The following is a 115085-nucleotide window of genomic DNA, read 5'->3' on the forward strand; positions in this document are numbered from 1 at the left end:
GGGCGACCGGGATGTGCGGATAGGTCAGCAGAGACGCCGCCGGCGCGGTCACGTTCGGCCCGTAACACACCGGCGCGGTCGCCTCCCGTGGCGCGTCGCGGCACTCACACGTCGGCAGCCACGACACCGCAGTCGATGCAACCGGTGTTCGGTCACCGGCGGGCGCACCTCGGGCAGATCCACCACCTGCCGACGTGTCACACCAACCTCGTCACATCGACGCAGTCCGGTACCGCACTCGCCACACGACGACGGAACATGATCAACGACCTGGTCCGGATCGTCCACCAGCGACAGGCTCGCACCCCGGCGCTCCCGGCTGCTTACTTCGTTTGCGATCAGTGAATAGTTACCATCCGGGCGAATCTTAAAACAGAGTCCAAAGTGGACCAAGTGGAAACCGTTGCGAGACAAGAAACAACGCAACCGGCGGCCAGGCCGAGCAAGCCGCCACCCTCCTACGGTCCAAAGCCATCAGTAAGCCGCCACCCAACACGACGACCGGCACCGAGACCTAACGCACCCCAGTGGTAGAACCGGGACGAACGATCATGAGCACCACCACAACCGCCCAGAGCAGATTGAACATGCCGGTCGTCATGGCGAGCTTCGAAACGGGGGACCCCGTCATCGCCCGTCGCTGCGCGGGCAGGATCGCCACTGCCAACAGTGCCGCGGCGGCGGCGGTCAGGATCATCGAGGCGATGAGCCAGAAGTCGCCGAGTGCGCCGAGATGGGCGCCCGCGCCGATGCCGAAGATCGGGACGGCGATGCCGACGACGGCGTAGCCGCGGCAGATCCGGTGCAGCAGTGCCGGGACGCCGGCGCTGCGGGTGGCCATCTCGCCCTCTTCGGTGGCCAGTTGCTTCGCGTAGCGGGGGAACAGTGACGCGGCGACGGCGATGGGTCCGACGACCAGTATCGCCGCGAGCACGTGCACGGACAGCAGCACCTCGAACATGACCCCTCCACACCGCGTTGGCTGTCTATAGGTACGCAGCCTACATATCGAGATGTAGACAGGCTACCTATGGGGTCGGTGGGAGATCAGCAGGTGAGGCGTGCGCACTCGCGGCAGGCGCGCGCCGAGCCGGCCACCATCGCGTGCGAGACGGCGGTGAACAGCCCGGCGAGCACGACCAGCGGCCAGTTCGCCGACGACGGTGACGCGGCGAGCAGCGCGATCGTGGCCACGGCCATCGCGGCGCCGGTGGACGTGCTGGTCCAGGCGACGACGCGGGGCAGTCCCGGCGGGGTCGGCAGCCAGCGGGCCAGCGTGCCGGTGGCGGCCAGCGCCGCCGCGGCGAGCACCGCGGCGATGGTCGCGGCGCCGGTCAGGTGGGCGGCGACGAGCTGGGCCACGCGCGGCACCTGTCCGTCGCCGCTGGGGCCCGCCGTCCGGATCAGGTACCAGCAGGCGAGCAGGAACGGCACGGTCAGCGCGAGGGCGCGGGAGGTGTGCCGGGTCTGCGCGATGGTCAGTTCGAGCTGGCAGCTCGCCGCGACCTCTTCGACGGTCCCGAAACCGCGCAGCGCGCGGGCGGCGGCGTGGTGACGGGGGATGCTGCCCTGTGCGGACACGGCGTCTTCGAGGCCGTCCCGGATCTCCGCGAGCATCCTGGTCCTGGCTTTCGCCGGGCCGTGCACGGCGGCGGCCAGCGCGGCGAGGTAGCCCTCGACGGGATCGGTTTCGTGCACCAGCGCGGTCATCGGGCCGTCCTCGGTGCCGGGGCGGGGTTGAGCACCGCGCTGATCGTGGCCGTGAACTCGCGCCAGGCGCCACGCTGGGTGTCGAGGCTGCGCCTGCCCGCATCCGTGAGCTGGTAGCACCGCCGTCGCCGTTCGCCGACGGACTGCCAGCTACTGGCGAGCAGCCCGAGCCGCTCCAGCCGGTTCAGTGCCGGGTAGATCGTGCCCGTCGGCAGCTCCAGTGCGCCGCCGCTGCGCTCTTCGATCGTGGAGATGACCGCGTAACCGTGCAGGGGCCCGGCTTCCAGCACGGACAGCAGCAACCCGTCGAGATGGCCTCGCACCGCATCTGCCCTCATGCGTAGGCAGGCTACCCTAGAAGCGCGTCGAGCTCGGCTCGGTTCGGTAGCGATGGGCTGGCGCCCGCCTTCGTCACGGCGAGTGCGCCGGCGGCCATGGCGAGTTCGACGGCTTCGACGGTGTCGTGCCCGGCGGCGAGCGCGGCGCCGAAGGTGCCGGTGAAGGCGTCTCCGGCGGCGGTGGTGTCGACGACCGCGACCTCGATCGGCTCGAAGAACTTGGCGCCGTGGGCATCGGCGAGTACCGCGCCCTTGTCGCCGAGTGTGATGATGGCTCGGCCGACCCCGCGGTCGAGGAACCACTTCGCGGCGCGGTGTGCGCTGTCCACATCGGACACTTCGATGCCGGTGAGCAGCGCGGCTTCGCTTTCGTTCGGGGTAACCACGTCGACCGCCGGCCAGATCCCGTCCGGTAGTTCCGCCGCGGGCGCCGGGTCGAGGACGACCGTCAGGCCGGCGCGCCGTCCCGCCTCGGCGGCGTGCGCGGTGATCTCCGGGCGTACTTCGAGCTGCAGCAGCAGTACCGACGAGACCTCTGCGAGCGCGGCGATCGCGGTGTCCACCTGCGCCTCGTCGAGTGCGGCGTTGGCGAGCGGGGTGATCACGATGTCGTTCTGGCCGTGGCGGTCCACCCGGATGTGCGCCACCCCGGTCGGCCCGGGGACCTGCCGCACCCACTGCGTCCGGACCCCGTGCCCGGCGAGCGAATCCCTGGTGAGATCCGCGAAGAGGTCTTCGCCGACGCAGCCGACCATCGAGGTCGGCGCGCCGAACCTGGCGGCGGCCACGGCCTGGTTCGCGCCCTTGCCGCCGAGCACCAGGGTGAAGTCGGTGCCGAGCACGGTCTCGCCCGGCCGGGGGAGCCGTTCGGCGAACGCGGTGACGTCCGCGGTGATGCTGCCGACGACCAGCACGTTGTCGCGTTCCACCGCGCCTCCCTCTCCGGACGGGCCTCCTGATGAGCTGAATCCGACGACAGGCTAGCGGCCTCGGCGGCTGGTGCGTTCGACTGAACATCACTGCGCGAAGTTGATCGTTCAAAGCTCCTTATCGACAAATACAGACATCCGACCTATGCTCACCAAACTGATATGTGAACCAGTTCACATACATGGACAAGGTTGGACTGGGAGGCTTCGATGCCCGCTGTTCCCCGCCCCGTTCGTTTCGCGACCCGCCTGGCCGCCGCGGCGACGGCCCTGCTCGGACTCGCCGGTGCCGTGACGGCCCCGGCGCAGGCGGCACCGGCGGCCACCGCGCTGTGGGTCGCGCCCACCGCCACCGGACGCGACTGCACACGTGCCGCACCGTGCACAATGGACGCCGCGCGCGTGCTGGCCGCGCAGCGCAGCGAGCACGGCGACGTCACGGTCTCCGTCACCGGCGGCGAGTACCGCTTGGACGCGCCGCTGCGGTTCGGACCGGCGGACTCGGGGCGCGGCGGGCACCGGATCACCTACCGGGCCGCCGACGGCGCGCGTCCCGTGTTCACCGGCGCCACCGCGGTGACCGGCTGGACCAGGCAGCCAGGGGACAAGAACGTCTGGGCGGCACCGGTTCCGCGTGGTTCCGGCGCGCGCGAGCTGTACGTCAACGGCGTCCGCGCGGTGCGCGATCGCGGGTTCGGCTGCCCGGCCAGCCAGTGCGAGACCGACCGGCGCGGCATCACCGGTGTCGATCCCGCGCTGGCGGGGTTCGCCGATCCAGCGCGGCTCCAGGTCGTCATCAACGCGCGCTGGCGGGACTTCCACTGCTCGGTTTCCGCGGTGGAGGGGACCACCGTCGTCGTCGCGCAGCCGTGCTGGGACAACGCGAACGCCCCGACGCAGACCGGCTGGCAGTCCGCGAGCCCGCGCGGGAGCGCCTACCTCGGCGTCGACTGGTTCGAGAACGCCAGGGAACTGCTCGGCACGCCGGGCCAGTTCTTCGTCGACTCCGACGAAGGGCGCGTCTACTACGTGCCGCGGCCGGGGGAGGACCTGGTCACCGCTCGGGTCGAGCTGCCGAAGGCGGAACGGTTGCTCCAGCTCACCGGGACGCTCGACGATCCCGTGCACGACCTGGCGTTCGAGGGGCTCGCGTTCACCGGCACGAACTGGCTCAACCCGTCGTCGGCGGAGGGGTACGCGGGTGCGCAGGCGGGGTACTACGTCGGCGGCCACCGCACCGGGGAGATCTCCGGCGCCGGAGAGGACTACACGCGCACCGCGGCGGCCGTCGAAGTCACCGCGGGCGCGCGGATCGGGTTCACCGGCACGACCTTCACCCACCTCGGCGGCGCCGGGGTGACCCTTTCCGGTGGCACCAAGGACAGCGTGGTCGAGAACAGCGCGTTCACCGACATCTCGGGCGGGGCCGTCTTCGTCGGCGACATCCAGCACGCGCCCGCCGATCCTCGCGCGAAGGCGAGCGGGAACGTGGTGCGCGGCAACGAGATCACCCGGATCGGGCAGGAGTTCCGCGACGCCGTCGGGATCGCGGGCGGGTACCACAACGGGCTCACGATCGAAGGGAATTCGCTGTCCGACCTGCCCTACACCGGGATTTCGGTGGGCTGGGGCTGGAACTTCGCCGGCGCCGGTGACACCCAGCGCGACATCCTGGTGCGCCGCAACAAGATCAGCGGGTTCATGCGGCAGCTCCACGACGGCGGCGCGATCTACACGCAGGCGCAGTCACCGGGGTCGCGCGTGGAGGAGAACGACATCGAGTTCGCCGACGGAGTGAGCGCCAACGGGATCTACTGCGACGAGCGGAGCGGGGCCTACACCGTGCAGCGCAACGTGGTGCGGAACGCGACCGCGAAGGGGATCAACTGGTTCTCCTCGTGGGCGTCCTGGAGCAGGCACCTGATCGTGCAGGACAACTGGACCGACCAGAACGAGGCGAAACCGCACAACGGCGGCGCGTCGAACGTGTTCCAGCGCAACCAGGTCGGCCTCACGGACTTTCCCGCGGCGGCAAGGGAAGTGACCGCCAACGCGGGCGCGCACCGCCCACCCGAAGACCGGCGAGCCCGGTTCACCGCGCCGGCACCGGGCACCTTGCGGGGCACGCAACGGATCGACGTGGCCGCGCCACCGGACACCCGCAGCGTGCAGTACACAATGGATGGTGTCGCCTTCGCCGAGGTGACGCGGCACTACGCGGACGGCATCGGGAAGCAGCCGAGCTGGCGGACGGTCACCGACGCGGGCTGGTTCGCGCCGGGACGCCACGTGCTGCGCGCCGACGCGATCACGGCACAGGGCGTGGTGAGCACCTCGATCGCCGTGGTCACCGAGCGGCCGCCGGGCAAACCCGGGGTCACCGATCTCGACGGCGGCTGGGCGTTCGCGACCGCCGCCGCCCTCCCCGCGGGCGCGCTCGACGGTGACGCCCCGGCGGCCGTCCAGTCCGGGTTCCGCGATCCCGCGCTGCGCGAGGTACTGGTGCCGGATTCCTACGGTGCCGTGCGCGAGGCGTGGAATTCCCCTGACGGCGGCAAAGTCCTCTACCGGCGCGACCTCCACCACGACGGCTTCGGACCGGCGACGCTGACCTTCGACGCGTGCTCCTTCGCCTGCACGTACTGGGTGAACGGGCGGAAGGCGGGCGAGTCCGTCGGCGGGCACCTGCCGGTTTCACTGGCGGTCGGATCGTTGCTGCGGCAGGGCAGCAACGTGCTCGCCGTGGTCGCCGACAACACCGCCGCGCTGGTGCGGTCCTACGGGCTGAACACGAACCTGTACTGGAACTGGGGCGGGCTCACCCAGGGCGCGCGGCTGACCAGGACCGCGCCGCTGGCGGTCACCGGGATCACCGCGGACGGCGCCGCCGACGGGTCGCTGACCCTGCGCGCCGACACCGTGAACGCGCTCGGGCTGCCCCTGCCGGTCTTCGCGGCCGTCACGGTGACCGGCCCCGACGGCAGGACGGTGCTCAGCCGCACCGCCGTGTTCCGCGCGCCCGCGAACGGCGGGGTCAGCGATCCGGTGCGGTTCTCCGTGCCGTCGCCACGCCTGTGGTCACCGGAGGATCCGGCGCTCTACACCGTCACGATCTCCCCGCCGCTCGGTACGGCGCTCACCACGCGCACCGGGTTCCGCACGGTCACCGTGCGCGGCGCCGACGTGGTGCTGAACGGCACCCCGGTGACGAACCTGCGCGGGTTCAACCGGCACGCCGACTCACCCGGGCTCGGCCGCACGCAGCCGGACGGGTTCGCGCGCGAAGAGCTGAAAACCATGCGGGACCGCGGTTTCACGCTGATGCGCCCGGCGCACTACCCGACGACGCCCGGTGAACTGGCGGCGGCGGACGAGCTGGGCATCCTCGTCATGGAGGAGGTCCCGGTGACGCAGGCGAACGCCGCGCAGCTCGCGAGCGCGAAGACGCGGGACTACGCGAAAACGATGCTGCGCAGGCAGATCGACCGCGATCGCGGGCACGCCTCGGTGGTGTTCTGGTCGGTGGGCAACGAAAACGCCACCAACACCGACGCCGGTGCCGAGTACGTCCGCGCCCTCGTCGGCTACGGGAAGCAGCTCGATCCCAGTCGCTTGTTCACCCACGTGACGGCCTGGCTCACCGAAGACAAGGCGTACGGCTCGGACGATTTCGTCGCATCGAACCAGTACGCGGGCTGGTACTACGGGAAGTCCGAGGACATCGGCCGGGACATGGACGCGGTGCAGCGCGCCGCCGGGGACAAGCCGATCGTGCTGTCCGAGTACGGCGCCGACGCGGCGGCGGGGCTCGACCTCCCCGGGAAGGGCGGCGAGTACTACCAGGCCGCGCTCATCGACACCTACAACCGCCTCCTCGAACGGCGCCCGCACACGCTCGGGCAGATGATCTGGACGTCCACCGAGTTCGCGCTCACGCCGGCGGGCGCGTCCGGCGACACCTACGCCGTTCCCGGCTACCACACGAAAGGCCTGATCAGCTACGACCGCACGCAGCGCAAACTCGGCTGGCGGGTGATCACGTCGCCGGTGCGCCTGGCACCGCTAGCGGCGATCCCGGTGCCGGGGGAGGTCGTGGTCCGGATCGACAGCGTCGACGGCCGCGCGTCGAGCGGGACGCTCCGGCTGGACGGCGACGACCGGCTGCGCGCCGATCCCGTCGCCTTCAGCGTCCCCGCGGGCGGTTCGGCAACGCTGGCACTGCGGGTGCGCCGCGACCCCGGCGGGCACACCCCTGGCCGCGCCATGGTCAGGGCGGTCGTCGACGACCAGACGGAAGCGCTGCCGCAACCGCTGGATGTGCGGGGCTGAGCCGGTCCCCGGGTGGAGGGATTTCTCCACCCGGGGATACGGCGCTCGCCGCAAGACGGGAACCGGCCGGATTCCTAACCTCGAAAGCGTCAAAAGTCGAGGTAGGCGGAGGCGACACCATGAGCGGGCCGGTCCAGATAGTCCTGATCATCGCGGCGATCGGGTATGTCCTGTTGCGACGGTTCACGGGTGAGCCGGCGGAGGCGAAGCGCATGCTGGTCCTGCCCGCCGTGCTGACCGTGATCGGGCTCACCAACCTCGACGGGGTCACCGGGACCGCGCTGCTCTTCCTGGTGGTGACCGCGCTGCTCAGCATCGGCCTCGGCGCGCTGCGCGGCGCGAGCGTCAGGGTGTACCGCCAGGACGGCGTGGTGTTCATGCGCTACACCTGGGTCACCCTCGTGCTGTGGGTGCTCAACGTGGCGGTGAAGTTCGGTGCCACCCTGCTGCTCGGTGTGTTCGACAAGGGGGCGGCGTCCGCGCTCGGCAACACCACGATGCTGACCATCGGGCTGGGCATGCTGGTGGAGGGTGTCGTCGCGCTGGCGAAGGCGCTGCGCGGCGGGCACCAGGTGATCTGGGAGAAGGGCAAGGACGGCGCGCCGAACCGGACCTCGCCGCTCCTGGACGGCCTGCGGGACCGCATCGCGAACCGCTGACTACGGTAGGTATCGACCGTGGCTGAACGGGAGCGTGCGATGGCGGAGCGGAAACGACTCACCGACGAACCGGTGCTCCCGTTGGCACTGGCCGCCACCTTTCTGGTGGTGACGGTGGTGCAGTACTTCTCCGCCGATCTCGTCGTGCCGTGGCTGGCGATCGCGCTGCTCGTCGTGGCGTCGCCTCTCGCAGTGGTGTCCTTCTTCCCGTGGGACGGCTTCCCCCGGTGGCTGCGGATCACCCTCGCCGCCGGGTACTCGATGTCCACCGCGGTGCTGCTCCCGATCGCGCAAACGACCATCGCCCCGGGGCTCGCCTTCGTGGCTTCGATGGTCGCCGGGAAGCGGCTCGACCGGCGCACGGCGATCACGGTCGCCGCACTCGGCGGGGTCACCGCGGCGATCGCCGTCTGGATCGTCGGCCGGCTGCACCCGACGCCGAACACCTGGTCGTGGTGGGCGGCGCTGTCGGTCGCCGCACCCGCCTACGCCGGGATCTCCCAGCGGGAGCGGGCGGAGGCGCTGCACAACGCCAAGCGCGCCGCGGCCGAGGCGGAACGGGCGGGACGGTCCGAAGCGCGCGAAGCGGCGCTGGTGGAGCGGAGCCGGATCGCCCGCGAGATCCACGACGTGCTCGGCCATTCCCTCTCCGGTATCGCGATGCAGCTCGACATGGCGGACGCGTTGCAGGGCAAGGGAAGAACCGGCGAAGCGAACCGCGCGATCCGCCGCGCGCGGGCGCTCGCGGTGGACAGCATCACCGAAACCCGGCACGCCGTGCACGCGCTGCGCGAGGACACGCTGCCGCTGGAGAAGACGCTCGAACTGATGGCCGCGAGCGAGTCCGCCGCGTTCGAGGTGACCGGGGAGCCGGGCCCGGTGCCGACCGAAACCGCGCACGCCGTGATCCGCGCGGCGCAGGAGGCGCTGACCAACGCCGCCAAGTACGCTCCGGGATCGGACCGCTCGATCACGCTCGGCTTCACCGGAGGAACGGTGTCGCTCACGGTCGTCAACGGGTCCGGCGGCCCGCCTGCCGGAACCGGGGGCGGGATGGGCCTGGTCGGGATGCGCGAACGGGTCGCGCTGCTGGGCGGGTCGCTGCGGGCCGGGCCGGCCGGCGACGGTTGGCGGGTGGACGTGGAGGTGCCCCGATGACATCACTGGTGGTCGTCGACGATCAGGCGTCCATCCGCGAAGCGCTCGCGGTGATGCTCGACCTCGCCGACGGGATCGACGTGCTCGGCACCGCCACCAACGGCGAAGAAGCCATCGCCTTGGTCGCCGAACGGGAACCCGACGTGGTGCTGATGGACCTGAACATGCCGGTACTGGGCGGGGTCGAGGCCACCGAACGCATCCGCGCGGCCCATCCCGGCGTGCGGGTCCTCGTGCTGACCACGTTCGACGACGACGAGTCGATCCTCGCGGCGCTGCGCGCGGGCGCGAGCGGCTACCTCACGAAGGAAGCGGACCGCGCCAAGATCGAGCAGGCCGTTCGCGCCGCGGGCTCCGGCCAATCCGTGCTCGCGCCCGAAGTGCAGCAGCGCCTGCTCGCGCTGGCGACGCGCGAGCCGCGCCGCCCCGTCGAGGACTCCGTCAACTTCACCGCGAGGGAGCGGGAAATCCTCGGTCTCATCGGGGAGGGCCTGCGCAATCCCGAGATCGCCGCGCGGCTCGTGATCAGCGAGGCGACGGTGAAGACGCATATCAACAACCTGTTCGCCAAGGCGGGTTTCCACTCCAGGGCGGACGCCGTCCGGTACGCGCTCAACACCGCTTCGTAAATCCGCTCGGCACCGGGCGGTGAATTCACTAGCCTGCCGATGTGGACGTCGTGCCGTTGCTGTGGTTGTACGGTCCGCCCGGGGTGGGGAAGACGTCGGTGGCATGGGAGGTCTTCCGTTCGCTGTCCGCATCCGGCGTACGGGCCGCGGTGCTCGACACCGACCAGATCGGGCTGTGCCTGCCGACCCCGGCGCTGGCCGGTGACCACGGGGTGAAGGCGCGGAACCTCGCCGGGATGTGGCCGAACTACGCCGGTGTGGCCGACTGCCTGATCGTCTGCGGGATGCTGGATTCGGCCGAAACGGCCCGCGCGTACGCCTCCTTGCTCCCCGGCGCCGACGTGACGCTGTGCCGGTTGACCGCGGGGGAGGACGAACTGCGGAAGCGGTTCCTCGGCCGCGGCTGGCTCCCGCACCTGGTGGACGCCGCGGTGGAGGTGCCGGCGGAACTGGACCGCACCGGTTTCGCGGATGTGCTCGTCGGCACGGACGGCCGATCCGTGCCCGAAGTGGCGCGCTTGGTCCGCGAGCCGGTCACCGTGCCCCGGCGCCACCTGATGTCCACTGTGGACCCCGTTCCCGAACCCGGGTCCGTGTCCGTGCTGTGGGTGACCGGGCCGCGCGGAGTGGGCAAATCGTCCGTCGGCTGGGACGTGTTCGCCAGGGCCGCCGGTGCTGGCACGACCGTGGCCTATGTGGACCTCGACCAGATCGGCTTCGTACGGCCGGAATCCACCCACCGGCTGAAGGCGCACAACCTCGCCGCGCTGTGGCGGACCTTCTACGCCGAGGGCGCCGAATACCTCGTGCTGGTCGGTGCTGTCGACGATCCCGAATCACTGGAACGGTATGTGCGGGCGATTCCGGGCGGGAGGTTCACCGTGTGCCGCTTGCGCGCCGGGATGGCCGAGCTGACCGAGCGGATACTGGCGCGCGGGCGAGGGGAAGGCCCGCCGATCCCCGGTGACGACCTTGCCGGTGCGCCGGAGGACGAACTCCGTTACCTCGCAAGGGAAACCTCGCTCGCCGACGAAAAGGTGACGGTACCGGCCGACCTGGTCGCCGACACGGACGGCCGGACCGTCGAGGAGATCGCCACCCCGTTGTACGAGCGCCTCAGCGCAGGTGCGCTTCCGTCCACTCGGCGAAACCGGTGAGCGGGATGCCGAGTGCGCGCGCGTCCTCGGGACGTGCGGGCTGGCTGAACTCGTTCAGCCCGTCGTGGCCGAAGTCCGGTGCCCCGGCGGCGATCGCTTCCGCCGCGGTCATGACCGGGGCGGTCAGCTCGGTGCCGTAGGTGTTCGACAGGATCTTCGCGATCTCGGTCATCGTCAGCCGCTCGCCCGCCAGTTCCAGTTCGACGGCGTGGAAGCGCGCCGGGCCGGCGAAGGCCGCGGCCGCCGCGGCACCGATGTCGGCGACCGCGACGAGCGCCAGTTCGGTACCGGGCTTGATGACGGTCACCAGCCCGCCTTCGGGCCCGTTCGGGAGCACGAACGAGGGCGGGAGGAAGTTCTCCATGAAGAACCCCGGCTTCAGCAGCGTCCAGTGCGGGAAGCCCGCTTCGCGGACGCGGTCCTGGATCGCGGCCTTGGTTTCCATGGAGTGCCACATCGTGGTCGTCTTGTCGGTGAGGACCGTCCGGTGCTGCCCGGCGCCGGAAACCGAGGTGTGCACGAACTGGGCCACCCCCGCGTCGCGCGCGGCGTCGATCAGGGTGCGCGCCTGTACCCATTCGTCGTCGCCCCGCTCGTCGGTCAGATCGGGCATCTGGATCGAAAACACCGCCCGCGCGCCCTCGGCGGCGCGCAGCACGGAGTCGCGGTCGCGGAGGTTCCCGGTGACCAGTTCGGCGCCGAGCGCGGCGACGGCGCGGGCACGGTCGGTGTCCGGGTTGCGGACCAGCGCTCGGACGCTGAAACCGGCGTCGAGCAGGGCGCGCGCGGTGGCGCCGCCCTGCTTTCCGGTGACGCCGGTGACCAAGACGGGGGACATGAGTGCTCCTCGGAGTGTTGTCGCCGCTAAATGGCGGGGCCCGCCACTTAGTCCTCCGCTACTATATGGAGGGCCCCGCCACTTAGCAAACCCGGAGGTGACGCCGTGGCCGCACAGCGCGCCGACGCGAGGCAGAACTACGCGCGCATCCTCGCCGTGGCCGAGGACGAGGTCGCCGCGCACGGCGCCGGCGCCTCGCTGGAGCAGATCGCGCGCACGGCCGGCGTCGGCTCGGCCACCGTGCGACGGCACTTCCCCGGCAGGCGCGCGATGCTGGAGGCGGTCTTCGCCAACCGGATCGAGGCGTTGTGCGAGCGGGGCCGCGAACTGGCCGGCGCGGCCGATCCACGCGCCGCGTTCCTGGAATGGCTGGGTGCCCTCACCGCCTACGCCGCCTCCGCGCGCGGATTCGCCACCGTGCTGGCGCAGGAGGACGTGGACTACGCCGAGCACGCGAAAGCCTGCTCGGTAAAGCTTTCCGACTCGGGCGAACCATTGCTGCGCCGCGCCGCGCGGGCCGGGGCGGTGACGCCGGGCGTGACCGTGGCGGATCTGGTCACACTGGTCGCGGGCATCGTGCTGGCCACGGAGGGCCACGCCGATCCGGTCGCCGAAGCGGACCGGCTGCTGCGCTTGGTGGTGGCGGGGATCAGCCCGTAGCGAGGTCCGCCACCGCGGTGCGCGCCGCCGCGAGCGACTTCGCCGCCCTGTCCTGGAAACCGGCCAGCGCCGGGATGTCGTCCGCCCTGGTGAATTCGGCCTCCACAATGGACGAGTTCACTTCGGACACGCCGAGCCTGCCGAACTGCGCTCGCAGGTAAGGGGTTTGGAAGTCGCACCCGTGGCGAGGGGTACCGGGACCGTAGCCACCGCCCCGCGCGAGGACCAGTACCAGCTTGGTGTCCCGCAGCAGGCTGAGGCCGCTGCCGGGATCGGTGAACGCCCCGGGGAAGCTCACGCGGTCGATCCACGCCTTCAGCGAAGCGGGCACCGAGAAGTTGTACATCGGGACGCCGAGCAGGATCGTCCGCGCGGCAAGCACTTCCTCGATCAGGGGCAGCGTCCGCGCCCATTCCCGGTCCTCCGCCTCGGTTTCGACCAGCGCGGCCACCTTGTCCAGCGGGAGCACGCCGTGGCGTTCCACCCGCCGCCCGAGCGTGGTGTAGGCGGCGGTCACCAGCGGGACGGGCTCGGCCGCCACGTCCCGGTAGGTGTACGCCGTGCCGCGCCACGCTTCCGCGAAGGACGCGGTGAGCTGCCTCGTCACCGAATCGCGGAAGGCGTCGGCGCTGGAGTCGAGGTGCAGCAACGACTCGGCTACGCTGTCGATCATTCGGTTCTTCCCCTTCGCTCGTGTTTCCTGTGCCCTCATGAAACTGACGGAGCGTGCCGAGGAAAGGTGACCGATGGCGGAGCACGATGAGCTGGCCGCGCGGTTCGAAACGCATCGCGCGCAGCTGAGGGCGGTCGCGTACCGGATGCTCGGCTCGCTCGGCGAGGCGGACGACGCGGTGCAGGAGGCATGGCTGCGGCTCGGCCGCACCGACGTGCGCGAGGTCGAGAGCATGGCGGCGTGGCTGCGCACGGTCGTTTCCCGCGTGTGCCTCGACATGCTGCGCTCGCGCAAGTCGCGGCGCGAAGACCTCGGCGGGAACCTGCCCGACGAGTTCGCGGGCGGCCCCGGTCCCGAGGAGGAGATCCTGCTGGCGGATTCGGTCGGCCGCGCGCTGCTCGTGGTGCTGGACACCCTCGGCCCCGACGAGCGGGTCGCCTTCGTCCTGCACGACCTGTTCGCGGTGCCGTTCGACCGGATCGCGCCGATCGTGGACCGCTCGCCGGTCACCACGAAGAAGCTCGCCAGCCGCGCCCGTCAACGGGTTCGCGGCACTTCCCCGGTCCCCGATGCCGACCTGGCCCGGCACCGGCTCGTGATCGACGCCTTCCTCGCCGCCTCGCGCGGCGGCGACCTCACCGCCCTGCTCGAAGTGCTGGCCCCCGACGTCGTCCGCAGGGCCGATCCCGCCGCCCTGCCCCCTGGCCGCTCGACCGTGGCGCGCGGCGCCCGTGTCGTGGCGAAGGAGACGGTCGGCTTCGGCCGCCGGTCCCGCTTCGCCGAAACCGCGCTCGTCGACGGCTCCGTCGGAGTCGTGGTGGCGCCTCGCGGGCGGCTCGTGCTGGCCATCACCGTCACGGTCGAAGGGGACCGGATCACCTCGTACGAAGTCATCGCGGACCCCGATCGCCTGCGACAGCTCGACATCGCGGTCCTGTAGGCCGCACGACATCCCGCATGCCCTGAAGGTGCCCTTGAGGGAATCTGATACCGCGAAGGCCGCCTTCAGGGCATGGGCGTCGCCGTGCCGTGCGCTGGGAGGGGCGAGATTGGGGCGCCAGACTCCCCGAAGGTGCCCTTCAGGGACCAGGCCGCCAGGGTGGAACGGTCAGCTACGGCGGCGTAGGCGGACGGCTTCGGCGAGGTCGCGCAGGGAGTCGATGGTGGCGTCCCAGCCGAGGCAGGCGTCGGTGATGCTGCGGCCGAACACGTGGGGGCGGGCGTCGGCGTCCTGGCGGCCGGGGACGAGGAAGCTTTCCAGCATGATGCCGCGGATGGCGTGCCCGCCGTCGGCGATCTGGGTGGCGATCTCGCCCGCGACGACGGCTTGGCGCGCTTCGTCCTTGCCGCTGTTGCCGTGGCTGGCGTCGATCACGACGCGTTCCGGCAGGCCGCGGGCGCGCAGCAGCTCGGTGGTGGCGAGCACGTCGGCGGCGGAGTAGTTCGGGCCGCCGCCACCGCGCAGCACCACGTGGCAGTGCGGGTTGCCGCTCGTGCGGACGATCGCGAGCGAACCGGCGGCGTCCGCGCCGAGGTACCCGTGGGGTGCCGCGGCGGCACGCACCGCGTCGGCGGCGACGGCGATCGAGCCGGTGCTCCCGTTCTTCATGCCGACCGGCATGGTCAGCCCGCTCGCGAGCTGCCGGTGCACCTGGCTTTCCGCGGTGCGCGCGCCGATCGCGGCCCAGGACACCAGGTCGCCGAGGTAGTCGGGGGTCAGCGGGCTCAGCCATTCGGTGCCCACCGGCAGCCCGAGTTCGCTGATCTCCAGCATCAGCGCCCGCGCGGCGCGGAGGCCGTCGCCGACGGCGAAGCTCCCGTCACGGCGCGGATCGGTGAGCAGGCCGGGCCAGCCGACGGCGGTGCGCGGCTTCTCGAAGTACGCGCGCATGACGATCAGCAGGTCGCCTGCCAGTTCGTCGGCGAGCACGCGCAGCGCCTTCGCGTAGGTCAGCGCGGCGTCGACGTCGTGCACCGAGCACGGGCCGACGACGACGAGCAGGCGGTCGTCGATCCCGTCGAGCACCTGGCACGAACTCACCCTTGCCGCCCGCACCGTCCTCGCCGCGGTGGGCGAGCACGGTAGCTGGGCCGCGAGCTGGGCAGGGGTCAGCACGGGCGCGGTGCTGACCGCCCCGCCGACGGACGGCGCGGTGATCTCCTCTGCGGTGGCCGTGAGTGTCATCGGTGCCCCATTTCTGTGCTGGTGAGAGCTGCTGCGGTGGCGTGAAGGGCAGGCATGGCCGCGAAAACGGCCGCGCAGGCCGTGGCGGCGGGGCGCAGTTCGGTGCCGAGCGCGTCGCGTGCGCCGGCCAGCTCCACTTCGAACCCGGCGCGGTCGCCGGTTTCGACGAGGTGGCTCAGCCGCGCCGCGCCGCCGCGCAGTGCGGCGCGCGCGGCGGCGGCGTCCGGGTTGTCGGCCTGGATTTCCCAGTACACCTCGGGTTCCCCGGACGAGATCCGGGCGAGCAGGCCCAGCAGGGTGGCGCACGGCGGTGGTGCCAGCGCCGTCAGCGCCGCGATGTCGACGTCGAGTTCGGCGAGGCCGATGCCGAAGGCCAGTACCGCCGCGTGGGTGAGCGCCTGCGCGGTCGCGGTGAGGCGGTCGTGGGCGGCCGCGGTCACCGGAACCAGCTTGGCGCCGGCGAACACTTCGAGGAACGCGTCCACCGAAGGGCCGCCGCGATGGGTCACGACGGCGACCGGTCGTCCCGCGATCGCGAGGTCGGGGGCGAACATCGGGTTGACGCCGAGCGCGGGCCCGCCGGGCCGGTGCGCGGCGATGGCCGCGGAAACCGGGCCCTTCACCGAAAGCGTTTCGACGAGCAGCGCGTCGGGCCGCAGCAGCGGGGCCAGCACGGGCAGCGCCGCGACGGCGACGTCGCCGGGCACGGCGAGCACCACCGCGTCGGCCGCGGCGAGTTCGTCCGCGAGCGCGGGCGCGGGGTCGAGGATGTCCGACGAGACGGCGGGGTCGGCGATCGTGACCGCGGCGCCCGCGTCGCGGAGCAGTGCGGTGAGCATGCCGCCCACCGCGCCCGCCCCGCCCGCCACCACGCAGCGCGAACTCATGTCGGCACCTTGTCGGGTGCCGCCTGCGCCGCGGCGTGGTCCATCGCGCTCACCATGGCGCGCGACTTCACCAGCGTCTCCTCGAACTCGTCCTCCGGGTCGGACAGCGCCACGATCGCCCCGCCGACCCCGAACGTGGTGCCCTGTTCGTCGGTGACGATGGTGCGGATGATGATGCTGAGATCGCTGGCCCCGCTGAGCGCGAACCAGCCGAGCGCGCCGGAGTACGGGCCGCGCGGGCCCTCTTCGAGCCGGTCGATGATCTCCATCGTCCGCAGCTTCGGCGCGCCGGTCATCGACCCGCCGGGGAACGCGGCGCGCACGCAGTCCACAGTGGACGCGTCCGGTCTCAGCACGCCGCGGATGGTCGAGACGAGCTGGTGCACCTGCGCGTAGGTCTCGACGTCGAACAGCTTCGGCACGTGCACCGAACCGACCTCGCAGACCCGGTTCATGTCGTTGCGCACCAGGTCGACGATCATCAGGTTCTCGGCGCGGTCCTTCTCGTGCGTCGCGAGATCCTGCTTGAGCCGTTCGTCCTCCTCGGCGTCCCGCCCGCGCGGCCGGGTGCCCTTGATCGGCTTCGACTCGACGACCCGGTCGGTGCCGACGGTGAGGAACCGCTCCGGCGAACTCGACAGCACGGCGACGTCGCCGAAGGACAGCAGCGCCCCGTAGGGCACCGGGCTGATCCGGCGCAGCGCGATGTAGGTGCCGAGCACGTCCTCGACGCGCGCGGTGTGCGCGATGTTGGTCAGGCACACCTCGTAGGTCTCGCCGTCGGCGATTTCGTCGAGGCAGACCTGGATCCGCTTGAGGTAGCTGTCGTGGTCGTGCCGCAGGGTGACCGCGGCGAGCACGTCCGGCTTGCCGACCGCGAGCGGGCCGGTCGAGGGCACCGCGCGCGGCAGGCCGCACAGCCGTTGCTGCGTCTCGTCGAGCCACGCGAGCGCTTCCGGCTCGGGATCGTTGGCGGAAAGGCAGAGCAGGTAACAGGTCTGCTCGACGTGGTCGAACACCACGGCGCGGTCGGCGAACACCATCGCCGCGTCGGGGGAGGAGGACGTGTGCTTCGCCGAGCCGCCGGTTTCGGCCTTCAGCTCGTAGCCGAGGTAGCCGACGTAGCCGAGGTTGAACGCGGTGGGCAGGCCGGGGATCGGCGGCAGGCTGCGGGATTCGAGCTGCTTGTGCAGGTACTCGAAGAACGAGCCGGTGACCTCCTCGACGGAATCGCGGCGCGTGACCCGCACGCGGTTCTCGTCGACCCGGTAGGTCAGGTACTCGGCACGGGGGCCCGTGTCGTCGCCCATCATCGAGAACCGGGCCCTGCCCTCGGCGGTGGCGCTGCTGTCGAGCCAGAAACTGTGCCGTGAACCGGAAAACAGCTCGGCGTAGGCGGCTTCGGCGTCGGGCGCGAAGGGGAGCGTGCGCACCAGCGCGCGGTAGCCGTGGTTGCCGGGGCGGCGCTGGGCCGGGAGCACCGGCGGGGCCGCTTCGATGCCGTGGAACCGCGCGGTGGCGGCGCGGAAGTTGGCGAGCAGTTCCCTGCCGTAGGCGGACGAGATCGACTCGGGGTGGAACTGCACGCCCCAGATCGGCTTCGTGCGGTGGCGCACGCCCATGATGACGCCGTCGTCGGTCCACGCGATCGCTTCGAGCTCGTCCGGCAGCTCGGTCGCGGCGAGCGAGTGGTAGCGGACCACCTCGAACGGCGACGGGATGCCTTCGAACACGTCGACGCCGGTGTGGCTGACCAGGGAAACCCTGCCGTGCATGGGATACGGCGCGTGCGCGACGCGCGCGCCGTGTAGCTGGCAGATTCCCTGGTGGCCGAGGCAGACGCCGAGGATCGGCAGCCCGCTGCGCTGGATCGCGTCGGCGCTGATGCCGAAGTCGCGCGGGCAGTCGGGACGGCCGGGCCCCGGCGAGATGACGATGTTGTCGAACCGGTCGAGGTCCACTTCGGACCACGGGGTGTCGCTGGCGACCACGGTCGGCGGTGTGCTGTTCAGCTCGCCGAGCAACTGGTAGAGGTTGTAGGTGAAGGAGTCGTAGTTGTCGATCAGCAGGGTGCGCATCAGTCGTCCCCTTCTGGCTCGGAACCGGCGATCACGAGGTCTTCGACGCGGCAGGTCTCGGCGATGATCAGGTCGTAGAGGCTGCGGATGAACGTCGTGTCGATGCCGCGCTCCTCGGCGAAGGCGGCGGCGCGGCGGTGCACGAAGTCGATGCGGTGCGGCTGCATCATCCGCACGTGGTGGACGCGCTTGAACTCGCCGATCTCCACGCAGCACTCGATGCGCCGCGCGAGCGTTTCCAGTAGCTGCCGGTCGATGCCGTCCAGTTCCGCCCGCATCGTTTCGAGATCGGGCCGGGTGTCCGTGCCGTTCGTCGCGGTCATGCCGCGTGCTCCTTCCGTTCCGGCGCGCCGGCTTCGGTCCGGTTCGCGGTGGTGTACAACGGCCTGCCGTCGAGGTAGTCGTGAGTGGACACGGCGCCGAAGGCGGCGTCGGTGGACAGGAGATCGGGCACGGACTGGCCGTGGCAGTGCCCGTGTTCGACGACGAGGCCGCCGTCGGGGCGCAGCAGCGCGGCGGCGAGGCGGACCACGTGCCGGATGACGTGGAGTCCGTCGGCGCCGCTGAAGATCGCCAGTTTCGGGTGGTGGACACCGTATTCGGGCAGCAGCCGCTCGCTTTCGGGGACGAACGGCGGGTTGGCCAGCACGAGGTCGACCGTGCCAGCCAGCTCGGCGAGCAGGCCGGGCGCGGTGACGTCGGCGTCGTGCACGGTGATCGGGGTGTCGCCGAGCGAGGTCTGGTGCGCGCTGTTGCGGCGCGCGAACTCCAGCGCGTTCGGGTCGAGTTCGACGGCGTGCACGGTGGCGTCGGGGCGCGCGTGCGCGACCGCGAGCGCGATGGCGGCGGATCCGGTGCACAGGTCCACCACGAGCGGGTTCTCCCGGCCCGCGAGCACGTCGAGCCCGGAGGCGAGCACCAGTTCGCTGTGCTGGCGGGGCACGAAGACCCCCGGCCCGACGGCGACGGTGACGCCGCCGAGCGTGGCCGCGCACAGCAGGTGCCCGAGCGGGATCCGTTGCGCGCGGCGGGAAACGAGTTCGGTGTACCGCGCCTGCTCCGCCTCGGTGAGCTTGGTCCACGGTGCCGGCCTGGCGTGCGGCGGCAGGCCGAGCGCGTGCGCGGCGAGCTGCTCGGCGTCGCCGCGCGCCGCCTCGATCCCGGCGTCCGAGAGCCTTCGCTCGGCTTCGCCGATCAGGTCGTCGAGAGAGGGCCGCGGCATCTGGAGCTCCTTAGTCCGAGTGGCTTGATCGGCCTTTCGCGTGCTCGTTCAGTGCGTTCCATGCTCCGGTGCGACTCTGACGGCACACTGACGGAGTGCTGACAAGATCGCCCATTTTGGACAGTCCACAAACGACGATCGCCCCGGCCTTGGGTGGCCGGGGCGATTCGGGGTGGCGCGTTCTGCTGCCCTGAAGGTGCCCTCGGGGGACTGCGAAGCAACCCCGGGAAAGGGGGAGGGGGTCAGTGGGCGGTGGCTTCCTGGCCCGTCAGGTTCAGGAAGACGTCGTCCAGGGTGGGGCGGCGGATGCCGAAGTCGGTGACGGTGACGCCTGCGGAGGCCAGTGCGGCGGACACCGTGGCGATGCCGCCGATACCGCTGTCGAGCTGGAGCCCGATGACGCCCTTGTCCCTGTCCACGGCGGGTTGCGCGCCGCCGAGGGAGTCCAGCGCGCGCAGTGCGGGGGCGATGTCGGCCTGCGCCGCGACGGTCAGTTCCAGGCGTTCCTGGCCGACCTTGCGCTTGAGCTGTTCCGGGGTGCCTTCCGCGATCACCTGCCCCGAGGCGATCACCGCGATGTCGTCGGCGAGCGAATCGGCCTCCTCCAGGTACTGCGTGGTCAGCAGTACGGTCATGCCCTCGTCGACGAGCCCGCGGATCGTCGCCCACAACGAGAGCCTGCTCGCCGGGTCGAGGCCGGTGCTCGGTTCGTCGAGGAACAGCACCGAGGGCTGCGCGACGATGCAGGCGGCCAGGTCGAGCCTGCGCCGCATCCCGCCCGAGTAGGTCTTGAGTGGACGGTCGGCGGTGTCGGTGAGGTCGAACCGCGCCAGCAGCTCTCCCGCCCGTGCCGCGGCCCTGCGCCTGCCGAGGTGCAGCAAAGTGCCGAGCAGCACCAGGTTCTCGCGTCCGGTGAGCAGCTCGTCGACGGCCGCGTACTGGCCGGCCAGCCCGATCCGCCTGCGCACCTCGCGCGCTTCGGTGGCCACGTCGAAGCCCGCGACGCGGGCGAAGCCGCCGTCCGGCACGAGCAGGGTCGCCAGCATCCGGACGGTGGTGGTCTTGCCGGCACCGTTCGGGCCGAGCACGCCGAGTACCTTCCCAGCGCGCACCGAGAGGGTGACCCCCCGAACGGCTTCCTTGTCGCGGTAGGACTTGCGCAGGTTCTGTGTCTCGATGGCGAATTCCACGTCCGGCCCCTCTGCTATCGGACTGCCGCGGCCTGCTCGCGCAGGCTGCGCGGGCGCATGTCCGTCCAGTTCGCTTCGACGTAGGCAAGCGCCGCTTCGCGGCTGCTCTCGCCGAGCGCGACGGTCCAGCCGCCGGGCACCTCGGCGAACGACGGCCAGATGCTGTGCTGCCCCTCGTCGTTGACCAGCACCAGGAAGGTTCCTTGCTCGTCGTCGAACGGGTTGGTCGTTTCGGACACGGGTACCTCCGTCGTCGGGCCGCTCGCGCGGGCTCGGGTGGCTCGCTTTTGTTCCATCCTCGGGTGCCGTGCTGACACACCGCTGACCATTCCCTGATGAGGAAGAAATGCTCCACAGCGCAATCGAGGCCACTCCGGCAGGGGTACCGGAATGGCCTCGACCGCGGACCGGAGCCTGCTGGGGGATCGCGGCTCCGCCGTTCGTGGAACGCTTTCTAGCGCGTCGGCAGTGCGTTCGGGATGACGATCGAGACCAGCGTCGGCCCGCCGACCGGGCTCACCACCGACAGGTAGCCGTCGAACGCGGCGAGCCGCTCCTCGAGACCGCGCAGCCCGGTGCCGCGCGCCGCGTCCGCGCCGCCGCAGCCGTTGTCGGTCACGTTGATCCGGATCAGCTCCTCCTCGTGGGAGAACTCGACCCCGGCGGCGCTGGCGTGTGCGTGCTTCAGCACGTTGTTCAGCACCTCGGAGACCGCGAAGTAGGCCGCGGACTCGACCGGGGGCTGGGGGCGTGCGGGCAGCCCGCCGGACAGCTCGACCGGGATCGGGGCGTCCAGCGCCAGCGCCTTCACCGCGTCGACCAGGCCGCGGTCGGCCAGCACCGGCGGGTGGATGCCGCGCACCAGGTCGCGCAGTTCGTTGAGCGCCTTCGTCGACGATTCCTTTGCCTCGCTGAGCAGGGCGCGGACCGCGTCCGGGTTGTCCTCGACCAGGTTCTCCGCCGCGGACAGCGTCATGCCCATCGCGACCAGCCGGGACTGCGCGCCGTCGTGCAGGTCCCGCTCGATGCGGCGCAGTTCGGCAGCCGAGGTGTCGACCGCGGTGTAGCGGGTTTGCTGAAGCTGCTCGACACGCGAGGCGAGGCGGGCGTTGGACGGGCGCAGCCACCACTTCGTGAGCTTGGCGTGCGCCCCGACCAGCGGCCGCGCCACGAACCCGCAGATCGCGATCTGCACGACACCGAGACCGGCCGCGAAGATGGCCATGAGCTGGCTGTTGAGCGGGATGAACCCGTAGAAGCTGTTCTCCCAGATCGCGAGGCGCTGTTCCCACACGAACGGCATCGCGAGCCCGAACAGGCCGTTGAGCAGCAGTGCGGCGGGCAGGAGCGCGATCAGGCCGCCGGTGTAGGGCTCCACGATCAGCCACAGGAGCTGGCGCCAGGTGGTGCCGTCGCCGAGCGCCCAGTAGGTGCGCTGCCACGACCCCTTCAGCCCCTTCGGGAACTCGGGCTCGTTGCGGTACGGGTCGGCGATCTGGACCCCTGACCAGTCGCCTGCCAGCCTGCGCTGGGTGTTGACCAGGCCCCGCACCGCGGACATCGCCGACGGGACGAGGTAGATGCCGACGCCGACCGCGCACAGGCAGACCGCGATGATCAGCCATGCCGCGACCGCGATCGCGGCCAGCGAGATGCCGAAGAGCGCGGCACCGCGAAGGATGTACTTCGACCGTCCCGACCGTTGTGTCGTGGCCCCTATTGCCATGGTCATCGTTCTGCCTTTCCCCTGAGATCCGCAGCGGGTCTTCTCCGGTGCGGTATGCGTCAATGATGGCCGGTCGGCACGGCCGGAGTCAGTAGGTGCAGTACCACTCTTTGCCCGGTACCAGATCCCTGTTCCGGGTATGACCAGATCATGGTTCGGCGCTCTTTCGGGTGACGGGAGTTGACGAAAACGGCCCGGACCAATTCGTCCGGGCCGCTTTCTGGGGTGCGTGGATCAGTTTTCGGCCTTGCGGTAGCGCCGGAAGCTCAGCGCGGTCGTGACGAGCAGCAGCGCCGCGAGCGTCACCGCGATCACCACGCCGGAGTTCTCGGTGGCGAAGGTGGCTCCGGTGGTCCCGCCGGGGTTGCCCCACAGCTCGCGCAGTGCCGTGGTCACCGAGCTGACCGGGTTCCACTCCACCACCGGCCGGATCCAGGCAGGCATGGCGCTGGCCGAGATCAGCGCGGTGGACAGGAAGGACAGGCCGACCAGCACCAGGCTGCCGACCGCGTCGATCGACTCCGGGGTCTTGAGCACCATGCCGAGCAGGATGCCGACCCACAGCATGGCGTAGATGAACGCGATGAGGATGCCGAAACCGGCCAGCACGGACAGCGCGTCGGTGTGCGGGCGCCAGCCGAGCGCGAGCCCGGCGCCCATCACGATGACCAGCCCGATCACCGATGCCGCCAGGTCCGCGATGCTGTGCCCGAGCAGCACCCCGCCCCGGCCGATCGGCAGCGAGCGGAACCGGTCGATCAGGCCGCCGCGCAGGTCCATCGAGACCCCGATCGCGGTCGGGCCGATGCTGGCGAGGCCGACCTGCATCGCGACGCCGGCCATCAGGTATTCGAGGTAGTCGCCGCCGCCGGGGATCACGAACGCCTGCTTGAACAGGTATCCCATCGCCAGCATCATCACCAGCGGGTTCATCGTGATGCCGATGAGCCGTCCCGGTGCGCGCTGCAGGTGGCGGAGGCGGCGGCCCGCGAGCGCGCGGATTTCGGTGATGGCCGCTGCCGGTCCGGCAGGGACCGCGATCGTGGTCATGTCAGCTCCCGATTTCTTCGGTGTCCGTGCTGTCGTCGAGCGCGGCCGCGATCTCGCGGCCGATCGTGCGCCGTGCTCCTGGGTGCATCAGGTGGTCGTGGTCGCAGGCGACCAGGTGCGTGGAGATCTCCCCGCCGACGTGCGGGGCCCAGCGCCGCACCCGGTCGTCGATCTCCGCTTCGGCCAGCCCCGCGGTGGCGACGAAAAGCCGCATCGCGCCGCTGAACTCGCGGTATTCCATCGCGCACGCCAGCTTGGCGTGCTGTTTCATCGCCGAGACGAGCCGGGGGATCCGCTCCCTGCCGAGTGCGGCGAACAAACCGCCGTCGGAAGCGAGCAGATCGCAGATCTCGTCGAGCGCGAGCCGGTCGTCGGGGAATTCGGTCCGATCATATCCCGCGGTTTCCAAAAGGCGAAGCAAAAGTTCTGCGTCGTCCACTTCGTCGTCGCGCTCGTCGACCGGGAAACTGTCCACATTGGCCAGCAGTGCGACGGTTTCGCCCGCTTCTTCGAGCTGAACGGCCATTTCGTGGGCGAGCAGCCCGCCGAACGACCAGCCGAACAGGTGGTAGGGCCCCGATGGCTGCACGGTGCGCAGCCGCTCGACGTACTCGGCCGCCAGTGCCGCCATGTCCTCCGGCGGCGCCGCGGACGAGGTGACGTAGGGCGCCTGCAGGCCGTAGATCGGGCGCGCCCGCCCGATGTGCTCGGCGAGCCCGAGGTACGGCAGGCAGGTGCCCAGTCCACTGTGGACGCAGAACAGCGGTGGCAGGTCGCCGCCGGTCCTGATCGGCAGCAGCACGGCGAGCGGGTCGGCGGTGGCCCATCCGGCGTCGGCGGAGACCTCGGACGCGGCGGCGAGGTCTTCGATCCTGGGGTGCGTGAACAGGTCCGCCACGGACAGCCGGATGCCGGCCTTCCCGGCCTTGTCGACCACCTGGATCGACTGGATGCTGTTCCCGCCCGCGGCGAAGAAGTCCAGGTCGACACCCGCTTCGGGGAGCCCCAGCACGTCGGCGACGACGTCGCACAGCACGCGCTCGGCCGGAGTCCTCGGCGCGCGCGTGCCGCCGGTTTCGGTCTCCGGCGCGGGCAGCGCGGTGTGGTCGATCTTGCCGTGCCGGGTGGTCGGGAACTCGTCGAGCACCACCACCGCGGACGGGACCATGTACGCCGGGAGCCGGGTGGCCGCGTGCGCGCGCACCGGCTCGGGTGCCACGTCCCCGCGCACGTAGGCGACGACGCGGCGGTCTCCCGGCCGGTCCTCGCGGACGATCGCGACCGCCGAGGCGACCGACGGGTGGCTGCGCACGGCGTCCTCGATGTCGCCGAGTTCGATCCGGAAGCCGCGGATCTTCACCTGGTTGTCGACCCTGCCGACGAAGTCGAGGTTGCCGTCGGGCAGCCACCGCACGAGATCGCCGGTGCGGTAGACGCGTTCACCGGTGCCACCGAAGGGATCGGCGACGAAGCGCTGCGCGGTCAGGTCGGTGCGGCCGAGGTAGCCGCGGGCCAGTCCGCCGCCGACGTACAGTTCGCCGACCACGCCGATGCCGACCGGGGACAGCCGGGTGTCGAGCACGCGGAGGCGCTGGTTGGCCACCGGCCGCCCGATCGGCGGCGTGCCGCCGGGGGTGAGCGGATCGCTGGCACTGGCCCAGATGGTGACCTCGGTCGGCCCGTACAGGTTGTGCATGCGGTGCCGCGCGGACCAGCGCGCGACCACTTCGGGCGAGCACGCCTCACCCGCGACGGTGAGCACCAGCTCCTCGGGGAACGAACTTTCCGCAGGCATGGTCGAAAGCACCACCGGCGGCAGGATCGCCAGGTTCACGTCGAGTTCGCCGATCAGGTCGGCGAGCGGCTGCCCGCCGCGGTCGCCCTCCTCGGCGATGGCGAGCGCGCCGCCGACGAACACCGAGCCGCCGATTTCGGCGACCACGGCGTCGAAGCTGTGCGCGGCGAACTGCAGCATCCTCGTCCCGGTGTGCGCGCCGAGCGTGGTGCCGAGCGCGGCGATCATGTCGGCGACGCTCGCGTGCTGCACGATCACCCCCTTCGGCTTGCCCGTCGAGCCCGAGGTGTAGATCGCGTACGCCGGGTGCGACGGGGTCAGCGGCTCGGTGCGCTCAGCGTCGGTCAGGTCGCGGGAAGGGAGGTCCGCGAGCACGCCCGCGACCGCGGGATCGTCCAGGCGCAGCACCGGGATCCCGGTGTCCGGCAAGGAATCCACGCCGGGACCCGCGCCGAGCACGAGCGCGGGCTTCGCGTCCGTCAGCACGTGGCGCAGGCGCTCCTCCGGGTGCGCGGGGTCGATCGGCAGGAAGGCGGCGCCCGCCTTGAGCACGCCGAGGATCCCGACCACGAGGTCGGCCGAGCGCGGCATCGCGACCGCGACGAACCGCTCGGGCCCGGCGCCGTGCGCGACGAGCAGCCTCGCCAGCCGGTTCGCTTCCGCGTTCAGCTCGCCGAAGGTCATCGTGCCCGCCCTCGCCACGACCGCGTCCGCGCCGGGACGGGCGGCGGCGTGCGTTTCGAACAGCGCGGGCAGCACCGCCGGCCTGGCCGGGGCGACCGGGCCGCACCACTGCCGGAGCAGTTTGTCCCGCTCGTCGCCGTCGAGCGCGTCGAGGCGGCTCAGCGGCTCGTCCGGGGTGCGCACGGCCGCGTCGAGCAGCAGCGCGAACCGGCTCGCGATGCGCTCGGCGCTGTCACGGCGGAACAGGTCGGTGTTGAACTCCAACACGCCCTGCAGCGCACCGTCGGCGTCCTCTTCGAGTTCGAGCGAAAGGTCGAACTTCGCCGAATACGAGGGAATCCGCTCCGGCGCGACGGCGAGCCCCGGCAGCCCGAGCCGGCCCTGCCGGTAGTTCTGGAACGCGAGCGCGACCTGGACGAGCGCCTGCCTGGCGAGCGAGCGCGCCGGGTTCAGCTCGGCCACCACGCGCTCGTAGGGCAGGTCCTGGTTCGCGTACGCGGCGAGGTCGGTTTCGCGCACCCTGCCGAGCAGGGTCCGGAACGTGGGGTCGCCGCTGAGATCGGTGCGCAGCACGACGGTGTTCACGAACAGGCCGACGAGTTCGTCGAGCGCGGAGTCCGTGCGGCCGGCGATCGCGGTGCCGATCGGGATGTCGGTGCCCGCGCCGAGCTTGCCGAGCAGCGCGGCGAGCGCCGCCTGCACGACCATGAACGGCGTCGCCGCGCCTTCCCTTGCCAGCGCTTCGATCCGCTCGCGCAGTTCGGCGGGCAGGGTCAGCGCGACGGAGTCGCCGCGGTGCGACGCCGAGGGCGGGCGGGCGAAGTCGGCGGGCAGCGCCAGCTCCTCCGGCAGCTCGGCGAGCGTGGTACGCCAGAATTCGAGCTGCTTCGACTGCACGCTTTCCGGGTCGTCCTCGGCGCCGAGCAGCTCGGCCTGCCAGTGGACGTAGTCGGCGTACCGCACCGGCAGCGGTGTCCACTCCGGAGCGCGGCCGGAGTGGCGCGCGGTGTAGGCGGTGGCGAGGTCGTTCGCGAGCGGCGCGATCGACCAGCCGTCCGCGATGACGTGGTGCAGCACCAGCAGCAGCACGTAGTCACTCTGTCCACAGTGGAACAGGTGCGCGCGGACGGGCAGCTCCTGGCCGAGGTCGAAGCCGTGCCTGGCGGCCGAAGCCAGCTCGTCGGCCAGCTCGCCGGGACGCACCGAGGTGACGAACAGCGGCGGCTTGCCGACGCTCGCGTCGCGCACGGCGGGGTAGGGGCGCCCGTCGACCGAGGGGAACACGGTGCGCAGCACGTCGTGCCGGGTGGCGAGGTCGCCCAGCGCCGCCCCGAGCGCGTCGACGTCCGGTTCCCCGGTCAGCCGCACCGCGAGCGGGATGTTGTAGGTGCCGTGCATGTCGCCGAGCTGGTTGAAGAACCACAACCGCTGCTGTGCCGCGGAAAGCTCGGGCTCGGCCGACGCGGGTGCGCCGACGAGCGCGGGCCTCGCCTGGCCGCCGGTGTCGAGCAGCGCGGCGAGCCCGGCCACGGTCGGCGTGTCGAACAGGGTGCGCACCGGCACCTCGGTGCCCAGCTCGGCGCGGATCCGGCCGGTGAGCCGGGTGGCGAGCAGCGAATGCCCGCCGAGTGCGAAGAAGTCCTCGTCGATGCCGACCGAGGAGATCCCCAGTACCTCGGCGAACAGCCCGGCCAGCCGCGACTCCTCCGGCGTCCGCGCGGCCCGTCCGTCCACTGTGGCCAGTTCGGGTTCCGGCAGCGCGCCGCGGTCGATCTTGCCGCTCGGGGTCATCGGGAAGGCGTCCATGGTCACGAGCACCGCGGGCACCATGTACTCGGGCAGCGTCTCCCCGAGGTGCGCGCGCAGTTCGGCGGGGTCCACATCGGCGCCGGACTCCGGCACGACGTACCCGACCAGCCGGACGTCGCCGCCGCCGTGGTCGCGGGCGACGGCCGCCGCGTGCAGCACGCGGGGGTGGTCGGAAAGCACGGCCTCGATCTCGCCCAGTTCGATCCGGAACCCGCGCACCTTCACCTGGTGGTCGACCCGGCCGAGGTAGTCGATCTTCCCGTCCGGGCCCCACATCGCGACGTCACCGGTGCGGTAGATCCGGGACCCGTGCCGGCCGAAGGGGTCGGCGACGAACCGGTTCGAGGTGAGCCCGGTGCGGCCGTGGTAGCCGCGGGCGAGCGCGTCGCCGCCGATGTACAGCTCGCCGGGGCAGCCCGGCCGCACCGGCCGCAGCATCGGGTCGAGGATGTGCATCTGGGTGTTGGCGATCGGCCGCCCGATCGACGGCGCGCCCGCGCGCGAACCGTCGACGATGTCCGAAGTGGACCAGATCGTGGTTTCGGTCGGCCCGTAGAGGTTGACCACCTCCGCGCCAGCGGCGAGCAGGTCGGCGGCAAGGGGCTCGCTCAGGGCCTCACCGCCGACGAGCACCCGCCGCCCGGTGAGGTCGGGCTTTCCGGCGGCGAGCACCGACTGCCACTGGCTCGGCGTCGCCTGGATCACGGTGGCGTCGATGTCGCGGATCATCGCGGCCAGCTTCGCGGGCTCGCGCACCACTTCCCGCTCGGCGACGACCAGCGTGGCGCCCGCGAGCAGCGGCACGAACAGTTCCAGGTTCGCGATGTCGAAGCCGAACGTGGTGACCGCCAGCAGCCGGTCCTCTTCGGACACCCGAAGCCGTGCGGCCATGTCGACGACCAGGTTCAGCAGGCCGTGGTGGCGGACCACCACGCCCTTCGGCCGCCCGGTCGAGCCGGAGGTGTAGATGACGTAGCACGGGTGGTCGCCGGTCAGCGCCTCGGCCGGAGCCGCCTCGCGAACCGGCTTCGGCGCGTCCGGTGCGTCCAGCAGCAGCGCGGGGAGGTTCGCCGCCGCGCCGAGCCCGGCGGCCACCTCGGTGGTGGTCACCAGCAGCGCCGGTTTCGCGTCGTCGAACATGTACCCGACGCGGTCCGACGGGTGGTCGGGGTCGATCGGCAGGTAGGCGGCGCCGGAGGACAGCACCGCGACCGCGGCCACCACCAGGTCGGCCGAGCGCGGCAACGCGATCGCGACGACCTGCTCCGGCCCCGCGCCGCCCGCGACGAGATCCGCGGTCAGCGCCTCGACCCTGGCGCGTAGCTGCGCGTAGGTGAGCACGGTGTCGCCGCACACCAGCGCGACGCGCTCGGCGTCGGTGGCGGCCCGGTGCGCGAGCAGCGCCGGGAGCAGCTCGTCCGGCAGGTCCAGCCCGGTGTCGAACCCCGCGCGCAGGCGGTTTTCGGCGCGCTCGGCGTCGTCGGTCACGTCCACGCGCCCGACCAGTGTGCCCGGTTCCGTGCTGACCAGGCGCAGCAGGCGCTGCACCAGGGTCAGGACGTGCTCGACCTCGTGGCGGGCGAACACGTCGCCGCGGTACTGGGCGCGCAGTTCGATCCGGTCGCCGGGCAGCACGGTCAGGCTCAGCGGGTACCCGGTCGCCGCGCGGATGTCCGCGGCGACCAGCCGGAGCCCGCCCGGGTAGTCGATCCCGGCCGGTGCGGGGTAGTTCTGGAACATCAGCGCGGTGTCGAACAGCTCGCCGATCCCGGCCTGCCGCTGCACCTCGGCGAGGCCGACGTGCTGGTGGTCGAGCAGGTCGAACTGGCGGCGCTGCAGGTCGTGCAGGGTGTCCACAACGGACTTCCCGGGGTCGAGCGGCACCCGGACCGGGAGCGTGTTGGCGAACATGCCGACCATGTCCTCGACGCCGTCGAGTTCGGCGGGGCGCGCGGAGCTGACACCGCCGAACACGATGTCGCGCCGCCCGGTCAGCAGGCCGAGCGCCAGCGCCCAGCAGCCCTGCGCGACGGTGTTCAGGGTGAGGCCGCGCTCGCGCGCGGACTCGGTGACGATGGCGGTCAGCTCGCGGGAAACGGTGACCGCGACCGATTCCGGCACCTCGCGCACCGGGTCGGTGACCGAGGGCGCGACCCTCGTCGGCTCGTCCAGCCCTGCCATCGCGGTGTGCCACGCGTTGAGCGCGACCCGCTCGTCCTGCTTCGCGAGCCAGCCGAGGTGCTCGCGGTACGGGCGGGGCGCGGGCATCGCCGCGTCGTCGATCTCCCCGCCCGCGCCGTAGGCGGCGAGCAGCTCCTTCGTCAGGATCGGCATCGACCAGCCGTCCGCGAGGATGTGGTGCACCGTCCACAGCAGACGGAACTCCGCCTCGCCGGTGCGCAGCACGGTGAACCGCATCAGCGGCGGTCTCGCCGGGTCGAACCGCTTCCTGCGGTCGTCGTCGGTCAGCCGGTCCAGTTCCGCGGCCCGCTCGGCGGGGGCGAGCCCGGTGAGGTCGTGCTCGGCCAGCGGCAGTTCCACCGACGCGGGCACCACCTGCACTGGATCGCCGTTCTTCCGCCGCCGGAAGCAGGCGCGCAGGTTGTCGTGCCGCCGCAGGAGCGACCGCGCGGCGGCGTGCAGCACCGGCACGTCCAGCGGCCCGTGCAGATCGGCGACGACCTGCAGTGCGTAGACGTCGACGCCGGCGTCCTCACCGGTCAACTCGGCATGGAAGAGCAACCCCTTCTGCAGTGGGGAAAGCGGAAGGAACTGGCTCGTGCCGGCGCGCTTCATGGATACTCCTCGTCAGTCCAGTCCGAGCTCGAGCTCGTCCATTTCGTCGTCGGCGATGGTGAGCAGCGAGTCGTCCGCCTCCGGTGCTTCCGGGATGGCGGCTTCGGCCGTCCACCGCGCCGTTCCGGCGATCGCGGCGGCGGTCTTGTGCCGGAAGACGTCCCTGATCCCGATCGCCAGCCCCGCCGAGCGCGCCAGGCCGACCACCTTGATCGACAGGATCGAGTCGCCGCCGAGCGCGAAGAAGTTGTCCTCCGCGCCGATCCTGGAGAGCCCGAGCACCTCGGCCATCGCGGTGCAGAGGACCTCCTCTTCCTTGGTCTGCGCGGCGCGCCCACCCCACACGTCGGCGAAGTCGGCCTCCGGCAGCGGAAGCGCGTCGCGGTCGAGCTTCCCGTGCGGGGTCAGCGGCATCCTGTCCACCGTCAGCACGACCGAGGGCACCAGGTAGTCCGGCAGCGAACCCTGTAGCGCGCGGCGCACGTCCGCGCCGTCGACCGCGCCCCCCGCCGGGGTGACGTAGCCGATGAGCCGCTGGTGCCCCACCGTGCCCGCGTCGACCCTGACCGCCGCTTCGGCGACCTCGGGCCTGGTCCGCAGCGCGGTTTCGATCTCGCCGAGTTCGATGCGGTGGCCGCGGATCTTGACCTGGTGGTCGCGGCGCTGCAGGTGGTGGAGCTGCCCGTCGGTGAGCTGGACGTGGTCGCCGGTGCGGTACATCCGGGTGCCGTCCGAGGCGTACGGGTCGGGCAGGTACGCCGACGCGGTGCGGACCGGGTTGCGCAGGTAACCGGGACCGACGCCGATGCCCGCCACGTACAGCTCACCCGGTGTGCCCGGTGCGACCGGCCGGAGCTGGTCGTCCAAAATGTACAGTCGCGTGTTGCGCAGCGGGGTGCCGATGGGGCTGCGCGTGGTGGGCGCGTTGTCCGGCCCGATGGTGGCGTGCGTGACGTCGTCGGAGCATTCCGTCGGCCCGTAGGCGTTGACGAGCGGGATCCCGGGGTAGCGCTCGGTCCACCGCGCCGCCGTGTCCGGCGGCAGGGTCTCCCCGGTGACGAGCAGCCAGCGCAGGTGCGGCAGGGGCGGGGGAGCGGCCCACAGGTCCAGCGCCGCGCCGAGCAGTGAGGGCACCACTTCGAGGATCGTCACGCGTTCGGTGTCCGCCAGCCCGAACAGGGCGTTCGGGTCGGCGGCCGTGTCGTGGGACACGGTGCGCACGGTGCCGCCGGTGAGCAGCGGCGCGAGCATCTGCCACACCGAGATGTCGAAGGTGACCGGTGCGTTGTGGACGGTCTTGTCGGACTCGGTCATGCCGAGCGTGTCCACCTTGGCGTACAGGTGGTTCAGCATCCCGGCGCGGTGGATCATCGCGCCCTTCGGCTTGCCCGTCGAACCGGAGGTGAAGATCACGTACGCCAGGTCGGCGCCGGAACCCCGCAGGGGCACCAGGTCGTCGAGCGGGTCCTCGGCGTCGTCGATCACCACGATCTCGGTTTCCGTGCCCGCCGCCGCCACGACCTCACCGGCCAGCGCGCGCAGGTCCTCGGTGGTGACCAGGGTCGCCGCGCCCGCCTCGCCGAGGATGCCGGCGTTGCGGGGGATCGGCGCGGTGACGTCGAGCGGCAGGTACGCCCCGCCCGCGCCGAGCGCGCCGAGGATCGAGCAGACGAACCGGGTGCCCGGCGCGGCGAACACCGCGACCAGCCCGGCCCCGTCCAGCCTGCGCGCCAGTGCGCTCGACCGGCCGGCGGCCTGTGCGTAGGTCAGCTCGCGCTCGTCGTCGGCCACCGCGATCGCGGCGGGCCGGGAGAGCGCCAGGTCGCGCACCCGCTGCACGACGTCCGTGCTCTCGGCGGGGTCGTCGACCGGTGTGCCCTGCAGCAGGGACTGGGCCCGCTCGTCGCTGCCGAGCAGTTCGAGCCTGCCCAGCGGAGTGTCCACATCGGACAGCACGATGTCCAGCAGGCGGCGGAACCTGGCCGCGAAGCCGTCGACCTCGTCCGCGCTGAACACCTCGGGGAGGTAGTCCAGCCGCAGCGTCAGCTTCGAGCCGGGCAGCACCACCAGGCTCAGCGGGTAGTGCCTGGCGTCGCTGGCGAACGCGTCGCGCACCGTGGTGCCCGACGGCGCGTTCTTCATCGACTCCGGGTCCATCGGGAAGTTCTCGAACACCACCGCGGTGTCGAATAGCTCGCCGGTGCCCGCCAGCGCCGCCACCGTGTTCTGCACGTCGACGAGGCCGAGGTACTCGTGCGGCCGCACGGTGACCCGCTGGTCCTGCACGGTCGCGAACAGCGTCCGCAGCGTGCTCGCCGGGTCGAGCCCCGCGCGCACCGGCAGCGTGTTCAGGAACATGCCGACCATCTCGTCGGAACCGGCCAGTTCCGGCGGGCGGACCGAGGCGGTGGCGCCGAAGACCACGTCGGACTGCCCGGTGAGGTGCCCGAGCAGGACCGCCCAGCAGCCCTGCACCACGCTGTTGACGGTGAGGTCGTTGGCCCTGGCGAACGCGGTCAGCGCGGTGGTGACGTCCTCCGGCAGTTCGGTGACCGAGGACTCCGACAGCGTCGGGGTCCGCTCCACGTCCACCGGCGCGACTCTGGTCGGCGAGGTGAGTCCGGAAAGGACGGTGCGCCAGACCTCCAGCGAGGACTCGCGGTCCTGCGCGTCCAGCCAGGCGAGGTAGTCGCGGTAGGGCCGCGGCTCCGGCAGGGCCGCCGCCGGGTCGGCGTAGAGCGCGAACACCTCGCGCGCCAGTATCGGCATCGACCAGCCGTCCACCAGTATGTGCTGGAACGTCCACAGCAGACGGCACCGGTCTTCCCCGGTGCGGACCATGGTGAACCGCATCAGGGGCGGCTCGGTGACGTCGAAGCGCCGTTCGCGGTCGGCCGCGGTCAGCCGGTCCAGTTCGGCCGCCCGCTCCACTTCGGACAGCCCGGAGACGTCGATTTCGGTGAACGGGTTGCGCACGTGTTCGGGGATAAGCTGCACCGGCTGCCCGGTGCGGGTGTACCGGAACGCGGCGCGCAGGTTGGCGTGCCTGGCCAGCACGGCGGCGCACGCTTCGCGCATCGCGTCCGCGTCGACCGGCCCGTCCAGGTCGACGACCACCTGCAGCGCGTACACCTCGGCGTCACCGTCGTCGAACTCCGAGTGGAACAGGAGTCCTTGCTGCAGCGGGGAAAGCGACAGCACGTCGGAGATGCCGCCGGTCGCGGCGTGGAAGCCGTCGACGTCGGCCTGGCTCAGCCCGGCGACCGAGAAGTCGGACGGGGTAGGACCGCCCGCGCCCTCGGCGGAGGCGTGTTCGACGAGGGTTTCCAGTGCGCGGAACCAGGTGCGCGCGATGTCCTCGGCGTCCTCGTCCTCCAGCACCTCACCCGCCCACAGCCAGTCGGCGACCAGGTGCGGGCCGTCGGCGCGGTCCTCGGTCACCGGCGTCACCGCGAGCACGTGCCGCAACGGCATGTCCGGGCTGGTGCCGGTACCGACCATCGTCGCGGACTCCAGCGCCCAGTCCGAATCGCTCCCGGCGGAGAACCGGCCGAGGTAGTTGAAGCCGATCTGGGGGATGCCGGAAAGCCCGCGGTGCCCGACCGTCTGCGGGTTCAGGAACCGCAGGAGGCCGAAGCCGAGGCCGTGGTCGGGCAGTGCGCGAAGCTGCTCCTTGACGGTCTTGATCGCCCCGCCCGCGGTCTCGCCGGCGGCCCACAGGTCCGGCCAGTCCGGCTGGCCGAGGTCGAAGCACACCGGGAAGACGCTGGTGAACCAGCCGACCGTGCGGCCGAGGTCCAGTTCGTCCGCGATGTGCTCGCGCCCGTGGCCTTCCAGCTCGACGAGCACGCGGCCGTCGTTGAGCCGCTGGGTGCGCTGCCGCCAGTCGGCGACGGCCATCGCGAGCGCGGCCAGCAGCACGTCGTTGATCTCGGCGTTGAACGCGGCGGGCACCGAGGTCAGCAGCGCCGCGGTGGTCTCACCGGAGAGTTCGAGCCGCAGTTCGTGCGCGGTGGCGCGGACGTCGCGGCAGGTCTCCAGTGCGCGCCTGCCGAGCAGCGAGTCCACCGGCGAGAGCTGCTCTGTCCACAGGGGAACCTCGCCGAGGCGCTCGCTGGTGCGGGCGTTTTCCGACAGGAGCTGGGACCAGCGGCGGTAGGAGGTGCCGACCGGGTCCAGTTCGGGCGCGCGCCCGGCGGACACGGCCTCCCACGCCTGGCGGAGGTCCGGCACGATGATGCGCCAGGACACGCCGTCGACGGCGAGGTGGTGCACCATCAGCAGCAGGCGCTTCGGCTTGCCTGGCCCCGATTCGAGCAGGACCGCCTGCACCATCCTGCCCTCGTCCGGAGCGAGCCGCTCGCGTGCGCGTTCGACCTGCTCCTCGACGGCCGCGGCTGGATCGGTGCCCGCGGGCACCGCGACCGTGCGCACCAGCGATTCCGCGCGCACCGAGCCGCGCTCGGCGATCTCCAGGCTCCACACCCCGAACGTCGGGACGTCGAGCCGCATGCGCAGCGCGTCGTGCCGGTCGAGCACGGTCTGCAGCGCGGTCCCGATCGTCGCCGCGTCCACTTCGGACGGCACGGGGAGCACCACGTACTGGCTGAACTCGGCGACCGGTTCGGACTGGCCGTTGGTCTCGAAGTTGAGCTGGTGCGCGATCGGCGTGAGGTCGAGCTGGCCGACGCCGTCGTCCACCGTCTCGCGCGCGGCGTCGGCGTGCTTGGCGACCAGGGCCAGCGAAGCGGGGGTCTTGTGCGTGAAGATGTCGCGCGGGGTGAACACCAGCCCGGCCTTGCGCGCCTTCGTCACGGCCTGGATGGCGATGATCGAGTCGCCGCCGAGCGCGAAGAAGTTGTCGTCGGCACCGATCGCCTTGACGCCGAGCGCACCGGCCATCGCGGCGCAGATGATCTCTTCCTCCGGCGTGCGCGGCGCGCGGCCCTGCCGGGCGGCGCTGAGGTCCGGGGTCGGCAGCGCGTCCCGGTCGAGCTTTCCGTGCGGGGTCAGCGGGAACTCGGGCAGCGCCACGATCGCCGAGGGCACCAGGTACTCCGGCAGGAACTCGCGCAGCGCGTCGCGCAGTACCGCACCGTCCAGTGTGGACGGACCGGTGACGTAGCCGATCAGGCGCTGGTGCCCGTTCGCGTCCGGCACGGCCAGCACGACCGAACCGGTGACACCGGGCCGGGTCCGCAGCGCCGCCTCGATCTCGCCGAGTTCGATGCGGTGGCCGCGGATCTTGACCTGGTGGTCGCGGCGCTGCAGGTGGTGCAGTTCGCCGTCGATGAGCTGGACGTGGTCGCCGGTGCGGTACATCCTGCTGCCGTCGGAGGCGAACGGGTCCGCGATGTAGGTCGAGGTGGTCCGCTCCTGGTTGTGCAGGTAGCCGCGCCCGACCCCGATCCCGGCGACGTACAGCTCACCCGGCGTGCCGGGCGGGACGGGCCGGAGCTGGTCGTCCAAAATGTACAGTCGCGTGTTGCGCAGCGGCGTGCCGATCGGAGTGCGGGTGACCGGCGGGTTGTCCGGTCCGATGGTGGCGTGCGTGACGTCGTCGGAGCATTCCGTCGGCCCGTAGGCGTTGACGAGCGGGATGTGCGGGTAGTGCGTGGTCCAGCTCGTCGCGGTGTGCGGCGGCAGGGTCTCGCCGGTGACGAGCAGCCAGCGCAGGTGCGGCAGCGGCGGGGGAGTGGCCCAGGTGTCCAGTGCCGCGCCGAGCAGCGAGGGCACCACTTCGAGGACGGTCACGCCCTCGGAATGCGCGGTGCCGAACAGGACGTCGGGGTCCGCGGCGGTGTCGCGGGAGACGGTGCGGACGGTGCCGCCGGTGAGCAGCGGCGCGAGCATCTGCCACACCGAGATGTCGAAGGTGACCGGTGCGTTGTGGACGGTCCGGTCGGCCGCGGTCATGCCGAGCGTGTCTGCTTTGGCCAGCAGGTGGTTCAGCATGCCCGCGCGGTGGATCATCGCACCCTTCGGCTTGCCGGTGGACCCGGAGGTGAAGATCACGTACGCCAGGTCGTCGGCGGAGCCCGGCTCGGTGGCGGGCTCGGCGAAGGTGCCGTCGAACGGGTGGCTCGCGGGCACGAGCGTCACACCGGGGTAGGCGGCGGCGAGCTGCTCGGCCGCGGCTTCCTGCCCCTCGCCGACGACGACGGTGCCGATCTCGTTGTCCGACAGCAGGCTCGCGTTGCGGGCGACCGGGGCGGTGACGTCGAGCGGGACGTACGCGGCGCCCGCGCCGAAGATGCCGAGGATCGAGCCCGCGAAGCAGGCACCCGGTGCGGCGAGCACGCCGACGAGCGAGTTCGGGCCGACGCCGGTCGAACCGAGCCGTCCCGCCAGCCGGTCCGCCCACGCGACGAGCCGCGCGTAGGTCACTTCGCGTTCGTCGTCGACGACCGCGACGGCGTCCGGGCGCTCGCCCGCGATCGCGCGAACCCGGGTGAGGACACCGGTTTCGCAGTCGTCCGGCACCCATTCGCCGGTGCCCCAGTCGGCCAGGTCGCGCCCTTCGGCGCCGGTGACCACGTCGACCCTGCTGACCAGCTCGTCCGGGCCCGCGTGCGCGAGCGCGAGCATGAACTGCACGAACCGGTCGAGGTGGCCCTCGATCTGCTCCGCGCTGTACAGCTCGGGGTTGCCGTTGAAGTGCACCTCGACCCCGCCCGGCGTCGGCTCCACGACCGTCACCATGAGGTCGTTGACGATGCCGGTGGACAGGTTGTTCAGCACGGTCGTGCACTCGCCGAGCTTCAGCGCCGGCGCGCCGGGCAGCACGTTCACGAACGGCCCGAACGGGCGGCGGTTGTCGACGCGGAGGGCCATCTCCTTGCGGATCTTCGAGGTCGGGAAGCGCTGGGCCTTCAACGCCCTGGCAAGGGACTTCGACGCCTGTGTGAGCACGTCGCGGACCGTGGTGGTGTTGCCGACGCGCAGCCGCACCGGCACGTAGTTCGCGACCATCCCCGGCACCGCGCGCATCGCGGGGCCGCTGCGGCCCGCGATCGGCAGCGTCAGCAGCACCTCCTCGGTGCCGAGCAGCTTGCGGAGGTAGGCGCCGGTGGCGGCGATGACGAACGTCGGCCAGGTGACCTTCGCCTGCTCGGCGACCGCGCGCAGGGTGGCGGCGGTGTCGTCGTCGAGGCGGAGGTTGCGGCGCATCTGCGCGCTGGCGGGCTCGGGCTCGCGGCCGGACAGGCTCACGAGTTCGGGCGCGCCTTCGAGTTCACGGTTCCAGTACGCGCGGTCCTTCTCCCAGCGCGGGCCCTGCGTGTACTCGATCTCGGCGTTCACGAGCTGCGCCAGCGGCGGGAACGCGCCGTCCGAAGTGGACTCGCCCTTTTCCAGCGCGGCGTAGATCGCGGCGACCCGCTGCCACCACAGCATTTCGCTGTAGCCGTCGCCGATGATGTGGTGCACGCACATGTAGCACCACACGCGGTCGTCGGCGAGGGTGATGATGGCCCACCGGGTGAGCCTGCCCTCGGTGACGTCGAACGGGTCGCGCATGTCTTCGTGGATCCAGGCGAGCGCCGCGGCCTCGGGATCGGCCTCGGCGCTCAGGTCGAACACCGTCACCGGCGGCTCGCCGAGCGGCTCGATCACCTGGCGCGGCTCGCCGTCGATCTCGGTGAAGCGCACCCGCGAGTTCTCCGACTCGGTGAGCAGCACCCGCAACGTCTCGTACAGCAGCCCGGTGTCGACCGGCCCGCGGATGTCGAGGTAGTCGCCCATGTTGTAGGCGAGGCTGCCGGTGGCGAACTGCTCGTCGAACCAGATGTCGGTCTGTGCGGCGGAAAGCGGGAGCCCGGTGTCCTGTGGCGAAGTCATAGCAGCGTCCCCGAGAGGTCGGTGGTTGAAGCGGCGAAGGTGTCGTTGTAGTCGGCGGTGTCTTCCAGGACTTCCTGGCCGTAGATGTCGGCGACCCACTGGTCGTGGTAGATGGTGTCCAGGTAGCGCTCACCGAGATCGGGTGCGATCGCGACCGCGGTGAGCCTGCCGTCCGGCCGGTTCTCGGCGACCCAGTGCCGTGCGCCGTGCACGACCGTCCCGGTCGAACCGCCGAACAGGAACCCGCGCCGCACCAGCGACCGGCAGGCCCTGATGGTGTCCGACTCGTGCACCATCACCAGATCGTCCACAAGGGACTCGTCCAGCAGCTGCGGCCGGGTGCTGGTGCCGAGGCCGGGGATCATCCGCTGCCCGGCGGGCCCGCCGAAGGTGGTGGAGCCGACCGAGTCGATCGCGACCACCCGCACCGAAGGCTTGACGTCGCGCAGGAACCGCGCGCAGCCCATCAGCGTGCCGGTGGTGCCCGCGCCGACGAACAGCACGTCGAGGTTCGGGACGTGGCGCAGGATCTCCTGCGCGGTCCGGTTGTAGTGCGCGCCCCAGTTGCCCGCGTTCGCGTACTGGTTGAGCCACACGTAACCGTGTTCGCCGGCGAGCCTGCGGACCACCGCGATGCGCGCGCCGAGGAACCCGTGCTCCGGGTCCGGCTCGGTGACCACCTGCACGGTGCTGCCGAGGGTCTGCATGAGCTGGCGCGCGCCGAGGGTGCACCGCGAGTCGGTGACGCAGACGAACCGGTAGCCGCGGCTCGCGGCGACCGTGCTCAGCGCCACCCCGAGGTTGCCCGACGAGCTCTCGACCAGCGTCGAGCCGGGGCGCAACCGGCCCTCGCGCTCGGCGTTGTCCACCATCTGCACGGCGGCCTTCAGCTTGATCGAGCCGCTGAAGTTGAAGCCCTCGCACTTGAGCAGCAGCGGGAACCCGGCAAGACCGCGCAGGTCCACGTACAGGTCGTCGACGTTGAACTCTTGCGGAGTCGTGATGACGCGCATCGTGCCCCAATCACTCGGGTGGCCGGAACGGGTGAAGGTCATTCCCCGTGGCGGCGAAGGTCGTGGAAGAAGCCGTCCACCGGCCGCAGCTCGCCCGAGTCGCGCAGGGCGTCGTGCACGTGCCGTCCGACGGCGAGGTCGAGCACCCCGAGCCCGAACGGGGAGAAGATCAGCGTCCGGGCGGGATCGAGCGCGACCTCGCCGGTGATGACCTCGGCGAGCGTCCCGTTCAGGAAGTCGCGGTTGCCGGTCGCCTGCTCGGCGAGGTGCACCGAGGTGTTCGCGCGCAGGCAGTGGTCCACGTCGTCGACGATGTTCTCGGCGGCGAGGACGACCTCGGGGGAGAGGTCGCGCAGCGAGACGTTGAGGACCAGCGGCGCGTGCGAGAACCAGCCGGGGTCGGTCACGTGCGGGGTCGCCGCGACGGTGGCGAACACGACCAGGTCGCTGGCGCGGATCAGGCTCTCCGCGTCCTCGTGGACCTTCACCTCGGCCGTGTCGGTGCGGTTCAGGTAGCCGCGGAAGCCCTCGGCGTGCTCGGCGGACAGGTCGTGCACGCCGATCTCGTCGAACTGCCAGCCGGTGGCCGCGAGGTAGGTGTGGATGTAGCGCGCGATCAGGCCGGTGCCGACGATGCCGAGCCGGCGCGGGCGCGCGCGGTGCTCGGACAGGCGCTGCGCGGCCAGTGCGGCGGACGCCGCGGTGCGCACCGCGCTGATGATCGAGCTTTCCAGGCAGGCGAACGGGTAGCCGGTCTTCTGGTCGTTGAGGATCAGCACCGCGGACGCGCGCGGGATGCCGTCGGCGATGTTCTCGGGGAAGCTGGAGATCCACTTCACGCCGTCCACCGCGACATCACCGCCGACCGAAGCGGGCAGCGCGATGATGCGCGAGGTCGGGCGGTCGGGGAAGCGGAGGAAGTAGGACGGCGGGTTCACCGTCGCCTGCTGGTGGTGCAGCAGGTAGGTCGCCTCGGTCAGCTCGACGATCTCCTTTTCCCGGTGGCCAAGCACCTCGTGCACCTGCGCCCCGGAGATCACCGAGAACGTCGGGCTGCTCTGCTGTTCGGGCATCGACATGCTCCTCGCGCTCCCATTCGTGTTCTGTCGACGTCCACCGTCTGCCAGCCCGCTGACACCCTGCTGACCCCGAGCTGACGAGCTGAATTCCTGGTCAGCGCGCCGGTCACCGGCTAGATTCAGGTGGTCGCTCGCGGTGGCGGGGGACTTCGAGGAGGGGTTCGAAGTGCGCGTAGCGGTCGCGGAAGACCAGTTCCTGCTCCGGGACGGACTGGTGCGCATGCTCGAAGCGCACCGCTTCGACATCGTCGCGGCGGTGGGCAGCGGCCCGGAGATGCTGGCCGTGATGACGGAGCAGAAGCCCGACGTCAGCCTCATCGACATCAGGATGCCGCCGACGTTCACCGACGAGGGCCTGCGCACCGCCTTGCAGGCGCGGAAGATCCACCCCGGCCTGCCGGTGCTGCTGCTGTCGCAGTACGTCGAGCAGCTCTACGCGAGGGAGCTGCTGGAGGACGGCACGGGCGCCGTCGGCTACCTGCTCAAGGACCGCGTGTTCAACAGCCAGCAGTTCGTGACCGCGCTGCACCAGGTCGCCGCCGGCGGCACCGTGATGGACCCGGACGTGGTGGCGAAACTGCTGAGCCGGACCAGCTCCGACAGCACCATCGACCGGCTCACCGAGCGCGAGCGGGAGGTGCTGGGCCTGATGGCGGAGGGCCGCTCGAACGCGGCGATCGCGGCGGCGATGGTGGTCACCGAGAAGGCGGTGGCCAAGCACATCAGCAGCATCCTGACGAAGCTCGACCTGCCGCCGTCGACCGACGACAACCGGCGGGTGCGCGCGGTGCTCACCTACCTCGGCGCCTGATCCGTTCGGTCGCTACGGTGCGCGGAGCGAAGGTCGCCGAAGACGCCAATTCCGACCACGTGAGAATCCCGAGGTGGACCGACATCACCTTCCCGAACCGTCCGCCGCAGGTCTACATGATCACCATCCTGTGACGGGCCGCGGCTGAGCGCCGGTCGTCAAGCCGGTCGCGCGGCGATCAGGCGCACGGTGGCGATCGCGCGGTCGATTTCATCGTGGCTGTTGACGATTCCGGCGCCCATGCGGACGGTCGCACCCGCGTACGGGGACGTGGCGGCTCTGATTCGGTGTGCCCCCAGTGCCGCCACGACCTCGCCGGCGCCGCGGCCTGAGATCTGGAAGCAGACGAGACCGCCGGCCATGGCCGGGTTCCGCGGGGTGAGCAGCCGGATGCCGGGGGTTTCGGCCAGCTCCTGCCGCAGTCGCGTGTTCAGCTCGCGGATCCGGGCGGCGATCGCGGATCGCCCGATGCGAAGGTGGAACCCGGCCGTTTCCGTCAACGCGAAGACGTTGGCGTAGTCGGTGAACCCGCCGGGCGCGAAGTAGGACGCCCGGGTGGCGGGCAGGGGGCGGTTGCCGCGCCAGCACGCGTGCAAGGTGGCGTCGATTTCGAACGACGGGATCGTGGGTGAGATCTGCCGCCACGCCCGCGCGCGCCCGTGCACGACGCCGGTGCCCGCCGGGCCGAGGAACCACTTGTGCGCACCGGCGATGAAGAAGTCGCCGCCAAGCCGGGCGGCGTCGTGGTCCTCCGCGCCGAAACCCTGCACTCCGTCGACGACGAGGAGGCAGCGATCCGCTTCGTCGCGATCGCGATTGGCGTCCGCGACGACGGTGGCGATTTCCGGCAGCGGGAGTTTGACGCCGGTGCGGGAGCTGACCCAGGTCAGGCCGAGGCAACGGGTGCGCGGGGTGAGCGCGGCGCGGACCCGGTCGAGGATCTCCTCCCTGGTCGCGCGGGCGGGGTCGCGGTACAGCGCGCACTTGCGCACGGCCGCCCCGGTCTTTTCGGCGGCGCGGTGCATCGCTTGGTGGTGCGAATAGTGGGCGTCGTGGGTGAGCACCATTTCGGCACCGGCCGGAATGGACAGTCCGTTGTAGACCAAGGCCAGCCCGGAGGTGGTGCTGGGGACGAAGGCGACCTCTTCGGCAGGCGCTCCCAGGTAGCCGGCCATGGCGGCCTTCGCCTGGAGGTAGGGGCTCTCAGCGGAGACCCCGGAACCCAGCTCGGCGAGGTCGCCGAGCAGGAACGTCTCCAGTAGCTGGGGATCGGCGTCCAGCCGGGCCCGCCAGTGGTCCGCGGCGGTGCGGACGACGGCGGGCGGGGAGGCCAGGAAGAAGTTCGCCAGGTGGATCCGGGACCGGTCCAAGCGGAACTCGGGGCGGAGTGCCCGCCACGCCGCTTCCGCCGCGCCCGCAAGGGGAAGGCGTTGCGCGACCGCGTTCATCCGATGGTCAGCGTCGCGTACTTGGGGGTGACGTGCCTTGCCTCGAACCTGGCCTTGTCGACCAGCGCGAACGCCATCCACCCCGCGCCGACGACGTCCTGTGCGTCCCGGACGGTGACCTCCCACTTGCTGCGCAGGTCTTCGGCGGCCACGCAGCGGACGGTGGTCTCGATCTCGGCGCCGACGGCGATCGGGCCCCGGTGGTCGAAGTGCTGTCCGCTGCCCAGCGAGCAGTGTCCGTGCGGCATGTCCTCCAGCAGCACCGTCATGCAGTACTGCTCGCACAGCCTGATCAGTACGTAGGAGGCGACCACGGGGGGCTTGTCGGTCCATTCAGGACCGGGGCCGCCGAGTTGCACGCAGTCGGCGGGCTGAGTCGTGTAACGCGTACTGCGGGTTTCGCCGACCCGGGCAACCGCGGCGGAACCGGACCGGCGGCGGCCGAGGAGGGCGCCGGTGAACAAGGGCATCGGGATCACCGGACCCGGGCGGTGCCGGGCACGGGCTCGACGGCCAGTGGCGCGGAGAACGGATCCGGCAAGTAGGCCCGCACCACAATTGCTTTGACGCCCGCGGTGGCGGCGATTTCGTCGATATCCACGCAGAGTTTTTCGTCGAACAATTCTTGTGCAACGGAAAGAATGTAGTCGTGCATCGGCTGAGTCTCCCAACAGTGCGGGCGCTTCGGGAAAGTGAAATAGCGAAGATGGCTGTTCGAATAGCGGATGCCGGGCGTCTCGCCGCTGAGAACCCCGTATGGGCCCTGCCGGGTGTCCTTGGGTGACCTTTACCGGCTGTCGTAACGGTACAAGCCAGGAACAGGTCACCTCAAGTGCCCAGTTGATCACTCTTTCACAGTTAACACCTGAGCCACGTCCGTTAACGCCTGCGCCATGCGTGCGTCTCGTTGCGACCGCGGATTGTTTCCGCATGGCTTGATGAGTGTTGCGCAGGGCACAGGAAGACGCTGCTCGCGGTGCGAATTCGAGAAGTCCGCGTTTTGTCAAGATCTTGGGCGATGAAGTCAAGAACCTCGGGCCGATCGGGCAACCCGTGCATTCGGCTCAGGGCTCGCCGGTCGAATCGTGCGCCTGCGCGAGCATTGCCTTCGACGCCAACCCGCACGCGTCCGGCGCGGCTGGCTTTGGCTGTCCGGGTTGTGCTCAGGTGAAGAGGTCTTCGCCCTCTTCGCCGGATGGGTCCATGCTCAGCAGATCTTCGTGCAGCGAAGCGAGTTCCCTCTTGGTCGGCTCGAACTCCGGGGTGCACTCGACCAGGCACCAGCCCGGAGCGTCCGCCGGTGCGTCCTCGTCGCGTCCCAGCGCGGTCAACCGGTACAGAAGCTGGAACGCCGCGTCGTAAGCCGCGTTCCTGGCGAGCCGGGTCAGATCCTGCCGATCGGCACCGGCGGCCAGCAGCCGGGCCGCGGCCGGAGTCGCCTCCAGCGCGCCCGGTTCGGACCAGCCGTCGATCATGTCGGGCCAGATGGCTCGAAGGACAAGGTCCCTGGCTGCCCCGGAATTCTCGTCCTCGGTGGAGTGCGTCGACATGCCTGGGGATCTTGGCACAGTGACGTCCGCTATGCGGTGGTTTCGCTGCGAATGCCCCCGTCAGCCGAGGTCTCGGATGCCCCACATGCGCACGATCTCGGCCATCGGGGTCAGCTCGTCCGGGGTTTCACCGAGTGGTGCGAATGCGCCGGAGGGGTGGCCGCGGTCGTCGGGTGCTTCGTGCCAGGTGGTGTTTTCGCCGTCGGTCAGGGTCAGCAGGTGGTGGTGGCAGCCTGGGCAGGCGGTGTCGCGGCGCCAGTCGTCTTCGTCGAGGCGGAACAGGTCGTAGGGGGCGAACCGTCTTCCGCAGTCGAGTTCGACTTCGTGCTCGTGGCCGCGGTAGTGGCGCAGCCGGTGCACTGTTCGGCCGGTGTCGCTGGCGTGGCGCACGTAGGTGACGTGGAAGCTCATGTCCGGCCCCTCCAGGCGGCGCAGTTCTCGCACAGGTTCTTCGCGGTCCGGATGCTCGGGCCGAACGCGGTGCCGCACGCGGTCCGCAGCGTCACGCCGTCGCGGTTGCGGAACACGCGCACGATCCAGTGCTGACGATCGTCGTCACAGCTCGCCCAGCTCATAACAGCGCCACCAGATCACGCCGGGCGAGCGGCTCGACGTGCTCGTAGCCGAACGCCTCATCGAGCACCACGCGGGTACGCCCCGCTGGCACCTCGTACCTCGGCGGCACGGAGACGGCGAGCCAGCGCGCGACGGGGAGGATCGCCGCGAGCGCGAACAACGGAACCACCAGAAACGCGGCCATCCCAATCTCCTTCGGCAGGTGGGGAGCGGTGGGCCCGCCGGGTAGCGGACCCACCGCCCGGGCCTTCACCGCCGGCGCATCTTGGTTCGGAGGAACCGAGAAAGCGGCCTTGGCCCGATGGCAGGTTATAACTGGACATGGACAGCTATCTAGACTCGAATGGGCGAACTGCGCAACTGGTGATGGATGAGGCAGGATGTTGACGGACAGTTGTCTGGAGAAGGAGCACGAATGGCGCAACAGAACCCGCAGCGGTTCGAACTCGGTGAGATGCTCCGCACCCTCCGAGAGCGCGTGGGCGTTCAGGCGAAGACCGTCGAAGACGATCTTCGCTGGTATCCGGGCAAGGTGTCCCGCGTCGAGCAGGGCAAACGAGTCCCGGTCGCCGCCGAGATCGATCGACTCGCCGACCTGTACAAGCTCAACGAGGGCGAGCGGAGCACCCTGCACCTGCTGGCCGATGCGGCGAGGAAGCGCGAGTCGTCGGCGCACGTGGCCGACTTCGCGCAGACCTACGTGACGCTCGAACGCGCTGCGATCCAGATCGACCACTTCGATGCTGAGCTGATCCACGCGCTCGTCCAGACGGAGGCGTACGCGCGAGCACTGCTCGACATGTCACTGGAAGGACAGGTCGCCGACCTCGTCGCAGATCGGATCGCGCGGCAGGCGATCCTTGCTCGGCCGGAGCCGCCACGCTTGCGGGTCTTGCTCGGTGAGGCGAGTCTGCATCGCATGGTCGGCGGTGCCGACGTGATGCGAGAGCAACTCGATCACCTGCTTCAGGCTGGAAAGCGACCGAACGTGTCGATCCGGATCCTGCCGAACTCCGTCGGCGCCTACCGCACGATCGGCGTGGGCTTCAAGATCCTGCGCCTCGCTTCGCCGAACCTCACGAGGGTCTACATCGAGGGCATGACCGACGCGACCTATATCCACGAAGCTGACGAGACGGCGGTCTACGAAACGGCCTTTGACGAGGTCTGGGGTAAGGCGGCGAACAACGTTGAGTCTGGGAACATCCTCCGTAGGCGCATCGAAGAGATCGACTGACGGAGGAGCCAGCGTGGACGAGGCGTGGAGGAAATCTTCGTGGACTCAAGGTGAGAGCAACTGCGTCGAGGTGCGGTTGACGGCGCGCGTCGAGGTGCGGGACACCAAGGACCGGCCGGGTGGCCAGATCGACCTCGCCCCGGCGGCGTGGGGCGCGTTCCTCGCGCGCCTCGGCGGTTGAGCCGAGCACGACGAACGCCCCCGGCACCATCTTGGTGCCGGGGGCGTTCCGTGTCGGGTTCCGGGTGCGGCCGGGAAGAGCGCAACCGGAATCGCGGACGGCGATCTCCATCTCTTCCCGCGGCAGGGCGGCGACTCAGGTCCACAACGGACTGATAGGAAACCTGCCTGAGTGCTGTCATGCGGTAGGCGTATGACGGGTTGCGCAACAGGTCTTGGACACCGTCGCGGTGCCGGGATTTGATCGGGGCATGGAGAAATACGACGGAAAGCGCGCACTGGTCACCGGGGGCAGCGGTGGAATCGGCCTGTCGATCGCACGCCTGCTGGCCGCGGCGGGCGCTCGGGTGATGGTCACGGGGCGTGCGGAAGCCGCACTCGAAACCGCGAGCGAAGAGGGCCTGATCGCGGTCCGCAGCGACGCCACCTCGAAAGCCGACATCGACGCACTGGCAGGAAGGGTCGAGGACACGTTCGGTCAACTGGACGCGGTGTTCCTGAACGCGGGCACCGCCGACTCGACATCGTTCGAGGCGATGACAGAGCAGCGGTACGACGCCGTGTTCGCGGCCAACACCAAGGGGCCCTACTTCACCTTGCAGCGGCTGCTGCCGTTGCTGGCCGAGGGCGGTGGCGTGGTGCTGACCACCTCGATCGCGAACGAGCTGGGGCTGCCGGACCACGGCGTCTACTCGGCGAGCAAGGCCGCCCTCCGGTCGATGGCGCGGACCTGGGCTCGCGACCTGCTGCCGCGCGGTGTCCGGGTCAACGCGGTGAGCCCGGGGCCGATCGACACCGGCATTCTGCTCAGGGGCCTGCCCGCCGACGTGGTGGCGGAAATGTCGGAGGGCTTCGTCGCCCAGATTCCGATGCGGCGCCTGGGGAATCCGGAGGAGGTCGCGCGTGCCGCCCTGTTCCTCGCCTTCGACGCGACCTACACCACCGGCGCCGAGCTGACCGTCGACGGTGGCGGCACCCAGTTGTGACGGTTGCGAGGATCGTGGACCGCGAGCTCGGCGCCAGCTCAGTCGACCAGCGTGAGAGGCGTATCGCTGAGGCGGTCCGCGAGCAGGTCGCCGAGCAGCGGTCCGCGAGGCTGCGTTGAACCCGGCGCTCCCCGAGGCCCATCGCGGCTGTCATGGGCACGGCGAACGCCCCCGGCATTTCTCGGTGCCGGGGGCGCTTGGCGAAGGCTACCTCGGCGTCTGGACGGGGACCTGCGGCGCCGAAGGGGATCGCCGCTTCCCGAGGATCAAGCCGTGGAACACGTTGAGCCGTTGGATGTTCCCGGTGCCCTCCATGAACTCCACGCCCCTGGCATCGCGCACGAGCTTGTCCAGCAGCGGGTGCTGCACGCGCGCGCCGGGGCCGAAGAACTCGCACGCGGCCACCGTCACGTCCTCGGCAAGGCGGCAGGTGCGGGCCTTCGCCGCGGACGCGAGCTGTCCGCCGTCGCGGCCGTAGTCCACCGCGGCCGCCGCCATGTGCAGCAGTTCGCGGGCGCAGTCGATGCTCGCGCCGAGCCGGTCGAGCCGGTCGCGTTCGGAAAGTGTGAGCAGGGCGCGATTGTGCAGTACGTATTCGTATGCCGCGCGGGCGATCCCGAGCGCGACCGCCGCCACCGAAGAGCGCAGCCGGTCGAAGACCTGCACCGCCGCCCACATCCCGCGCTTGGTCGGCGGGAGGTGCATGCCCAGCACCCGGTTCGACGGCACCTCGACGCTTTCGAACCGCAGTGCGCTGATCCGCGCGCCGCGCATGCCGAGCGATTCGATCGGCTCCGCGAAAACACCGGGGAGCGCGGTTTCCAGCAGCACCGCGGTCACCCCGAGCGGCCCGGACCGGTGCCGCGCCAGCACCACGCCCATCTCGGCGCGCGACGCGTTGCCCACGTAGCGCTTCTCGCCGGTGAGCACCGAAGGCGCGCCGTCCTTCCCGAGCACCAGCGCGGTCCGCATGGCCGCCGCGTCCGAACCGCTTTCCGGTTCGGTGAGCCCGAAGAACGTCCACGTCGGCTTCGCCAGCAGCCTGTCGTAGTACCACTGCTTCTGCTCGGTGTCGCCGAGGACGTCGACGAGCACACCGGACATCGACGGGCCCGGCGCGCCCAGCAGCAGCCCCGCGTCGCCGACGGCCAGCTCCTCCATCAGGACCGTCCGCTCCAGCGCCGTCGAGCAGTGGAACCGGTACCCGCCGATCAGCTCGGGGGAGTGCCCGTACTCCGGCGGGATCATCAGCGTCGACATGAACCGGACCCCTGGCAGGTCGAGGTGCTTCCCGATCCCGTCCGGGTCCCGGTCGACGTCGAGCGCCGCCGCGCGGAAGTCGCCGGCCCATTCCCGTGCCTGGCCCCGCAGCGCGAGCAGCTTGTCGTCGAGAGCGAACATCAGTCCTCCTTCCCGAGGTTCGAGGCGTAGGCGTCGGCGAGCAGCTCCGACGCCCTGGCCAGCCTGCCCGCGCCCGCCGCGGTGAACCCGCTGGCGCCGAGCGTGCGCAGGAGGCCGCGGTCGGCGCCCGAGAGCCGCTCGTGCACGTGGCGGAGCAGCCGCGGGCGCGGTGCCGGCCCGTCGCCGTGCAGCACGGCGGCGGCTTCGAGCTGATCGATCAGCGCGTCGGCGAGCGCGTCCTTCAGCACCGGGTGCAGCAGGAGGCTGCCGTCCTGGGCATGTCTTCCCGCGAGGTAGTCGACGCACCGCTCCAGCAACGCCTCGGACAGCCCGAGCCGCACGCCGGCCACACCGCGCGCCCAGTTCAGCCGCACGACGTCCCCGTGCGGGGCGGCGTCGTGCGGCGCCGGGTGCCGGTACTGCACGAGCGGCCCGCCCGGCGCGTCCAGTTCGCCGGGCAGCAGCCGTTCCCGGCCGCGGTCGAGCACGGTCCCGTCGAGCCACACCTGGCTGGTGTCGGCGGCGAGACCGGCGGGAAGCACCGCGAACCCGTCACGGCTGAACGGCAGCAGCCCCGGCAGCAGGTACCGCTGCAGCTCGTACAGCGCGGGCGCGGCCCCGAGCGTGCGCGCGGTGGCGCGCCCGCGGTCCCACACGTCGGCCTGGGTGGTCGTCGTCATCGTTTTCTCCCCTCACGAAGCGAGGCACAGCGACAGCTCGCCGCGGCTCGCGTCGTAGTCGGCGAACACGGTCGGACCCGCGACGGCGCGCCAGATCCCGCCGCACGGCCTGCCGCCTGCCCCGGGTTCGTCGCCGAGGATCCCGGGTCCCGGCACCACCTCCGGGGTGCCCAGTTCCGCCACCCGCGCGGCCAGCAGTCCGTCCACATCGGACGGACCGACCCCGCGGAACTGCTCGACGGACAGCGTGCTGCCCGCCGAGGCGTCCAGTACCAGCGCCACGGCGACATCGCCACCCGGTTCGGGTGCCGTGCCCCCGTCGCACGAGGCGGTGGACTGGTCGGCGAGCAGCAGCAGCACACGCCGGTAGGAGTGCCGCCTGCTGTAGTCGGCGATGATCCGCAGCGCGGTGTACGCCGCGGACGCGCCCTGGTCGGACACGCTGAAGGTGAGTGGGTCACCGGGCAGCGCGTGGTTCAGGTAGGTGGCTGGCGAGACCCACGGGTGCAGGTCCGGTGTCGCGTGCGCGACGAGGACGAGGTCGAACTCCTCGTCCAGCTCGCCCGCGGTGCGCAGCAGCGAGACGATGTCGCGTGCCATCGCCGCGAAGGTGGTTCCGACCACGGAATCCGCCTTCGCGACCGTTCCCCGCCGTGCCTGCCGTGCTGTTGCGTCGTTCAGGAACCCGAGGACGTCGGGATCCTCGACGCGGCAGCCCGGTTCGGGGAACTCCCTCCGGACGATCCTGGCCAGCCGGAGCGGGAGTTCGGCGCCGCGCGCCGGACTCCCGCCCTCGGCCAAGCGGGGAACTGTGGTGCCGCCGGTCCGGTACACCGCTACAGCTGACCCGTGACGAAGTCCGCCAGCGAGCCGACGGTGTGGAAGTCGCTCATCTCGAAGCCGTCCGCCTCGAGCTCGATGTCCAAGGTCTCCTCGAGCTGCATCAGCAGTTCGAGCACACCGGTGGAGTCGAGGCCGAGCTCGTCGAACAACCGGGTCTCCTCGGTCAGCGACGGCAGCTCGTAGTCGAGGACACCGGCCAGTGCGTCGCCGATGGCCGAGGTGACGCGTGCGCGGTCGGTGGCCTGGATGGTGGTTGCGTCGGACATGGTCGCTCACGACCTTTCTGTGATTACTTTCTTGGTGGGAAAGGGTTTCAGCGGGCAGGCTGCTCGCTGGGCGCCACGTGGTGCAGGCGCTGGTGGGAAAGCAGGTCGGCGGTGGTGTCCCGCTCGCGGATGAGGTACGGCTTGCCGTCGTGCACGAGCACCTCGGCCGGGTAGCCGTGGCTCAGGAACAGCACCGGTGACGCGGTGGGCCCGTAGGCGCCGGAGCGGTGCACGCCGATCAGGTCGCCCTGGCGGACCGGCGGCAGCGCCACCTTCTTGCCGAGCGTGTCGTTCGGCGTGCACAGCGGGCCGGTGACCTGCCAGCTCTCGTCGGCGGGCTCGTCGGCGCGGTTCAGCACGGACATCGGGAAGTTCCGCTTGACGAAGGAGCCGATGCCGACCGCGGCCATGTGGTGGTTCGTGCCACCGTCGGTCACCGCGAACTTCTCGCCGAGCGATTCCTTCGTGTACTCGACGCGGACGACGTAGGTGCCCGACATCGCGGTGAGGTAGCGGCCCAGTTCCATCACCAGCCGCGTGTCCGGGCGGCGCGTGGCGAACTCGTCGAGGATCGGGTTGACCTTGCCGGCCAGCTCGTCGACGTCGAGGTCGTGCTCGTTCTCGAAGTAGGCGATGCCGAGCCCGCCACCGATGTCGACCATTTCCAGCGGGAACCCGTGCCGCACCGAGATCTTCTCGGCCAGCTCCAGGATGCGGCTGGTGTTCTCGGCGATCGAATCGGCGCTCAGGATGCGCGTGCCCATGTACACCTGCACGCCCATCAGCCGGACGTTCGGGTGCCGCGCGCCCACCGTCGGGTCGGCGAGCACCTGCGCCTCGTCGATGCCGAACTGGCGCGGCTTGCCGCCCATGGTCAGGCCGGAGCCCTTGACCGCGAAGGACGGGTTCACCCGCAGCGCCACGTTCGCGACGATGCCGCGCGCCTGCGCCAGCCGGTCGATCCGCTCCAGCTCGCCGAAGGACTCGCAGATGATCGCGTAGATGCCGGCGTCGAGGCAGGCGGCGATCTCGTCGACGCTCTTGCCAGGCCCGAGGAAGAGGATGTCCGAGGGCCGCACGCCCGCTCGCAGCGCGGTTTCCAGCTCTGCCAGCGACGACACCTCCGCCCGCGCGCCGTGTGCGTGCAGCAGCGCGCAGATCGAGATGTTCGGGTTCGACTTCATCGAGAAGAAGATTTCGAGCGACGGGTGCAGCCTCGCCCGCAGGCCGGTCAGGCGCGCGCCGAGCTCGTCGCCGTCGTAGACGTAGAGCGGGGTGCCGAACTGGCCGGCGATTTCGGTGGCGCCAAGCCCGCCAACGGTGAACTCGGTCATGCTGGTGCTCCTCGGGTCAGCCGGGCGGTGATGGCCCGGTCGAGTTCGGCGGCACGGTCGACGGAGTTGGCCACGATCAGGCCGTAGAGCCTGCCGTCGAATCCGGTGCCGTCCGCCGCGGCGGCGGCGTTGACGGTCGCGTAGTTGTTGATCAGCAAGCCTTCTCGGCTCTCGGCCGTCCACAGCAGATCGTTGAGCGTCGCGCGCGCTTCGGCGAAGGGCAGCGGCGCGTCGAGCCGGAGCCCGTAGTGCCGCGCGATCGCGACCTGGCCCTCGCCGAGGAACCGGTCCTGCAGCCGGATCTGGTAGGTGGACATGTTGTGCCGCGCGTTGATCTCGATCACCGGGTGGATCTCGCCATCGGGGCCGACGATCGCGTCGACACCGACCACGCCGAAGAACCCGTCGGAGTGCAGCTTCTTGCCGAGCTGCTCCGCGGTCCCCCGCAGGATGTCCACCTGGGACTCCGACAGCGCGGCGGGGAACCGGTGTCCCTTGTGGACACCGCCCTCGGTGATCGCCTCCTTGACGAAGTCGAAGTGCACCGAGCCGTCGGCGGCGAGGGTGAACTGGTAGTTCAGGTCGGCCCGCTTCGCCACCCACTCCTCGATGACGAACCCGATGCGCTCGTACCCGCCCTTGGCGACCTGCTTGGCGATCATCCGCTGCAGGCGCTGCAGCCGCGAGACGGAGTCCACCACGGAGATGCCCTTGCCGGACACCCCGAGCGCCTCCTTCAGCACCACCTTCTGCCCGGTTTCGAGCACCTCGGCCGCCCCGGCGACGGCTTGTTCGAGTTCGTCGAGCGTCGTGGCCGCCCAGCCCTTCGGCTGCGGGATGCCCAGCTCGTCGGCGGCGCGCCTGCTGTAGACCTTGCTGTTGACCGTCTTGCAGATCGCCGCCGACGGCGCGCCGAGCGTCAGCCCGGTGCTTGCGACGAGGCGTTCCTCCACTTCGGACACGCCGTGCGGGATGAGCCGCGCGCCGAGCGCACCGAGGCTGCACAGCGCGTCCAATACGGACTGGTCGGCCAGCGCGTCCTCGGTGACCGTGCGCTGCGGGTCGCCGGTGCCGACCGCGTGGATCCTCGGCAGGTCGATGCCGAGGTCGGTGAGGTAGCGGAGATAGGACTCCTCCGGCGCGGACTTGAGCACGACGTGGTCGCCGCCGCCGGCGAGCAGCAGGGCGAACTCGTCCATCCGGTTCACCACGGCGACACCGGAACTGGAGGACACCCTCGGCAGCCCGCATTCGCCGCGGGCCCACTGCTCTTCGACCTCGAGGTTGCCGAGGAAGACCAGCGGCACGCCGGGTGCCCCGATCGCGGTCTTGAGCCTGCTGTGGAAGTTCGGTGCGGTCATGGGTCGGACATCCCCTCTAGTGCTCGAACAACATCGCGGAGAAGGTCGAGCCGAGCCCGACCGAGGTCATCAGGTAGCGCTGGCCGGGAGCCAGCACCCCGAGGTCGTGCGCGGTGCGGTAGTTCAGGAACGGGTCGGCGCAGAAGCAGTGGCCGGTGACCGGCACGTTGTCGAGGAAGACCCGCTTCGGGTCCAGCCCCATCGCGGCCGCCGCCCTCGTCCAGGAGATCGTGTTGACGTTGTGCGGCAGCACGATGTCCACATCGGACAGTTCGAGACCGGCGGCGCGAGTCGCCTCGCGCATCACCTCGGCGAGCCCGTCGCCGTAGATCTGCCGGAACTGCGCGGCGACCTCCGGTGACATCACCACCGCGGCGTCTTCCCTGCCGTAGGAACGCGTGGCGTAGCCGAGCATCCTGTCCTGCGAGGTGCCGGGCCCGACCAGTGCCGCCGCGGCCGCTTCGCCCATGATCGCGACGTCGGGGATCATCCGCACGGACTGGCTGAACGCCTTCTCGCCCATCAGCACCAGTGCCAGCGCGTCCGGGTCGCCGTCGGCCGCGAGCAGCGTGCCGCACAGGTCGACGGCGAGCAGCCCGGAGGCGCAGGCGTGATCGGACACCGTGAACGTCGAAGCGTGCCGCAGGCCGAGCGCGTCGCTGGCGATCAGCAGCGGGCTGTCCGGGTAGGGCGCCGTGGTGGTCACGGTGCGGGCGCGCACCACGTACTTGATCCGGTGCTCCTGCCCGGCGAGCTCGGCCAGCTTCCCCGCCGCGGCGAGGAGGAGTTCGACCTCCCCCTCCTCGCTGCGGCAGACCTCGGAGAGCCCGTAGAGCCGGTGGAACCGGCGCAGCTGCGTGTCCGTCAGCCCCAGCTCGTCCTGCAGGCTCGCGATCGGCACGCCAGGAGGCAGGTGCGAGGCCACCCCGACAAGTGACGTCATGGCTGTGCTCCCCTCGGTCCTTTGTGGTCGGTTGGTCAGTGGGTGAGTGCCTGCTGCTCGGACAGCGCGCGCAGCCTGGGCAGGCCGCGCTCGCCCTTGCGGCCCGCGCCACGGCTGACTTCGAGCGGGTCCCAGCCGGGGGCGCGCTCGGGAAGCAGTTCGGAGTTGCCGTAGACCTTGCCCCGGTACACCTCGGGCATCAGCTCCTCGCCCATCACCGCCGAGGCCGCCGCCACACCGCTCACCGCGACGCTGACGATCCCGGCGCCGAAGCGCGTGTTCTGTCCTGCCACGTAGAGCCCGCCGACCGGCGTGGTGACGTCCGGGCGGTGCCCGGCCCGCCCCCAGGTCGCCAGCCCGAACGGGGTGCCGCCGCTGGAGCGGATGTAGCGCTCGTGGGTCAGCGGGGTCGCGGTCTCGACATGCGTGACGTGCGGCCGGATCGGCCCGAGGATGTCCTCGGCCAAGTCGAGCAGCCCGTCGGTGAGGCGCTGCTTCGCCTTCTGGTACGCGGGATCGCGGCGGTAGTTGCCGCCGTTGACCGGGCCTTCGCTGACGCCCCACGGCTCGTACCCCGGCGGCACTAGCGTCATCACCTCGAAGTTCGCATGACCGGGCGGGCACACCGTCGCCGTGCCGTGGTCCTTGATCGAGGTGAACGACATGAACGCGAAGGGCAGTTCGTCGAAGTCGCCTTCGATCACCTTGCGGTAGGCGGTCTCGATGTCCTCGTTCGGCCAGTACCAGACGTTGCCGTTCGGGATGTCCAGCTCGCGGTCCATCGCGACGTAGGTGGTCGAGGTCGCCAGCCGCATCGTGGCGTCACGGCTGCGCTTCACCGCCGCGGCGGGGAAAGCGCCCTCGGCCAGTTCGAGCACGGTCCTGCGGTAGTCCGCATTGGACACCACGACCGGCGCGTTCAGCTTCCTGCCGTCGGCGAGGGTGACGCCGGTGGTCCTGCCGTCGGTGACGTCGATCCTGGCCACCCGCGCGTTCGTCCACAGCGCACCGCCGTGCGATTCGATCGCCTCGACGAACGCGGCGACCAGCGCCTGCCCGCCGCCGGCCGGGTAGTAGCTGCCGCGCATGTAGTCGTCGACCATGTTGGCGTGCAGCACCACCAGCGTCTGGTTCGGCGCGGTGGCGTAGTTGCCCGAGGTCGCGGCCAGCACGGTCCTCGCCCGCGGCGACAGTCCACAGTGGTCGAAGAGCTGGGTCAGCATCCGGTGGTTCCACCGGCGGATCTCCGGCGGCAGGTTCATCACGTCGGAGCCGGGGACGCCGAGCAGCCTTCCCCGGTTGGCGTCGGCGACCGCCGCGCACACCGTGACGAACTCCGAAAGGCCGGCGGCCTCCTCCGGCATCGCGGCGACCAGCCGCTCGCGGTAGCGGTCCCAGCTCGCCGGCACCTCCACCGTGACGCTGGGCAGGACCACGCGGTCGTAGCGCTCCTGGTCGAGCGGGCGGAAGGTCACCCTGTCCTCGATGCCCAGTCCACTGAGGATGGACGGCAGGATGCCGCCGTGCCCGCAGTCGCCGAGGTAGTGCACGCCGACGTCGAACTCGTAGGCACCGCGCCGCCGGAACATGTGGCTGTTGCCGCCCGCGACGTCGTAGGCCTCCAGCGCGAGCACCTTGCGCCCGCTCGCCGCGAGGTACGCCGCCGCGGTCAGCCCGCCGATCCCGGTGCCGACGACGATCGCGTCCCAGTTCTCCCGCGTTCCCGTCGCCGGGAAATCGCCTTCGAAAGCCATCGATCTTCTCCAAGCTGTTGAGAGGGCCCGCTTGCCGGGGCCGGGTCCTAGATGGTCAGACCGCCGTGGATTTCCATGACGTTGCCGGTGATGTAGCCCGCCTTGTCCGAAACCAGGAAGGCGACCAGCTCGGCCACCTCCTCCGGGGTGCCGAAGCGCCGCATCGCGATCTGCGAGAGCAGCTTCTTGCGCGCGGGTTCGGCGAGCGCGGCCACCATGTCGGTGTCGATCAGGCCGGGCGCGACCGCGTTCACCCGCACCCCGAACCGGCCGACCTCCTTCGCCAGCGCCTTGGTGAAGCTGATCACCCCGCCCTTGGACGCGGAGTAGTTGGCCTGCGTCGGGTTCCCGTACACACCGGACACGGAGGACAGCGTGACCACGGAACCGGTGCGGCGCTTGCACATGTCGAACACCGCGGGGCGGCAGACGGTGAACACGCCGTCGAGGTTGGTCCGCAGCACCGCGCCCCAGTCCTCGTCGGACATCAGCGTCAGCGCGCCGTCCCTGGTGATCCCGGCCGAGGTGACCACCGCGTCGATCGGGCCCAGCTCCGCCTTGGTGGCGTCCAGCCACGCCTTCACCTGCGCGGAGTCGGCGACGTCGGCGCGCACCGCGAGCGAGCGCCCGCCCGCCGCGGCGATCTCCTTGCCCAGCGTTTCCGCGGCGTTTTCGTCGCTGCGGTAGCAGAATCCGATGTCGTAGCCGTCCTCGGCCAGCTTCACCGCGACCGCGCGGCCGATACCGCGCGAGCCGCCGCTGATGACCGCGACCTTGCGCCCGGTCATCGCACACCGCCTGCCAGCGCGGGCTCGCGCGCCTCGGTGCGTCCGGCCGCCGTGACGGGGTGCAGCTTCAGCAGCGCGGTGGAGATCGCGCCGTCGTCGTCGAGCGCGGTGATGACCGCGAGCCCGTCCTCGTCCCGCTCCGCGCCGAGCACGGTGGCGAGCTGGAACAGTGCCGAGACCGAAGCGGTGTCGCCGATCAGGTCGTGCGCCGCGGTGGTGTCCGCCCTGGTGCCGAACAGATCGCTCAGCGCGTTCCGCTCGTCGGCGCTCGCGGTGGTGCCCGCGGCGACCGAGACCTCGCCCTGCCGGACGCCGGCGCGGTGCAGCGTCCTGCTCACCGCGTCGCGGACGGCCTGGCCGCGGTTCCCGCCGACGCAGGTGGCCGACTCCACGGCGAGCAGCGATGCCAGCGGTGTGGCACCGCGGGCGATCGCGTGCGCGGCGGGCTCCAGCAGGACCATCGCGCAGCCTTCGCCGAGCGCGGGGCCGGGCGTGCCGTCCTGCGCGCACCGCTCGACCTTCGCGCGTGCCGTGCTGTACTCCTCGGCGGCACCGCAGAGCACCATCCTCGCCCTGCCGGTGGCCAGCAGCCGCCGCGCGTAGTTCAGGCCGACGAGCCCGGTCCGCCGTCCCGCCGCGACAGTCGCGTTAGGACCCTTGAGCTGGTGCCAGATGGCCACCTGGCCCGCCGCGCAGTTCATCACGCAGCTCGGCACCGCGGCCGGCTCGACGTGGTCCGGCCGCTCACCGACCAGTGACGCCCTGGTGAAGCCCATCATGCTTTCCGGGCTGCCGGTGGTGGTGCCGAGCACGAGGCCGGTGCCCTCGGCGAATTCGTCGTCGCGATCGGGAACCTGGGCCAGTAGCCGGCCCGCGGTCACCACGGCGAGTCCGGTCACCCGGTTCATCGACCGGGTGCCCTTGGCGCCCAACAGGCTCCGCACGTCGAAGTCCGGTACCAGCGCGGCGCGCTCGCCCGCGACCTGCCAGCGCTCCTCGTCCACTGCGTCCACAGTGGACTCGCCAGCGGTGAAGCCGTCGGTGAAGGCGTCGTGCCCGTATCCGAACGGGGAGATGGCCGACCACGCGGTGATCACCGGTGGCCCGTCGGGGTTGAGGTTCACCGCGTCGCTCCTTCCAGCTCGGCTTCGGCGCTTTCGGTGTTTTCGGTGCTTTCGGTGTCAAGGCGGCCGAAGATGACCACGGAGTTGTTGCCCCCGAAGGCCCAGCCGTTGTTCTGCACGATCCGCAGGTCCGCCGGCACCGACTCGTTCGGCACGCAGTCGACGGCGCATTCCGGATCGGTTTCCTCGTGGTTGACCGTCGGCGGCACGAAGCGGTCGGTGATCGCCAGGGCGCAGCCGATCGCGGCCAGCGCGCTCGCCGCGCCCATCGTGTGGCCCAGCATCGACTTCATCGACACCACGCGCGGGGTGTCCTCGCCGAACAGGTCCCTGATGGCCCTGGTCTCGGTGAGGTCGTTGGCCTTGGTTCCGGTGCCGTGTGCCGAGATGAGGTCCACCTCGCCCGGTTTCACCCCGGCGTCGTGCAGCGCGAGGTCCATGCACCGGGTGATGCTCGGCTGGTGCGGCGCCACCGGGTGGTTCGCGTCGCACGAAAGCCCGTAGCCGAGCACTTCGGCGTAGATCCGCGCGCCGCGGGCCTGCGCGGATTCCAGGCTCTCCAGCATCAGGATGCCGGCGCCCTCACCGGTGAGGATGCCCATCCGGTTCTTGTCGAACGGGCGGCAGCAGTCCGGCGCGATGCTGCGCAGCCGGTAGAAGATGGTGAAGGTCTTGCGGCACACCGCGTCCGCGCCGCCGACGAGCGCGAAGTCCGCCTCGCCGAGCCGGATCGCGTCGAACCCGTTGCCGATCGCGTAGTTGCCCGCGGAGCAGGCGGTGGCGATCGTGCTCGACTCGACGTCGGTCAGGCCGAGCTCGCGCGAGATGGCGGTGGAGATGTTCCCCGCCGGGATGCGCCTGGCGTTCACCGGGTCCATCCCGGCCTCGCCCCCGGCCAGCTCCGCCTCGACCAGGGTGTCCAGGTCGCGGCACTCGCCGTCGGTGGTGCCGACCGAGACCACCCCGCGCCGGTCGCGCAGCCGGTCTTCGCCGATCCCGGAGTCCTCGATCGCGAGCCTCGCCGCGGCAACGGAGAACCGGCTCGCCCTGCCCAGTTCGGTGATGTCGACGTTGTGGATCCAGCGCTCCGGCTCGAACCCTGGCACCTCGCACCCGTTGGAGTGCGCGAAACCCGTGGTGTCGAACGCGGTGATCGGCCGGACGTTCGACCGGCCGGCGCGCAGCGCCGCGCTGAACTCCGCGACCCCGGTGCCGATGCTGGAGATGACACCGCACCCGGTGATCACCACCCTGCGGTCGGCCGGTCGTGCGGCCGATCCCGTTGGCTGCGTGGACATCGCTCTCCTCTCCGTTACCGCTCGCCGGTCACCAGCTCGCGGACTCGGCCACGACCTCGTAGGCACTGCGCACGTCGACGATGCGGGCGAACTGCGACTGGTCGATCTCGATGCCCCACTCGCGTTCGAGCGCGGCCAGCACGTCCATCAGCGCGAGGGAGTCGGCCGAGTAGACGTCGATGAAGTTGCTGTCGTCGTCGAGATCGGTGACCTCGAGCTCGAGGTGCTCGGCGACGATCTCCCTGATGCGGTCCATGCGTTCGGTCAGTGCGAGGGTCATCACGCTTCTCCATCCGTGGCTTGCGGTTGATCTGACATGCGGTTGATCTGGCTCTGCGGTCGGTCTGGCTCGAATTCGAAAGCTAGGTTCGCCGGGTGACAGCCTGCTGACGCCGTGCTGACGTGCCTTCGTGACCGTTCGATCACGCAGTGCTGAACCGGGTGAACCACCCATGTTTTCGTCATGTGGCGGCACGGGATCGGGACATGACCGACCCGTGCCACGTGCACTGGCGGTTACCACGGCAGGCTGGGAAGGTGGAATCAATCATTCTTTCGCGTGAGTGTCACCGTAGGGCGAGGGGTCAGTGACTAATGCGTATACAAATATTGGGGCCATTGTTCGTAGAACACGAAGACCAACCACATGACATCGGGTCGGCGAAGTCCAGGACGATATTGGCGATGCTGTCGCTCGGGGTCGGCCTGCCGGTCACCGTCGACCAGCTCGTCGACGAGCTGTGGCCGGACAGCGCCACCGGCAACGCCCGCAACGCGCTGCAGGCGAACATCGTCCGGCTGCGCAAGCGGCTGTCGCAGATCACCGGGGAGAGCGGCGACCAGATCGTCCGCACCACCAGCATCGGCTACGTGCTCGCGCTGCCGAGCGAGGCGATCGACGCGCAGCGCTTCCTCACCACGGCCGAGCAGGGCAGCAGGGCGGTGGGCACCGACCCGGTCCGCGCCGCCGAGCTGCTCGGTACCGCGCTGCGGATGTGGCGGGGGCCGGCGCTGCTGGACGTCGTCGGCGGCCCGCGCTGCCGGGGCGGGGCCACCTCGCTCGACGAGCGGCGGCTGGCCGCGCGGGAGGACCTGATCGCCGCGAAGCTCGCCACCGGCGCCGAACGCGTCGTCGTTTCCGAGCTGCGGCAGCTCGTCACCGAGCATCCGGAGCGGGAGAAGTTCAGCGAGCAGCTCATGCTCGCGCTGTACCGCAGCGGACGGCAGGCCGAGGCCGTGGACACGTTCCACTACGCGCGGCGCTGGCTGGACACCGAGCTGGGCCTGGCACCGGGACGCGGGCTTTCCCAGCTCTACCACCGCATCCTGAACCACGACCACGTACTGGGCTGAGCTGGTTTCACTGGGGCTTGTCTCATCCGTGGGGGCGGACGAGGATCGCGCGCTGGGGATGTTTTCTTTCTGGGGCTCTTTTGCTTGGGGGATCCTGTTCCGGGGGATCTGGGGATCTCGCCGGGGTGGGGGCCGCGCCGCGGGGGCGGTGCGGATTGGACGGCGCCAGGTGCCGTGACCGGACTCCGGCACCTGGCCACCCGATTTCATCGAACGATGGCCGAAACGCTCTCGGGAACCTTTTCCCGAGAGCGTTTTTCGCGTGTGGAGCCCGGAATGGTTCGTGTCCCCGAAGGCGTCCTTCAGGGACTCTGACGCCACTTTTCGCGCCTTCGCGGGTATGCGGGGCTGTTCGTGCCCGGAAAGGTGCTCCCGCAGCGGTCAAGGCGAGGCTCGCTGCGCATGCCCCGAAGGGAGCCTTCGGGGAATGTGGCGCCGCGAAGGCGTCCTTCAGGGCATGCGGGGCGCCGTGCCGGATGCCGTGCGAGATGCCGTGCGAGCCGGGAACGTGGCGTCGAACGCCGCGAAGGTAGCCGTCAGGCATCACCATGCCCCGCACCGCGAGGGACGAGATCGCGGCGTCAGTGTCCCCGAAGGTCACCTTCGGGGCATGGTTGCTCACGCTCGCGATGCATTGTGGACAGTGCGCCGAGGGATCACTCTGCGTGTGGTGTCGGAGACATCACGCTGAGGTGATCAGGAGGCCGTCCGGGCTATGACGGAAACATAGGCGCCTCGTGACTCCGGCACTGGTGACTCACGGTGAAATTAGAGCAGAATCATTCCCATGCCGCTCCACTGATCAGCGGCACCGCGACACACTGGAGGGATTCCCATGCCTGCTCTGCGTGAGAACAGTGTCACCACTTCGACCAGCCAGCTCCCCGGCGCCCGTGCTGATTCCGGCGTCGACCTCGTCATCGAACAGCTCGACGGCCGCAGCCTGCCGATGGGCGGCATGCTCTCGCCGACCTCGATCTGCTGGGGCGGGACCATCCCCGCCGTGCGCGGCGGCATGTGAGCCACGGCCATGTCCATCGAGGGGGATCTGGTCGGGTTCGGGCGGCACCTCCGCCCCGAGGTCGTCGCGGATGACGCGGTGTACCTCTTCTCCGAGAAGAACGTGACGGCGGTGCAGGGCGGGCACATCGAGCGCCTGGTGCCGCTGCTGGACGGCAACCGCGACCTGGCCGCGGTGCTCGGGGCACTGTCCTCGGACGCCGCGACGGAGGCGGAAGCCGTCGTCGCCAAGCTGGTCGAGGCCGGCCTCGTGACCGTGCGCCAGGAGAAGCGCGACGACGACCCGGACCCGGCCGCGTCGGCCTACTGGGAGGCGGCAGGGGTCGCCGTCTCCGGTGGGCGCGGCGTGGCGACGAAACGGGTCGACCTGATCCCGCTCGGCTGGTCCGGCTCGCAGGAGATGCTCACCGCACTGCGCTCGTCGGGGGTACGAGCCGACCGTGCGACCGGCGTCGAAGGCGACGCCGACCTGTCGATCGTCCTCTGCGAGGACTACGTCGACCCCGGACTGTCCATTGTGGATGCCGAGCACCGCACCGCGGGGCGGCCGTGGATGCTGGCGAAGATCGTCGGCAGCGAGGTGTGGCTGGGACCGTTCTTCGAGCCTGGCGGCACCGCGTGCTGGCACTGCATGGCGACGCGGCTGTGGGCGCACCGCCAGGCCGAGAAGCACGTGCAGACGGCGCTCGGGCACGAAGGCCCGGCACCGCGCCCGGTCGCCACCCTGCCGCCGCTCTTCTCCGCGGCGGGTCATCTCCTTACCCTTGAGGTGATGAAGTGGCTCGCCGGCTATCGGTACCCGGGACAGCGCGGCATCTGGACCTTCGACAGCTTCGACCTCGCGGGCACCCGGCACGAGGTGCACCGCCGTCCGCAGTGCCACGCCTGCGGTGACGTGACGATGCAGCGACGGCTCGCACAGGCTCCGGTGCGCCTGAACAGCAGGCTGCGCAGCGAGCACACCGGGGGCGGGCACCGCGCGCTGGCGCCGGCACAGGTGCTCGACACCTACCGGCACCTGATCGGCGGCCTGACCGGGGTGGTCAAGGAGATCCGCCGGGACGATCGCGGCCCCGAGCTGTTCAACTCCTTCCGCTCCGGCCCGAACCTCGCGGTCGCCGCGGGCAGGCTCGACGGTCTTCGCGCGATGCTGCGCTCGGAAAGCGGCGGCAAGGGCGTCACCCCGCTGGACGCCGAGGTCGGCGCGCTGTGCGAGTCGCTGGAGCGGCATTCCGGCAGCTTCCACGGCGACGAGCACCGCGTGCGGGCCAGCATGAACTCGCTCGGCGAGCAGGCGGTGTCCCCGGACGCCTGCCAGCTCTTCGACGGGCGGCAGTACCCCCGCCGCGCCGAGTGGAACGCCTCGCACGCCGCGTTCCAGCACGTGTGCGACCCGTTCGATCCCGCGGCCGAGATGGACTGGACGCCGGTGTGGTCGATGACCGGGCAACGGCACCGCTACCTGCCGACCGGGATGCTCTACTTCGGCGCACCCCGCGAGCCGGGCTCGTGGATGGTCCGCGCCGACTCGAACGGCAACGCCGCGGGCGCCAGCCTGGAGGACGCGATCCTGCAGGGCGCGCTCGAACTCGTCGAGCGCGACGCCGTCGCGCTGTGGTGGTACAACCGGACCCGCCAGCCCGCGGTGGACCTGGACGCCTTCGGCGGCCCGTGGCTCGCCGAAGTGCGCGCCGCGCACGCCGGGCTCGGGCGCGAGGTGTGGGCGCTCGACCTGACCTCGGATCTCGGCATTCCGGCGATGGTGGCCGTATCGAGGCGCACCGAGGCGGCCGAGGAGCAGATCATGTTCGGCTTCGGCGCGCACCTCGACCCGGAGGTGGCGCTGCGGCGGGCGATGACCGAGCTGAACCAGCTCATGCCGCCGGTGCTCGAACTCGCTCGCAACCCCGGCTACGACTGCGGGGACCCGGACGCGTCGGCGTGGTTGCGCGATGCGACCGTTGCCGCGCACCCGTACCTGCTGCCGGATCCCGGCGCGGCGGCGCGGGTGCCGTCCGGCTACGGGTACCGCCCGCAGGACGACCTCGCCGACGACGTGCGCACCGTGCACGAACGGCTGCGCGCGGCGGGACTGGAGATGCTGGTGCTCGACCAGACGCGGCCCGACATCGGGCTGCCCGTGGTCAAGGTCGTGGTGCCCGGCCTGCGGGGGTTCTGGCGCAGGCTGGCGCCCGGACGGCTCTACGACGTGCCGGTGCGGCTGGGCAGGCTCACCGAGCCGACCGCGTACGCGGATCTCAATCCGGTTCCGATGTTCCTGTGACACCCCCGTGGGCCGGTGGCGAAGACGTGATGCGAGAGGAGGGGCGGCGATGATGATGGTGGACGGCCTGCGGGCCTGGCTGCGGAACCGGGTGCGCCCGGTCGCCCGCGACACCCGCCCGCACGGCGACGCCGGATCGCACTCGCCCCGCATCTTCGACGTCCGTTCCGCAGGCGAGTGGACCGAGCCGGTCTTCGCGCCGAGGAGGCTGTGGTCGCTGCGCGAGGACGTGCTGCTGGAATTCGACGATGACATGACGGGGGTGACCGTCGCGACCGAATGGGGCGATATCGCGCTCGGCCATCCGGGTGACACCGTGCGCGAAGCGTTGCGCCGCATGACACTCGGCCCGACCGTGCTGACGCACCTGTTCGCGCCGGACGGCGACGGCTCGGACTGGCTCCGGCTTTCCACCGTGCTCGCCGAAATCGAGCACTGCGTGGTGCATTCACTCGAATGCCGTCCCGGCGCGGGATCCTGCCTGTCCGCGGTGCCGATTTCGCGGTTCGCCGGGTTCGTCCTCCCCGCCATCGAGGCCGAGGACCGGATGCGCCTTTCGCGGTTCGCGGCGATCCGCCTGAGCAACGGCGAACTGGTGCTGGAGTCGCCGCTGTCCCGGCATCGGGTGATCCTGCACCAGCCGCCGGCGGTGTCGGTGGTCGGCGCGATCGGCGACGGCGCCACGCTCGACCAGGTCGTGCACGACACCCGGCTGCCTGCCGAGCTGGTGCGGGCGCTGGCCGAGCACCTCGCCGCGGTGGGCATGATCGTGTTCGGCGAGCCGGACGACGGCCAGGGCCGCACCTGGTTCGCCGAGGACCACGACCCCGAACTCGCCGCGTGGTCGCACACCGACCTGATGTTCCACGCGCGCACCAGGACGGGCAGGCGGCACGGCCCGATCGGGGCCACCTTCCCGCACCACGGGGCACTGCCGCCGGCGCCGGTGGTCAAACCGGTGCCGGAAGGGGAGCGGTTTCCGCTCTACACGCCCGACATCGCCGAGGTGGCCCGCACCGACGGCACGCTCACCGAGGCGATGGAGACCAGGCGCTCCTTCCACGAGTTCGCCACCCGCGCACCGACCGCGAAACAGCTCGGGGAGCTGCTGTTCCGCAGCGCGCGGGTGCGCTCGATCCAGCCGCACGCCCTCGAAACGGTGCAGGACATGGCCTCCGACCGGCCGTACCCGAGCATGGGCGGGCGGCACGAACTCGAGCTGTACCTGACCGTCGAGCGCTGCGAGGGGCTGCCGTCGGGCACGTACCACTACGACCCGTGGGAACACGCGCTCACGCGGATCAACGGTGACGTGGCGGAAGCGACCGAACTGCTCGACGCCGCGCGGGTGACCGTCGGCACCGCGGGCAGGCCGCCGGTGCTGATCACGATGACCGGCCGGATCGCGCGGCTGTCCTGGACCTACAGCGGGATCGCGTACTCCACCTCGCTCAAGCACGTCGGCGTGCTCCAGCAGACGTTGTACTTGGTGGCCACGGCGATGGGACTGGCGCCGTGCGCGCTCGCCGTCGGCGATCTCGAAGCCACGACGAGAGTGCTGCGGCTGGACTGGCCGTCCGAAGTCAGCGTCGGCGAGTTCGTCGTCGGCGTGCGCGCGGAACAACGGAACTAGTGCGGGGAGTGGCAGATCGCTGACGGTCCGTGAGTTGGACTTTTCCGGGGCCGCAACATAGTGTTAATCCAGAGCCTGGGGAGCTGTCCAACGCCGTTGTGGGTTTTTTGGGCCACGGGGGAAGTATATGAGGTCTGATTCCCGGACGTCCGGCGGCGAGTTGCCCGCCGTCTCGAGAAAGGCGCCCACGATGGTCGGCCTGCGCGCCGAGACCCGAGGTGGTGACGATTTCTTCGGCGGGTCGGCGCTCGCGCCGCGGCTGAGCAGGCTGATCGTCGGGTCGGTGTTCACCTGCCTGTGCGTGGTCGCCTTCCTCACCATCGTGAATCTGCATCTCGGCGACGGTTCGATCATTTTGGCATTGCTCTGTATGGGCTCATTGCTGCTGCTGCAAATGACATATGTGTCGCCCCGCGCGGGGAATTTGCTGTACGGCACGCGGTGGTACGCGGTCCTGCTGGCGCAGGCGTGCCTGGTGTACCTGCCGATGTTCCTGTTCGGGCAGGCATGGGTCGGGATGCCCGGTTTCTTCGCCGGGTCCGCGCTGCTGGTGCTGCCGGTGCTGCCCGCCGCGGTGGTGTTCGCGCTCGTCGTGCTGAGCATGGCGGTGCTGCAGCTTTCCTACACCGGCTCCGCGTTCGACATCATGTACACCACGGTGTCCACGGTGATCACCGGTCTCGTGGTGTACGGCCTGTCCCGGCTCGCGAACCTCGTCGCCGAGGTGCACGCGAAGCGCATGCGGCTGGCCGAACTCGCGGTGGCGGAGGAACGGCTTCGCTTTGCCCGTGATTTGCACGATTTGCTCGGTTACAGTTTGTCGGCCATCACCCTTAAGAGTGAACTAGCGCATCGGGTGGTGCTTCAACACCCGGCACGGGCGCAGGACGAACTCAGCGGAATCCTCGATATCGCGCGCACCGCGCTCGCCGATGTCCGGACCACCGCGGCGGGCTACCGCGAAATGTCGCTCGAGGGCGAGTCCGACACCGTCCGGTCCGTGCTCGCCGCGGCCGACGTGCAGACCAGGATGGACATCGCGGTGCGGGACATGCCGCCCAAGGTGGGCACCGTGCTGGCCACGGTCCTGCGCGAGGGTGTCACGAACCTGTTGCGGCACAGCAACGCGAGGCACTGCGAGATCACCGTGCGGCGGCACGGGAACACGGCGAGGATCGACATCGTCAACGACGGCGTGCTCGAGGACGGCACCGCGAAGAAGGAGCCGAACGAGCTGGGCGGCAGCGGGATCAGGAACCTGTCCCGCAGGGTGAGCGAACTCGACGGCGAACTGCTGGCGGGTGTCGAGGACGGCCGCTTCCGGTTGCGCGCGTCGGTCCCGCTTCCCGCCGAGCCCGTCCGCGGCTGAACCTCTTGCGGCGGAGGCGAACCCCCATGCCCCGAAGGACGCCTTGAGGGCATCTGACGCCGCCTTCTCGCCCCTCGCCGGCACCTTCGACGTATGAACAAGCCCGCCCCGGATGCCCGCGAGAGCGGGAGAAGCGGCGTCGAATCCCGTGCGGGTCACCTTCAGGGAATGGTGTGCGCCAACGCATTCGCGCGTAAACGACCGGATTTCCGTTGCCCTGGAATGGTTAAACGGCGTTCAAGAGGTGCCGTGCCCGTAGGAGGCGGCGGTCAGAGCCAGCCGGTGTCGCGGGCGATGCGGACGGCGTCGACGCGGCTGCGCGCGTTGAGCTTCGTCGCGATGGTGGTGAGATAGTTGCGAACCGTTCCCGCGGAAAGGAAAAGCCTTGTCGCGATCTCGACGGCTTCGGCGCCGTCGGCGGCCAGTGCCAGCACTTCCAGCTCGCGTGGTGTGAGTGGACACTCGGCGCTGTCCAAAGCGGCCAGTGCGAGCTGGTTGTCCACCACGCGTTTTCCGGCGTTCACCGAGCGGATCGCGTCGGCGAGTTCCTTCGCCGGTGCGTCTTTGAGCAACAGCCCGCCGACCTTGGCGGACAACGCCCTGCGCAGCGTGGCGGGGCGGCCGAGGCTGGTGACGATGAGGGTGCGGACCCGGGGAGTGTGCTCCTGCAACAGCTTCACCGCGCTGAGCCCGTCCAGCAGGGGCAGATCGATGTCGATCACCGCGACGTCCGGCTGGTGTTTTTGCACCGTGGGCAGGATGTCCGTGCCGACCGCGGCTTCCGCGACGACTTCGATGTCGGGCTCCAGGTTCAGCAACGCGATCAGCGCACCACGCACCATGTGCATGTCCTCGGCCAGCACGACCTTGATCAAGCCCGTCCACCTCCCGCGCTCCACTGTCCACTCTATCCCGCCGGACCGCGGATTTTGGCTGAGAAACCACAACATCGGGTGGGTGAACCGAATCGTGGCACGGTGGGGCGGACGAGTGTCGCGGGTGGTCACGGCACGGCTACGGTGAGCTTGCCGTCGGCGAGGAAGAGCGCGGAGTCGGCGAAACCGGTTGCGGTGGCGTCGGTCGAGGCGAGCAGGACGGTGCTGCCGCTTTCGCGCAGGAGGCGGAACAGGTCGCGGCGCTCGGCGGGGTCGAGGTCGGCGGCGGGCTCGTCGGCGACGATGACGGCGGGCGAGACCGCCAGCGCGCGGGCGAAGGCGACGCGGTGCTGCAGCGCGCGGGAGAGCGAGTCGGCGCGCTCGTAGCGGTGCGCGGTGAGCCCGGTGCGCTCCAGCAGTTCGTCCAGTTCTCCGTCGGCGAGGGCGCGCCCGGCCAGGCGGAGCGGGAGCTCGACGTTCTCCTGCACGCTGAGCGCGCCGACCAGCATGGGCGAGCGGCCGAGCACGCCGATGCGCTCGCGGCGCAGGGCGAGGAGGCCGTCGTCGCCGAGGAGGCCGAGGTCGGTGCCGCCGATGCGCACCGAGCCCGAGGTGGCGCGCTCGAGGCCCGCGACACAGCGCAGGAGCGCGGCGGCGCCGCCGTCCTCGGTGCCGATGATCGCGGTGACGCTGCCGGCGGCGAGCGAGAGCGAGATGCCGTTCAGCGGCGTCGACGCCGTGCCGCCGGCGGTGCGCACGGAGTCGAAGTAGATGCCAGCCGCGGTCCCGTTCATGATCATCGCTCCTCTGCCTGGGGCTTTCCCGGCTCGCTGCCGGACAAGAACAACGATATGGAGATCGCGGACGGGATCCGATGGTGGTGAATGGCGTCTCTCGGGGGATCTACGTCCACCCCCGTACCGGTGATGGCCGCCAGCACGCAGCGTCAGCGCTCGGCGAAGGGCCGGAAGCGGCGCTAACCGCTCACTGGCCGAAGTCGGAGCTCAGCCAGCGCTCCGGCCGCGCGGTGAAGAGCACGAACGTGCCGGTCGGCTCCTCGGTCTCGCTCTTGGCGAACGCTTCCGCCGCGTCGGCGGGGAGGTACCGGGAGATGATCGCGCGCACCTGATCGGCACCGGGTGCGCGGTCCGCGCCGGTCACGGTGCATTCGACGGTCACGTACTTGTACGGGAACTCCGGCTGCTGGACGCAGAAGCTGAACTTGCCGGCGCCTTCGAGCAGCCGCGTCTTGCGCGCGGTGCGGCCCTGCGTCCCGGTGAAGAAGCTGAGGTCGCCACCGGGGGTGTAGGCGTACCAGACGGGCACGGTCAGCGGCGGCCGGTCGCCGGGGTCTTCGATGCTGAGCACGCCGATGCGCGGCTCCGCCAGAAAGTCCTCGCGCTCGGTTTCGGTGAGTGTCCTCGGCATCGTCCGCTCCTGTTCGTCCAGTGAATCTCTTGAGGGAACTGACCGTAGCAGACAAAGTTTCCTGAGGGAACACACTGGGCTAGACTGGTGCCATGCAACGAACCCAGTTCGGGAACATGACCTGCTCGATCGCCCGCACGCTCGACGTGATCGGGGAGCCGTGGTCGCCGCTGATCCTGCGCGACGTCTACGTGGGCCTCACCCGCTTCGAGCAGCTCCGCGAGGACCTGAACATCTCGCGGAAGGTGCTGACCGTCCGGCTGAAGTGGCTGGTCGACAACGGCGTGCTCGAAGCGCGCCCGTACTCCGACCGGCCACCGCGCCACGAGTACGTGCTCACCGAGCAGGGCAGGGAGCTGTGCGACCTGCTGCTGACCATGGTGCACTGGGGCGACCGGTGGCGGGCGGGGTACGCCGGGCCGCCGGTGCTCTACCGGCACCACGCGTGCGGCCAGATCGCCCACGTGGAGCCGACCTGTTCGGAGTGCGGCCAGCCGATGCACGCGACGGACGTGGACGTGCTGCCCGGCCCCGGCTCCGCCGGTTACGACCAGGACTAGCGGTGCAGGCTGACGGCCCGCTCAAGCGGCGCCGCCGCTTGTGAACCACTGGATTAGCCCAGATCGGCCTCGGGGCGGATTTCGATGGTGCTGCCCGGCTGGTGCAGTTCCAGTACCACCAGCTCGTTGCGGCCCGCGCGCCACAGCGGCTTCGGCGCGTACAGCGTCTTCTGCGGCCCGATCTTCCAGTAGCGGCCGAGGTTGAAGCCGTTGAGCCAGACGATGCCCTTCTCCCAGCCGGGCAGCGCGACGAACCCGTCCTCCGGGGCGGGCACGGTGACCGAGGCGCGGTGGAAGGCGGGCCCGGCGCCGGGGCTGCCCGCGCCGAACCGCAGCTTCGACAGGTCGTCGAGCGGCAGCGGCCTGATCTCCCAGCCGAACAGCTTCTGCTGGGTGTTCAGCGCGACCCAGCCGTCGATGCCCTTGCGGTCGGCGAGGTACGGGCCGTAGTTCACCCTGCCCATCGCGTCCACCAGGATGTCGAGCCGGTTGCGCTCGCCGGGCAGGGTGAGGTCGATCTTGCCGCCGGGGGTGTTGCGGTCCAGCACGCCGACCTGCTCGCCCGCCAGGAACACCAGCGCGCGGTCGGCGAGGCCGTGGATGCTCAGCGGACCGTGGTGCGGCCCCTGCACCGTGGTGCGGTAGTGGATGAGCCCGGTGGACTGGCCGACGCTCTCCATCGGCACCGGGCGCGCCTTCCGGACCGGCTTGGAGAGCGCCGGCAGCGAGCCGAGCAGGGAGACGGCGGCGTCGGGTTGCACGGTTTGCGCGGCCAGCCGCGGCGATTTGCCCGGCACCGGTCCCGGCGGCAGTTCGGTGTGCTTGCCGAGCACGGCCCTGATGGCTTCGAACTTCGCGCCGAGGTCGCCCGCTTCGCCGACGGGGGAGTCGTAGTCGTAGCTGGTGATCGTCGGCTGGTAGGTCGTGCCGGAGGTGTTGGCGCCGCTGGTGAAGCCGAAGTTGGTGCCGCCGCACGCCATGTACAGGTTCACCGACGCACCGGCCGAGAGCAGGGTGTCGACGTAGCCCGCCATCTCCTTCGGGTCGCGGGTGTTGTGCTTCTCGCCCCAGTGGTCGAACCAGCCGTCCCAGAACTCGGCCATCAGCACCGGCTTGCCCGGCTGGAACTTCCGGATCGCGTCGATGCCCGGCTTCGGGTCGCCGTCGCCAGTGCCGGCTTCGAGGGTTCCCGGCAGCGAGCCGAAGCGCATGTAGTGCTCCGAGGCCCCGTCCGCGGCGAAGAGCAGGCTGCGCAGGCCGCGGGCGCGCAGGCTGTCCCGCAGGTGCGCCAGGTACGCGGTGTCGTTGCCGTAGCTGCCGTACTCGTTCTCGATCTGCACCGCGATGATCGGCCCGCCGCGGCCCGCTTCGAGCGGGGTCAGCCGCGGGATCAGCTCGTCGTACCAGGCGTCGACGGCTTTCAGGTAAGCCGGATCGAGGCAGCGCAGCTCCAGCTCGCGATCGGCGAGCAGCCACGACGGCAGGCCGCCGAACTCCCATTCCGCGCAGATGTACGGGCTGGGGCGCACGATCACGCGCAGCCCGAGCTCGCCCGCGAGCCGGACGAACCGCGGCAGGTCGCGCCACCCGTCGAAGCCGGGACGTGATTTCGACGGCTGGTGGAAGTTCCACGCGACGTAGGTCTCGACGGTGTTCAGCCCGAGCGCGCGCAGGCGCAGCAGCCGGTCCCGCCACTGGTCGGGGTGGATCCGGAAGTAGTGCACGGCCCCGGAGATGACCTGGAACGGCTCGCCGTCGAGCAGGAACCGCTCACCGTCGACGCTCAGCCCCCGGCGCCCCTCGGCACCCGCTGGCCCGGCGAACACCGCACTGGTGAACAGCGTGCTCACGGCCGCCACCCCTGCGGCGGCCGCCGCGTTGCCGAGGAAACCCCTCCTGCTGAGCGAGCCCATGGGACCGTCCCGATCTGTTCGAAGTTGAGTGAACCTGTTGAGTTTCGAACATGATAAGACGCAATCACACAAATCGGTAGGGTCAACCGAGCAAGATCGTTCCCGCGGAGCCGTCGACGGTGATCACCTGCCCGGTCCGGATGCGCCGGGTCGCGCCGGGGACGCCGACCACCGCCGGGATGCCGTACTCCCGCGCGATGGTCGTGCCGTGCGAGATCATGCCGCCGGTTTCGGTCACCAGCGCCGCCGCGGTCAGGAACAGCGGGGTCCAGCCGGGATCGGTGGTGGCGGCGACGAGGATCTCGCCGGGTTCCACGCGCGCGCCGTCCGGATCGTGCACCACGCGCGCCGCTCCGGTCACGCGGCCCGCCGACGCGGCGAGGCCGGTCAGGTCCGCGGCGGTGCCGTCGCCGTCCAGTTCGGGAACCGTGCCGTCGGACAGAATGATCGACGGCACCCGCTGGCGCCGTTTTTCCCTTTCGTGGCAAGCTTTCCGGTCGGCCACCGTGGCGCGGAAGTCCTCGCCTGCCACCGCCGCGCGCACTTCGGGGAGGTCGAGGAACACGATGTCGTCCGCGGCGGCCAGCTTCCCGCCGGTGACCAGTTCCGCGCCGATCGCCAGCAGTTGCGCGCGGAGCAGGGCGAAACCGCGCATCAGGCACAGCTTCGGGAACTCGCGCAGCCCGCGAAGCGCACGGGAGCGGTGGAGCAGGAACCGCACCAGCCACCGGCGCGGCGGCGGGACCCGCGCCGCCAGCTCGTCGATCTTCGCGATCGCGGCCGCCGCCGCGCCGGCGAACCGGCGTTCGGCATCCTCCTCCGGGGCACGGAGGAAGTTGGCGAGCATCGCGAAGACCGGTTCGGGGTCGTCGGACCAGCGCGGCACGCCGAGGTCGATTTCGGCGGTGGCGCGGCACCCGTAGGCGGACAGGAACTCCGTCACGCCATTGTGGACGTTCGGCGGCAGGGTCTCCGCGGCGTACGCGGCCGCCAGTTCTCCGGGCGCGGTGCCGAGGAGGAGGGGCGTCTCGGAGCGGAGCGCGGTCGCGAGCCGCCACAGCGCCAGGTCCATCTCGGTGGTCGGGTTGTGCGGCACGCCGCCGAACGCGGTGGTGATTTCGGCGGCGGTGGCGTGCTCGCCCAGCAGTTCGGCGGCCCGCTGCTGGGCGACGCTGCCGGCCGTGTTGGCGTCGCGCGGGAGGTTCGCTTCGATGCGGCAGACCTCGGAGTGCACCGACTCGACGAACTCCAGCCGTTGCTCCGCGGTCGCTTCGGCCGGACCGGCGAACCGGCCCAGCAGCTCCTCGGCGCGCCGGAGCACCCGCGCCCGCGCCGCGTCCGGCCACAGCAGCGCGGGCACCATGCGTTCCCATCGCCTCCTGCGCGGTCCAGGCGATGCGGCGGTTTCCCCGAGCACGGCAGGAAACCGCGGGTCCGCCCCGAGCTGGGTGACGATCCGGCCCGTCGGCGCGGCGAGGCTGTCCACGAAGGCGGCCATCCTGTCCCGTTTGGACTCGTCGCGCACGCCATCGGTGATATCCCAGTAGAGCCATCCGTCCACTGTGGATATCTCGGCGGAGAAACCGAGCGCGCTCATGTACTTGCTCATACCGCGCTGGCGTTCGCGGACGAAGAAGGCGCCCATCGGCGTGAACGGCCGGGAGATCCCCTGGTACACGTTGACCGACCAGTACGCGCGCGTGCCTTCGCCGCCGGGCTCCGGGACCGGGAACAGCGTGGTGATCGGCCGCGACTGGGTGATCCACAGCTCGCCGTCACCGTCGATCGCCCATTCGACGTCCTGCGGCGAGCCGAAGGCCGTCTCCAGCGCCTGCCCCAGTTCGGTCAACCGGGACAGGTCGGATGTGGAAAGGCAGCCGCCCCCGGCCGGTTCACCGTCTTCGGTGAGCCGGTAGTGGTCCGGTGTCACGGTGCCGGAAACCACCGCTTCGCCGAGTCCCGGCGCGGCCTCGACGACGGTCTCGGCGCGGTTCCCGGTCACCGGGTTCGCGGTGTACAGCACGCCGGCGAAGGCCGCGTCGACCATCTTCTGCACCACCACCGCGATGACCGGATCGGCGTCCGGGCAATGGTTTTCGCGGTAGTGCGTCGCACGGGCCGTCCACAGTGAACCCCAGCACTGGCGCACCGCGTCGAGGACGGCCGCGCTCCCGCGCACGTTCAGGTAGGTGTCGTACTGCCCGGCGAAACTCGCGTCGGGGAGGTCCTCGGCCGTCGACGACGACCGCACGGCGACGGCGACCGGCTCCGACCCGGAAAGCTCTTCGTAGGCCCGCGTGATGGCGTCTTCGATCTCGCGGGGCACGAGCTCGGCTCGGACGTAGGCGGTCGTGGTCACGCAGAACCCTTCTGGCACGGCGAAACCGCGCGAAAGCATTTCCCCGAGATTCGCCGCCTTGCCGCCGACGAACTCCTTCATCGTCGCGTCGGTCTCGGCCAGCGCGCGTACGAACACGATGCCACCTCCCAGTGATCAGGTGCGGGCATCGTTTCCGCTCAACCGCGGTTGAGCGCAACTTGACCTCAACCTAGGTTGAGCAACAAGACTCGGGCCGTGACCGCGAAGGGCCTGATCGACACCACCGAGATGTACCTCAAAGCCGCGTACGAACTGGAAGAGGACGGCGTGGTGCCCCGGCGCGCGCGGCTGGCCGACCGGTTCGGGCACAGCGCGCCGACGGTGAGCCAGACGGTGGCGAAGCTGCACCGCGACGGACTCGTGACGGTGCTCGAAGACGGCAGGCTCGAACTTTCCGCGCGGGGGCGGCGGCAGGCGGTCAAGGTCGTGCGCAAGCACCGGATCGCGGAGGTGCTGCTCTACCGCGTGATCGGGCTGGACTGGTCGCAGCTGCACGTCGAAGCGTGCCGGTGGGAGCACGTGGTGTCGGACCACGCCGAGCGCCGCATCGCCGAACTGTGCGGATGGCCGGGCGAATGCCCGCACGGCAACCCGATTCCCGGCCTCGGCACCGCGCCGGGCGACACGCGCACGGTGCTCTCGGCGGTCGCGGACGGCTGGCACGACGGCGTGCTGCACCGGGTCAGCGAACGCGGGCAGGACGACGTGGTGTTCCTGCGCGCACTGCACGCCGCCGGGGTGCTGCCGGGAACGAGGATCACGCTCGCCGCCCGTCCCGGCTCGGCGTTCGAACTCGGGGGCGGCGAGGGCGCCGTCACCGTCGACCGGCGCCAGGCGGAGCTGCTCGTGCTCCGCGGGTGAGATCTCAGTGCGCGATCAGGTGCTTCGCCAGCTCGACGACCTTCGGTGCCAGCGTCCGCAGTTCCTCGGCGCGGCCCGCGATGAGCGCGTTGGCGACGAGCGAGCTGATCCCGCCGGTCAGGATCCGGCAGGTGAAGCGGTGATCGGGCAGCGCCAGCCAGCCCGGCTCCATCGCCAGCGCGGCGTCGAGCAGATCGACGAACCGGTCGGCGATCTCGACGCGCTTGCGCTGCGCCGCCGGGCCTGCCGAGTAGCACTCGACGAAGAACACGCGCGCGATCGCCGCCTCTTCGGCCAGGGTGGCGAAGTACGCGGTCAGCACCCGCTCGAACCGTTCCAGCACGCTGGCGGCGCCCTCGGGGCCCGCGTACTCGGTCAACGCGCCGGCGAACAGCGCGGACGCGGAGTCGAGCACGGTGAGGAAGCACTGCTCCTTGTCGGTGAAGTGCTGGTAGAACGTTTCCCGTGAGACGTGCACCTTCTTCAGCACGTCGGCGACGGTGGTGCGGACGTAACCCTTCTCGGCGACCACCTCGGCCATTCCGAGCAGCAGCCGTCCGCGCTGGGAGGCACGGACCTCTTCGCGGCTCAGCCGGTGCCGTCCCCGTGGCAGCGCTTCGAAGTCGCGGGCGTCACTCATGCGATCGCCTCGCTCCGCGAGACAGTGTCCAACTCCTTTGGCGAATGACGTCTTCGATTCGCTCGCAAGCGTCGCTCATCCGGACAAGATTAACAACCGTTCACCCCACCGGCTCGAGATCGGGCTCGGCCGGTGCCGCTTTCGCGACGCGCACACCGCGGAACGCCAGCGGGATCAGGACCAGCGCGACCGTCAACGACAGCGCCATGCTGATCTCCGGCTCGCTGAAGATCTGACCGCCCGCGTAGCCGAGCAGGGCTTCGTAGGTGGTCCAGAGCGTGAGGCCGATCGCGGACGCGGTGAAGAACTCGGTGACCGGGCGGCGGAGCGAACCCGCGAGCAGCGCGCCGACGAGCCCGCCGGAGGGCACCCAGCGTGCGATGACGAGCACCCGGCGTGGGCGGCGCCGCAGCCGCGTGTCGACCCAGCCGATCGCGGCCGCGAACCGGCGACGGCGGCTGAGCCTGGCGACCAGCACCCGGCCGCCGGTCCGGCCCGCGAGGTAGAGGAGCTGGTCGGAAACCAGCCCGCCGACCGTCCCGGCGGCGATCACGAGCGCGAGTGACGGGCCGTCACCCTGCGCCGCCGCGACCGCCATGCCGATGATCGTGACGTCGGAGGGCAGGAACGGGACCATCGTGATGCCCAGCAGCACGAGAAGGCCCGTCACGGAAGTGTCCACCCTTCCATTTACCCGCGGCGCCGGGCGTGGCGCTCGCGATCATGGCGTATTCACAGCAACCGGACAGGTGGCGGACGGATTCCCGGGATCAGTGCGATCTCCGCTACACGGGGGCGCTCGGTCAGCGCGCGTTCCGGAGCAGGGTTTCGGCGATGCGCCTGGCTTCGAACGCGGGCTCGGGGGTGCCGGTGACCGCGGCGGCGGCGATCGCGCCCTCGGCCAGGAGGTACACCGCGTGCGCGACCTCGTCGGGGTACCCGCTCGCCAGCCCGGTCAGCAGCGCGCGGAACTCCTGCTTGTGGCGCCGGGCCTCCCCGGCGACGCCCGCGTTGGTCGGTCCCAGCTCGCCGTAGGCGTTCAGCCACGCGCAGCCGCGGAAACCCGGCTCGGAAAACCACTCGCCGAGCCAGTCGAAGAGCGCGAGTACCGGATCGCCCGACTGCCCGGTGCGCGTGCGGATCGCCGTCATCATGCGGATGTGCCGCCGTCGCAGGAACGCGACGACGAGATCGTCCTTGCCGGGGTAGAGCTGGTAGATCCGCTTCAGCGGCAGCCCGGCCGCGGCGCGCAGCTCGTCCATGCCGACGGCCTGGATGCCGCGTGCGTAGAACACCCGCTCGGCGGCGTCGAGCAGCTTTTCCCTCGCCGGGTCTTCGGGATCGGGCACGGTTCGAGGGTACTCCCACCGCCCATTTTGGACACACCGCAGGAACACGGTGGGGGCGATTCCCGCGCGGAAACGAGCGGGGGCGCGTGCGTCGAATTTGCGGCCACAGCGCCCGAGCTTGCCGCGCAAGGCCGGGCTCAGGGATTCGCGGGATGGCCGACGGCCAGGATCGCGAGCGGGTCGTGGCCGTCCGGGACGACGGGGAGCGCGCGGAGCCGCTCGTCGTCGAAGCCCGCGACGAGCACCGCGCCGAGTCCCTTCGCGGTCGCCCACAGGTAGACGTTCTGGCTGGCGTGCCCCGCTTCGAGCCAGAGGTAGCGTTCGCCGCGTACGCCTGCCGGGGGTTGCTCGGCGAACGCGGCACGTGCCGCCGCGAGGTCGCCGCCGAGCACCAGCAGCGCGGGTGCCGTGCCGAGCCAGGCTTCGTCGGCGAGGGAGGCGCGCGCGACGGCGTCCCGGTGATCGCGCGGGTCACCCGGCCGGAGCGCGCCGGTTTCCGTTTCGTACCACTGGATTCCGGTGTGCCCGGTCACCGCGCACACCGACAGCGGGTGCCGTGCGTGCGCGGACGGGCTCGTGCGGTGCCCGTCCCCGGTCGAGCCCTGCGCCGCCCACAGCAGGCCGGTGAGTTCGTCGAGCCCCAACGGGGTGGCGGCGAAGTCCCGGCGGCTCCGGCGGCGGGCGAGCAGGTCCGCCAGCGCGGTCACCGGTTCTCCTTCGCGAGGATCCCGCCCTCGACGAGCGTGGCGAGGCGCGCGCTGAGCACGCCGGAGGCGATCCCGAGCTGATCGCGGAACTCGCCGAACCTGGTCGTCCCCGAGAACGCTTCGCGCGGCACGAGGAAGCTCCCCCGGTCATGTGACGTGGTCGGCATGAGCCCAGCCTAACTTCGAAGTACCAACTCAGGAGGCTCGCACTCGACGCGATCGGGGTCGCCGCGCTGCCCTGAACCGGACGGCCGGGAACTCCGCGCCCCCGCCGTCCGACTCCCTGAAGGGAGAGCCGGTGGACGGACAGGGGAAAGCGCGTGCGTGGGTGGCTGCTGGGCGTGACCGGCCTCGCGCTCGTGGTCCTGCTGGGCATGACCGCGGTCTCCGGTGACGTCCACGGCCTGCTCGGCAACGCCGATCCCGGCCCGCTGACCGGGTACGGCAGCGCGGTGCTGCGCCTGGCCGCGGACGGTTTCGGCGCGGTCACCGTCGGCGGCCTGTGCTTCGCGCTGTTCGTCGCGCCGGGTGTGGCGCCTGGCACGGTGTCGGCCGGGGCTTACCGGGCGCTGCGGCTGGCGGGCAACGCCTGCGCGGGATGGTGCGCCGCGGCGGCGGGCATGGTCGTGTTCTCGATGGCCGACGCCTCGGGGCAGCCGGTGTTCACCGCGCTCGCGCCGCGGGTGTTCCTCGAACTCTTCGATGCCACGGAAGAACCGAAGGCCTGGCTGGTCACCTTCGCGGTCGCGCTCGTCCTCGCCGTGGCGAGCCGGTTCGTACTGTCCTGGCGCGGCACGGCCGCGCTGCTGGCGGCCGGGACCTTCGCGCTCCTGCCACCGGTGGTGGTCGGCCACGCCGAAGTCGGGGCATGGCACGACGTGGCGACGAACGCGATCCTGTGGCACGTGGTCGCCGCCTCGGTCTGGGCAGGCGCGCTCGTCGCTTTCCTTTCCTCGCGCGAAGAAGACCGGGCGCTCGTGCGGCGCCGGTACCACCGGCTCACCATGACCTGCTGGGGCGCCCTCGGCCTTTCCGGGATCGTCGAAGGGTTCCTGCTGGCGGGCCCGGACGGGTTCACCGGCCGCTACGGCCTGTTCGTGCTCGCCAAGGCGGCCGGGTTCGCGGTGCTCGGCGCGGCGTGCGTCTGGCTGCGCCGCCGGGCGCCGTCCCGCGTGGTGGTGGTCGAACTGGCCGTGCTGGCCATCATGACGGCCGTTTCGGCGGGACTGGCCCGCATCCCGCCGCCGACCTTCTTCACCCGCGCGCCCTCGGCGCAGAACACCATTCTCGGTTACGAGGTCCCCGACCCGCCGACCGTGCTGAGGATGGTGCTGGGCTGGCGGTTCGACCTCGTGTTCGGCACGGTCGCGATCCTCGCCGTGGCGCTGTACCTGCTCGGGATGCGCCGCCTGCGCCGCCGCGGCGACGCGTGGCCGTTCGGCCGCGCGGTGGCGTGGACCGGTGGCTGGGCGGTGGTCCTCGTGGTGACCTCCTCCGGCATAGGCGTGTATTCGCCCGCGATGTTCAGCACGCACATGGCCGTCCACATGGCACTGACCATGCTCGCGCCGGTGCTGCTCGTGCTCGGCGGCCCGCTGACGCTGGCGTTGCGCGCGCTGCCCGCGACCGACCGCGCCGGACCGGCGGGACCGCGCGCCTGGCTGCTCGCGCTCGTGCATTCGCCGGTGGCGCGGTTCCTCACGCATCCGCTCGTCGCCGCCGTGGTGTTCGTCGGCTCGTACTACGTGCTGTACTTCAGCGGCCTGTTCGGCGAAGCGATGCTGTACCACTGGTCGCACCAGCTGATGAACGCCCACTTCCTCGTCTCGGGCTACCTGTTCTACTGGCTGGTGATCGGCGTCGACACCGGCCCGAGGACGCTGCCGCACCTCGCGCGGCTCGGCATGGTGTTCGCGGTGATGCCGTTCCACGCCTTCTTCGGCGTCATCGTGATGAACAAGCAGGACCTGATCGGCGAGACATTCTACCGCTACCTCGGTGTGCTGTGGAACCCCGATCTGCTCGCCGATCAGCGGCTCGGCGGCGGGATCGCCTGGGCTGCCGGGGAAATCCCGCTCGTGCTGGTGATGGTCGCGCTCCTCGCGCAGTGGGCCCGCCACGACGATCGCGAGGCGCGCCGCGTCGACCGGCGCCTCGATTCGGGCGCCAGCGACGAATTCGACGCGTACAACGCCATGCTCGCCAAACTGAGTAGGGGAACGAAGACATGACGGTGACCGCACCCGCCGCGACCGAGCGGGCCGAGCTGGCGATCGGCGGCATGACCTGCGCCGCCTGCGCCGCCCGCGTGCAACGCGCGCTGAACAAGCTCGACGGTGTCGAAGCGACGGTCAACTTCGCCACCGAGAAGGCTTCGGTGCGCTACACCGGTGAGCTGGCCGCGGTCATCGCCAGGGTGGAGAAGGCCGGGTACACCGCGGCACCCGTCCAGTCCGAAGTGGACGAAGACCGGCACGGTGCCCGCGCGCTCGACTTCCGGCGCCGGATGACCGTCGCCGCCGTGCTGTCCATCCCGTTGTGCGACCTGTCCATCACGCTCGCGCTGGTGCCGTCGCTGCGCTTTCCCGGCTGGGAGTGGCTGTGCCTCGTGCTGGCCGTCCCGGTGGTGTTCTGGGCCGCGTCGCCGTTCCACCGCGCCGCGCTGCGCAACCTCCGGCACGGATCGTCCAGTATGGACACCCTGGTATCGCTGGGCATGGTGGCTTCGTTCGGGTGGTCGTGCTTTTCGCTCGTGTTCGGTACGTCATCGGAACCGGGGTACTGGCTCGGCTTCGGCGTCACCGCCTCTGGCGCGAGCACGATCTACTTCGACGTCGCCGCGGGCGTGGCGACCTTCCTGCTCGCGGGCCGGTACTTCGAGGCGCGCTCCCGGCGCAGCGCGGCCGGCCTCCTGACCGCGCTGGAAGCGTTGGCGGCAAAGGAGGTCCGGGTGCTGCGGGACGGCGTCGAGCAGCTGATCGCGATCGGCGCGCTGCGCCGCGGCGACGAATTCGTCGTCAAGCCGGGGGAGCGGGTCGCGGCGGACGGCGTGGTCGTCGACGGCACCTCGGCGGTGGACACCAGCGCGGTCACGGGCGAGCCGGTGCCGGTGGAGCTGGCCGACGGTGACCGCGTGGTCGGCGGCACCACCAACGTCAGCGGCAGGCTGGTGATCAGGGCGACCCACGTCGGCGCGGAGTCGCAGCTTTCCCGGATGAGCTCGGCCGCCGAACAGGCGCAGGCGCGCAAGGCGAACGTGCAGAAGCTCGTCGACCGGGTCTGCGCGGTGTTCGTGCCGGCCGTGCTGGTGCTGGCCGCGGGCACCCTCGCCGCCTGGCTGCTGACCGGGCACTCCGGCGCGGCCGCGTTCGGCGCCGCGGTGTCGGTGCTGATCATCGCCTGCCCGTGCGCGCTGGGACTGGCCACGCCGACCGCGCTGATGGCAGGCGTCGGCCGCGGCGCGCAGCTCGGCATCCTGATCAAGGGCCCGGACGCGCTCGAAGCGACCCGCGCGATCGACACGGTGGTGCTGGACAAGACCGGAACCGTCACCACCGGCCGGATGGCGGTGACCGCGGTGCATCCCGCGCCCGGTGTCGCGCGCGCCGAACTGCTCGCCCTCGCGGGCGCCGTCGAATCGTCCTCGGAGCACGCGATCGCCACTGCCATCGTCCGCGAGGCCAGCGAGGAAAACCTCCCTGCGGCGACCGGGTTCGAGGCGCTGCCGGGGTTGGGCGCCCGTGCCACCGTCGACGGCCGCGCCGTCCTGCTCGGCCGCGAGCGGCTGCTCGCCGAACACGGCGCCGAGGTCCAGGACAGTCTGAAAAGGACGGTCGAGGACGAGGCGGAACGCGGTGCGACGGTGGTGTTCGTGGCCGCGGACGGCCGCGCGATCGGCGCCTTCGCGGTGCGGGACGAGATCAAACCGTCGGCAGCCGCGGCGGTGTCCGCGTTGCACCGGCTCGGCCTGCGCACCGTCCTGCTGACCGGTGACCACGAGGCGACCGCGCGCGCCGTCGCCTCGGCGGCCGGGATCGAAGAGGTGTTCGCCGGGGTCCTGCCCGCGGAAAAGGCGGCGACCGTGGAACGCCTGCGCGCGCAGGGCCGCACCGTCGCCATGGTCGGTGACGGCATCAACGACGCGGCCGCGCTCGCCACCGCCGATCTCGGGCTCGCGCTCGCCGACGGCACGGACATCGCGATGAAGGCGGCCGACGTCATCCTGGTGCGCGAAGACCTGCGCGTGGTCCCGGACGCGGTCCGGCTCGCGCACCGCACGCTGCGCACGATCCGCGGCAACCTCGCCTGGGCGTTCGGCTACAACCTCGCCGCGCTGCCGCTGGCCGCGTTCGGGCTGCTCAACCCGTTGATCGCCGGCGCCGCGATGTCGGTGTCCTCGCTGCTCGTCGTCTCGAACAGCCTGCGCCTGCGGAACTTCGCCGGCGTGCGGGGCGGTTCAGGCCCCCGGTAGCTGGGTCGTCGGCGTGTCCAGCGGCGACGGTTCGGGCGCCGGCGTCCTGGGGCGCCGCTCGCGGAAGATCCAGCCGCCGATCAGCCCGCCGCCGAAGCCGAACGCGTGCGCCTGCCAGCCGATGCCCTCCTGCGGGAGCAGCGACGCGAACTGGTAGGCGAAGCACAGCGCCATCACGAGCCCGAGCACGATGTCGATCAGGTGCCGGTCGAACAGGCCGCGCACCAGGATGTAGCCGAAGTAGCCGAACACCACGCCGCTCGCGCCCGCGCCGACGGTGCCGGGGGCCTGGGTGAACCACGCGCCGACGCCCGCCGCGACCGCGATCAGCGCCGTCACGCCGAGGAACTTCTTCACCCCGCGGTAGGCCGCGAGGAAGCCGAAGATGAACAACGGTCCCGAATTGCCCTCGATATGCGCCCAGCTGAAATGCAGGAACGGCGAGCTGAACACCTTGGGCAGCGAATCGAGCTCCCTCGGCTCGATGCCGTAGTCCCTGCTCAGCCCGTAGTCGTCGAGGGAGTTGAAGATCTGCAGCACCCAGAGGACGGCGAGGAACCCGACCATGACCCAGAGCGCCTTCTTGGCCTCCGCGATCATCGCTTCGGCGCTGCCGCCCGCTCTCGTGTCGATGGTGCTCATCGTGATCCTCCCGGTCGCGATTCCCTGCCCGAAGGATAGCCCGGTGACTCCGGGCCGGTCAGCACGATTGGCGATCGCGGGAACGGGGCCGGTCACTGTCCACTGTGGCCGGTCTGGTGATCGGGCAGGGTGCGGGTGATCTGGTGGGTGCGGCGGAAGCGCCCGTCGGGGGCGAGTTCGCCGAACAGGTGCACTTCGGTGGCGAGCGCGCGCTTGCGCATCGTGGCGTGGATCGTGAACCGTGCCGCGACGCGGTTGCCGTCGGCGACGGCTTCGTGCACCTCGAAGCGGAAGGCGAGCAGGTTCTTCCGCACCGGTTTGAGATGGGCGACGAGCCGCTCGCGGTCGATCGTGATCCCGTCGGCGATCTGGACGATGTCGGGTGTGTAGTACCGGTCGACGGTCTCGCCGGGATCGCCGCCGCGCAGCACCTCCTCGGTGAACGTGGTGAAGAAACCGGCGACGAACCGCTCGGGAGTGGTCTGGTCGAGAACGTGCATGGCACCTCGTTTTCCGAAGTTAACTCTTACAGCACTGTAAGATATAGCGATCGGCTAACCTTGACAAGCGTGTCTGAGTTAGTTCCCCCGAGGCGCCGCCGCGCGGACGCCGAACGCAGTGTTGCCGCGATCGTCGACGCGGCGAGCCGGGTGCTTGCCGAGCAGGCCGAAGCGAGCGTCGAAGCCATCGCGGCCGCGGCCGGGGTCACCCGGCAGACCGTCTACGCCCACTTCCGCACTCGCGAAGAGCTTCTCGCGGCCGTGGTGGGCCGTGCGACGGCCGAAGCGCTCGCCGCGATGGATGCGGCCGAACTCGACACCGGTCCGGCGGCCGATGCGCTGGTGCGGTTGCTCGAGGCGAGCTGGCGCACCTTCGAGCGGTACCCGGTGCTGCTGCGCGCGGATCAGCCTGGATTGTCCACTGAGGACGATCACGGTCCGGTGCGGGCCCGCCTGCTGCGGCTGGTGCGGCGCGGGCAGGAGGCGGGGGAGTTCGATCGCGCGCTCCCCGCGGACTGGCTCGTGGCGACGACGATCGCGGTCGGCCACGCCGCGGGCGCGGAGGTCGCCGCCGGGAGGCTGCCGGTCGGCGAAGCGCTCGGCGTCGTGCGCGTCAGTTTGCTGAGGGTGCTGACGGGGGATGGCCGGGTACAGTGAGTTCCGAATCGGAACTCAAGGGGGATTCGTGCTGGCCGGAGACTTCGACTACGAGACCCATGGCGGCGGGTACGCGGTGCGGCGACGCACCGACCCGAGGATCGCGGCGTACGTGCACGCCGCGCTCGGCGACGCCGGAACCGTGCTGAACGTCGGCGCGGGTGCCGGTTCCTACGAGCCGGAGGACCGCGAGGTGATCGCGGTCGAGCCGTCCAGGGCGATGCGGGCCCAGCGGCGCACCCCCGCGGTCGACGCGGTCGCCGAGAACCTCCCGTTCGACGACGGCAGCTTCGACGCCGCGATGGCCACGGTGACCATCCACCAGTGGTCCGATCCCGGACGGGGCCTGCGGGAGCTGCGCCGCGTCAGCAGGGGACCGGTGGTCATCCTGACCTTCGACGGTGACGCGGGCGGCGACTTCTGGCTCGCCGGCTACGCGCCGGAGCTGATCGCCGTCGAACGCCGCCGGTACCCGGCGCTCGGCGACGTCGCGGAAGCGCTCGGCGGCGACTGCGCCGTGGTGACGGTGCCCGTGCCGATCGACTGCGTGGACGGGTTCACCGAAGCGTTCTACGCCAGGCCGGAACGGTTTCTCGACCCGGAGGTGCGCCGGTCCCAGTCCGCGTGGGGCTTCGTCGAGCCCGCGGTCGTCGAGCGGTCCGTCGCGAAGCTGCGCGAGGACGTCGAATCGGGGGAGTGGGACCGGCGCTACGGGTTCCTGCGGGACCAGCCGGAGTACCTCGGGTCACTCCGGCTGGTCACCGCCACCCCGCGCTGAACCTCAGCCGCAGGTGTCCGGGTTCGGGGACACGAGCGGGTCGGCCGAGGGCACCGACTTCAGGTCCATCGTGCGCTGCGGCGTGGCGATCCCGTCCTGCACCCGGTAGGTGGTGCGCGACCCGGTGTAGGTGATCGGGTCCTGCGAAATGTCGTCGGCCTCGGCGGCGACCGAACTCAGCTCGCGGTTCGGGACGTCCGCGCACGCGTAGCCGGTGCGCGTGGCGAGCCCGCCGCCTTCGTTCAGCGTCAGCGCCTTGCCGTCCGGCGTGGTCAGCTGGCGGAACCCGGTGCCGTCGAAGTCCCAGACGCCGAACCAGTCCGTGTTGGCGCCGACGGAGTACTTGACGACCAGGTCCGAGGCGCCGTCGCCGTTGAAGTCGGCCACGCGCAGCGGCGACACGTCTCCGGCGAACCCGTTGCCCGGCATGCTCGTGTGCACGGTCTTCCCGTCGATAGTCGCGCTGAGGTCCTGGGTGTTGTCACCCGACTTCGTGATCGTGACCGTCTCGGGCGTCCCGTTGCCGTCGAGATCCGCCTGCGCGGTGAACGACGGCTGCGGCGGCGCCTCGTCCGCCGATGCGCTCCCCGCGGTGGCGGCCAGTGCCGCGGCCACGATCCCCGTCATCGCCGCGATCCCCCGTGCTCGTGTGCCCATGATCGTCTCCTCCCTGTTCTGTTCGTGGTTCACGAACTTGACTTACACAAGGGGAGACGTTCACAAGATCGCGGGCGTGCACCTGCCGTGGACTTGGTCACCGAAAAGCAACCACGGCGGCACCGGCACGTCCTAGCTGCCGAGCACGGACACGATCACGAACAGGCCCAGCAGCCAGTCCTTGGTCAGCCGCCACAGCGTCGGCCTGCCGCCGGTGTCGTCCCGGACCAGCCGGAGCCCGCACAGCGCCTTGCCGAGCGTGGTCGTCACCGCCCACTGCACGAAGACCCGGTGCACGAGCGACAGCACCACGAACGCCCCGATGCCGATGACGACGGCGTTGCCCGCGTACGGCTCGAGCTTGGGCACCTTCGCGACCGCCAGCGCCGCGCCGACCCCGCCGCCCACGTGCAGGACCAGGTCGATCACGAAACCGAGCCAGATCCGCCACGACTTCGGCGACGGGTAACGCGGGTCGCAGTCCTCGCCGTGCTTCCCCCTCGGCGCGTAACCGGCAGGCGGGCCGTACTCCCGGAGGCGTTTCACGTCGCGGCGCCGCACCGCCACCGTCTCGAACTTGCCGCCCGGCCGCGGCGACTGAGGCGGTGATGGTGGCGGTGATGGTGGCGGTGATGGTGGCGTCTGCGGATAACCGGGCGGCTGCGGCTGGCCGGTGCTGGGGGCGCTCATGACGTCGCATGATCCTCGACCGCGCGCCCGTTCGTTCGCGCTTTCGCCGAACTCGCGCGCGGTGTTCCGGCTCATCGGACGAGCCGGAAGAAGGCGCGGACGTCGTCGACGAAGTCCCCCGGCCGTTCGAACGCGCCGAAATGGCCGCCGCGCTCGAGTTCGTGCCAGAACCGGATGTCGGTGAACCGCCGCTCCGCCCACCGCCTCGACGGCAGTGGCACCTCCGCCGGGAACACCGACGCGCCGACCGGAACGTCTACTGTGGACTCGTACCCGGCGGTGAACCAGCCCATGACCTGCTGGATGCTTTCCCAGTAGAGCCGGGCCGCGGAGGCGCCGGTGCCGGGAAGCCAGTACAGCATCACGTTGTCGAGCAGTTCGTCGTTGCTGAGCACCTCGCTCAGGTCGCCGTCGTGATCGGCCCAGGACCAGAACTTTTCGACCAGCCACGCGCACAGCGCCGCAGGCGAGTCGACGAGGCCGTAGCCCAGCGTCTGCGGGCGCGTTGCCTGCTGTGCGGTGTATCCGGCCTCGGCCTGCTGCCGCTCCTTCAACCGGGTGAGGCCGGCGACCTCGGCGTCGGTGAACCGGCCGTCCGCCGCGGGGACGGGCCCTGCGATCGGCGGCGCGAGGTGGATCCCGGCGACGTGCGCCGGATCGTGCTGCGCGAGCAGGGTGGTGACGCTGCTGCCCCAGTCACTGCCCTGCGCGCCGAACCGGTCGTACCCGAGCCGCGCCATCAACGCCGCCCAAGCCCGCGCGATCCGGCCGATGGTCCAGCCGGTGGCCGCGGGCTTGTCGCTGAAGCCGTACCCCGGCAGGGACGGGCACACCACGTGGAAGGCGTCCGCCGCGTCGCCGCCGTGCGCGACCGGATCGGTCAGCGGGCCGATCACCTTCTGGAACTCGATGATCGAGCCCGGCCAGCCGTGCGTCAGCACGAGCGGGAGCGCGCCGGGATGCGGCGAGCGGACGTGCTGGAAGTGCACGCCGATCCCGTCGATTTCGGTGCGGAACTGCGGGAAGGCGTTGAGCCTCCGCTCGGTTGCCCGCCAGTCGTACTCGTTCGCCCAGTACGAGCACAGGTCGCGGAGGTAATCCAGTGGCACGCCCTGCGCCCAGCCGGATGCCGTGGCCGCTTCGGGCCAGCGCGTCCGGTTCAGCCGGTCCCGCAGGTCGTCCAGCTCGGCCTGCGGAATGTCGAGGTGCCATGGGGTAACGGTGTCCGGCATGCGCTCTCCCCCTGGTGACTGGTCCTGTCATTCCAGTCTATCGGCGGGGACCGGCAGGAACTATGGCTAGTCCACTGTGGACACTCGAATTGCCGGGGAGTGGAATGTGCGGTGGTTCACGACGGCGGTGCGGTGGCGGCGAACCCGGTGGCGAGTTCGAACGCGTTCGCCGCGTGCAGCAGGTCGAGATCGGCCCCGTGCGCGCCCACGATCTGCAGCCCGACCGGAAGGCCGCCGCTGAAGCCCGCGGGTACCGACAACGCGGGCAGCCCGGTCGCCGAAACGAGCGTCGCCGCCCGCATCCAGCCGAGGTAGGTGTCGAACTCCGTGCCGCCCACCGCGCGCGGGTACTCCAGCTCGGCCGGGAACGGCAGCACCTGCGTCGCGGGCGCGATCAGCAGGTCGTACCGGCCGAAGAACCCGGTGACCGCGGTGTGCAGGCGCCGCCTCGCGCGAGTGGCCGACATCAGGTCCTCGACGGTCAGCGCCAACCCCTTTTCGAGGTTCCAGACGAGGGAGTCCTTGATCTCGCCGCGGTGCTCGGGGAGCAGGTCCCCGTACTTGAGCGCGAGGTCGAAGGCGCGCGTGGTGGAGAAGACCTCGTCCGCGTCGCGGAGATCGGGGCACGCTTCCTCGACGGTCGCGCCGAGCCGCTCGAACACCGGCAGGACGCCCGCGAGCACGTCGAGCACCTCGGGTTCGACCGGCACCGCGAGCCCGAAGCCGGGTGTCCAGCCGATCCGCACCCCGGTCAGGTTCTCGCGCAGCGCGACGTCGAACAGGGAACCCGGCTCGGGGAGCGCGGCCGGATCGCACCGGTCCGGCCCGGAGACGCACGCCATCACATACGCGACGTCCGACGTCCGCCTGGCCAGCACGCCCGCCCTCCCGAGCCACGAGTACGGCTCCTCGGCGGGAATGCGGCCCGCCGACGGCCGCAGCCCGGCGAGGTTGCAGAACGCCGCGGGTGTGCGCACCGACCCGCCCATGTCGCTGCCGTCCCCGGCGGGCTGGATCCGTGCCGCGATCGCCGCGGCCGTGCCGCCGCTGCTCCCGCCCGCGCTCTTCGACGGGTCGTACGGGTTGACCGTCGTCCCGAACACCGGGTTGAAGGTGTGCGAGCCCGCCGCGAACTCCGGCACGTTCGTCTTCCCCGTCGTGATCACGCCCGCCGCCTTGAGCCGGGCGATGACCAGCGAATCGCCCGCGGGCACCCGGTCGCGGTGCAGCGGGGACCCGAACGTGGTCCGCATGCCCGCCGTGTCGTGGGTGTCCTTGTGCGTCATCGGGACACCGTGCAACGGTCCGAGCGGCCCGCCGGCCATGGTGCGCTCGTCCGCGGCGGTGGCGGCCGCCCGCGCGCCCTCCTCGTCGAGCGTCACCACCGCGTTGATCGCGGGGTTCACCTCGGCTATCCGGGCGAGGTGCGCGTCGAGCAGTTCCCTCGCCGAGAACTGGCGGGTCCGGATGCCCTCGGCCTGCTCGCGGGCGGTCATGGCTTCGAATTCGGTGTCCACGAAGCCGACACTAGGCGCTGGGAAGGATCAGGCAATGCCCCTCAGCGAAGGTGCTCGTCAGGCTCCCTCCCGCCCCGCTCGAACTCGGCGGTGAACAGCTCGCCGCCGAGCGCTTCCCGTGCGGCGGCCTCGATCCGGTCGACGTCGCCGCGTTCGCCCTCGGGCAGCGGCGTGCCCACCGAGGCCCGTTTCGCGGCGGCGGCGCCGAGCAGCGCGGCCGCGGCCCGGTGCTCGCCGGACAACGCCATCGCGCCGGCGAGGCCCTCCATGCCCAGCGCGATCGCTCTCGGGTCCGCCGACCGTTCCGCCAGCGCCAGGCCCTCCCGTTGGAGTTCGGTGGCTTTCGCGGCGTCGCCCCGCAGCTCGGCGATGAACCCGAGTTCGGCGAGGATCAGCGCGCTGCCGCCTTCGAACCCGCCCCCGCGGTGCCAGGAGAGCACCGAGCGCAGGTGCTTTTCGGCGACGTCGAGCTTGCCTTCGCGCCGCGCACCCAGCGCGAGCCCGGTTTCGGCGTAGACCTCCGCGGGTTTGAAGCGCTGCTCGACCGCGTGGTGCAGGGCCCGCTGGTGGAAATCGGCCGCGGCGGCGAAATCACCGCGCAGCATGGCCACCCTGCCGAGCCAGGAGAGCTGGTACGACATCTCCGGCCACAGCCCGAGTTCCTGCGCCAGCCGCAACCCGTCCCGGTGCAGACTCGCCGCGCGGTCGTAGTCACCGGCGAGCTGGGCGAGCACCCCGAGCGCGAACGCGGCCTGGAGCTGCCCCCACCGGTCGCCGACGCGGTCGAACAGCTCGGCACTGCGGGTGGCATCGCGCTCGGCCAGCGTGAAATCGCCCGAAGCCATCGCGTGACCGGCGGTGTCGCTGAGCGCGGCGGCGATCCCCCACGAGAAGTCGATGCGGCGGAACCGGGACAGCGCCTGGCCGGTCAGCCGCTGCCCGGCCGGGATCTTGCCCACGGTGGCCAGCACGTGCCCGAGGAACCACAGCACCTTGCCCTGCACGGCGGGGTCGTCGATGCGCTGCGCCTCCTCGAACCCGCTCTCGTCGACGCCTTCGCCTTCCAGCACCGCGATCCCGGCCTGCCAGGCCAGTGCGTTGGCCCGCGCCGTTTCGGTCGCCGCACCCGGGGCCGCCAGCGCGGACCGGAGCGACCGCCGCGCCTCGGGCAGCCGCCCGCGCAGGAACCAGTACCACGCCATCGTCGTGGCGAGCCGCAGCGCGAGCTCGGCTTCCCCTTGGCGGATCAGGGTTTCCAGCGCGGCGCGCACGTTCGCGGCGTCCACGTCCACCCGGAGCAGCCACCGCTGCTGATCCGGCCCCCGCAGCCCGGCCTCGGCCCGTTCGGCGAATTCGAGGTAGTGGCGCGCGTGCCTGGCGAGCAGGCTTTCCGACTCGCCCGCTTCCCGCGCCCGGTCGAGGCAGTAGGCCGCGACGGATTCGAGCAGGCGATACCGAGGCCCGCCCTGCTGGTCGAGCTGGCTCACCACGAGCGATCTGCCGACCAGCCCGTCGAGGAGGCCGAGCACCTCGCCCGGCGCCACCCCCGCACCGGAGCACACCGCCTCGGCCGCTTCCAGCCCGCAGCTCTCGGCGTGCACGGCGAGGCGGCGCAGCACGATCCGCTCCGGCTCGGACAGCAGCTCCCAGCTCCAGTCGATCATCGCGCGCAGCGTGCGCTGGCGGGCGGGCGCGTCCCGGTGCCCGCCGTCGAGCAGCCGGAACCGGTCGCCGAGCCGGTTGAGCAGTTCGTGCGCCCCCAGCGCCCTGATCCGGGTGGCGGCCAGTTCGAGCGCGAGCGGGATCCCGTCGAGCTTCCGGCAGATCACCGCGACCGCCGCGGCGTTCGGCGTGCCGAGCGCGAACCCGGGTGCCGCCGCGGCCGCCCTCGCGGTGAACAACTGGACCGCGGGGGATTCCCGCACCGCCGCCAGCACGTCCTCCGCCGCGTGCCCCGGCTGGAGGCTCGCCGTGCCGGGCACCTCCAGCGGCGGCACCGCCCAGACCACCTCACCCGCGAGGCCGAGCGGCTCCTGGCTGGTGGCCAGCACGCGCAGCCCCGGCACCGCGCGCAGCAGCCTCGCCGCGAGCGCCGCGACCGGCGCCACGAACTGCTCGCAGTTGTCCAGCACGAGCAGGATCTCCTTGGCGCGCAACGCCTCCTCGATCCGGCTCGCCAGATCCCCGGTGGCCCCCGCGGCGCCGGCCGGATCGGCGCGGATGCCGAGCGCGGACGCGGTCACCTCCGCCATCCACTCCTCGGGCGGGCACGACAGCGCCGCGCAGCCGCCCCGGTCGAGGCCCGCGAACTCGATGAGCCACACGCCCGCATCGAACGCGGCCGTGAGCCCGCCCGCCGTTTCCACCGCCAGCCGCGTCTTGCCGACCCCGCCAGGGCCGGTGAGGGTGACCAGCCGCGTCTCGCCCAGCCTCTCCCGCACCGCGCGCACGGCGGTGTCCCTGCCGACCAGCGGGGTCAGCGGGACCGGCAGGTTCGTCCGCGGCGGCACCTCGGCGCCCTTGCCACCGTCGCCGAGTGCCGGATCCTGGGTGAGGATCGCCTGGTGCAGTTCGGCGATCTCGGCGCCGGGTGTCAGGCCGAGTTCGTCGGCGAGCCGGTCGCGCAGCTCGCGGTAGCCGTCCAGCGCCTCGGTCTGCCGCCCCGACCGGTAGAGCGCGCGCAGGTGCAGCCCGCGCAGCCGCTCGCGCACCGGGTTCGCCGCGACGAGATCGGCCAGCTCGCCCACCACTTCGCGGTGCTCGCCCAGGCTGAGCCGGGATTCCGCCCAGTCCTCCTTCGCCGCCAGCCGGTCCTCGTCGAGCAGCCGGATCATCGGTGCGGCGAACGGTTCGTCGGCGAAGTCCGCGAGCGCGGGGCCGCGCCACAGCGCGAGTGCCTCGGCCAGCAGTGCCGACCTGGCCGCGGCGACGGGGGTGAGCTTGGCGCGCGACACGAGTGCGTGGAACCGCCCGACGTCGACCGCGCCGGGTTCGATCCGCAGCACGTACCCGCCTGGTTCGAACGCGACCAGCTCGCGCCCGCCTGCCTCCGCGGCCTCCAGCGTGCGCCTCAGCTGGGAAACCTTGGTCTGCAACGTGTTCGCCGGATTCCCCGGCGGCCGGTCGCCCCACAGCTCGGCGGCGAGCCGGTCCGCCGAGACCGCGCGGCCCGGCTGGAGGAGCAGGTTCGCCAGCAGGGCGCGCACCTTCACCTCCGGGACCCGTACCGGTGTCCCGTCGGTCCTCCACGCGGCCAAGGGGCCCAGTAGTCCGAATCGCACATCGCGAAGGTAGCCCGTCCCACCGACAACGGCCGCTGACGACGGGTCGTGCGTGAACCCGCAGCGAACCGTGCGCGGACCCCGGCACGGTGGACGACGTCGGGCTCGAAGGGCGAAGAACAACAGGAAAGGAAGGGCGCATGCCTGAGGTCAGCAAACAGGCGGTGACCGTGCTCGGGCTCGGTGCGATGGGCAGCGCGCTGGCCGGGACGCTGCTCGCCGCCGGGCACCCGACGACGGTGTGGAACCGTTCGCCCGGCAAGGCGCACCCACTCGTCGAGCGCGGCGCGGTGCGGGCGGGCAGTGCCGGGGAGGCGATCGCCGCGAGCAGGCTCGTCCTCGTCTGCCTGCTCGACTACCGCTCCGTGCACGAGGTGCTCGATGCCGGAACGATGTCCGGCAAGGTACTGGTGAACCTCACGAACGGCACCCCGGCGCAGGCTCGCGAGCTGGCCGGGTGGGCGGCGGAGCACGACGCCGACTACCTCGACGGCGGCATCATGGCCGTCCCGCCGATGATCGGCGGGCCCGGCGCGTTCCTGCTCTACAGCGGTTCGCGGGCGGCGTTCGACACCTATCGCGAGCCGTTGGACGCGCTGGGCGAGAGCCGGTACCTCGGCGCCGATCCCGGGCTCGCGCCGCTGCACGACATCGCGCTGCTCACCGGTATGTACGGGATGTTCATCGGTGTGCTGCAGGCGTTCGCGCTCGTGCGCGGCGAAGGCGGCGAGGTGAAGGCGTTCGCACCGATGCTCGGCCGGTGGCTGACCGCGATGAGCGGGTTCACCGAGCGCTCCGCCGACCAGGTCGACAAGGGCGACTACACGATCGGCGTGGTGTCGAACCTCGCCATGCAGGCGGCCGGGTTCGGCAACCTGCTGGCGGCCGCGGCGGATCAGGGCGTCAGCGCCGAGCTGATGACACCCCTGCGGGCGCTGATGGACCGCAGGGTCGCCGACGGGCACGGCGCCGAGGACATCACCGGCGTCATCGAACTGCTGAAGGTTTCCGGGAAAGAAAGGGCGAAGTGAAGATGGGCGTGGAGAAGGACCCGGTCACCGTGATCGGGCTGGGGCCGATGGGCCAGGCGATGGCGCGGGCGTTCCTGAAGGCGGGGCACCCCACCACCGTGTGGAACCGCACGGCGTCGAGGGCGGACGCCGTGGTCGCCGAGGGGGCGGTGCGGGCGCGGTCCGCCGCCGAGGCGCTGGCCGCCGGGCGGCTGGTCGTGCTCAGCCTGACCGACTACGACGCGATGTACGCGATCCTGGGCGAGGTGGGTGACGCGCTCCGCGGCCGCGTCGTGGTCAACCTCAGCTCGGACACCCCCGGGCGCGCCAGGGAGGCCACCGCGTGGTTCGCCGGACACGGGGCGGAACACCTCGCGGGCGGCATCATGGTGCCCGCCGAGCTGGTCGCCACCGAGAGTTCGTACGTGTTCTACAGCGGCCCGAAGGCCGAGTTCGACCGGTACGAACCGGTGCTCCGCGTCCTCGGGCGGCCGGACTTCCGCGGCACCGACCCGGCGCTGGGGCAGGCGTTCTACCAGGCACAGCTGCACGTGTTCCTGACCTCGCTCGCGGCCTACCTCGAGTCCGTCGCGCTGCTCGGGGCGGTGGGGGTCACCGCCGAGACCTTCCAGCCGTACGTGAAGGACCTGTTCGACACGATGTCCTACTACCTGCCAGGTGCGACGAAGCACCTCGACAACGGCGATCACCCCGGTGACGCCGCGAACGTGACGATGATGGGCGCGACCGCCGACCACATCGTCGGCGCGGCCGTCGAAGCGGGCATCGACGGCCGGTTGCCCGCGGCGGTGAAGGCGCTCTACGACAGCGCGATCGCGGACGGGCGCGGGAAGGAGAGCTGGACGAGCCTGGTCGAAGTCATCAGAAAACCCGCCTGACGGCGCGCGCCCGATCCGGCTGTCCACACTGGACACCTTCGGACGGCCGGTGCCCCGCTCGCCGGGAATCCGTGGGGACGACCGCGGCGGCCCCGGTGCCGGGCACGGCCCACCGGCACCGTGGCCGGTGGGCCGGGTCGGTCATGGATGCGCCGGACAGGGCCGAAGGCTGGGCGGGAGGGCGTGCGGCAGGCATCATGGCGGTGCACTCCTCAGGCGACCGCGAAGGAAGAAATGCCCTACGACGTCGAAGCAGTTCGTGCCCAGTTCCCCGCACTGCGGGCGGGGGTCGCCCATTTCGACGGTCCGGGCGGGTCGCAGGTACCCGCCGTGGTCGCCGACGCGGTGCGCGCCACGATGATCTCGCCGATCGCCAACCGGGGGCGGGTCACCGCCGCGGAGCGGTTCGCCGAAGACGTCGTCCACGCGGCGCGGCACGCGATGGCCGACCTGCTGGGCGCGGACGCGCGCGGGATCGTGTTCGGCCGCAGCATGACCCAGCTGACCTACGACTTCGCCCGCGCGCTCGCCAAGACCTGGTCGGCAGGGGACGAGGTGGTGGTCACCCGGCTCGACCACGACGCCAACGTGCGGCCGTGGGTGCAGGCGGCCGAGGCGGCGGGCGCGATCGTGCGGTGGGCCGATTTCGACCCGGGCACCGGCGAGCTGGAGCCCGGTGCGGTGAGCGCCGCGCTGAGCGAGCGGACCAGGCTGGTCGCGGTCACCGGTGCGTCGAACCTGATCGGGACCAAGCCCGAGCTGGCGGCGATCATCGCGCGCGTCCACGAAGCCGGTGCGCTGTGCTACGTCGACGGGGTGCACCTCACCGCGCACGAGCCGGTCGACGTCCAGCGCCTCGGTGCCGATTTCTACGCCTGCTCGCCGTACAAGTTCTTCGGGCCCCATTGCGGTGTCGTCGCCGGTCGCCCCGATGTGCTCGAGGAACTCCGTCCGGACAAGCTGCTGCCGTCGGCGAACGAGATCCCGGAACGCTTCGAGTTCGGCACCCTGCCCTACGAGCAGCTCGCGGGCACCACGGCCGCGGTCGACTTCCTGGCGAGCCTTTCCCCGTCGCCGGGAGACGACCGGGGGACCAGCCTCGTCCGCGCGATGTCCGCGATCGCCGACCACGAGGACCGGCTGCGCGCCGTCGTCGAGGCCGGGGTCGCCGAACTTCCCGGCGTGGTGCGGTATTCGCGTGCCGAGGCCCGCACGCCCACCGTGCTCCTCGGGTTCGGCGAGCGCGATCCTCGTGCCGCGTACGAGTTCCTGGCCGCGAGGGGGGTCAACGCGCCCGCCGGGTGCTTCTACGCGGTGGAGGCGTCACGACGGCTCGGGCTCGGGGACACCGGTGGGCTGCGCGCCGGGCTCGCGCCGTATACGACCGAGGAGGATGTCGCGCGTCTCTTGGCGGGGCTGGCCGGTTTTCTTCGCGGCTGAGATTGTCTACACTCCTCTCCACGGCATCGCGCGTTGGTCACCGTCTGGGTGAGCGTGGAGGTGCCCGTGAGATGCCCGTGGAGGCATTGCTCCGTGTCGGTTCCCAGCTCGATTTCAGTTGAATTGAACCATCTTATGATCACCGCCCTGGACAACCGGGCTTCCGCCGAATTCCTGGCGAACATCCTCGCACTGGAAGTCGGTACCGAATGGGGTCCCTTCATCCCGGTGGAGACGGGTAACGGAGTCCGGCTGGACTTCGCGACCATTCCGCGGGAAGACATGGCCCTGCAGCACTACGCGTTCCTGGTTCCCGAGGAGGCGTTCGACGGAATACTGGGCCGTATCAAGGAATCCGGTGTGGACTTCGCGGCGGACCCGCAGTTCACGAAGCCCGGGGAAATCAATTACCACCACGGCGGTCGTGGGGTGTACTTCATGGACCCGGCGGGGCACGGCATGGAGGTCATCACCCAGCCGTACGGGGCCGATCTGAAGTAGGCGGTGGCGCCGGGGCCTCGGGCCCCGGCGCTGCTTCGCCGCTCGCCAGTTCACGCAGGTGGCCGCGGTACCACGAGCCCCACTCGCTGAAATCGTGGAGCAGTGACTTCAGGCTCTCACCTGCCGAGGTGAGGCGGTACTCCGTTCTCGGCGGGGCCTCGGCGTACGCGGTGCGCAGGACCAGCCCGTCGTCTTCGAGTTCGCGAAGCTGGCGGGTGAGCATGCGCTGCGTGATACCCGGCATGGCGCGCTTCAGCTCGCCGAACCGGTGCGGTCCGGTGTCGAGGTACCGCACGATGAGCAGCTTCCATTTCCCGCCGAGCACCGCCAGCGCCACTTCGACGTCGCAGAAGTCGGCCATCTCCTCGACGCGTTCGCGCACCCGAACCTGCCTCATGCGGCCGATGCTACCCGTGCCGCATTTCACTTCGGCCCACCGGAATTGCCTGCCACCGAAGGTATACCGGGTGTGCCTATGGCACCCGAATCACCGTACTTGACCCGTTGCGGCGGGGTGATCGAGAAATGACCGGTGACCGATGTGAACCCGGTTCGCTGGCTGGTGCTGGCGATCCTGTGCGTGAGCCTGCTGCTCGCCGGCCTCGACCTCACCGTGCTGCACGTCGCAGTGCCGAGCCTCGCCGCGGACCTGGCGCCGAGCGGACCGGCGCTGCTGTGGATCGTCGACGCCTATTCCCTGACCGTGGCCGCGTTCCTGGTGGTGTGCGGCGCGCTGGCCGACCGGTTCGGCCGCAAGAAGGTCGTGCTCACCGGGTTCGCCGTGTTCGGTGCTTCCTCGCTGGCGGCGGCGTTCGCGACCAGCGTGCCGTTGCTGATCGCCGCGCGTGCCGCGCTCGGCCTCGGCACCGCGCTCATCATGGCGGCGACCGTGGCGATCATCCGCACCCTGTTCACCGACGCCAGGGAGCGGGCGCTCGCGATCGGGGTCTGGACCGCGGCGCACAGCGTCGGGACCGCGCTCGGCCCCGTACTCGGCGGGCTGCTCGTCGAGCACTTCCACTGGGGCGCGGTGTTCCTGGTGAACGTGCCGATCGTGGCGGTCGTGCTGGTCGCCGGGGCGGTGGTCATCCCGGAGTCGCGGAATCCGGTGCCCCGTCGCATAGATCCGGCCAGCGTCGTCCTTTCCGTACTGGGGCTCGGCGGGTTCGCCTACGGCCTGAAGCAGCTCGCGGCCGCCGATGGGCACGGCCGGGCGAGCGTGCTGATCGGTGGCGCGGGTGTGCTGCTGCTCGCCTGGTTCGTGCGGCGGCAACGCCGGAGCAGCCGTGCGCTGGTGGATCTGAGCCTGTTCCGGGAGCGGCGGTTCACCGTCGCCGTGCTGGCGATCTTCGGCTGCTTCGGCTCGTACGTCGCCGTGTTGTTCCTGCTGATGCAGTGGTTCCAGCAGGCGCGGGCGTTCTCGCCGGTCGAGGCCGGTGCCGCGATCGTGCCGCTCGCGGTGGCCGCCGCGCTCGGCGCGACGCTGGCCCCCGGAATCGTGGCGCGATTCGGTTCCCGCACGGTCATGACGGCCGCGCTCGCCGGGTTTTCCGTGGCGCTGGCGGTTTTCGCGTTCAGCGCCGCCGTCTCGGCCTACTCGGTGCTGGCCGCGGTGCTCGTGGTGTCGGGGTTCGGCGCCGGGATCATCATGACCTCGGGGGCCGACGTCATCACGTCCGCGGTCCGGCCGCAACGAGCAGGTGAGGCCGCCGCGATCCAGGAGACGTCGTTCGAGCTGTCCGCGGGGATCGGGGTCGCGGTGCTCGGCAGCGTCGCCGCGCTCGCGTACCGCGGCGCCCTTCCCGCGTTGCCGTTCCTGTCTGCGGGGCAGGCCGAAGCCGCCAGGGGTGGAGTCGGTGCGGCGGCGGAGGTCGCCGCGACGTTGCCACCGGACCTCGCGCGCTCGGTGGTCACGGCCGCGGCTGCCGCCTACGACCACGGCGTCCGCGTCGCTGCCGGGGGAGGTGCGGTGGTGCTTCTGCTCATCGCCTTCGCGACCGCTGTGCTCCTACACCCCGGTCGCGTGGACAAATCCACCTCTGTGGATGCGCTCTGTGGAAAGAACTGACCAAGTTGACGTTGCGGCTGGAATGAACCGCGAGTCCTCGGCACGCTGAGCGACGGTCGGATCGGGCGGCGAAAACCCCCCGATCCGGCGTGTCGCAACCGTGAGAGGAACCTCCCGATGCCGGAAACCCTGCCGTCGCCCGTCGAAACGCCTTACCGCTGGCGATGGGCCGCACTCGCCGCACTGCTGACCGCCGAGGCGATGAACCTGCTGGACTCCACGATCGTGCAGGTCGCGGGTCCCACCGTGCACGAAGCGCTCGGCGGCGCGGTGTCCGACATCCAGTGGTTCAGCACCGCCTACACCCTGCCGTTCGCCGTCCTGCTCATCACCGGGGGCAGGCTCGGCGACATCTTCGGCCGCCGCCGCGTGTTCCGCGTCGGCGTCACCGGCTTCCTGCTTTCGTCGCTGGCGTGCGCGATGAGCCCGTCGGCGGAGCTGCTGATCGGGTTCCGCGCCGTGCAGGGCGCGGCGGCGGCGATGATCATCCCGCAGACCATCGGGCTGATCAAAACGATGTTCGCGGGACCCGGGATGTCGAAGGCGCTCGGCAGCATCGGGCCGGTGATGGGGCTGTCCGCCGTCTGCGGGCCGGTCCTCGGCGGTGTGCTGACGCACGCGAACCTCTTCGGGTCCTCGTGGCGGTCGGTGTTCCTGGTGAACGTCCCGCTTTCGGTGCTCGTGCTCGCGATCGCGCCGAAAATGATGGAGAACAGGGCACCGCGGCGACCCGGCCTCGACCCCACCGGCACCGCGCTCGCGACGCTGGGTGTCGGCCTGATCGTCTACCCGCTGGTCGAATCGGACATCACGCGGCTGTCCACGGCGAGTTGGATGGCGCTCAGCGCGGGGCTTGCCGTCCTGGTGGTCTTCGCCGGGAACCAGCGCCGGACGGCGCGCCGCGGCGGGCGCCCGCTCGTCGAAGTCAGCCTCTTCACCCGCCGGGTCTTTCCCGCGGCACTGCTCACCTCGACGCTGTTCTTCGCGGTCACCACCGGGCTGACGCTCGTGGTCGTGCTCGAAAAGCAGCTCGGCGAATCGGCCACGGTGCTGACCGCGGGACTGACCCTCGTGCCGTGGTCGGTCGGCATGGCCGTCACCTCGTGGGTGGCGGGCGCGTACCTGGTGCCGAGGTTCGGCGACCGCGTGCTGTTCGCCGGGCTCGGGGTTGTGATCGCCGGTCTGGTCGCCGCGGTGTTCGCGTATCCGGCCGCGAGCCCGGTGCCCCTGCTGTGCGCGCTGCTGGTCGTCGGGCTCGGCGTCGGCCTGTTCACGCCCGCGTTCTTCACCTCGGCGCTGCACGTGGTGAGCCCGCAGGAAGTCGGCTCGGCCGCTGGCCTGATCAACGCCGTGCAGCAGCTCGGTTCGACGCTCGGGGTCGCGGTGCTCGGCGGTGCCTACCTCGGCGGCTCCGGCGGCGCGCCGCACGCCGCGCAGGTCGCGTTCGCCACGGCCGCCGGGCTGGCGCTCGTCTGCGTCGTCACCAGCGCGCTCATGCGTCCGCCACGGTGAGCGCGGTTTCCCGGCGCAGCAGGAGCCCGGCCGCGACGGAACCCGCCGTGGTGATCGCGCAGAGGACGGCGAACAGGATGCCGATCACCCAGGCCGACCCGTCGAGCGCGGTCGACATCGCCAGCGCGAGCGACGGGACGAACCCGCCGATCAGCCCCGCGATGTTGTAGGAGACCGCGACCGCGCTGTACCGGGTGTCGTCGGTGAACAACTGCGACAGCAGGGTTCCCATCGGGCCGTAGGGAATGCCGAGCAGGCCGATCCCGATGGCGACGCCGAGCACGACCAGCACGGCGTCGCCGGTCGCGATCATCGCGGTCAGCGGGAAGGCCGCGACGACGCAGACGGCGCCGCCGACGGCCATGATCCGCCACGGTGTCCTGCGGTCGGCCATGCGCCCGGACACGATGATGCACGCGCCTTCGAGCAGTGCGCCGAGCAGCGTGGCGAGCAGCATCGTGTCGGCGGACAGGCCGAGGGTCTTGGTGCCGAAGCCGACCGCGTACGTAGTCAGCAGGAAGAAGGCGCCGGAGGCGAACATCGCGGCCGCCGCGGCGGCGAGCAGCCTGCCCCAGCTCGTGCGCGCGAGTTTCACCAGCGGGATCCGGACTTCCCGCTCTTCTTCGCGAACTTGTTGGAACAGCGGGGATTCCTCGACCCGCAGGCGGAGGTAGACGGCGACGACGAGAAAGGGGAACGCCAGCAGGAACGGGATCCGCCAGCCCCAGCCGAGCAGTTCGTCGTCGGGGAGCAGGGTGACCGCGGAGGCGACGGCGGAGGACGCGATCGTGCCGATCGGCGAGCCGAGCTGGGGCATCGACCCGTACCACGCCCGCTTCTCCACCGGTGCGTGCTCGACGGCCATCAGCACCGCGCCGCTCCATTCGCCGCCGAGTGAAAGTCCTTGCACGAACCGGAGAACGGCCAGCAGGATCGGCGCGGCGATGCCGATGGAGGAGTAGGTCGGCAGCAGCCCGATCGCCCCGGTCGCGGTGCCGATCAGCACGATGGTCGTGATCAGCGTCGTCTTGCGGCCGACCCGGTCGCCGAGGTGTCCGAAGAGGACCGCGCCGATCGGCCTTGCCACGAACCCCACCGCGAAGGTCAGCAGCGACGCGATGCCGCCGACCGCGGGATCGAGGGCGGGGAAGAAGAGCTTGTTGAACACGAGCGCCGCGAACAGCCCGTAGAGGATGTACTCGTACCACTCCATCGAGGTGCCGAGCAGCGACGAAACCACGACGCGGCGGGCCTCCCGTGCCCGCCGGTCGACCGGCTCCGCCATCCGCATGGTGCGAGATCTTGTGCGGGGGTCGTCAGATTGTCAACAACTCGACGGTCACCGGGCGGTGGTCCGGTTCACCGCGGACCCGGCCAGCAGACGGCCTCGGGCCTCCAGCGTGCGCACGAGCTGGGAGAGCGTGCCGTTGAGGACGAGGTAGACCAGCGCGACGACGAGGTAGGTGGGCAGCAGGGCGTGCGTGAACGTGGCCAGCACCTTGCCGCTCGCGAGCAGTTCGCCGTAGTTGACGACGTAGCCGAGGCTGGTGTCCTTCAACAGCCCCACGCACTGGCTGACCAGTGCGGGTGCCGCGCGCCGGACCGCCTGCGGCAGCAGCACGTGCCGCATGACCTGGGCCGGGCGCAGGCCGACCGCGGCGGCGGCTTCGCGCTGCCCGGTGTCGATCCCGGTGATCCCGGCGCGGAAGACCTCGGCGAACCCGGCCGCGCTGCTGACCGCGAGCGGCACGACGAGCTTCCACAGCAAGGGCATGTCGAGGCCGTAGCCGGGGAGCGCGAAGAGCGTCACGTAGACCAGCAGCAGTGCGGGCACGACCCGGATGACCTCGACGTAGGCGCGGCCGACGGCGCGGAGCACCGCGAACCGAGACAGGCGGGCCAGCGCGACGACGAGCCCGCCCGCGGCGCCGAGCGCGATCGAAAGGACGGCGGCGAGCGCGGTCGAGCCGAGCCCGTCGAGCAGGTACCGCCAGATCGGCCAGGTGCCGAACGGCGACCACAACGTCGCGTCGAGCTGACCCGCGGCGGCGAACCTGACGACGGCGGCGGTGCTCGCGCCGATCGCGAACACGGTGGCGACGACCGACGCGATCCTGGTGCGGCGGCGGGTTTTCGGCCCTGGGTGGTCGAACAGGCGGCCGCCGCCCGGCGCGTCACCGGCGCGCCTGAGCACCAGCCTTCGTTCGAGCCGCCCGGTGATCGCGGAGATCACCACGGCGAGCGCGGCGTACCCGACGCCCGCCGCGGTGAACAGCAGGATCGGGTCGGCCGCGGCGAGGTTGATCCGGTGCGCGGTGGCGGTCAGCTCGACGACACCGGCCGCCGCTGCGAGCGCGGTGTTCATCGCGACCATGATGGTGAGGTTGCCCAGCGGCTGGACCACGGCGCGCAACGCCTGCGGCAGCACGATGCTCGCGAGCGTGCGGACGGTGCCGAAGCCGAGCGCCCGTGCCGCTTCGGTCTGCCCGAGCGGCACGGAGTTGATCCCGGCGCGCACGGTTTCGGCGTAGTACGCCGCCGAGTACAGCCCGCTCGCCACCACGACGGTGGTCGCCAGCGGCATGGTCAGGCCGATCTCCGGCAGCGCGAACACCCACAGCACGATCCACACCAGCAGCGGGATGTTCTGCTGCAGCTCGACGTAGGCGCCAGCGACTATCCTCAGTGGACGGACGGGGGACACCCGCGCCGCCACCAGCAGCAGCCCGAGCGGGAGCGCGACCACGACCGTCAGCGCGGTCAGTTCCACGGTGGTGAGGAGCCCGTCGGCGAGCAGGCCGAGGTTGTCCAGTACGACGTTCATCCGGTAACGGTGCCGAGGCTTCCGGTGCCGCGGTTCAGGATCCCGGAACGGAACCGATGGCGGGCGGCGCCGGTGCGGCGCCCTCGACGACGGTTCCGAGCGACGCCTTCCACGCCTCCTGCCACAGGCCGGCGTCCTGGATCTTCTTCAGCCAGTCGTTGACGAACTTCTTGAACGTGTCGTCGCCGAGCTTGAGCCCGATGCCGTAGGGGTCGCTGGTGAACGGCTGACCGACGATCTTGATCTTCTTGTTGAGCTGCGACTGGGCGGCGAGCAGCGTGAGGTCCTGGACGTAGGCGACGCCGCGGCCCTGTTCGAGGCCGAGCACGCATTCCGGGTCGGTGTCGAAGGTGACGACGTCGGCGGTCGGGGCCTTCTCCTTGACGGCCGCGATCGCGGGTGTGTTGGCGCCCGCGACGACCTTCTTCCCCGCGAGGTCCGCCGGTTCGCTGATGCCGGTGGTTTCCTTCAGCGTGGCGATGGCCTGCCCCGACACCAGGTACGGCCCGGCGAAGCTCACCTTCTTCGCGCGCTCCGGGGAAATGGTGTAGGTCTGCAGCACCACGTCGACGGTGCCGTTCGCCAGCAGGGGCTCCCTGGTCACCGAACTCGATTCGGTGATCTTGGCCGACGGCTGGCCGGTGATGTACTTCGCCAGCAGCTTGCCGAGCGTCGCGTCGAATCCTTCGACCCCGCCGGTGACCGGGTTCTGCTGCGACAGCAGTGGCGCGTCCAGCGAACCCCCGACGGCGAGCAGCCCCCGCGTCTTGATGGCGGTCGCGGTCGGCGACTGCGCGAGCTCGGCGTCCGAGGCGACGGGGGCGCGGTCGAGCAGGTTCTGCGTGCTGCCGCCGGGCGCCGGCGTGCTCTGGCCGCTGGAGCCGCACGCGGAAAGCGACGCACCCAGCAGGACGATCGCACCGATCGCGGCGCGTGCGACGAGGGTACGGGGCATGGGGCAGCTCCAGTTTCGGTTTTGTCCGGTGACGGCGGCGTAATGTGAGAATGGTTCAGTCCACCGGGTGACGTCAAGCGATCCGCCGGACGCGGTTGGTGAAGGCCCCTCCGGCCGTTGTTCTGGGAATCCCGTGCACAAGGCGGCGTTCGGCCTTCCCTTTCCACTCAGTGGCCGATAGTGTCGACGCCCAATCGGACGCTCTTCGCCAACCGTTTACGCCGGAGGACAGACCGACCGGGGCGGCAAACTGGGGAGGAGTCCGTCGTGGCAGAGCCAAGCCGTGAACCGGCGCACGGGCTTCGGAACTGGCGCCTGCGCGCGAAGGTCGCGCTGGTCGTCGTGGTGCCGACGGTGGCCGCGCTCTTCCTCGCGGGTCTCCACGTAGTCGACGCGTTCGAAAACAGCGCGGTCTACGAGCGCGCGGGCCAGCGGATCGACCTGGACCGCACGATCGCCGCGACCACCGACACCGTGCAGGACGAACGCGAAGCGATGTCGGTGTGGATCGCGGGCGGGCGCGCCGACCGCGGCCAGCTCGACGCCCGCATCCAGCGGTCCGGCGAGGCGGTGTCGGCACTGCGCGACGCCGCGGAGGATGTCGCCGATCTCCACGACGACGCGACCAGCGCCCTCTACCAGCAGGCGATGACCAGGCTCGGGAGCCTGGACAGCCTCCGCGACGCGGCGCGCGCACCGGGCTTTTCCGATCTCGCGGTGCAGACGAGCTACACCGCGGTGGTCACCGCGCTCATCGTGGTCGCGGACCAGTTCGGCGCGGACGTCGCGAACCGGGGGATGCAGCACCGGCACGACGCGTTGACGTTCCTCGCCGACATCAAGGAGTTTTCGGCGCAGCAGAACACCTATCTGCACACCGCGGCGTTGCACGGCGCGTTCGAGCCCGCGGAGCTGAGGCAGCTCGTGACCGCCGAAGCGAACCTGCTCGCCGCGATGGACCGGTTCAACTCCGTCGCGACGTCGCGCGCGCAGACCGACTACGCCACCAGGGTTTCCGGCGACGTGGTCGCGAGGCGGTTCGAAATCCAGCACCTCGCCCTGATGCGCGCGAAGGCGGGGATCCCGCTCGACCTCGACCCGGCCACGGTCGCCCAGCTCTGCTCGGCGACCATCGACCTGATCAGGGGGTTCGAGCAGTACCTGTTCGACGACGCGGCAGGCTACGCCGAAGGGCTCATCGACGCCGAGTACCGCGCGCTCGTGGTCACCTCGGCCATCATCCTGGCCGCGCTGCTCGTCACGCTGGGGCTGACCTACCTGGTGGCGCGCTCGCTGGTGCGGCCGCTGCGCGCGCTCCGCGACCACGCGCTCGCGGTCGAAGGGGAGCTGCCGGGATCGGTCGAGGAGATCATGCGCGCCCGCGACCCCGCCGAGGTCGCCGGGCGCGCGGTCGAACCGGTCCCGGTGCACACCACCGAGGAGATCGGGCAGGTCGCGCGCGCGTTCGACGTGGTGCACCGGTGCGCGCTCGAAATGGCCGCGGAACAGGCTTCCCTGCGGGAAAGGGTCAACGGGATCTTCGCGAACCTGTCGCGCCGCTCGAACGGGATCGTGGAACGCCAGCTCGACATCATCGACCAGTCCGAGACGAGCGAACAGGATCCCGACTACCTGGCGGGCCTGTTCGAACTGGACCACCTGACCACGCGGCTGCGGCGCAACGCCGAAAGCCTGCTGGTGCTGTCCGGCGCCGGGCTCGCGAGTTCGAGTCCGAAGCCGGTGGCCGTCGAGGAGATCACCGGCGCCGCCGTCTCGGAGGCGGAGCAGTACGCGCGGATCGAGATCGGCCCGATCCCGCTCGTGGCCGTGCGGGGGCACGTGGCGAGCGATCTGGTGCACCTGCTCGCCGAACTGCTCGACAACGCGACGGACTTCTCGGAACCGGGCACGAAGGTCGGCATCCAGCCGGTGGTGACGCGGCACCAGTCGCTCGCGGTCCAGATCGCCGACCACGGCATCGGGATGTCGGCGGACCAGCTCGAGGAGGCGAACCTCCGGCTCGCGGACCCGCCGGGGCTCGACGTCTCGGTGACCAAGCGGATGGGGCTGTACGTCGTGGCGCGGCTGGCGAAGCGGCACGGGATCGACGTGCGCCTGCACCCGAACGAGAGCCGGAACGGTGACACCGCGGGCATCGTGGCGCGGATCGTGGTCCCGGCGGGGCTGCTCGCGCCGTTGCCCGCCAGCCAGGAGACGCCCGCGCCCCGCCCGGTCGAGCGGCACCAGCCGGGGGTGAGCAGCATCCCGCCGGTCAGGCGGCGCCGAGCCGGCGCGCGAGGGTCCGGACCCGTTCGGTGACCGCTTCGGGGGCGTCGACGGTGAACGGGGCGCCGAGTGCCGCGATCGCGGCGACGTACTGCACCACGAGATCCGCCGATTCGCCGCTGATCCGGACGGTGCACCGGCCGGGGCCGTCGGGCTCGATGCTGCCCGGCACGGCCGCGAACACCCCGGCCTTGACCTCTTCCGCAGGCAGTTCGACGCCCAGGTGCGCGGTGTACCGGTACGGGGCGGTCGCGAGCGAGCGCGTGAGGTAGGTCGCCGGGTCCGGCGCGGGGAGTTCGCGCGGGCTGAACTGCCGGTGCGTCGGGACGGGATCGGTGATCCGGTCGACGCGGAAGGTGCGCCAGTCGTCGCGGGCGGGATCGTGCGCGATCAGGTACCAGTAGCCGCGCACCAGCACGAGGTGGTGCGGCTCGACCCGCCGCTCGCCGCGCGACCCGTCGCGGGTCAGGTAGCCGAACGACAGGATCTCCTGGTCGCGGCAACACCCGGCGACCACGGCGAGCATGGCGGGCTCCACGCGCGGAGCGTCGCGGTGGGGGATGACCGCGGCGCTCGTCACCGCGGCAATCCTCGGGCGGAGGCGTGCGGGCAGCACCTGTTCCAGTTTCGTCAGCGCCCGCACCGAGCTGTCCTCGATCCCGGCGACGCTCCCGTTCGCCGAAGTCACCAGCCCGACCGCGACCGCGATCGCCTCTTCGTCGTCGAGCAGCAGCGGCGGCAGGTTCTTGCCGGACGCCAGCCGGTAGCCGCCCGCGCTCCCGGTGGTGCTGTCCACGGGGTAGTCGAGGCGGCGCAGGCGGTCGATGTCGCGGCGCAGGGTCCTGCCGGTCACCCCGAGCCGGTCCGCGAGGTCCTGACCGGACCATTCGCGCCTGCTCTCCAGCAGCGACAGCAGGCGGAGAAGGCGGCCGGCCATGTCCTTGCGCGTCGATCCCTCGTCCACCGATCCAGAATGCCACGCCTTGAGGACAAGATGTGTCCTCAAGGCGTTCTAGCTTGGGCGTATGGCTGAAACGACGAAGAACCAGATCGACGCGCTGAAGGTGACCGGCCCGGTCACCGGCCCCGGCGCGGACGGCTACGACGAGGAGCGGACCGGGTTCCAGCTCCTCGACCCCCACCGGCCCGAGGTGCTGGTGGGCGCGACGAACGTGGACGACGTGCGGGCGGCCGTCGAGTTCGCGGCCGCGCGCGGAAGCCGCGTCGCGGTGCAGGCGACCGGGCACGGGCAGATCCGCGCACTGGACGGCGGCGTGCTGATCACCACGCGGCGGATGTCCGGGGTCGAGGTGGATCCGGCGGCGCGCACGGCGTGGGTCGAGGCGGGGGCGACCTGGCACCAGGTGATCGAAGCGGCCGCGCCGCACGGTCTCGCGCCGCTGTCCGGCAGCTTCCCCGGCGTCGGCGCGGTGTCCTACACACTCGGCGGCGGTATCGGCCTGCTCGCCAGGAAGTACGGCTTCGCCGCCGATCACGTGCGCCGCATCGACCTGGTGACCGCGGACGGGCGGCTGCGCGAGGTGACCGAAACGAGCGACCCCGACCTGTTCTGGGCGCTGCGCGGCGGTGGCGGCAACTTCGGCGTGGTCACCGGGATGGAGATCGGCCTGGTGCCGGTGTCCCGGATCTACGGTGGTGGCCTGTTCTTCGACGTGGGCCAGGTGCCGGAGATACTGGCCGGCTGGCACCGCTGGGCCGCGGATCTGCCGGAGGAGATGACCGCCGCGGTGGCGATGCTGCCCTTCCCTGATCTGCCGATGGTGCCGGAACCGTTGCGCGGCAAGCACATCGCGCAGGTGCAGATCGCCTACACCGGCTCGGCGGAGGACGGCGAACGGCTGCTCGGCCCGGTGCGCGCCCTGGGGCCGGTCGTCCACGACACCGTGCGCGAGGTCCCGTTCACCGAGTCGGGCGCGGTGTTCGACGAGCCGGACCGGCCGCACGCCTACCGCTCGGCGAACCTGCTGGTGCGCGATCTCGACGCGCCGGACATGCTGACCGCGCTGACGAAGGCGGCGGGACCGTCGGCGCCGGTGATGTGCGTGGTCGGGCTGCGGCGTCTCGGGGGCGCGCTCGCCAGGGCGCCGCGGATCCCGAACGCCGTCGGACACCGCGACGCGGGATATTCGCTCGGCGTGCTGTCCCCGGTTGAGCCAGGCCAGCAGGAGGCAGTGCGGGCGCTGCACCGCGATCTTCTCGAACCGTGGTCCGGGCAGGCGATGGGGCGGTCACTGAACTTCACCTACGACGAACTCGGCGCGGACGAGATCGCCGCCGCGTTCGCGCCGGCGGATCACCGGCGGCTCACCGAGATCCGCGCGCGGCACGACCCGCGTGCGATGTTCCACGTGAACCATCCGATTTTGGTGCCTCACAAGTAATCGAGGTGCACACCGTCGATGGACCAAATGGCTGATGCGTCCCCACGATGGGCGGCAACGAGGGCGGGGAAGTAGTCACGCAGCGCTTGTTCGTAGGTCAGGCTGCCGTCCATCAGCTCCCGGCACGCGAGCACGACGCGGTCGAGATCTTCGGTGATCCTCGCCAGTGTCATGCTCGGTGTCCGGGGGCCGTCCGCACCGTCGACGACGATCTCCGCGTCGTCGAACTGGGTGAAGCTGGGGTACCGCTCCGGGTCGGGGAGGATCGACCGGAACGGCACGTGGTTGAAGAAGTACTCGAACCATCGGCCGCCGGACAGCGTCAGCCACGGCGTGCCGACGGCCAGCGCGGCGAGCCCGAAACCGGTGTGCGGGGAGAGGAAGACCCCGGACGCTTCGACCACGGCGAGCTGTTCGGCCAGCGGGAGGTCGAAGCAGTTCACCGGCCGCGACCGGTGCGCGAGCAGGCTCGCGAGCGCTTCTTCGCCGAACGAGGTCGCCGTGCGCTCGGACTTCGCCAGCTTGCCAAGCAGCACGATCCGCGCGTCGGGGAACTCGTCGTGCAGCGCGTCGAGGACGAGCGTCCACGACCGCGGTGACGGGTAGAGCGGCGACGGGCTCGATCCGGCCGGCATCACCACGATCCGGTCGGGGTGGTCGCCGAGCCGTGCGGCGGCGGCCGTCCTGGCCGGTTCCGGCAGCGCCAGCCGCAACCGCTGGTGCCGCAGGTATCCCGCCGCCGGACTGCTGACGACGGAACGACCGGACCGCGCGGTCAGGTGGCGGTCGGAAGCCGCGTAGTAGTCGCGGAGCCCGGGAAACGTGGAGAGCTGGATGTCCTGGTAGCGCCGGAAGTCGTCGAGCACCCAGTCCCATTCGCGCGGGATGCCGTCGAGCCTGCCGCCGCCGTCGGGGCACGGTTCGAGGAAGGGGTGGTCGATCGCGTAGGCGGCGCTGACCGCGGGGCAGTACGAGGCGAGCTCGACCGGGGTGGCGGCGTTGAGCGCCACCGCGATTTCCCGGTCGGGGTTCGCCGCGTAGTGCCCCTGGCAGTAGTGCAAAGCCTCGATGGCGTGCCCGACGGGTTGGGCGTAGAAGAAGTTCACGAGCGCGCGTTCGGTCACGTGCGCATCCTGTCGTGTTCCGCTACCGCGCGCGAACGTATTTCCAGGCGCCGTCCTCGCGGGCGAACAAGCTGTTCTCCCGCAGCTCGCCGCGTTCACCGTGCAGGCGGTAGTGCGCGCGGAATTCGACGGTGCCCTCGGCCTGCAGCAGGCCACCGCCGGTCCTGCCGAGGATTTCGAGCAGCGTCCAGCGCTGGTCGGGGTCGAGTTCGAGCCGTTTCGGCCGGGTCTTCGCCGACCAGGTCCGTGCCAGGTATCCGGCGTCGCCCACCGCGAACGCGCTGTACCGCGACCGCATCAGGTGCTCGGCGGTAGGCGCCGCGGCCGTCCCCCGGTGGAACGGCCCGCAGCAGTCGTCGTAGGTTTCGCCGGTGCCGCACGGGCACCGCTTCGGGGTGGTCACGCGCCGATTGTGCCGAACCCCTGGTGATCAGGTCGAAGGTGTGCCGCGGGACGAGGGGAGCGTCAGCCGGAACCCGGCCACGGGTACGAGCCGATCACCTCCGCCAGCGCGGCCACCGGCCCGTGCGTCACCGGACGGCGGCTGGTCAACGCGAACGCCACGGAGCCGGGATCGGGCAACGGGTCGGCCAGCTCGCCGAGCCCGTCCGGCACCACGGAGGCCGCGAACACGGCGACCCCGAGCCCGGCGAGCGTCGCCGCGCGCAGCCCGTTCAGCCGATCGCACGTGCACGCGATCCGCCAGCTGAACCCGTTGCGCCGCAAGCATTCCAGTGCTCGCGTGCGGGTGATGCTCGGCTCCGGGTACACCACCAGCGGAACCGGCTCGCCGCGGTCGAGCCGCAGGCCGGGCGCGCCGACCCAGACCAGCGGGTCGGCCCACATACCGCCGTCGCCGGACCCGCGCTTGGCGAACACGAGGTCCAGCTTGTCCGCGGCGAGCTGGTCGTGCAGCACCGCGCTGAGTTCCACGGTGAGTTCGAGGTCGACCATCGGGTGGCTGCGCCGGAACCGCCGCAGGACCTCCGGGAGCCTGCCGAGGACGAGGTCCTCGCTGACGCCGAGGCGGATCCGGCCGCGCAGTTCCGGGCGCGAGAAGTAGCGCATCACCACGTCCTGCTGGTCGAGGATGCCCCTGGCGAACCCGGTCAGCACCTCACCGTCGCCGGTCAGGGTGACGCTGTGGGTGTCTCGGGTGAACAGCTCGCGGCCGACGGCCGCCTCCAGCCGCCGGATCTGCTGGCTCACCGTCGACTGGCCCAGTGCGAGCCTTCGCGCGGCCTCGCTGAACCCGCCCGCTTCCGCGACCGCCAGGAACGTCCTCAACTGCACCGGATCAAGCACCGTTCCGGATTACCACAGTCCTCCGCCGAGCGCGGTGAAAGTGGCAAGGAGAACATTATTTGCGCTTCGTGATCACCACGGGTTCGATCTTCTGGGGGATGGCGCCGAATGCGGAGGCGGGCACACCGAAAACGGCGCCGAGAACATCGCGCGGCAGCGAGTTCAAGGTGCCGACGATACCGATGTCGTCGTTCGGCTCCGCGGTGCTCGTGTTGAAGATCACCAATACGTCGAGACTTTCGGTGGTGCTGGCGTTTTCGAAGTAGTGGAAGAATCCGGTCGGCGCGAACACCAGCTCGCCCTTGCCCGATTCGAAGACGTCGTTGTGGTACGAACCGTCGGCGTGCGTGCCGAGGATCGTCCATTTCGCGGTACCGCTGATGATGTAGTTCAGCTCCCACGCGTTCGGGTGCCAGTGCGGTTCCCTGATGCCGCCGACGTCGAGGTGCACCAGGTACACCGAGCCGTTTTGCCCGGCCAGCACCGGAAAGGTGTCCTCGTTGGCGCCGCGCAGGGTCCCGCCGTCGAACGTGGTCGGCGCCGTCTTGCTCAGCGGGAAGACGTGCGCGTGACCCGGCGGTTTCGGCGGGCCGGCGGCCGCCGGGGCCGCCGCCGCGGCCGGGCTCGCCGCCGACGCGCCGCCGAGGCCGATCGCCGCGGCGACCCCCGCGCCGGTGCCCAATGCGTTGCGCCTGCTGATCTCGGTCATGGAACCGCCTTCTTCCCTCGGGAACGAGCTTTCTGCACTCGATTTTCCGGAACGGGAGGTCAGCGGGAAATATCGTCTCCTGGATAACTGTTATCCGTGATCGCGATCGACCTCGCCGCCGCATTGAGCGCGTCGATACCGGCGGTGAGCACCGGATGGTTTTCACTGCCACGCCGGACATATGCCGCGATTCGGCGAGAAGGGCGCGGAGTCCGGTGCAACGGCAAGCGCGTCACGGCGTGCTCCGCGGGCACCGGGACCATCCTGGGCAGCAGGCAGACGCCGAGGCCGCAGGCGACCAGCGCGGAAACCGCGAACCATTCCTTGACACCGGGCCCGATCCGCGGGGTGAACCCGGCCGCGGCGCACGCGGTGAGCAGGAGCTGGTAGGTGTCGTTGTCCCTGGTCTTCACGATCCAGCTCTCCCCGGCCGCGTCCGCGAGCTCGACCTCGGGACGCTCGCACAGGGGATGACCCGACGGCACCAGGAGGTCCTGCGGGTCGTCGAGCAGCACGTGGCGGGAGAAGCGCGCGTCGTCGATCGGGGGCACGTCGGGCGTCGGCAGGACGACGGCGATCTCCGCTTCGCCGCTGAGCAGCCGGTCGAAACAGGTCTTCGTCTCCTCCTCGACGACGGCCACGGTGATGTCCTCGGCAAGCAGCGCGCGGGCGGCCGGTGCGACCAGTGCGGCGATCGCGGACGAAACGCCGCACACGCGCAGGGTGCCGCCGACACCGCCGTCGCGGTACCGCGCGAGGTCCGCCCGCACGCGTTCCCAGTAGGCGTACAGCTCGTCGGCGTGGTCGAGCAGCGCCAGCGCGGCCGGGGTGAGCCGGACTCGCCTTCCCTCGTGGCTCAACAGATCCACGTCGAGTTCGGCCGCCAGCAGGCGGAGCTGCTGGGACACCGCGGACGGCGTGAGGTGCAACTCGCGCGCCGCGGCCGTGACCGTGCCGCTGGCGGCGAGGACGCGCAGCACCTGCAGGCGGCGCAGATCGATCATGTAGTCGATTCTACAAAGAACCACCAGGAAACTTTCGATGGACGTGCACGGTTGACGGCGTGAAGCTGGCGGCATGGTCCCCGCGCCCGTCCTCATGCTCGCCAGCGTGTTGTCCGTCCAATTCGGACAGGCGTTCGGCAAGGGCCTGTTCGGCTCGGTCGGCCCGTGGGGCGTGGTGGCGCTCCGGCTGGGGTTCGCCGCACTGGTGCTGCTCGCGGTGTCCCGCCCGGCCCTGCCCCGCGACCCGCGCCGGATCGCGCTCGTCGCCGGGTTCGGCACCGCGATCGCCGGGATGAACTTCGTCTACCCGGCGCTGGCGTACCTGCCGCTCGGGGTGGCGAGCGGGATCCAGCTACTCGGGCCGTTCACGGTCGCGATCGTCACGAGCCGCCGCCTCGCGGACGTCGGGTTCGCGTGCCTTGCCGGGCTCGGTGTCTGGCTGGTGCACCGCCCCGGCGGCGCCGCGCTTCCGGTCGCGGGCGTGCTGTTCGCGGTCGTCTCCGCGGTGGCGATGGGCGGTTATCTGCTCTTGAGCAGGCGGGCGGGGGAGCGCAGCGCGGACGGCTCGCTGCTCGCGCTCGCGGTCGGCTTCGCCGCGGTGCTCACCGTCCCCGCCGGACTGGCCGAGAACGGCGCGGCGATGCTTCAGCCGCACGTGCTGCTCGCCGGGGCCGGGGTGGCGATCCTGTCCGCCGTTCTGCCGTACTCGCTCGAACTGGCGGCGCTGCGCAGGCTGCCGCCCCGCGTGGTCGCGGTACTGGCCTGCCTCGAACCGGCCGTGGCCGGGATCGCCGGGGTGGTGGTGCTCGCGGAGGCGATCCCGGTCCCGTCCTGGCTCGGCATCGGGGGCATCGTCACGGCCGCCGGGCTGGCCAGCACGACCTCGACGAGCGCGAACAGGCGTAGCTGAGCCGAAATCTGGGTTTCGGCGCTTCCGGTGTACTCGCGCGCCGTGGCCGGCGGGTCTCAAGAGGAGACGACACGATCGGGTCACCGGGGTGCCGTGCCGCCACTCTTCCGGCGGTTCCCTCAGCGGCTGGTCGTTCACCGCAGGTCCGCGGTGTTCTCCCGGACCGGGTTGCGGTTGCGGCGGCGCAGGCGCCAGTGCCCGCTCTTCGCGACGTCGACCACCTGCACGCGCTGAGCCGCGTGGCGCAGCTCGGCGATGCGGTGCGCGACCTGCGCCTGGACGGGGTCGTAAACGTATTCGGATCGCACGGTGGTCCTTCTTTCGATCGTGAACCTCTTCGATGGCGTTCACGATCGCGCTAAGGCCGGTGCGGCGGCATCGGACGATCACCTACGACGGGGCCGTGCCGCACCCCTTACGCCGCCGGAAGCCGGGCTCCGGGCGGGTAAGGGCGCCCGCGCGGACCTAAGTGGACGTTCGGTGGGGCGCATCTCTCGAAGGGCTTCAGGGGTGTGCATGTCGCGGATGTGGCCTTCACGGGGCCAGCTCGGTTCGGGATGCATGCCCCGAAGGTGCCCTTGGGGGAAGCTGATGCCGCGAAGGGCCCCTTCGGGGCATGCGGGCATGTGGGTCAGTCGCGTTCGGCGAGCGTGGCGGCGAGCACGGTGGCGTGGCTCGTGTCCAGGTCCCTGGTCGCGGTCAGCAGGGTGACGGTGCCGCCGGTTTCGCGGAGCGAAGCGAGTGCGCCGGCGCGTGCCGGTTCCGCCAGCTCGCCCCGGTACCGCTCGGCGAACTCGGCGAAGCGGCCGGGATCGTGCCCGTACCAGGTGCGCAGTTCGGTCGACGGTGCCACGTCGCGGCACCATTCGTCCAGTGCGGCGGCGTCCTTCTTGAGGCCGCGCGGCCAGAGCCGGTCCACCAGCACGCGCGTGCCGTCCTCGGGGCGTGGCCGGTCGTACACGCGCGCCACCCGGACATCGATCGACGGGGTCACGCGCACATTCTCCGATGGTGCCCGCCGGAGCGCCACCCTGGGCGCGCCGGTGCTCCGCACCCGCTGGATGCGCGGCGACAAGCGCCGGGCGAACCGGATCGACGAGGCTTCGGGGCTGTGGCGGAAGAACGACCCCGCGCTGGCCGACCGGTTCCGGCGCGGCTGAGGCGGGCACGCCGGATCTGCCGTGACCTCGACGGCACCCCGGTCGTCTATCGTTCGAGGCGACGCGGGGGCGCGGTACGGGGTGAGGGGGTCGGCGTGGCCGGGCACGACTATTCGACCAGTGCCGCGGGCGCGGTTCCGCTCGGCGAGCGGCGGCCGCGATCGCACTTCGCTTCGCTGTGGATCACCTTCGCGGCCGGGTTCACCTACCTGTTCCTCGGGTTCCAGTACCACGACGCCGGATACTCGCTGGCGCGCGCCGTCGGCACGGGCGCGCTCGGCGGGGTGGCTTACGTCGCGTATGCGCTGCCCGCCGCGTACCTGGGGTCGAGCACCGGGCTGACGCACGGGCTGCTCACCAGGTCCATTCTCGGCAAGGCCGGTTCGCTGCTGGTTTCGGTGCTGCTGATCGGGGTCGCCGCGGGCTGGGTCGCGTTCGCGTTCAACCTGCTCGCCACGTTGTACGACGGATTGTTCGGCTGGGGTGAAATCGTCGTGGTCAGCGTCGTGCTGGCGATTCTCGGCATCGTGAACAATTTGTTCGGTTTCACCGGCATCGCGGCTTTCGCCAGGTTCGTCGTCGCGCCGTTGCTCGTGGTGTGGATTCTGTACCTGGTCATCAAGGGGTTCGTGGAAATCCCCGGCGATGTGCTCGGCGCGGGTTCGGCGAATTCCGAACTGCCGTTGCTGTCCGGGGTCGGGGTGGCGATCGGTTCGGTGATGTGGGGCAACGAACCGGACACCTGGCGGTACGGGAAGCCGAAGGTGCTGTGGCCGCTGCCGGTACTGGCCGTCGCGGTGACGATCGGGCTCGTGCTGTTCGTCGCGGGCGGCTGGATGATGGCCGCCGTCTCGGGTGCCGGTGCCTCGGACTTCGGGCCCGCGTTCCGGTACACGGTCGGCTATTCGATGTTCGGGCTGCTGTGGCTCGGCGCGCTGGTCGCGACCGTGGTGCAGGTCGCGGTCAACGACGGCAACTACTACGAGATGGTCAACGCGGGGCAGAACCTGCTCGGCCAGCTCCCCGGCTGGCGGCGCTGGTGGACCTGCCTGCTGACGGCGGCGGTCGCGGCCGTGTTCGCCTGGCGGTTCCCCCAGGTCGAGAACGGGTTCTTCACGGTGACGAGCTGGTCGTCGCTGGCGCTCCCGTCGGTGACCGTGGTGATG

General features: G+C 71.0%; 100 protein-coding genes (1 of these 100 running past the window's edge). 32 read left to right on the forward strand and 68 right to left on the reverse strand.

The annotated features are described in order from the left end of the window. Positions 1-48 precede the first annotated feature (48 nt). From ABD256_RS44520 to rbsK, 5 genes are all read right to left on the reverse strand, one after another. Complete coding sequence (locus tag ABD256_RS44520; RefSeq protein WP_425546553.1) at positions 49-288, reverse strand: IS66 family transposase zinc-finger binding domain-containing protein; 240 nt, start codon at positions 286-288, stop codon at positions 49-51. Positions 289-514: 226 nt separating this feature from the next. Next, positions 515-961, reverse strand: coding sequence for a hypothetical protein (locus ABD256_RS31090; protein WP_344427048.1), 447 nt, complete (start codon positions 959-961; stop codon positions 515-517). An 86-nt stretch (positions 962-1047) separates the two neighbouring features. Next, the gene (locus ABD256_RS31095) at positions 1048-1710 is read right to left on the reverse strand and encodes an HAAS signaling domain-containing protein (RefSeq protein ID WP_344427051.1); all 663 of its coding nucleotides are present in this window, start codon (positions 1708-1710) and stop codon (positions 1048-1050) included. After that, positions 1707-2048: a PadR family transcriptional regulator gene (locus ABD256_RS31100; RefSeq protein ID WP_344427053.1), complete on the reverse strand. Its 342-nt coding sequence runs from the start codon at positions 2046-2048 to the stop codon at positions 1707-1709. Before ABD256_RS31100 ends, ABD256_RS31095 begins: the two co-directional genes overlap by 4 nt. A gap of 11 nt (positions 2049-2059) precedes the next feature. After that, positions 2060-2977 (reverse strand): ribokinase, encoded by a 918-nt coding sequence (rbsK, locus tag ABD256_RS31105; RefSeq protein WP_344427055.1) that lies wholly within the window; start codon positions 2975-2977, stop codon positions 2060-2062. Positions 2978-3187: 210 nt separating this feature from the next. Between rbsK and ABD256_RS31110 the strand changes: the two genes are divergently transcribed. The 5 genes from ABD256_RS31110 (at position 3188) to ABD256_RS31130 (ending at position 10909) form a co-directional block, all read left to right on the forward strand. Further along, positions 3188-7306, forward strand: coding sequence for a glycoside hydrolase family 2 TIM barrel-domain containing protein (locus ABD256_RS31110; RefSeq protein WP_344427058.1), 4119 nt, complete (start codon positions 3188-3190; stop codon positions 7304-7306). Positions 7307-7425: 119 nt separating this feature from the next. After that, on the forward strand, positions 7426-7965 hold the full coding sequence (locus ABD256_RS31115) for a DUF1453 domain-containing protein (protein ID WP_344427061.1): 540 nt from the start codon (positions 7426-7428) through the stop codon (positions 7963-7965). A gap of 18 nt (positions 7966-7983) precedes the next feature. Next, entirely contained in the window at positions 7984-9123 is a 1140-nt protein-coding gene (locus ABD256_RS31120) for a sensor histidine kinase (protein WP_344427064.1), read from the forward strand. Next, positions 9120-9752, forward strand: coding sequence for a response regulator (locus ABD256_RS31125; protein ID WP_344427067.1), 633 nt, complete (start codon positions 9120-9122; stop codon positions 9750-9752). The genes ABD256_RS31120 and ABD256_RS31125 overlap by 4 nt, the downstream gene beginning before the upstream one ends. A 41-nt stretch (positions 9753-9793) precedes the next feature. After that, entirely contained in the window at positions 9794-10909 is a 1116-nt protein-coding gene (locus ABD256_RS31130; protein ID WP_344427070.1) for a hypothetical protein, read from the forward strand. Here ABD256_RS31130 and ABD256_RS31135 read toward each other — a convergent pair. Continuing rightward, positions 10869-11747 carry an NmrA family NAD(P)-binding protein gene (locus ABD256_RS31135; RefSeq protein ID WP_344427073.1) on the reverse strand — a complete coding sequence of 293 codons (879 nt, stop codon included), beginning with the start codon at positions 11745-11747 and terminating at the stop codon, positions 10869-10871. The genes ABD256_RS31130 and ABD256_RS31135 overlap by 41 nt on opposite strands. A 105-nt stretch (positions 11748-11852) precedes the next feature. Here ABD256_RS31135 and ABD256_RS31140 point away from each other — a divergent pair, with 105 nt between their 5' ends. After that, the gene (locus ABD256_RS31140) at positions 11853-12407 is read left to right on the forward strand and encodes a TetR/AcrR family transcriptional regulator (protein ID WP_344427076.1); all 555 of its coding nucleotides are present in this window, start codon (positions 11853-11855) and stop codon (positions 12405-12407) included. On the opposite strand, the gene ABD256_RS31145 is transcribed toward ABD256_RS31140, so the two are convergent. Next, positions 12397-13080, reverse strand: coding sequence for an FMN-dependent NADH-azoreductase (locus ABD256_RS31145; protein ID WP_344427079.1), 684 nt, complete (start codon positions 13078-13080; stop codon positions 12397-12399). The genes ABD256_RS31140 and ABD256_RS31145 overlap by 11 nt on opposite strands. A gap of 73 nt (positions 13081-13153) precedes the next feature. Between ABD256_RS31145 and ABD256_RS31150 the strand changes: the two genes are divergently transcribed. Beyond that, a complete protein-coding gene (locus ABD256_RS31150; RefSeq protein WP_344427082.1) occupies positions 13154-14020 on the forward strand; it encodes a sigma-70 family RNA polymerase sigma factor in 867 nt (288 codons plus the stop codon). 168 nt (positions 14021-14188) lie between these two features. On the opposite strand, the gene ABD256_RS31155 is transcribed toward ABD256_RS31150, so the two are convergent. From ABD256_RS31155 to sbnB, 13 genes are all read right to left on the reverse strand, one after another. Beyond that, on the reverse strand, positions 14189-15265 hold the full coding sequence (locus ABD256_RS31155) for a 3-deoxy-7-phosphoheptulonate synthase (RefSeq protein WP_344427085.1): 1077 nt from the start codon (positions 15263-15265) through the stop codon (positions 14189-14191). Continuing rightward, positions 15262-16152 (reverse strand): prephenate dehydrogenase dimerization domain-containing protein, encoded by an 891-nt coding sequence (locus tag ABD256_RS31160; protein ID WP_344427088.1) that lies wholly within the window; start codon positions 16150-16152, stop codon positions 15262-15264. Before ABD256_RS31160 ends, ABD256_RS31155 begins: the two co-directional genes overlap by 4 nt. Continuing rightward, positions 16149-18230, reverse strand: a complete 2082-nt coding sequence (gene pabB, locus ABD256_RS31165; protein WP_344427090.1) for an aminodeoxychorismate synthase component I — start codon at positions 18228-18230, stop codon at positions 16149-16151. Before pabB ends, ABD256_RS31160 begins: the two co-directional genes overlap by 4 nt. Continuing rightward, on the reverse strand, positions 18230-18553 hold the full coding sequence (locus tag ABD256_RS31170) for a chorismate mutase family protein (protein ID WP_344427092.1): 324 nt from the start codon (positions 18551-18553) through the stop codon (positions 18230-18232). Before ABD256_RS31170 ends, pabB begins: the two co-directional genes overlap by 1 nt. Then, complete coding sequence (locus ABD256_RS31175; protein WP_344427095.1) at positions 18550-19452, reverse strand: N5-glutamine methyltransferase family protein; 903 nt, start codon at positions 19450-19452, stop codon at positions 18550-18552. The genes ABD256_RS31170 and ABD256_RS31175 overlap by 4 nt, the downstream gene beginning before the upstream one ends. A gap of 242 nt (positions 19453-19694) precedes the next feature. Then, the gene (locus tag ABD256_RS31180) at positions 19695-20642 is read right to left on the reverse strand and encodes an ATP-binding cassette domain-containing protein (protein ID WP_344427098.1); all 948 of its coding nucleotides are present in this window, start codon (positions 20640-20642) and stop codon (positions 19695-19697) included. 14 nt (positions 20643-20656) lie between these two features. Next, complete coding sequence (locus ABD256_RS31185) at positions 20657-20881, reverse strand: MbtH family protein (RefSeq protein WP_344427101.1); 225 nt, start codon at positions 20879-20881, stop codon at positions 20657-20659. A gap of 215 nt (positions 20882-21096) precedes the next feature. Beyond that, complete coding sequence (locus ABD256_RS31190) at positions 21097-22374, reverse strand: sensor histidine kinase (RefSeq protein ID WP_344427104.1); 1278 nt, start codon at positions 22372-22374, stop codon at positions 21097-21099. Positions 22375-22602: 228 nt separating this feature from the next. Then, positions 22603-23418: an ABC transporter permease gene (locus ABD256_RS31195; RefSeq protein WP_344427106.1), complete on the reverse strand. Its 816-nt coding sequence runs from the start codon at positions 23416-23418 to the stop codon at positions 22603-22605. Position 23419: 1 nt separating this feature from the next. Next, positions 23420-30502: an amino acid adenylation domain-containing protein gene (locus tag ABD256_RS31200; protein ID WP_344427109.1), complete on the reverse strand. Its 7083-nt coding sequence runs from the start codon at positions 30500-30502 to the stop codon at positions 23420-23422. 12 nt (positions 30503-30514) lie between these two features. Further along, positions 30515-38341: an amino acid adenylation domain-containing protein gene (locus tag ABD256_RS31205; RefSeq protein WP_344427112.1), complete on the reverse strand. Its 7827-nt coding sequence runs from the start codon at positions 38339-38341 to the stop codon at positions 30515-30517. After that, positions 38338-39354, reverse strand: coding sequence for a 2,3-diaminopropionate biosynthesis protein SbnA (sbnA, locus tag ABD256_RS31210; RefSeq protein WP_344427115.1), 1017 nt, complete (start codon positions 39352-39354; stop codon positions 38338-38340). Before sbnA ends, ABD256_RS31205 begins: the two co-directional genes overlap by 4 nt. 38 nt (positions 39355-39392) lie before the next feature. Further along, positions 39393-40427: a 2,3-diaminopropionate biosynthesis protein SbnB gene (gene sbnB, locus ABD256_RS31215; protein ID WP_344427118.1), complete on the reverse strand. Its 1035-nt coding sequence runs from the start codon at positions 40425-40427 to the stop codon at positions 39393-39395. A 172-nt stretch (positions 40428-40599) separates the two neighbouring features. Between sbnB and ABD256_RS31220 the strand changes: the two genes are divergently transcribed. Next, positions 40600-41244, forward strand: coding sequence for a response regulator (locus ABD256_RS31220; protein WP_344427335.1), 645 nt, complete (start codon positions 40600-40602; stop codon positions 41242-41244). A gap of 158 nt (positions 41245-41402) precedes the next feature. On the opposite strand, the gene ABD256_RS31225 is transcribed toward ABD256_RS31220, so the two are convergent. The 7 genes from ABD256_RS31225 to ABD256_RS31255 all read right to left on the reverse strand — a co-directional run bounded on the left by ABD256_RS31225 (position 41403) and on the right by ABD256_RS31255 (position 45002). After that, positions 41403-42692, reverse strand: a complete 1290-nt coding sequence (locus ABD256_RS31225; RefSeq protein ID WP_344427121.1) for an aminotransferase class V-fold PLP-dependent enzyme — start codon at positions 42690-42692, stop codon at positions 41403-41405. Next, a complete protein-coding gene (locus tag ABD256_RS31230; RefSeq protein WP_344427124.1) occupies positions 42689-43162 on the reverse strand; it encodes a thioesterase family protein in 474 nt (157 codons plus the stop codon). Before ABD256_RS31230 ends, ABD256_RS31225 begins: the two co-directional genes overlap by 4 nt. Before the next feature lie 5 nt (positions 43163-43167). Then, positions 43168-43347: a hypothetical protein gene (locus tag ABD256_RS31235; RefSeq protein WP_344427127.1), complete on the reverse strand. Its 180-nt coding sequence runs from the start codon at positions 43345-43347 to the stop codon at positions 43168-43170. Between the two features lie 508 nt (positions 43348-43855). Continuing rightward, complete coding sequence (locus ABD256_RS31240; protein ID WP_344427130.1) at positions 43856-44242, reverse strand: hypothetical protein; 387 nt, start codon at positions 44240-44242, stop codon at positions 43856-43858. A gap of 60 nt (positions 44243-44302) precedes the next feature. Further along, on the reverse strand, positions 44303-44653 hold the full coding sequence (locus tag ABD256_RS31245) for a hypothetical protein (RefSeq protein ID WP_344427133.1): 351 nt from the start codon (positions 44651-44653) through the stop codon (positions 44303-44305). Further along, entirely contained in the window at positions 44650-44817 is a 168-nt protein-coding gene (locus ABD256_RS31250; RefSeq protein ID WP_344427135.1) for a hypothetical protein, read from the reverse strand. The genes ABD256_RS31245 and ABD256_RS31250 overlap by 4 nt, the downstream gene beginning before the upstream one ends. Continuing rightward, complete coding sequence (locus ABD256_RS31255) at positions 44814-45002, reverse strand: hypothetical protein (RefSeq protein WP_344427137.1); 189 nt, start codon at positions 45000-45002, stop codon at positions 44814-44816. Before ABD256_RS31255 ends, ABD256_RS31250 begins: the two co-directional genes overlap by 4 nt. A 231-nt stretch (positions 45003-45233) precedes the next feature. Between ABD256_RS31255 and ABD256_RS31260 the strand changes: the two genes are divergently transcribed. From ABD256_RS31260 to ABD256_RS31270, 3 genes are all read left to right on the forward strand, one after another. Continuing rightward, complete coding sequence (locus ABD256_RS31260) at positions 45234-46055, forward strand: helix-turn-helix domain-containing protein (protein WP_344427140.1); 822 nt, start codon at positions 45234-45236, stop codon at positions 46053-46055. Between the two features lie 13 nt (positions 46056-46068). Next, complete coding sequence (locus ABD256_RS31265; RefSeq protein WP_344427143.1) at positions 46069-46236, forward strand: DUF397 domain-containing protein; 168 nt, start codon at positions 46069-46071, stop codon at positions 46234-46236. Positions 46237-46486: 250 nt separating this feature from the next. Continuing rightward, positions 46487-47221: an SDR family oxidoreductase gene (locus ABD256_RS31270; RefSeq protein ID WP_344427146.1), complete on the forward strand. Its 735-nt coding sequence runs from the start codon at positions 46487-46489 to the stop codon at positions 47219-47221. Positions 47222-47428: 207 nt separating this feature from the next. On the opposite strand, the gene ABD256_RS31275 is transcribed toward ABD256_RS31270, so the two are convergent. Genes ABD256_RS31275 through ABD256_RS31330 form a run of 12 tightly spaced genes read right to left on the reverse strand, consistent with a single transcriptional unit; the run spans position 47429 to position 59293 of the window. Beyond that, positions 47429-48622, reverse strand: coding sequence for an acyl-CoA dehydrogenase family protein (locus ABD256_RS31275; protein WP_344427149.1), 1194 nt, complete (start codon positions 48620-48622; stop codon positions 47429-47431). Continuing rightward, on the reverse strand, positions 48622-49302 hold the full coding sequence (locus tag ABD256_RS31280; RefSeq protein ID WP_344427152.1) for a DUF2786 domain-containing protein: 681 nt from the start codon (positions 49300-49302) through the stop codon (positions 48622-48624). Before ABD256_RS31280 ends, ABD256_RS31275 begins: the two co-directional genes overlap by 1 nt. Before the next feature lie 12 nt (positions 49303-49314). Then, a complete protein-coding gene (locus ABD256_RS31285) occupies positions 49315-50103 on the reverse strand; it encodes a beta-ketoacyl-[acyl-carrier-protein] synthase family protein (protein ID WP_344427155.1) in 789 nt (262 codons plus the stop codon). A 35-nt stretch (positions 50104-50138) separates the two neighbouring features. Beyond that, positions 50139-50411 carry an acyl carrier protein gene (locus tag ABD256_RS31290; protein WP_344427158.1) on the reverse strand — a complete coding sequence of 91 codons (273 nt, stop codon included), beginning with the start codon at positions 50409-50411 and terminating at the stop codon, positions 50139-50141. A 47-nt stretch (positions 50412-50458) separates the two neighbouring features. Next, a complete protein-coding gene (locus ABD256_RS31295) occupies positions 50459-51745 on the reverse strand; it encodes a type III PLP-dependent enzyme (RefSeq protein ID WP_344427161.1) in 1287 nt (428 codons plus the stop codon). Beyond that, on the reverse strand, positions 51742-53106 hold the full coding sequence (locus ABD256_RS31300) for a preATP grasp domain-containing protein (protein ID WP_344427164.1): 1365 nt from the start codon (positions 53104-53106) through the stop codon (positions 51742-51744). Before ABD256_RS31300 ends, ABD256_RS31295 begins: the two co-directional genes overlap by 4 nt. Before the next feature lie 16 nt (positions 53107-53122). Beyond that, a complete protein-coding gene (locus ABD256_RS31305; protein ID WP_344427166.1) occupies positions 53123-54049 on the reverse strand; it encodes a 3-oxoacyl-[acyl-carrier-protein] synthase III C-terminal domain-containing protein in 927 nt (308 codons plus the stop codon). 35 nt (positions 54050-54084) lie between these two features. After that, positions 54085-55803: a phytoene desaturase family protein gene (locus tag ABD256_RS31310; protein ID WP_344427168.1), complete on the reverse strand. Its 1719-nt coding sequence runs from the start codon at positions 55801-55803 to the stop codon at positions 54085-54087. A 47-nt stretch (positions 55804-55850) separates the two neighbouring features. After that, on the reverse strand, positions 55851-56591 hold the full coding sequence (fabG, locus tag ABD256_RS31315; protein WP_344427169.1) for a 3-oxoacyl-ACP reductase FabG: 741 nt from the start codon (positions 56589-56591) through the stop codon (positions 55851-55853). Continuing rightward, positions 56588-57715, reverse strand: coding sequence for a beta-ketoacyl synthase N-terminal-like domain-containing protein (locus ABD256_RS31320; protein WP_344427171.1), 1128 nt, complete (start codon positions 57713-57715; stop codon positions 56588-56590). The genes fabG and ABD256_RS31320 overlap by 4 nt, the downstream gene beginning before the upstream one ends. Beyond that, positions 57712-59013, reverse strand: a complete 1302-nt coding sequence (locus tag ABD256_RS31325; RefSeq protein ID WP_344427172.1) for a beta-ketoacyl-[acyl-carrier-protein] synthase family protein — start codon at positions 59011-59013, stop codon at positions 57712-57714. The genes ABD256_RS31320 and ABD256_RS31325 overlap by 4 nt, the downstream gene beginning before the upstream one ends. Before the next feature lie 28 nt (positions 59014-59041). Next, complete coding sequence (locus tag ABD256_RS31330) at positions 59042-59293, reverse strand: acyl carrier protein (protein ID WP_344427174.1); 252 nt, start codon at positions 59291-59293, stop codon at positions 59042-59044. A 314-nt stretch (positions 59294-59607) separates the two neighbouring features. On the opposite strand from ABD256_RS31330, the gene ABD256_RS31335 reads away from it, so the two are divergent. The 5 genes from ABD256_RS31335 (at position 59608) to ABD256_RS31355 (ending at position 66672) form a co-directional block, all read left to right on the forward strand. Then, positions 59608-60366, forward strand: coding sequence for an AfsR/SARP family transcriptional regulator (locus ABD256_RS31335; RefSeq protein ID WP_344427176.1), 759 nt, complete (start codon positions 59608-59610; stop codon positions 60364-60366). An 835-nt stretch (positions 60367-61201) separates the two neighbouring features. Then, positions 61202-61387, forward strand: a complete 186-nt coding sequence (locus ABD256_RS31340; RefSeq protein WP_344427178.1) for a hypothetical protein — start codon at positions 61202-61204, stop codon at positions 61385-61387. Between the two features lie 9 nt (positions 61388-61396). Then, the gene (locus tag ABD256_RS31345; RefSeq protein WP_344427180.1) at positions 61397-63670 is read left to right on the forward strand and encodes a TOMM precursor leader peptide-binding protein; all 2274 of its coding nucleotides are present in this window, start codon (positions 61397-61399) and stop codon (positions 63668-63670) included. 49 nt (positions 63671-63719) lie between these two features. Then, positions 63720-65303, forward strand: a complete 1584-nt coding sequence (locus ABD256_RS31350) for a SagB/ThcOx family dehydrogenase (RefSeq protein ID WP_344427183.1) — start codon at positions 63720-63722, stop codon at positions 65301-65303. A gap of 127 nt (positions 65304-65430) precedes the next feature. Continuing rightward, a complete protein-coding gene (locus ABD256_RS31355) occupies positions 65431-66672 on the forward strand; it encodes a sensor histidine kinase (RefSeq protein WP_344427186.1) in 1242 nt (413 codons plus the stop codon). 269 nt (positions 66673-66941) lie between these two features. Here ABD256_RS31355 and ABD256_RS31360 read toward each other — a convergent pair whose 3' ends face one another. From ABD256_RS31360 to ABD256_RS31370, 3 genes are all read right to left on the reverse strand, one after another. Continuing rightward, on the reverse strand, positions 66942-67547 hold the full coding sequence (locus tag ABD256_RS31360; protein ID WP_344427189.1) for a response regulator transcription factor: 606 nt from the start codon (positions 67545-67547) through the stop codon (positions 66942-66944). 128 nt (positions 67548-67675) lie between these two features. Then, complete coding sequence (locus tag ABD256_RS31365; RefSeq protein WP_344427192.1) at positions 67676-68341, reverse strand: ATP-binding cassette domain-containing protein; 666 nt, start codon at positions 68339-68341, stop codon at positions 67676-67678. A gap of 190 nt (positions 68342-68531) precedes the next feature. After that, positions 68532-68975, reverse strand: coding sequence for a pyridoxamine 5'-phosphate oxidase family protein (locus ABD256_RS31370; protein ID WP_344427194.1), 444 nt, complete (start codon positions 68973-68975; stop codon positions 68532-68534). Positions 68976-69067: 92 nt separating this feature from the next. Here ABD256_RS31370 and ABD256_RS31375 point away from each other — a divergent pair, with 92 nt between their 5' ends. Continuing rightward, positions 69068-69535 carry a winged helix-turn-helix transcriptional regulator gene (locus ABD256_RS31375; protein WP_344427197.1) on the forward strand — a complete coding sequence of 156 codons (468 nt, stop codon included), beginning with the start codon at positions 69068-69070 and terminating at the stop codon, positions 69533-69535. A 53-nt stretch (positions 69536-69588) separates the two neighbouring features. Here ABD256_RS31375 and ABD256_RS31380 read toward each other — a convergent pair whose 3' ends face one another. Together ABD256_RS31380 and ABD256_RS31385 are read right to left on the reverse strand one after the other, a co-directional pair. Then, on the reverse strand, positions 69589-71448 hold the full coding sequence (locus tag ABD256_RS31380) for a glycoside hydrolase family 35 protein (protein WP_344427200.1): 1860 nt from the start codon (positions 71446-71448) through the stop codon (positions 69589-69591). An 82-nt stretch (positions 71449-71530) separates the two neighbouring features. Then, positions 71531-73924, reverse strand: coding sequence for a PEP/pyruvate-binding domain-containing protein (locus ABD256_RS31385; RefSeq protein WP_344427203.1), 2394 nt, complete (start codon positions 73922-73924; stop codon positions 71531-71533). A gap of 99 nt (positions 73925-74023) precedes the next feature. Here ABD256_RS31385 and ABD256_RS31390 point away from each other — a divergent pair, with 99 nt between their 5' ends. Then, the gene (locus ABD256_RS31390; protein WP_344427206.1) at positions 74024-74689 is read left to right on the forward strand and encodes a metal-dependent transcriptional regulator; all 666 of its coding nucleotides are present in this window, start codon (positions 74024-74026) and stop codon (positions 74687-74689) included. Between the two features lie 4 nt (positions 74690-74693). On the opposite strand, the gene ABD256_RS31395 is transcribed toward ABD256_RS31390, so the two are convergent. From ABD256_RS31395 to ABD256_RS31415, 5 genes are all read right to left on the reverse strand, one after another. Then, a complete protein-coding gene (locus ABD256_RS31395) occupies positions 74694-75329 on the reverse strand; it encodes a TetR/AcrR family transcriptional regulator (RefSeq protein WP_344427209.1) in 636 nt (211 codons plus the stop codon). Positions 75330-75429: 100 nt separating this feature from the next. Then, positions 75430-75999, reverse strand: a complete 570-nt coding sequence (locus ABD256_RS31400; protein WP_344427212.1) for a DedA family protein — start codon at positions 75997-75999, stop codon at positions 75430-75432. A 133-nt stretch (positions 76000-76132) separates the two neighbouring features. Then, positions 76133-76678: a TetR/AcrR family transcriptional regulator gene (locus tag ABD256_RS31405; RefSeq protein ID WP_344427215.1), complete on the reverse strand. Its 546-nt coding sequence runs from the start codon at positions 76676-76678 to the stop codon at positions 76133-76135. A gap of 137 nt (positions 76679-76815) precedes the next feature. Continuing rightward, a complete protein-coding gene (locus ABD256_RS31410; protein ID WP_344427218.1) occupies positions 76816-77385 on the reverse strand; it encodes a nitroreductase family protein in 570 nt (189 codons plus the stop codon). Continuing rightward, a complete protein-coding gene (locus ABD256_RS31415) occupies positions 77382-77552 on the reverse strand; it encodes a winged helix-turn-helix transcriptional regulator (RefSeq protein WP_344427221.1) in 171 nt (56 codons plus the stop codon). The genes ABD256_RS31410 and ABD256_RS31415 overlap by 4 nt, the downstream gene beginning before the upstream one ends. A gap of 153 nt (positions 77553-77705) precedes the next feature. Here ABD256_RS31415 and ABD256_RS31420 point away from each other — a divergent pair, with 153 nt between their 5' ends. Next, positions 77706-79616, forward strand: a complete 1911-nt coding sequence (locus ABD256_RS31420; RefSeq protein WP_344427224.1) for a bifunctional copper resistance protein CopD/cytochrome c oxidase assembly protein — start codon at positions 77706-77708, stop codon at positions 79614-79616. Further along, positions 79613-81856 (forward strand): heavy metal translocating P-type ATPase, encoded by a 2244-nt coding sequence (locus ABD256_RS31425; protein ID WP_344427227.1) that lies wholly within the window; start codon positions 79613-79615, stop codon positions 81854-81856. Before ABD256_RS31420 ends, ABD256_RS31425 begins: the two co-directional genes overlap by 4 nt. Here the strand turns inward: ABD256_RS31425 and ABD256_RS31430 are convergent. Further along, a complete protein-coding gene (locus ABD256_RS31430) occupies positions 81842-82498 on the reverse strand; it encodes a rhomboid family intramembrane serine protease (protein ID WP_344427230.1) in 657 nt (218 codons plus the stop codon). The genes ABD256_RS31425 and ABD256_RS31430 overlap by 15 nt on opposite strands. A gap of 92 nt (positions 82499-82590) precedes the next feature. After that, positions 82591-82998 (reverse strand): nuclear transport factor 2 family protein, encoded by a 408-nt coding sequence (locus ABD256_RS31435; RefSeq protein ID WP_344427233.1) that lies wholly within the window; start codon positions 82996-82998, stop codon positions 82591-82593. 69 nt (positions 82999-83067) lie between these two features. On the opposite strand from ABD256_RS31435, the gene ABD256_RS31440 reads away from it, so the two are divergent. Together ABD256_RS31440 and ABD256_RS31445 are read left to right on the forward strand one after the other, a co-directional pair. After that, positions 83068-83655, forward strand: coding sequence for a TetR/AcrR family transcriptional regulator (locus ABD256_RS31440; protein ID WP_344427236.1), 588 nt, complete (start codon positions 83068-83070; stop codon positions 83653-83655). A gap of 28 nt (positions 83656-83683) precedes the next feature. Further along, positions 83684-84433: a class I SAM-dependent methyltransferase gene (locus ABD256_RS31445; RefSeq protein WP_344427239.1), complete on the forward strand. Its 750-nt coding sequence runs from the start codon at positions 83684-83686 to the stop codon at positions 84431-84433. A gap of 3 nt (positions 84434-84436) precedes the next feature. Here ABD256_RS31445 and ABD256_RS31450 read toward each other — a convergent pair whose 3' ends face one another. The 5 genes from ABD256_RS31450 to ABD256_RS31470 form a co-directional block, all read right to left on the reverse strand. Beyond that, positions 84437-85090, reverse strand: a complete 654-nt coding sequence (locus ABD256_RS31450; protein WP_344427242.1) for a VCBS repeat-containing protein — start codon at positions 85088-85090, stop codon at positions 84437-84439. 132 nt (positions 85091-85222) lie between these two features. Then, positions 85223-85780 carry an RDD family protein gene (locus ABD256_RS31455; protein ID WP_344427245.1) on the reverse strand — a complete coding sequence of 186 codons (558 nt, stop codon included), beginning with the start codon at positions 85778-85780 and terminating at the stop codon, positions 85223-85225. A 71-nt stretch (positions 85781-85851) separates the two neighbouring features. Continuing rightward, the gene (locus ABD256_RS31460) at positions 85852-87012 is read right to left on the reverse strand and encodes an epoxide hydrolase family protein (RefSeq protein ID WP_344427248.1); all 1161 of its coding nucleotides are present in this window, start codon (positions 87010-87012) and stop codon (positions 85852-85854) included. A 116-nt stretch (positions 87013-87128) separates the two neighbouring features. Further along, positions 87129-88529: an amidase family protein gene (locus tag ABD256_RS31465; RefSeq protein ID WP_344427251.1), complete on the reverse strand. Its 1401-nt coding sequence runs from the start codon at positions 88527-88529 to the stop codon at positions 87129-87131. 41 nt (positions 88530-88570) lie between these two features. Next, positions 88571-91810 carry an AfsR/SARP family transcriptional regulator gene (locus ABD256_RS31470; RefSeq protein WP_344427254.1) on the reverse strand — a complete coding sequence of 1080 codons (3240 nt, stop codon included), beginning with the start codon at positions 91808-91810 and terminating at the stop codon, positions 88571-88573. A gap of 89 nt (positions 91811-91899) precedes the next feature. Here ABD256_RS31470 and ABD256_RS31475 point away from each other — a divergent pair, with 89 nt between their 5' ends. From ABD256_RS31475 to ABD256_RS31490, 4 genes are all read left to right on the forward strand, one after another. Next, entirely contained in the window at positions 91900-92841 is a 942-nt protein-coding gene (locus ABD256_RS31475) for an NAD(P)-dependent oxidoreductase (RefSeq protein ID WP_344427257.1), read from the forward strand. A 2-nt stretch (positions 92842-92843) separates the two neighbouring features. Next, positions 92844-93719: an NAD(P)-dependent oxidoreductase gene (locus ABD256_RS31480; RefSeq protein ID WP_344427337.1), complete on the forward strand. Its 876-nt coding sequence runs from the start codon at positions 92844-92846 to the stop codon at positions 93717-93719. A gap of 234 nt (positions 93720-93953) precedes the next feature. Next, positions 93954-95159, forward strand: a complete 1206-nt coding sequence (locus ABD256_RS31485; protein ID WP_344427259.1) for a cysteine desulfurase-like protein — start codon at positions 93954-93956, stop codon at positions 95157-95159. Positions 95160-95252: 93 nt separating this feature from the next. Continuing rightward, positions 95253-95660, forward strand: coding sequence for a VOC family protein (locus ABD256_RS31490; RefSeq protein ID WP_344427261.1), 408 nt, complete (start codon positions 95253-95255; stop codon positions 95658-95660). Here ABD256_RS31490 and ABD256_RS31495 read toward each other — a convergent pair. Beyond that, positions 95629-96057, reverse strand: coding sequence for a winged helix-turn-helix transcriptional regulator (locus ABD256_RS31495; protein ID WP_344427264.1), 429 nt, complete (start codon positions 96055-96057; stop codon positions 95629-95631). The two genes, ABD256_RS31490 and ABD256_RS31495, sit on opposite strands and share 32 nt — an antisense overlap. Before the next feature lie 135 nt (positions 96058-96192). On the opposite strand from ABD256_RS31495, the gene ABD256_RS31500 reads away from it, so the two are divergent. Together ABD256_RS31500 and ABD256_RS31505 are read left to right on the forward strand one after the other, a co-directional pair. Further along, the gene (locus tag ABD256_RS31500; RefSeq protein WP_344427267.1) at positions 96193-97728 is read left to right on the forward strand and encodes an MFS transporter; all 1536 of its coding nucleotides are present in this window, start codon (positions 96193-96195) and stop codon (positions 97726-97728) included. Positions 97729-97845: 117 nt separating this feature from the next. Next, on the forward strand, positions 97846-99240 hold the full coding sequence (locus ABD256_RS31505; RefSeq protein WP_344427271.1) for an MFS transporter: 1395 nt from the start codon (positions 97846-97848) through the stop codon (positions 99238-99240). Here ABD256_RS31505 and ABD256_RS31510 read toward each other — a convergent pair. From ABD256_RS31510 to ABD256_RS31520, 3 genes are read right to left on the reverse strand one after another with little or no spacing between them, the layout of a single operon-like run. Continuing rightward, positions 99221-100531, reverse strand: a complete 1311-nt coding sequence (locus tag ABD256_RS31510) for an MFS transporter (RefSeq protein ID WP_344427274.1) — start codon at positions 100529-100531, stop codon at positions 99221-99223. The genes ABD256_RS31505 and ABD256_RS31510 overlap by 20 nt on opposite strands. Before the next feature lie 48 nt (positions 100532-100579). After that, positions 100580-102064 (reverse strand): amino acid ABC transporter permease, encoded by a 1485-nt coding sequence (locus ABD256_RS31515; protein WP_344427276.1) that lies wholly within the window; start codon positions 102062-102064, stop codon positions 100580-100582. 34 nt (positions 102065-102098) lie between these two features. Beyond that, positions 102099-103019: a glutamate ABC transporter substrate-binding protein gene (locus tag ABD256_RS31520; RefSeq protein ID WP_344427279.1), complete on the reverse strand. Its 921-nt coding sequence runs from the start codon at positions 103017-103019 to the stop codon at positions 102099-102101. 267 nt (positions 103020-103286) lie between these two features. On the opposite strand from ABD256_RS31520, the gene ABD256_RS31525 reads away from it, so the two are divergent. Continuing rightward, positions 103287-105338: a sensor histidine kinase gene (locus ABD256_RS31525; protein ID WP_344427281.1), complete on the forward strand. Its 2052-nt coding sequence runs from the start codon at positions 103287-103289 to the stop codon at positions 105336-105338. Here the strand turns inward: ABD256_RS31525 and ABD256_RS31530 are convergent. Then, positions 105292-106242 carry a helix-turn-helix transcriptional regulator gene (locus ABD256_RS31530; RefSeq protein ID WP_344427342.1) on the reverse strand — a complete coding sequence of 317 codons (951 nt, stop codon included), beginning with the start codon at positions 106240-106242 and terminating at the stop codon, positions 105292-105294. The genes ABD256_RS31525 and ABD256_RS31530 overlap by 47 nt on opposite strands. 88 nt (positions 106243-106330) lie before the next feature. Between ABD256_RS31530 and ABD256_RS31535 the strand changes: the two genes are divergently transcribed. Continuing rightward, positions 106331-107707, forward strand: a complete 1377-nt coding sequence (locus tag ABD256_RS31535; RefSeq protein WP_344427284.1) for an FAD-binding oxidoreductase — start codon at positions 106331-106333, stop codon at positions 107705-107707. On the opposite strand, the gene ABD256_RS31540 is transcribed toward ABD256_RS31535, so the two are convergent. From ABD256_RS31540 to ABD256_RS31560, 5 genes are all read right to left on the reverse strand, one after another. After that, positions 107698-108831: a hypothetical protein gene (locus ABD256_RS31540; protein ID WP_344427286.1), complete on the reverse strand. Its 1134-nt coding sequence runs from the start codon at positions 108829-108831 to the stop codon at positions 107698-107700. The two genes, ABD256_RS31535 and ABD256_RS31540, sit on opposite strands and share 10 nt — an antisense overlap. A gap of 22 nt (positions 108832-108853) precedes the next feature. Beyond that, positions 108854-109234, reverse strand: coding sequence for a YchJ family protein (locus tag ABD256_RS31545; RefSeq protein ID WP_344427289.1), 381 nt, complete (start codon positions 109232-109234; stop codon positions 108854-108856). A 62-nt stretch (positions 109235-109296) separates the two neighbouring features. Beyond that, complete coding sequence (locus ABD256_RS31550) at positions 109297-110136, reverse strand: LysR family transcriptional regulator (protein ID WP_425546556.1); 840 nt, start codon at positions 110134-110136, stop codon at positions 109297-109299. 55 nt (positions 110137-110191) lie between these two features. Then, positions 110192-110845: a cupin domain-containing protein gene (locus ABD256_RS31555; protein ID WP_344427293.1), complete on the reverse strand. Its 654-nt coding sequence runs from the start codon at positions 110843-110845 to the stop codon at positions 110192-110194. 59 nt (positions 110846-110904) lie between these two features. Further along, entirely contained in the window at positions 110905-111849 is a 945-nt protein-coding gene (locus ABD256_RS31560; RefSeq protein ID WP_344427295.1) for a LysR family transcriptional regulator, read from the reverse strand. A 73-nt stretch (positions 111850-111922) separates the two neighbouring features. On the opposite strand from ABD256_RS31560, the gene ABD256_RS31565 reads away from it, so the two are divergent. Then, positions 111923-112759: an EamA family transporter gene (locus ABD256_RS31565; protein ID WP_344427297.1), complete on the forward strand. Its 837-nt coding sequence runs from the start codon at positions 111923-111925 to the stop codon at positions 112757-112759. A gap of 134 nt (positions 112760-112893) precedes the next feature. Here ABD256_RS31565 and ABD256_RS31570 read toward each other — a convergent pair whose 3' ends face one another. Next, positions 112894-113067: a hypothetical protein gene (locus ABD256_RS31570; RefSeq protein ID WP_344427300.1), complete on the reverse strand. Its 174-nt coding sequence runs from the start codon at positions 113065-113067 to the stop codon at positions 112894-112896. Between the two features lie 323 nt (positions 113068-113390). After that, positions 113391-113753 (reverse strand): DUF488 domain-containing protein, encoded by a 363-nt coding sequence (locus ABD256_RS31575; protein WP_344427303.1) that lies wholly within the window; start codon positions 113751-113753, stop codon positions 113391-113393. A gap of 261 nt (positions 113754-114014) precedes the next feature. Between ABD256_RS31575 and ABD256_RS31580 the strand changes: the two genes are divergently transcribed. Beyond that, a protein-coding gene (locus ABD256_RS31580) for a purine-cytosine permease family protein (RefSeq protein WP_344427306.1) crosses the window boundary here: on the forward strand, positions 114015-115085 show its 5' portion. It continues 342 nt past the right edge of the window; only the first 1071 of its 1413 coding nucleotides appear in the window; it begins with the start codon at positions 114015-114017; its stop codon lies beyond the right edge, outside the window.

The organism is Amycolatopsis minnesotensis (genome assembly GCF_039529815.1).
GTDB lineage: Bacteria > Actinomycetota > Actinomycetes > Mycobacteriales > Pseudonocardiaceae > Amycolatopsis > Amycolatopsis minnesotensis.

Bases quoted from the DNA above. Each gene is read 5' to 3' on its own strand.
- ABD256_RS31310 (WP_344427168.1), bottom strand. From the start codon at position 55,803: ATGGCTTTCGAAGGCGATTTCCCGGCGACGGGAACGCGGGAGAACTGG.
- ABD256_RS31240 (WP_344427130.1), bottom strand. From the start codon at position 44,242: ATGTCGACGCACTCCACCGAGGACGAGAATTCCGGGGCAGCCAGGGAC.
- ABD256_RS31205 (WP_344427112.1), bottom strand. From the start codon at position 38,341: ATGACTTCGCCACAGGACACCGGGCTCCCGCTTTCCGCCGCACAGACC.
- ABD256_RS31115 (WP_344427061.1), top strand. From the start codon at position 7,426: ATGAGCGGGCCGGTCCAGATAGTCCTGATCATCGCGGCGATCGGGTAT.
- ABD256_RS31345 (WP_344427180.1), top strand. From the start codon at position 61,397: ATGTCCATCGAGGGGGATCTGGTCGGGTTCGGGCGGCACCTCCGCCCC.
- ABD256_RS31100 (WP_344427053.1), bottom strand. From the start codon at position 2,048: ATGAGGGCAGATGCGGTGCGAGGCCATCTCGACGGGTTGCTGCTGTCC.
- ABD256_RS31275 (WP_344427149.1), bottom strand. From the start codon at position 48,622: ATGTTCGCTCTCGACGACAAGCTGCTCGCGCTGCGGGGCCAGGCACGG.
- ABD256_RS31090 (WP_344427048.1), bottom strand. From the start codon at position 961: ATGTTCGAGGTGCTGCTGTCCGTGCACGTGCTCGCGGCGATACTGGTC.
- ABD256_RS31175 (WP_344427095.1), bottom strand. From the start codon at position 19,452: ATGCCGCGGCCCTCTCTCGACGACCTGATCGGCGAAGCCGAGCGAAGG.
- ABD256_RS31230 (WP_344427124.1), bottom strand. From the start codon at position 43,162: ATGCCCTTGTTCACCGGCGCCCTCCTCGGCCGCCGCCGGTCCGGTTCC.
- ABD256_RS31560 (WP_344427295.1), bottom strand. From the start codon at position 111,849: ATGATCGATCTGCGCCGCCTGCAGGTGCTGCGCGTCCTCGCCGCCAGC.
- ABD256_RS31355 (WP_344427186.1), top strand. From the start codon at position 65,431: ATGAGGTCTGATTCCCGGACGTCCGGCGGCGAGTTGCCCGCCGTCTCG.
- ABD256_RS31530 (WP_344427342.1), bottom strand. From the start codon at position 106,242: ATGGCCGGCCGCCTTCTCCGCCTGCTGTCGCTGCTGGAGAGCAGGCGC.
- ABD256_RS31505 (WP_344427271.1), top strand. From the start codon at position 97,846: ATGCCGGAAACCCTGCCGTCGCCCGTCGAAACGCCTTACCGCTGGCGA.
- ABD256_RS31195 (WP_344427106.1), bottom strand. From the start codon at position 23,418: ATGACCACGATCGCGGTCCCTGCCGGACCGGCAGCGGCCATCACCGAA.
- ABD256_RS31250 (WP_344427135.1), bottom strand. From the start codon at position 44,817: ATGAGCTGGGCGAGCTGTGACGACGATCGTCAGCACTGGATCGTGCGC.
- ABD256_RS31425 (WP_344427227.1), top strand. From the start codon at position 79,613: ATGACGGTGACCGCACCCGCCGCGACCGAGCGGGCCGAGCTGGCGATC.
- ABD256_RS31125 (WP_344427067.1), top strand. From the start codon at position 9,120: ATGACATCACTGGTGGTCGTCGACGATCAGGCGTCCATCCGCGAAGCG.
- ABD256_RS31335 (WP_344427176.1), top strand. From the start codon at position 59,608: ATGCGTATACAAATATTGGGGCCATTGTTCGTAGAACACGAAGACCAA.
- ABD256_RS31460 (WP_344427248.1), bottom strand. From the start codon at position 87,012: ATGCCGGACACCGTTACCCCATGGCACCTCGACATTCCGCAGGCCGAG.
- ABD256_RS31370 (WP_344427194.1), bottom strand. From the start codon at position 68,975: ATGCCGAGGACACTCACCGAAACCGAGCGCGAGGACTTTCTGGCGGAG.
- ABD256_RS31235 (WP_344427127.1), bottom strand. From the start codon at position 43,347: ATGCACGACTACATTCTTTCCGTTGCACAAGAATTGTTCGACGAAAAA.
- ABD256_RS31495 (WP_344427264.1), bottom strand. From the start codon at position 96,057: ATGAGGCAGGTTCGGGTGCGCGAACGCGTCGAGGAGATGGCCGACTTC.
- ABD256_RS31305 (WP_344427166.1), bottom strand. From the start codon at position 54,049: ATGACGTCACTTGTCGGGGTGGCCTCGCACCTGCCTCCTGGCGTGCCG.
- ABD256_RS31350 (WP_344427183.1), top strand. From the start codon at position 63,720: ATGATGATGGTGGACGGCCTGCGGGCCTGGCTGCGGAACCGGGTGCGC.
- ABD256_RS31450 (WP_344427242.1), bottom strand. From the start codon at position 85,090: ATGGGCACACGAGCACGGGGGATCGCGGCGATGACGGGGATCGTGGCC.
- ABD256_RS31485 (WP_344427259.1), top strand. From the start codon at position 93,954: ATGCCCTACGACGTCGAAGCAGTTCGTGCCCAGTTCCCCGCACTGCGG.
- pabB (WP_344427090.1), bottom strand. From the start codon at position 18,230: ATGCGCACCCTGCTGATCGACAACTACGACTCCTTCACCTACAACCTC.
- ABD256_RS31270 (WP_344427146.1), top strand. From the start codon at position 46,487: ATGGAGAAATACGACGGAAAGCGCGCACTGGTCACCGGGGGCAGCGGT.
- ABD256_RS31260 (WP_344427140.1), top strand. From the start codon at position 45,234: ATGGCGCAACAGAACCCGCAGCGGTTCGAACTCGGTGAGATGCTCCGC.
- ABD256_RS31565 (WP_344427297.1), top strand. From the start codon at position 111,923: ATGGTCCCCGCGCCCGTCCTCATGCTCGCCAGCGTGTTGTCCGTCCAA.
- ABD256_RS31455 (WP_344427245.1), bottom strand. From the start codon at position 85,780: ATGAGCGCCCCCAGCACCGGCCAGCCGCAGCCGCCCGGTTATCCGCAG.
- ABD256_RS31300 (WP_344427164.1), bottom strand. From the start codon at position 53,106: ATGACCGCACCGAACTTCCACAGCAGGCTCAAGACCGCGATCGGGGCA.
- ABD256_RS31170 (WP_344427092.1), bottom strand. From the start codon at position 18,553: ATGACCGCGACGAACGGCACGGACACCCGGCCCGATCTCGAAACGATG.
- ABD256_RS31160 (WP_344427088.1), bottom strand. From the start codon at position 16,152: ATGAGTTCGCGCTGCGTGGTGGCGGGCGGGGCGGGCGCGGTGGGCGGC.
- ABD256_RS31435 (WP_344427233.1), bottom strand. From the start codon at position 82,998: ATGCACGTTCTCGACCAGACCACTCCCGAGCGGTTCGTCGCCGGTTTC.
- ABD256_RS31520 (WP_344427279.1), bottom strand. From the start codon at position 103,019: ATGCCCCGTACCCTCGTCGCACGCGCCGCGATCGGTGCGATCGTCCTG.
- ABD256_RS31395 (WP_344427209.1), bottom strand. From the start codon at position 75,329: ATGAGTGACGCCCGCGACTTCGAAGCGCTGCCACGGGGACGGCACCGG.
- ABD256_RS31325 (WP_344427172.1), bottom strand. From the start codon at position 59,013: ATGTCCACGCAGCCAACGGGATCGGCCGCACGACCGGCCGACCGCAGG.
- fabG (WP_344427169.1), bottom strand. From the start codon at position 56,591: ATGACCGGGCGCAAGGTCGCGGTCATCAGCGGCGGCTCGCGCGGTATC.
- ABD256_RS31110 (WP_344427058.1), top strand. From the start codon at position 3,188: ATGCCCGCTGTTCCCCGCCCCGTTCGTTTCGCGACCCGCCTGGCCGCC.
- ABD256_RS31480 (WP_344427337.1), top strand. From the start codon at position 92,844: ATGGGCGTGGAGAAGGACCCGGTCACCGTGATCGGGCTGGGGCCGATG.
- ABD256_RS31095 (WP_344427051.1), bottom strand. From the start codon at position 1,710: ATGACCGCGCTGGTGCACGAAACCGATCCCGTCGAGGGCTACCTCGCC.
- ABD256_RS31155 (WP_344427085.1), bottom strand. From the start codon at position 15,265: ATGACACTCACGGCCACCGCAGAGGAGATCACCGCGCCGTCCGTCGGC.
- ABD256_RS31510 (WP_344427274.1), bottom strand. From the start codon at position 100,531: ATGCGGATGGCGGAGCCGGTCGACCGGCGGGCACGGGAGGCCCGCCGC.
- ABD256_RS31365 (WP_344427192.1), bottom strand. From the start codon at position 68,341: ATGAACGGGACCGCGGCTGGCATCTACTTCGACTCCGTGCGCACCGCC.
- ABD256_RS31225 (WP_344427121.1), bottom strand. From the start codon at position 42,692: ATGAACGCGGTCGCGCAACGCCTTCCCCTTGCGGGCGCGGCGGAAGCG.
- ABD256_RS31535 (WP_344427284.1), top strand. From the start codon at position 106,331: ATGGCTGAAACGACGAAGAACCAGATCGACGCGCTGAAGGTGACCGGC.
- ABD256_RS31200 (WP_344427109.1), bottom strand. From the start codon at position 30,502: ATGAAGCGCGCCGGCACGAGCCAGTTCCTTCCGCTTTCCCCACTGCAG.
- ABD256_RS31375 (WP_344427197.1), top strand. From the start codon at position 69,068: ATGCAACGAACCCAGTTCGGGAACATGACCTGCTCGATCGCCCGCACG.
- ABD256_RS31380 (WP_344427200.1), bottom strand. From the start codon at position 71,448: ATGGGCTCGCTCAGCAGGAGGGGTTTCCTCGGCAACGCGGCGGCCGCC.
- ABD256_RS31515 (WP_344427276.1), bottom strand. From the start codon at position 102,064: ATGAACGTCGTACTGGACAACCTCGGCCTGCTCGCCGACGGGCTCCTC.
- ABD256_RS31245 (WP_344427133.1), bottom strand. From the start codon at position 44,653: ATGAGCTTCCACGTCACCTACGTGCGCCACGCCAGCGACACCGGCCGA.
- ABD256_RS31330 (WP_344427174.1), bottom strand. From the start codon at position 59,293: ATGACCCTCGCACTGACCGAACGCATGGACCGCATCAGGGAGATCGTC.
- ABD256_RS31135 (WP_344427073.1), bottom strand. From the start codon at position 11,747: ATGTCCCCCGTCTTGGTCACCGGCGTCACCGGAAAGCAGGGCGGCGCC.
- ABD256_RS31280 (WP_344427152.1), bottom strand. From the start codon at position 49,302: ATGACGACGACCACCCAGGCCGACGTGTGGGACCGCGGGCGCGCCACC.
- sbnA (WP_344427115.1), bottom strand. From the start codon at position 39,354: ATGCGCGTCATCACGACTCCGCAAGAGTTCAACGTCGACGACCTGTAC.
- ABD256_RS31150 (WP_344427082.1), top strand. From the start codon at position 13,154: ATGGCGGAGCACGATGAGCTGGCCGCGCGGTTCGAAACGCATCGCGCG.
- sbnB (WP_344427118.1), bottom strand. From the start codon at position 40,427: ATGCCCGAACAGCAGAGCAGCCCGACGTTCTCGGTGATCTCCGGGGCG.
- ABD256_RS31255 (WP_344427137.1), bottom strand. From the start codon at position 45,002: ATGGCCGCGTTTCTGGTGGTTCCGTTGTTCGCGCTCGCGGCGATCCTC.
- ABD256_RS31145 (WP_344427079.1), bottom strand. From the start codon at position 13,080: ATGATCGACAGCGTAGCCGAGTCGTTGCTGCACCTCGACTCCAGCGCC.
- ABD256_RS31430 (WP_344427230.1), bottom strand. From the start codon at position 82,498: ATGAGCACCATCGACACGAGAGCGGGCGGCAGCGCCGAAGCGATGATC.
- ABD256_RS31415 (WP_344427221.1), bottom strand. From the start codon at position 77,552: ATGCCGACCACGTCACATGACCGGGGGAGCTTCCTCGTGCCGCGCGAA.
- ABD256_RS31295 (WP_344427161.1), bottom strand. From the start codon at position 51,745: ATGACCGAGTTCACCGTTGGCGGGCTTGGCGCCACCGAAATCGCCGGC.
- ABD256_RS31190 (WP_344427104.1), bottom strand. From the start codon at position 22,374: ATGACCATGGCAATAGGGGCCACGACACAACGGTCGGGACGGTCGAAG.
- ABD256_RS31290 (WP_344427158.1), bottom strand. From the start codon at position 50,411: ATGTCCGACGCAACCACCATCCAGGCCACCGACCGCGCACGCGTCACC.
- ABD256_RS31340 (WP_344427178.1), top strand. From the start codon at position 61,202: ATGCCTGCTCTGCGTGAGAACAGTGTCACCACTTCGACCAGCCAGCTC.
- ABD256_RS31555 (WP_344427293.1), bottom strand. From the start codon at position 110,845: ATGACCGAGATCAGCAGGCGCAACGCATTGGGCACCGGCGCGGGGGTC.